Source organism: Paenibacillus humicus NBRC 102415 (assembly GCF_004000905.1).
In the GTDB taxonomy this organism is placed as follows: domain Bacteria; phylum Bacillota; class Bacilli; order Paenibacillales; family Paenibacillaceae; genus Paenibacillus_O; species Paenibacillus_O humicus.
In genome coordinates this window covers 113,619-226,692 of record NZ_BIMD01000001.1, presented here as the reverse complement: position 1 = coordinate 226,692, position 113,074 = coordinate 113,619, and the positions used below count along the sequence as shown (strand labels likewise).

Sequence of the window (113,074 nt, the reverse complement as noted above, 5' to 3'; positions counted from 1 at the left end):
CGTTGACGACATGCGTGCGGTGATCCCAGTGCTCGACCTTCCGCCAGAACGGAAAACGATCCAGAATGGCGGTCCAGTCCGTCGTTTGTTCCGAAACCGTTTGCGACAGCTCCAGAAGAAAAGGCTCCTTGGTCCTGCCGTATGTCCAGTGAAGGGCAAGCATCAGCTCCGCTCCGCGCGGAACGGCCCAGTTCTTGAGCGGATGGTGGTGCATGTTCATATGCATATACCGGAAAAATCGGATGAGGAAAGGAACGATGCGGTTGTCGCCGGTCGCTTCCTCGTACTGGATCATGACCTTCATCATGATCATGTAATGCCACCAATCCTGGCTTTTATCGATATCCTCGTTGACAGACTGTATCCGGTCCGGGCCGAACGAGCCGTCCTCCCGCTGGCTGGCCAGCGACCATTCGATCCAGCGCCGGGCCTTGGCGATCAGGCGCTCATCCTGAAGCAGATAGGCGAGCGGTACGAGCCCGTCCAAGTAATAGGGCCCGCGCTCCCAGCTTTCCCCCGAGCCTCCGATCCAGCCGTTGCCGGGACCGACATCGTCCCAATGCTCCTCCAAATGACCCGTCAGGCCGTCCGCCTGCAGCCGCAGCTGATCCTTCATCCAGCCAAGCGGCAGAACGCGGCCAAGCGGCAGCGCCTCGTATGCCGAACTGTTCAAGCTCATTCCCGATTCCCCTTTCGGTAGGATTACCAGGGGAATATAGCATAGGCCGATGCATGCCGATAAGATCGAAAGACAACATCTATTTGTCCGATCTGGACTTTAGCGCGAGCAGCAAGCTCTGATATAATAAGCATTTACTTGGACAAATTGATTTTGCATGAAGGAGACGGTTATGTCGGAAATACGTTTTGTCGCGCCGCCGCTGCCTCATTACATCTTCAGCGGCGAAGATTCGTATATGCCTGGAGGCAGCCATCCCGCGCGGAGGGACATCGGCGTGTTCGACCTTCTCGTCGTCGCGAAGGGCTGCCTCTATGTCGCCGAAGAGCAGTCTTCGTTCGATGTGGCTGCCGGCCAATACTTGCTGCTGAGGCCGGATCGCGCTCACCGCTCCTACAGGCCTTGCAGCACTGAAACGCATTTTTTCTGGGTTCATCTGCATACGCTCGGAGCCTGGAGCGAGACGGCCGAAAGTGTGGAGCCGCACGCCGTGACGACTGACGATCCTTTCATCCGCATCCATCAATTCGCCTTTCAGCTTCCCCGGTTCGGCAGCATCGTCCAGCCCGATTCCGTCTACAGCCTGCTGCGCCAGCTGAACCAGCTGCTGGACGAGCCTTCCGCGCTCGACCGTCTGAAGCAGCAGAACCTATTCCAGAACATGCTGCTGACGCTGCTTCAAGGCGCCGTTATGCAGCCGCCCGCGAACCCTCGTCTTGCGATAGCGGAGCAGGCGGCTTCCTATCTTCGCCAGCATTACCGCGAGCCGATCTCCTATGGAGATCTGGCGCAGGCGGTCCACTTTCATCCGAACTACATCTCCCGCTGCATGCGCAGCGTATTCGGCTGCACCCCGCTGTCCTACCTGACCCGGTATCGGATCGAGCAGGCCAAGCTGCGCCTCATCCATACCGACGAGCCCGTCGGCTCCATTGCCGAGGAAGCGGGCTTCGGCTCCTTCCCCTTCTTCGTGCGCACCTTCGCCAAGCATACCGGCTGCCGGCCGCGGGAATTCCGCAGGAAGCATCGGACGATCGGCGATCGCTGAGCGGAGCTCAGGCGTAAGCCGCTATGCCGGAATTCAGTTGCGGAGCGCCGCAGCGGTCACGGCTTCTTTTCGAGACTGGACACCCTGTATCCCCTCGGTGTGACGCCGATGAATTTCTTGAACTGGCGCATGAAGTGGGTGTCATTGTCGTATCCGCATATTCCCGATATCTCCGCTACAGACAGGCGGCTGTTCACGAGCAGATACTGGGCATACTCCAGTCTCCCTCCGATGATGTCGGCCATGACCGACACCCCGAAAAACTGCTTGTACACATGCTGGAAGTACGATTTGCTCATATTGACGCGCGCTGCGAGCTCTTCCACGGAGACTCGGATCTGAGGCGAATTATGGAGCTCGCTCCGCAAGTCGACAAATGCTCCGTAGTAATGGTTCTGCCCTTCCGGAAGCGTCCAGCCTCCCTTCGAATTGCAGATCTTCATGAACAGGCTTCGGAGTTCAAGATCCAGTATGGAGGCTGCAAGCTGTCCTCCATGGCTGCTGATCCTCTGCAGCTCGATGATGCATCTGGAGATGAGGTGGGAATCGATCGCCTTTACGGGCTGGTTGATCGGGTAGTGGATATCCCGAAGCCATTCCTCCATTCCCGCGCCCTCGCAGTGAAGCCAATCGTTGACGAAAGGCGGCTCGATTCCGGCATAACGATGGGAAGATTCGGGATGGATCAAAATATGGGTGCCGGACGGGACGACCGTGCGGACTCCTTCCACGATGACTTCCGACTTGCTGCGGAAGAAGACGAACGCGAAGTTGCCCGCGCCGCGGGGACGATCGATGGCAAGCCCGCCTGGATGTACATAATGGTATCCGCAGCTGACCAGATGGAACAAGGCTGACATTCTCCTCTCTCAGCACGATAGGTCAGTTTTTAGAAGATCATAATGGATGGTTTAAAGCCGCTGTAGACCGATATAATCATACCAGAACGATAGAGAAAGCGTATACAAAAAGGAGGCTGGAAGCATGTCGGAGAGCATGCAGACCCGAGACCGAAACATCGCCCGAGAGGCCGATAGGGCAGCCGGCAGCGAAAGCTTGTGCAAAGGCTGCCGCGAGAGCGTCGCCGTTCCGGAATCGCATCTAGCGAGAATCTTGGCCAAGATTCGTCCCGAAGACAGCGTGTCCGAATTTCTGTACGAACAGCGGCTGTCCGCGTGCGGCTCATGCGAGAGCTTGTCTTATGGGACGACTTGCATGCACTGCGGCTGCCTCGTTGCCATCCGCGCCAGGCTCAAGACGAGTCATTGTCCGCACCCTTCGGCCGGCAAGCGCGCAAGCTGGGTACTGGCCGTTCAAGCAGAAGCGCACGCTCAAATTTGAGAGGAGAATCACCATGTTGAAAGCCGTCGTACATACCGATTGGACAACGGGTACGATCAACCGCAATCTATACGGGCATTTTGCCGAGCATCTCGGGCGCTGCATCTATGAAGGTCTCTGGGTCGGAGAAGACTCTCCCATCCCGAATACGGACGGAATCCGCAACGATGTTCTGGAAGCGCTGCGCAAGCTCCATATTCCGGTGCTGAGGTGGCCCGGAGGCTGCTTCGCCGACGAATACCATTGGCGGGACGGCATCGGCCCCCGCGAGTCGCGCAAGGAGATGATCAACACCCACTGGGGCGGCGTCGTCGAGAACAATCATTTCGGAACGCACGAGTTTTTCCGCCTATGCGAGCTGATCGGAGCCGAGCCTTATATATGCGGCAATGTCGGCAGCGGCACGGTACAGGAAATGTCGGAGTGGCTGGAGTACATGACGTTCGACGGCGAGTCCCCTCTCGCCAATCTGCGCAGGCAGAACGGCCGGGATAAGCCATGGAAGCTCGCCTACTTCGGCGTCGGCAACGAGAACTGGGGCTGCGGCGGCAATATGCTGCCGGAGCATTATGCCGACCTGTACCGCCAATATCAGACGTACTGCCGCCAATACGGGGACAACAAGCTGTACAAAATAGCCGGCGGAGCCAATTCCGACGACTACCGCTGGACCGAGGTGCTGATGCAGAAGGCCGCCGGACAAATGGACGGCCTCAGCCTGCATTACTACACCGTTCCGGGAACGTGGCAGGAGAAAGGCTCGGCAACGGAGTTCGGCGCCGAGGAATACGCCCGTACTCTCGTCAGGGCTTTCCATATGGATGAGCTTCTGACGCGCCACAGCACCGTCATGGACCGGTACGATCCGCAAAAGCGGGTCGGGCTCATCGTCGATGAATGGGGCGACTGGTTCGATGCGGAGCCGGGAAGCAATCCCGGCTTTCTCTTCCAGCAGAATACGATGAGGGACGCTCTCGTCGCCGCCATTCATTTTCACCTCTTCCATAAGCATTGCGACCGGGTCCGGATGGCCAATATCGCCCAGATGGTCAATGTGCTGCAGGCTGTCGTCCTGACCGAGGGCGACCGCCTGCTGCTGACGCCGACTTACCATGCGTTCCAGATATACGCCGTGCATCAGGATGCCGAAGCGCTCGCCTTGCATGGAGAGTTCGGATCGTATGCGGCAGGCCCGGACTCGGCAGCGATGCCGCAGGTCGGGGCAACGGCTTCCCGCAAAGACGGCGTTATCCATGTGAGCCTGTACAACCTCCATCCGGAGAAGCCGGCGGACATTGCGCTGGAGCTGCGCGGATCGAGCGTTCGATACGAATGCAGCGGACAGCTTCTGGCCGGCGACTCCATCCATGCCGCCAATACGTTTTCAGATCCCGGGCGGGTCGTCCTGAAGCCGCTCGACAGCATCGAACCGATTGAGTCCGGGTTTGCGGTGAAGCTGCCGCCCGCGTCAGTTGCGACGATCCGGTTCGCCATGTAAACTCGGAGCAGCGGCTCTTGAAGATGAATCGACAAAAAAGCGAGCCGCTCCAGCGGCCCGCTTTATTTTGGCTCGGCAGCATTCATCCTTGATCCGGACCAGCCAGGAGGAACCTTAACCATGATCATCTCCATGAAATCGAATCTGCCCATTTCTCCTGACGTCCTGTGGAACCATTTGAAATCCCCTCTCACCTTTCAAAAAGTCGCCTCTCCGCTCATGGGCTTCAAGCCGCTCGGCGGGGACCGGCTGCCTGAACAATGGTCGACGCGGGCATATCCACTCCGAATGGATCTGTTCAAGCTCATTCCGCTCGGCAGCCATACGATTTCGTTTCTCTCCATCGATGATCGCAGCCGGGTCCTGTCGACGGATGAATCCGGCACGATCATCAAAACATGGAGGCATACGATGGCGGTACATGCCGGATCGTCGGGAACAACAGCCGTCTTCCAAGATGAGCTTCATTTCAGCAATGGCCTTTTGACTTTGCCCACCTATATCGGCGTATATTTGTTTTTCGTCTACAGACATGCGCGCATGCGGCAGCTGATCCGCAGCGGGAGGCTGAACTAGCTCTCTGATCGTTCCGTGAAGCCGACACGGCTTCCTTCCAGCCCCCATCTCCCGCTCTCCGTTTGGCCATGCATGTTCTCGAATCGACATCTATACAAAATCTTAATCTTTTATAGAAAAGTCGAGAATCTATCCTCGGCTCGTTCATGCCATAATGGAAGAACCGATTCGTCGACATGTCAATCGCGATCGAGAATGCTATGAATCTATCGGAGTGAAACGGATGGATCCGGGTACGAACGCAGAAATGGTTCCGCTGAACAAACAGCGGGCTCTCATGGAAGTCCTTCAAGTGTCGATGAAGCTGGGTTTGACCGCTTTCGGCGGTCCGGTCGCCCATTTGGGCTATTTTCATCACGAATACATCATCAAGCGCAGGTGGATGGACGAACGAAGCTATGCCGATCTTGTCGCGCTATGCCAGCTGCTCCCCGGTCCCGCGAGCAGCCAGGTCGGCATCGGAATCGGCCTTGTCCGGGCCGGCTTGTTAGGCGGCCTCGTTGCCTGGCTCGGTTTTACGCTTCCATCCGTCATCGCGCTCTCAGGCTTCGCCCTTCTGCTGAAGGGATTCGATATTGGAGGCATGGGCTGGATCCACGGCTTGAAGATCGTAGCCGTGGCCATTGTGGCCCAGGCGATTGCAAGCATGGGACAGAAGCTGGCGCCTGACAGGATCAGGGCAACCATTGTCGTGCTCGTATCGGTCATTACGCTGATGTGGCAAGCGGCATTCAGTCAGGTTCTGCTGATCGCGGCGGCCGGTTTGGCCGGAATAGGGCTGTACGGGAAATCCGATGGTACGGATGTTCCGAGCCTGGCGGTCCCGATCAGCCGCAGATTCTCTGCCGCATGTCTGGCGCTCTTCGTCGGATTGCTTCTCTTCCTCCCCTTGCTGAGCCGGCTGTATCCGAGCGGATGGATTTCGCTGTTCGATCGTTTTTACCGCGCAGGCTCCCTCGTATTTGGAGGCGGCCATGTCGTGCTGCCTCTGTTGGAGCGGGAAGTGGTTCCGGCAGGCTTGGTAAGCCAAGCAGACTTTCTCACCGGATACGGTGCGGCGCAGGCCGTCCCGGGACCGCTGTTTACTTTCGCCGCTTACTTGGGAGCGATGGCCAAAGGCCTATCCGGAGCGGCAGTCGCTACCGCCGCGATCTTCCTGCCTGCGTTCCTGATCGTCGCCGGCGCTTTGCCGTTCTGGGATTCCCTTCGCCGAAGCCCACGGGTTCAAGGGGCGATGACCGGCATCAACGCTGCCGTAGTCGGCATTTTGCTGGCCGCATTGTACGATCCGCTGTGGACTGCCGCCATTGCCGGCCCCGCCGACTTTGCTCTCGTTTCCATTCTTTATCTCATGCTGACGTCATGGAAGCTGCCGCCTTGGATCGTGGTCATCGCCGGAGCGGCAGGAGGCCTGCTGACCGGAATCATCTGAACCTGTCAATAAGATCGCTTATAGGTCAGGCTTTGCCGAGAAAGCGCCAGAAGTTTTTATGGAACAAGTCGTTCAGATCCCTTTCGATTTCCTGCTCGGTGAGAGTCCAGCCGCTGTTTTGCAGCCGTTCGTATTTGTCGGCCATAACATTTCCGATGATCGTCCTGGAATATCCCCATTTGTAGATCAGCTGCTCAAGCACCCGGCAATCCGAATGCTGGGGGATGACGGAAGTGCCCAGCAGCTCGATCCGCATCCGGGTCATCTCCTCCACCATGGAGTCGATATGCAGGAACCACCAGCATCCGAATATCATCAGGTTTCTGAATTTGCGGGCCAGCACGGCAAGCTCATGCTGGTTTTCCCGTGCGAGCATCGTGACGAGAAACTTCTGACGGGGATATTTGCGGCATAGCGCCTCCACAGCTCCGCTGTCGGAACGCATGCTCATATCGCCGGCCGACTGAAGCTGCGGATTCACCCGTCTGCGGACGCCGATCATGAGCGCAAACGGAATGCCCTTGTCCGTGCAGACCGGGATCATCGCTTCATCGATCATCCGGCTGCGATGATCGTCGGCAGGATAGGCGAAATCGCCCGGCATGGATACGGCCAAATACAGCGCGCTCATCCGGTCCACCCATTCCGATAGGAAACGTCTGGTCTCCTCTATGGTCCGCTCCGTCCATTCCTCCTGCACGTCATAATCGAGACCGCGCAGCTGGATCACCGCATTCGGCCAATCATTGAGCAGAGCGTCTACCCGCAGGGCGGCCAGGAAGCGGTCATCCTCAGAGCCCTTTCCGGCAAGCCACACCTCCCGTTCCACCGGATCGAACGGATCGTTGGTCATGACGATCCTGCTGACGCCGGCAATCCTCATGACGATGTCCGTCTGCTCTCTCGCCGTCCGATCCGCGAAAGCTTGCCGATAGTCGTCCAGATTGCGGGAAGCGACCGGCAGGCCAAGCTGATGCAGAACGGAAACGACTCCGCTGGCGGCTTCGCTTACGGGCGAATGATCGAGGAACAGATGCTGCCAGATAAAGTCGGCCTGCTCCTTCTTGGACTTGGACCAGAATGCGTCGTAGTCTTCATCCGACCAGCGGAATGATTCCGAGATCAGGTAATGATAGATCAAGAGCTCGTCGATTCCCCATAAAAGCAAGTCTCCGAATTGAGGTGCGTATAGATGCGTATGCATATCCGTTACCGGCATCGTTCGGGCCAGCCGCATGACGGTGGCGCGCACGGAGGAAGCTTGTTGCCCGATTGAAGTCATCATCGTGGTCGCTCTCCTTCATCTTCGAAATCTCTCGCATTAAGGCCAGTGTAACATTGCAAGGTCTTGCCCGGCATGTTCTTCATTGGCTTGCTCGGCCTTTCATTTATATCTGATTGGTGTCATGAGAAGGAAGCTATGGTAAGGTAATAGGAAACTCTCCCGATAAGGAGCCGTCTAAAAATGACGCTGCGCGAGCAGTTCCAGCTTCCCATTGAAGCGCTTCATAATACTTCGCGGATACCTGCAACCTTCCATTCCCATCTGGATTACGAAATCTACTATTTCCACAGCGGCAGATGCACCTATCTGATCGGAGACAAAATCTATGATCTGGAGCCCGGCGATCTCATTCTTCTCAACGGCACGACGCTGCATTATCCGAAAGTGGATGAGCAGGTCGGCTACATTCGGACGATCATCCACTTCAATCCTTCGTTTGCCGGCCAACTGCTGCGGCCACCATTCATCCAGACCGACATTTTGAAGCCGTTCGAGGAAAGCAAGAACATGCGCCTCTCCGTGGAGCGATCCGACCGGGAAAGGCTGGAGCCGCTGCTGCAGCGTCTCTGCCTGCTCTATGCCGCCAGCGACACGCTCTCGCATGACCGGTTTCTCCTCGCCTTCACCGAGCTGCTGCTGCTCATTCGCGAGCTTTCCTCGAAGCCTCAAGCAGAAGGCTCCTTTCCCGCCTCGGCCAAGCAAGCCAGCGCGCAGCGGGTCATCTCGTATATCGAGGCGAACTTCGCGGAAGACATTACGCTGGACGGCATGGCCGCGGAGCTGCATGTGAACAAGCACTACCTGGCGAAGCTGTTCAAGGAAGTGACGGGCATCACCCCGTTCCACTATTTGTACCAACGACGTGTAAATGAAGCCAAGGTGCTGTTCGCTATGGACCGGCAAAGGCCGGTCACTGATATCGCCTACCGGGTCGGCTTCAAGCATGGATCCCATTTCAGCAAGACGTTCAAGAAATACACAGGCATGTCGCCCGATCTGTACCGGAAGGGAATCCGCCCGCAGGTTTGATTGCAATCGATTTCATCGGGATAAGTGCCTCTCCTCTACGGACTGATTCTATATTTTTTCCCCAGCTAGTTGAATGGTCCAGGTCACCCTTCTCTATCGCGAATATAGTTGGTAGGAGACAACCAACGACGGAGGGATCCTGTGCCTTTTTGGAACAACAAGTATGGCAAACATCGGATTATGATGAAGAAGGAAGAGCTAGCCAAACATTTGCCGCCTACGGCAACGGCCACGAAAGAATCCGTCCGGCGAATGGCGGAGCAGCATGGATCGGTTTATTTGAAGCCCATTCTCGGCACAGGAGGCTTCGGCATCTTCAAGCTGTCCCTGGAGAACGGAAAATTCCGGCTTCAGAACGGCACTCGAAGCCGTCTATTCGGGCAGTACGAAAAAGCTTATGCCGCATTCGTTTCCTCGTCGCAAAAAAAACGGTATCTGGTTCAGAAAAGCATCCCGCTTATGCGCATCAAAGGAAGGCCTTTCGACCTTCGAATCATGGTGCAGCGCAATTCCCGGCATGAATGGGAAGTAACGGGAACGGTCGCAAGGCTTGCCCTCCCCCGCAAAATCGTGACCAACTATCATAGCGGAGGCAAGCCGATGCCGCTGTGGGATCTGCTCGGTTCCCATGTGCCGAAGGCGGACCGTCCCGGTTACGAGAAGCGTCTGAACCGGCTTGCACTGCAGGCAAGCAGCCATGTGGGCGCCTACTTCCCGCGTTTCCGCGCCTATGGAGTCGATGTCGGCATCGACGAGAAGCTGCGTCCCTGGATCATTGAAGTGAATTCCAAGCCGGACAAATCCATCTTCAACGCGCTGCCGGACAAACAAATGTACCGAAAAATACTGCGTTACGGCCGCCTGCCAGGAACGGCACGAAAACAAGGTTCCACGACGAAGAAATGACCAAGAGCACTAACCAAGAGCACTAACCAAGAGCCTATCAGGCATGCCTTTTCGGCTTCCGCCGCCGGCATAAGGAACAACGTAAAGCCCCCGCATAAGATACGATTGTATCTTGCACGGGGGCTTCGTGTTGATTCGTTGGGTGGATCAGTTGTAGAACTGCTTGTCCACATTGTATTTCGACTTGAACTTATTGACGATATAGGTTTCGTAAATGTCCCGGTCGACCGCGTCCTCTACGACGCAGACCGCGATTTTGGCCACTTCGTCGCGATGCTTCTTCATAGGCGATACAGAGTCCTCGAAATGCTTCTTGATTCTAGGCCGCAGCTTCCGCGCCTTGCCGACGAACAGCAGCTCGTCCTTGGCGTTGTAGAACATGAAGATGCCGCCTTTTTCTCTCGTAATCAGGTGGAAATCCGTAAACCCGAAAATATGGCTCTGGTCGGGATTGCTCTGTTTGGTAATGGTGACTTCCGGTGTCGGAATGGTGATGCTTATCAAGGCTGTTCACGTCCTTTTTCCTATCGATCAGAAGAATTATACCATGGATGAAGAAGGAATTCCTTAACGGTCAGCTGCCGGCGGCAATGGCTTCGATCTCGATCATCAGCTCTTCCCGGATCAGCCGGCGGACTTCCACGGCAGAGCTTGCCGGGGGCTGAGTCGTGTCGATGAATTGATCCCGAATCTCTCGGACGACCGGCATGCCGGAAATATCGGTCATGAAGAAGGTCAATTTCACGACATCCCGGAAGGTCATGCCGACGGCCTCAAGCGCAGCGGCGATATTTTCAAACACCTGTCTCGTCTGGGCGGCAAGGTCCCCATCTCCAATCAGCTGCCCTTGTTCTCCGAATGCCACTTGCCCCGAGACGTACACGGTTCTGCGGGAAGTCGTCTCTACGACATGCGTATAACCGAAAGTAGGAGCCAGCTTGTCCGGATTCACGAAACGGGCAGGATGTTGTTCATTCATCGGTAAGCACCTCTCTTTTTTTGACGCTGCTCGGCCCGACTGCCGATACAGCCCTAGAGCCTTGTCGTAGTCGGCGCGATGTGACCTGCAACGGCATCGGTCATCGGAAGGCTCGTACAGCCGTATAGTCCGGCTATTCATAGCAAGTCCATGTTCTCCTTTTCAAGGCTAGGCGTGGCCTGTTTGGGAGTTGGTCCAACAGCAATATATTCTCCTTCGGTCTCCACACCCCCTTCCTGACGGCCTTCTTTTCTCCGTCCGGCTCAGCGGCAGCCAGAATTATAGATTAAGATGATTATAGAGAATGAAGATGCTATGATAGATTCATATCTGTCCTGAAATCATCAACTTGCATCCGCATAGAGAGAATTGAGGATCCGTCTTGAAGAAATTCAAAAAATTCTATATTGAAATTACGAGCGTATGCAACCTCGCGTGCACGTTCTGCCCTCCGACCAAGAGGGAGGCCAGCTTCATCAAGGTCGATGACTTTGTCAAGAGACTGGACGAAATCAAGCCTCATACCGACTATATCTATCTTCATGTGAAGGGAGAGCCGCTGCTTCATCCCAAAATCGATCAGCTGCTGGATCTCAGCCATGAGCGCGGCTTCAAGGTGAATATTACGACCAACGGAACGTTGATCATGAAAAATAAAGCCAAGCTGCTGAACAAGCCTGCGCTTCGCCAGATGAATTTTTCCCTGCACAGCTTCGACGGCCATATCGGCTCTACCAACAAAGAAGCGTATGTATCAACGATCCTGTCGTTCATCAAGGAGGCTCTGGAGTCGACGGACATTCTATTCTCGCTCCGGCTCTGGAATCTGCGTACGGACAACGCGACCAACCAGGAAATCAAGCGCAACCGCCAGGTGCTCGAGATCATTGAGCGGGAGTTCAATCTGGATTATCAGATCGAAGAGAAGTTCCAGCGCGGCTCGGGACTCAAAATCGCCGAACGGCTCTATCTGAACCAGGACCACGAATTCGAATGGCCGGATCTGGACGCCGAAGAGGACGACGGCAAAGGATTTTGCCATGGCCTCCGCAACCAAGCCGCCATTCTCGCCAATGGAACGGTCGTTCCATGCTGCCTGGACGGCGAAGGAATCATCAACCTGGGCAACATCAACCAGAAGCCGTTCGCCGAGATTATCGAGGGCGACCGCGCGAACAAGCTGTACGACGGGTTTTCCCGCCGCGAAGCCGTCGAGGAATTATGCCGAAAATGCGGCTACCGCAAGCGGTTCGGCACCTGACTGCGATAACGTCTTCCCGGTACGGCAGCCGGCTCAAAGCGCTGCCGGAAAAAAGCTCACTCCCGAATGTCCGCCTCAGGCGGTCCACGCAGGAGCGAGCTTTTTTAGGTCTCTCGAATTTGTTTCGGCTTGGAGGGCCGGGTCGGCTCGTAATGAACATGAACCTCGTACACATCCTCGGTACGGATCAACTCCTCCTCCACTTCCGTCGCGATATCATGCGCCGTCTGAAAATCGGAATCGGCGGCTACAAGAATGACAATGTCGACAACCGCGTTGTTTCCGTAATTTCTCGCGCGGATGCTCTTGACTCCGCGGACGCCGGCAACGTTCAGCACGATTTCCTTGAACGATCGAATACGGGTTTCATCGAAGCCGTCGGATAGATGATGCGACGCTTCGCGGAATATGTCCCAGGCCGTCTTGCAGATGATGAATCCGACCAGAACGGCGGTCAGCGGGTCGAGCCATGGCAGATGAAACTGGGAGCCGATAATGCCGATGACGGTGCCGATGCTGACAAAGGCATCGGAGATATTGTCCTTCGCGGCCGCCATGACGGCTTGGCTGTTGATCTTCGCCGCCAATTTTTTGTTGTGCCGGTACACGAAGTACATGACGGCGGCACTGGCCAGACCCGTCCATGCGGCAATCAGATCCGGAGATTGCTCCTTGCCTTCGAACATGGACATGACGGCTTCGTAGAGCACCTGCAAGCCTACCGCCATCATGATGAACGACGCGACCAGGGAAGCGATCGTCTCCGACTTCCAGTGTCCGTACGGATGATCCTCGTCGGCAGGCCTTTGAGCGAGTCTCAGTCCGATCCATACGGCGATCGAGGCGACGATGTCGGTCGCATTGTTCAATCCGTCCGCGCGCAGCGCTTCCGAATTCGATGCATACCCTATGATCAGCTTGAGCGCCGACAGGCAGATATAGGCGAGAATGCTTATGACCGCCCCGCGCTCTCCCAATTTTAGATTATCGTATCTCTTTTGCTGCTCTTCCATCTGTAGGTCTGACTCCCCTCGACTCCCTCTTCCAATCAACCTGGTTATGGTAACAAGAAAGGAGCGAGTGGGTCTAGAGAAACGTTTTTTCTTGGCGCTCAATTAATTTAGGCATGTAAATAATGTTTCTTTCACGCCACTCTTTAGGACAGGTTCAATTGTTCGCAGCAAAAGAATGGAAACTAAAAAAGCCGCTTCGGAAAGCGGCATAATAATGGATGACTTTTTTGATCTTCTGCAGCAGGAGGAGTTCATAGTAAGGAATTAATGGTATTGCCCGGCAATAGGCTCCGGGATATCCTTGTGCAGCTTGGAGAGGAGCACGATCTGGCCTGCATGATACCCGTAATGGGCGGCCACCTGGATCAGCAACCGGCCGATCTCTCTCGTCTCGAAGGCCGTCTCCGCGTCCGCTTGAACCTTCAGCATCCGGTTCCAGTCTTCCAGCCGGTAGACAATCCGGACTTCCCTGCCGAGATCGCTCCCGGTCAAAGAGGACAGAATTATCGTCGACTCGGCTCTCGTTTCCACCAGCAGGCTGCCCAGCTCTTTTTTCGTCCTGCCGCCCTCGGCAGTGAATTCCTTGGAGCGCTCCCGGATGAAAGGCTTGCCGCCGATGGAGCTGGCGATGCTCTGATATTCGTTTCCGGCCAGATGCAGGCAGAGGTTGCCGATGCTGTTCGTCGAAGACTTCAGCCGCTGCCATATCTGCTCCTCGTCGAGATGGTTCAGGCTTTTCAGGATGCGCTGCAGCTGTTTGTCCATATCCTCGAGCGTGTACTTGATCCATTCCAGCATGAAGACTCCCACCTCCCGCCTATCTCTTCCCAGTTTACCCGGAAGAACCCCATTCGCCCAGCCCCATCGGCGTTATGGCCGCCATGGCCTGCTCAGTGGGCTGCCGTATATTCTTCTTCGGCTGCCGGATCGAACCGTTCCCTGCCCATGGCGAATGCGGCGGCAAGAGCGATGACGGCCGGAATGATCGCCCAGGCGAATGTGTGCGAGAGCGAGGAGGAGAGCGCATCCGTAATTTTGTCCAAAATATCGGATGGGATTTTGTCCCTCGTATCCGGAGTCAGGATGCTGCTGGGATCGCTCAGATCCACGCTGTCCGACGTTCCGCCCGGGCCGCCGAAGGAAGCGGACAGCTTGTTCAGGAACAAATGGCTCTGGACGATGCCGAACACGGTAATTCCAAGCGTCATCCCAAGCTCCCTACTGAAGCTGAGCGTCGAGCTGGCCGATCCCCTTTGCTTGGCTGCGAACCCATGGATCGCCGCATTGCTGAGGACGGAGAACGAAGAGCCGATGCCAAGACCGACCAGAATCATGAGCAGGGTGACGACGATTCGGGAAGTATCGGATGCGAGCCCAGCGAGCAGCGCAATGCCGGCGGCCAGCAGCGTCAGTGTCGAAATCATAATCGAGCGGTAGGTGAACTTGGCCAGCAGGAAGCCTCCTCCAGCCGCGGTTACGACGGAACCGACCATCATCGGCAGCAGCACCAGTCCGGAGTTCGTGGCCGAGCCGCCGAATACGCCTTGAATGAACACGGGGATGTACACCGATGCCGTGATAAATGCGGCGCCGCTGAAGACGGCCATGATAGTGCTCGTGGAATAGAGGCGGTTCCTGAACATGCCGAACGTAATGATCGGTTCCTCGGCCCGCTTCTCGATAAAGACGAAACCGATGATGAGAACGGCAAAGGCGAGGAACAGGCCGAGAATCATGCCGGAATTCCAGGCGTACTCCTTGCCGCCGAGCTCAAGCGCGAACATCAGGCAGAGAATGGAGGCGACCAGCGTGAAGGCGCCGAAGTAGTCGATCCTTTGCCTGGCGTGCTCGACGGACTCCTTGTAGAAAAACACGATCATGAAGAAAGCGATGATTCCGACGGGCAAATTGATGTAGAAAATCCAGGTCCAGTTGATGCAGTCCGTGATGTAGGCGCCGATCAGCGGACCGAATATGCTGGAGATGCCGTATGCAGCGCCGAACAGGCCTCCGATCTTCCCTCTTTTCTCCGGCGCGACTACGTCGAACATGATCGTGAAGGCGATCGGCACGAGCGCGCCGCCGCCGATTCCCTGGATCGCCCTGTAGATGCTCAGCTGCACGATCGTCTCCGCCGTGCCGCATAGGGCCGAGCCGATCATGAAAACGATGAGGCCGAAAATGAAAAATCGTTTGCGGCCGTACATATCCGACAGCTTGCCGAAGATCGGCATGCCGGCCATCTCTGCGACCATATAGGCGGATGTGACCCACATCAGCTTGTCGAAGCCGCCCAGATCGCCTACGATCGTTCCGATCGCCGTCGCGACGATGGTGTTGTCCATTGATGCCATAAGCGTGGCCAGCAGCAGGGCTGCGATGATTACGCCGACTTTGTTAGGTTTTGCCATGGCTTCTCTTCCTCTCGTCGATTTCTTGCAGTTCCATCTTCCCCAATTCCATCGTTAGCGGCAGGCTCCCCGCTTCCCATCTCGGCCATTCCGGATTTCTTTGCAATTGAATCGCGTTTTGGTACAATTAATCTAAATTCATCAAGTATCTCGTCTGACTAATATCTTGGTAATCGAGATATATGTATAGTAAAAGGAGGGTTCCCTTTTGTCAAGCGAACGAAATGACCAGCCGACCGCGGAGCAGGAGCAATTCACCCTGCGGATGCGGAGCCTTGGCACCCGTACCGTCCTTTACCAGCAATATGTCGCCTCTTCTCTAGGGCTGTACAATAACGATTATCTTTCCATCGACATTCTCCACGAAAAAGGCCCGATCACCGCAGGCGAGCTGTCCAAGCTCACCGGTCTTGCGACGGGCAGCGTCACCGCGCTGATCGATCGGCTCGAGAAAAACGGATTCGTGCGCAGGCAGACCGATCCGAAGGACCGCCGCAAGGTGATCATCGTTCCCCAATATGAGGATAAGGAAGAAGTCAGCGAGACGTACGATCCGCTGCATGCGAAGATGGTCGAGCTGGCTGCTTCCTATACGGCGGAAGAGCTCAAGCTCATTACAGAGTTCCTGGGCAAGGCGAGCGACGTGATCGAGGAGCAGATCTATTCCCTCAGTGCGGCACCCAAGAGCAAATCCTTGCCGAAGTGACCAAACAAAAAAAACCGCGGATATCCGCGGTTTTTTCGTTTCTTCGCTAGGGAGTTGCCCATGAAGAGAATTGCGTTCATGCCGGATCAAGCGTGCAGCCTGCCTTCAGGCCGGTTAGTTGACCGCCCAGATGGTTGCCGTCACTCTGGCTTCGCCGCTGCTGGTTAGAGCATCGGACCAGGTGACGACCTGGCCCGGCTGAGGAGAGGCCGTCAGCGAGCCCATCGCATCGTCGCCGCTCGTTCCGTCGGAATCATTGATCTCGATGGAAATGGCGCTGCCGGCAGGAACATTGACGTAGCGGTCGTTATAGGCCGAGCTGTATTGATTCGGGAAGGCAGCGTCCACGGTTCCCCATGCAACGGAGAAGGATTGGCCAATCGGCGCATCGTTCTTCTTCCATAGCCTGTCGTCGGAAACCCCGCTTCCGTTGGCGCGGATTTTGACATAGATGTCGCTGCTTCCTCCGAATGGATCCCGGTTCGCCAGGCTGGTCATTTTTTGGACTTGAATGCGATGGGAATAATACGGATGGCGTACATATACATGCGAGAAGTTGCCAAGCCCGTTCAAATGCGTATCCACCATATGAGCGGGATCGCTGAGAAAATCGCCGGCAAATGTCGGGCCGTCGTCAAGATCGTCCCAAACCCAAGGCATGGCGGCGGAGTCAGGCTGATAATTGTCGCCGTCGAGCTTGCCCCAGCTGCCGAAGGTGCGGCCGTCTCCAATGTCATAGCGGCGGTTCCAGAAGTCGTCGAAGGAAAGCAAGTCGTAGCTGTAACGTTTCGTATAGCTTCCCGAAGCGTCCGTGACGACATCGGCACGGGCTCCGTAGTAATAGACGATGCCGTCTCCGCCAGGTGCTCCGGTGCCGTCGTAAGCGTGGTTGCCGTGTCCCCCGATCGGACTTTGGCCGTTGGATTGAATGAATACCTTCGCATGGGAGCCGTTGAACAGGACGCCACCGTCCAGATTGTCGGATCCGCTTGTCAGAGGCAGATTGCTGTATTGATACATCTGGTTGTGCGCCACCGTCTCCATGAGCTGGAAGGAGCCATACGCGCTTCCGTCCTTGCGCACGACAACCATCAGGCCCTCGAGGTCGTTTTCGTGCTTGTCCAGGCTCAAGGGGCCGTCGTCGCGGGCATGGTAGTCGTAATACCCGATGAAGTAATGGCTCTCCGTCTCGACGACCGAGTAATAGATGTACGATTTCAAAGGAAAGCGATCGATATTTTCCCAGTTGTTGTTGCCGACCCAATCGCCGTCATAATTGAAATTCGTCACATAATCGGCCCGGTACCCATAGGTGTCGTTGACGTCCTGGTAGAACTCCGGCGCCCAGTAAGCGGCGAGCTCCCGTTCCGAAGCCGCATGAGCGTGGCCCGGATTTCCAAGTCCCGCCATCGACAAGGAAATGACGCTTGCCAACACCAATCCCAACCATTTGCGAAGCTGCTTCATCCCTACTACCTCCTGATTTGTATTGCTGTCTGACATCTTGATGTCAGACAGCTTATTCATCATAAAGGCCGTTTGTAACGTTTGCGTCATCGGCTTCTCAAGCTTATGTAAACAGCAGAGAAAGCAGCGAAGGCTGCAGATTCGGATTGGAGGCGACCAGCCTCTTGTGCTGCAGAGCAAAGGGCTCGCCCCGGTCATTGGTTACGACACCCCCTGATTCCTGCACGATCAGCAGTCCTGCCGCCACATCCCAAGGGTAAAGCCCGTCATGCCAAAATCCCGACAGCCGGCCGCTTGCAATATGGCATAAATCCAGGCTGGCAGCCCCCAATATCCTCACGCTTCGCGAAACGCCCGCGACACGCGCGACCTGGGAAGCCGCGACGGAATCCTGCCTCCAATCCGAAGCCTGGAATCCTGTGGCAAGCAGCGAGCAGGCTATATCCCCTTCCGAATCGGCTTGAAGCCGGATTCCGTTGAGAAAAGCCCCTCTTCCCTTTGTAGCCTGGAACAGCTCGCCTGTTGCCGGGTTGTACACGACTCCGTGAAGGGGAATTCCGTCCTTCACGATACCGATGGAGACAGCGAAATGCGGAATGCCGTGCACAAAATTGACGGTTCCGTCGATCGGATCGACGATCCACCCGCAACCCGGAGGGGGAGCGCCGATAAAGCCGAAACAATCCCCGGAACCGTCCTGCTCCTCGGATAGAATCCAATGGTCCGGATAATCGAGGCCGATCCTTTTCCGAATAAGGGCCTCGCTCAGCAGGTCGACTTCCGTCACCAGATCGCTCCGGTTGACCTTGTCTCCGAGCGTATAAGGTTCTTTCATCCGCCGCACAATCTGCTCTCCGGCTTCTCTCGCATACGCAATCGCTGATGCCAGCAGCTGCTCCTCATGCTCCCGATCGTACCTTGCGTTCATCGTCATCCTCCAATCCACGCTTCGATGGATCCGGAGATCAATCTCTTCTTCTCCATAGGCGCTGACGCGCCTGTAAGGTGATAGGCGGTTCCGCGCGGGGAGCACAGCTCGCTCCAGCGTTCCTCCATCGGCTGCGAGCGGTCGATGGAGATAGGAATGACGGCATGCGCGGGAGCCGCAGCCGACAACAGCTGGCCATTGAAAGCATCGTCCAGGCCATGATGAGGAGCTTTAAGCACGCAGCAGCTCAAATCGGTCCGCTCGGAGAGGCGTTCCCAGCCGGCTGCCAGCAGATCCCCTCCGAACAGGATGCCTTCCCCCTCTGCGCCGGCTTCTTCCAGCCGGTAGACGGAGCTGTCGTCGTTGGAGCGGTCAAAAAAGCCTTCCAGCTGCGCGAGCCATTCTTCCGATGCAAGCTTCCCACCGCGAGCGGCTTCTCTGAGAACTTCCAAGCCTGGAAGGGGATCTGCCGCCCAGGGATACAAATGATCCAGCCGATAAGGACCTTCCTCCCATATCGTCGAGCCGCCTGCGGACCCGTATTCGGATCTCCACCGGATCGCCGTCCCCTGCTCTCTCAGCAGCCGGATCAGCTCCCTGTAAGCGGCCAGGATGACGAGGACCCGGGATTGTGGCGAGCTCAGTTCCAAGCCCGCTGCCTCCGACTCCGGCGCTTCCATGTCCATCACGGGAATTTCGTAAGGAAGGACGGCTTGGACGACTGGAAGGCTCCGGGCGACATCCAGCAGGCCGTTCAGATGGTCTTCGTGAAGATGCGTCAGGATCATCCAATCCAGTCGTTCGAAGCCCTCCCTTTTCAACCAGGAGAGCGGATGATCACGGTGGGAGGCGAGAAGGCCGTCTCCACCGTCTATCAAGGTCACATTCCCCGACGGGGCGTGGATCAGGTGGGCGTCTCCCCACCCGACGTTCAGGAAATGAACGGCAGCATGCAATGGCAAACTAATTCCTCCTCTTTACTCTTTCCTTCCGCTGCCAGGGAGAACATGGATCCGCTCCGGATCCAGCCGCAAGGTGACGCTGCCCTGCAGAAAGCCGCGCGCACTCGGATCGGCATCATCGACCAGGAAGGTGGCCGAGCCGCAGCGGACCTCATACCGGATCATCCGGCCGAGGAAGCTGCTGCTCTGGATTTCGCCGCTCCAGCAAGGAACGGCTTCAATACCGCCTTCCCCGTCGGCGCCGATCGAGATGCATTCCGGACGCAACACCATCGCGATCTCTTCGCCGACGACATAGTGCCGGCCATGGGAAGGGATTCGGATCACCGAGGGCTCGCAGCGGACGATCAGATCGCCGCCTTTTATCTCCGCTATTTGCCCTCGAATGAAATTGGCCGTACCGACAAACGAAGCGACGAACGCATCGTTGGGCTTGAAATAGATTTCCCATGGAGTTCCGGCCTGGCGGATGCTTCCTTGCTCGAATACGGCGATCCGGTCCGACATCGACAGAGCCTCGTCCTGGTCATGAGTGACGAATACGGCCGTAATGCCGGTCCGGCGCTGAAGCTCGCGCAGCTCTTGCCGGACTTCGACCCTCATCTTGGCGTCCAGATTGCTGAGCGGCTCGTCCATCATTAGAATCTTCTGTCCGGTTACGAGCGCGCGCGCAAAGGCGACCCGCTGCCGCTGGCCGCCGCTCAGCTCTTTGGGCAAGCGGCTTCCCAGGCCATCCAGCCCGAACATGCCGAGCATATCGTCCACTTTGCGCCGGCTTTCGTTGCGGGATGCCTTTTGAAGCTTCAAGCCGTAAGCGATATTCTCTTCCACGGTCATATGGGGAAAGAGCGCGTAATCCTGAAAGACGAGCGGAGTTTGGCGCTTGAAAGCAGGAAGTCCGTTTACCGGCCGGCCATCGATCCGGATAATGCCGCTGTCCGGCTCGTTGAATCCGGCTATGAGCCTCATAAGGGTCGTTTTGCCGCAGCCGCTCGGCCCGAGCAGCGTCGTGAAGCTGCCTGCCGGAATATCAAGGCTTACGTTGCGGATAGCGGCGAACGAGCCGAATGATTTGGATACATGTTCAATTTGAATATGGGCTTGAGATGGATTCATCGTTTCCTCCGATCCTGGGTGAACGGGATAAGCCGCGACAGGGCAAGCACGGCGAAGGCTATCGAAATGAGGACGACAGTGAATGCCGAGGCTCCACCCCATGCTCCGCTTTGAACGAGACCGAGTATGGATACCGTGCCGACCGAAGTATGGGCGGAATAGAGGAAGATAATGACGCTCAGGCAAGTGACGGACCGGAGAAACGATACCGAGATTCCGGACAGGAACGGTCCCTTGAGCAGCGGAAGCAGAATGCCGAGCAGCGTGCGGAAGCTCCCCGCTCCGAGGTTGTGCGAAGCGTCCTCCAGCGAACGGCCGATCTGCTGGAACCCGGCAGAGCAAGCGCTGTAGCAGGTCGGCAAATTCCAGAACATCAAGGCCAGAATCATGATGGCGGATGTTCCGCTGAGCTGGATCGGTGGCTGATTGAAGGTCAGCGCGAAGCCAAGGCCGAGGAAGACGCCGGGGACGGCGCCGGGAAGGATGGCCAGGAAGTCGAGCAGCCGGTTGATGCCGATCCGCTTGCGGTGGACGATGTAAGCAAGAATCAAGCCCAGCACCGCGGCCCCTATCGAAGACAGCAGCGCATAGCGGATGCTGTTGTACAGCTCCTGCTGTTTTGCCGTGACGTAGTTCAGATTGTCCAAGGTGAAGCTCCAGTCGTAGCCCCAGGTTTTCGTGAAAGCGCCATAAACCAGCACCCCATATACGGCAAGGATGAATAAGGAGATCGACAGACAGCATGCGAACAGGGTCCACTTGACCCCTGGAGCGGCCGGGTAGGCTTGAAGGCTGGATTCTCTGCCGGTTACGGTGATGTAGGAGCTTCTTCCGACCCATAGCCGGTTGACCAGGAACAGGCCGAGAGCAGGCAGCAGCAGAGCCGTCGACAGCACGGCGGCCGAGGAGAGGTCGAACCAGCCGGACATCTGCATGTAGGCCTCGGTAGGAAGCAGCGTGAAGTTGCCCCCGATGATCATCGGATTTCCGAAGTCGGCCAATACGTTCATCGCTGTGATCAATGCTCCTCCGGCGATGCCGGGCCTGCACAGCGGCAGAAAGACATGCCTGAACGCCTGCCATCTCGTCGCGCCGAGATTATGCGCGGCATACTCCAGATGGACGGCGGACGATTGCAGCACGCCATAGATGACGGCATAGGCGTAAGGGAAAAAAGTAATCGTCTGGACGAGCCAAAGCCCGTGCCACCCGTATATATCCACATTGAAGTGAAGCAGCTGCTTGGTGACCAGTCCTTGCCTGCCGAAGAGCAGAATATAGGACAAAGCCACGATAAAGGGCGGAGAAACGATAGGAAGCAGCGTCACGAATCGAAAAAGCCCTTTGAGCGGCACATCCAGCCGGGCAACCGTAAAGGCGAACAAAAAAGCGATCGCCGTGCAGGAGAACGTGGACAACACGGTCATCATCAGACTGTTGAGGGCCGCCTGCAGCCATCTGGAGTTGGTGAACAGCTGGGCATAGTCCGCTGGATGCGGATAGCTGACCACCTTGGCAATCGGCCAAAGCACAAAAAAACCGGTAATGAGCAGGGCGGCTGCGAGGACCGCCGCCAGAATGGGCTCCTGTTTTACTTTTTTGACTTGCTTCCATGCGTCCGATAACGCTGATGCTGACATTTAGGTTCACTCCGTTCCAGGACATTGCGGAAAAAGAGACGGGAACGCTCCGCTCGCCGCAAGGCTGGAAGGTTCCCGCGAGCCAGGCCGACGGTCAGCCCTTTATTTCGTTCCGGCCATTTCGGTGAACTGCTTCACGACATCGGCCTTCATGGCGGCCGCTTTGGCCCGGTCGTAATCGACGAGATCCACTTCGGATACCGGGATCATTCCTTCCGGCGGCGCTACGTCGCTGCGTACGGAATAACGGTTCGACATCTTGGTATTGAGCTCTCCGGTTTCCTTTGTCAGCAGCCAATCCATGAATTTCCGGGCGTTGTCCGTGTTGGCTCCGCCATGGATGATGCCGGCTCCGCCGATCTCATAGGCGGTCTGCTCCGGCACGATGACTTGAATCGGATAGCCCTGCTTGGCCGATTTCACGATATCGTGTGCCCAGGACATGCCGGCAATGAACTCTCCGGTAGCGGTCAGCTGGATGCCGTCGCCTGCTTTGGGCGTGTAATGGTGGACGTTGGCGTTCAATTTCTTCAAGTAGTCCCAACCTTGCTGCTCGCCGAGACGGAACAGCTGGTCCGCTACAAAGATATAGCCGCCGCCCGCAGTTGCCGGGTTGGAGGTGATGAATTGGCCTTTATAGGCCGGATCGAGCAGATCATCCCAGGTTTTGGGCTCTTGAACGCCTTTTGGCGCCAGCTCCTTCTGGTATCTCTCGGTGTTCAGCACGATGCCGAGAACGCCCATGTACCAGCCCTGCCAATATCCGTTCGGGTCGTTGAATTTGGCATCGATATCGGCTGCGTTCGGGGACGTGTATTTCTCCAGAATGCCCTGCTCGGCCAGCGGCTGGTAAAACTCCACGGAACCGCCTACGAGCACGTCCGCCTTCGGCGAGCTTTTCTCGGCTTGGACCCGAGTGCTTGCTTCGCCTGCGCTGCCGAGATTCAAGTACTCCATCTCGATGCCCGTATCCTCCTTGAACTTCTGCTTCAGCTGGATCATGTCGTCCTCGTTCAAGGCGGAATAAACGACAAGCTTGTCCGATTTCGGCGTGACCGGCTCTGCCGCGGCTTGATTGCTCTCCGCAGCGCCTTTCAGCGCATTCGCCTCCGCTCCGCCCGTGTTGTTCTGTCCGCAAGCGCTCAGAACGGTTGCCGCAGCAAGCACGACCAGCCCCAAGGAATGCTTCTTTCTTTTCCCCCAACTTTTTAGCATGCTCCATCCTCCTCATTCATCTGACAAGCTGTCTGACATCTATAACTTTAAAAAACAAATGTTTGCGGAACATAATCGAGTCGTTAAGGTTTTATGAACGAACATAAAAAAACCGCATCGCCCCAGTCGAGGGCAAGCGGTTCATGGGAAAGTCGTTCAATCCCGTTTGACATACAGCTTGAAAGCACTGCTTTTCAAATAATCGAGCGAGTAAAAGACGGGACGGTCGTCCTCTCCGAAATGAAGCTGCTTCAGCAGGATGAGGTCCCCTCCGAGCATCTCGGCAGCTTTGCGGTCCCTTTCCTGAGCGGCGCCGACGGGACAGATCTCGGTCAGGGCGTACGAGATGCGGATGCCCAGCTTTTCCTGCAGAAAGTCGAAAATCGCGCCGGAAAAGCCTTCTTCAAAATGACTCGCCGCAATATCCTTCGGGAAGATGTTGTAGTAAAAAGCCACCTTCTGATCGTCGGCCGTTCTCAGCCTCTCCAGCACGACGACCGGATCCCCGCTTTGCAGCTTTTCGGACCAGTCGGGCTCCGGCTCCTGCGTATAGATCTTCACATAAGCTTCGCTGTCCTTATAGCCGACACGCTTGATCATCTCTCCGAGGCTGCTCAGCTTGTTGAGCGGGTTCATGATGAGGGAGCCCTGCTCGTTCACGTAGGTGCCGACGCCATTTTTGCTTAGCAGCACGCCTTCTCTCTGGAGCATCTTCAGCGACTCCCTGAGTGTCGGGCGGCTTACTTCGAATTCCTTCGCCAATGCGGGCTCGGAAGGAAGCTTGTCCCCAGGCATCAGTTCTCCGCTCTTGATTCTCCGTTCAATCTCTTCTTTGACACGAATATATAGAAGCTTTTTCTCCATGAGTGTCGATCCTCTCGCCATAAGGAAATGCCGGGCTATTTGAAATTAGGTTAACAAAATTCAGCGGAAACTGCCAGTATGGCGGCGATTACCTGCTGTCCTCGGCACGCCGACCGCCGATGGGCGGACGGCGGGAGCTCAGCTCAGCCGGTGCCGGCAGCCAGAACGATCCACGCCAGATGATAAGCGGCAAGCAGGGCGTAAACGGCCGCAGCGAAGAGAATCAATCGGGAGAGCAGGATCGAGCTCGTCCTTCCTCCCATGAGCAGAAGGAGCGACGGCAGGACAATCTTGTACCCGTAAAACAACGCGGGATGCGTCCCGTACAATAAAGCCGCGAACGGATTGGCTTCCTGTATGGCGTTAAGCCGGATGCCCGCATCGGTCGCGACGGCGTCGAAAACGGATAGAACGAGAAGAAGCCACTTCATAACAGCGTTTCCTAATTTGAAGCCCGAACCGGATACCGATGTTCTTGCCTGCATAGACGAAGCCCCCCCATCATGATACATATTGTATCATGATGGGGGGCTTCGCTTCCAGCTCCGGCAGCCAGCTCCATAGGTTGACAGCGTGAAGGACCGCATCGATTGCGGGATATTGACAGGCAGGCATCTCGACATCTCCGGCCATTGCTTGCCGCACCCATTCGTAGCACCGGAGCAGATCGCTGTCGCTGACGTAATCGGAGCGATGCTCGAACATGATCGCTGCATTCGGATTCTGTTCCCGGACAATCCTCGTTGGCCGCTCGTTTCCCCGCTTCGCCTGAGAAATCCGGGTTTGGGTTACAATAGAAAGAGAATTCATCCAAAGGAGGTCTGCATCTTTGCATCAGAGAGATCTAGTAAAACCTGCCCGCGACGGACAGCGCGTTTTTGTCGCCGTTCCTCTGCCTGGTCCCTTGAAGGAGCGGATCGGAGCTTGGTCCGACGAGCTGCGCACCCTCTATCCGTTCCGAAAATGGACGGATGCGGCGGATCTGCATATCACGCTTCAATTCATCGGCGATACGCTGCCGGAGCGAGTGTCGGAGCTGCGGTCCGTACTGGATTCGGCCGCGCAGTCCGGCGCAATTCGGCCGTTCGTCCTGACTTTGAGCGGCACGGGCACATTCGGCATTCCCGAGCGGCCGAAAGTGTTCTGGGCAGGAATCGGCGGCGATAGAGAAGGGCTGCATCAAGCAAGGAACATCGTCGCGGAAGCTGTTTCCGCCCTTGGATTCAAGGCCGAAGAGCGGGCTTACAGCCCCCATCTTACAATTGCCCGAAACTACCGGGGAACGGAGCCGTTTCGGATGCCCAGGCTCCAGCTGCGTCCGGGAGCGTCGGATGCCGGGAATTCCAAAGGAACCGAAGGCCGGCCTGCGGACTGCTCCTCAGCCTCAATGTCCTGGACCGTCGACGAAGTCGTCTTGTACCGGACGCATATGCATCGGCTTCCTATGTACGAAACCGTCGCCCGCTTTCCATTCGGATAAAAAGTTGGCGAGGCGCGGTTCCCGCTTGGAGTCAGATGCGGAACAATCCGTAGCCGGCCAGAGGCACGATGGGATCGGGATCCGATATCAAGCCGTCCGACCGGCCGTTCAGGGCGACGTCGACGAGCCAGCGCGTGAATGGAGCTACATGCATCTCCGCCATTTCCTCCAGGCTGAAAAAGCCGGCCGCATCGACCTCCACGCCATCGGGAACCGGTTCGCCGCCGACATAGTCCATCGAGAACGCCACGTACACATTATGAATTTGCCGCGGCTGATCGCGCAGGGCGGCAATTCCGATGACGACGGCATGAATGCCCGCCTCCTCGAGCACCTCCCGCTGCACGGTCTCATGCAGCTGCTCCAGCTGTTCGGCGTATCCGCCGGGATTGGTCCAGTATCCCCTTCCCGGCTCCTGGGCACGCCGCACGAGCAGCAGCTTGCCGCCGCGCTCCACCAAGGCGCCGACTCCGATGCTGTAATGGCCCCAATGAACGAAGCTGCACGAAACGCAGGCCCTTCTAGGCGTTCCGTCGATATCCCTCGTCTCCATGGCATCCCCGCACGCAGAGCAAAAATTGACTTCCATAGGCCCACTCCTCCGAGATCATTGACACGGCTGCTCTGCCGCCGCTTCTTTTAATTTGTTTGACACTTAGCCTTCCAACCGTGAAATAACGAGCTGAAGACGTTTAATCCCTATACTATCGAACTATCGCTTCATCCGCCATCGGTATTTTCGGCTGGAGGAATGAATTCGGCGGCGGAGCCGGAACCGTTCTTGACCGCATCAACAGGCCAAATAAAAAGACATGCGGAAGGGAATTCCGCATGTCTGCCAAGTCTGCCGATGCTTACTCCTGCGTCTCGAACTTCCAGTTGGGGACGCCTTGATCCTCGATGATGCTGATGGCGACATCCGCGATATCGGGATCGCTGAGCAGGCTGTCCCTGACCTTGAAGATGATGTCGTCCGCGTTCGCAAGCGTAAGGCCGGGCTCCAGCTCGATCGTGCCGTCGACATGATAATAACGGCCTTCCTGAAGAATCCTCATCTGGAAGATGTCCAGAACTTGAGGATGCGCCAGGATGATTCGGGCGACCTTGTCCTCGACATCCCGAGGCGCGGCCACGCCGATCAAGCCGACCATATTGTCGTAGCCGACCCGGAAGGCGACGCCGATCATGAGGAAGCCGATCAGGATGGTCGAGATGCCGTCCAGCAGCTCGAAGCTCGTCAGCGACGTTACGATGACCGCGATCAGCGCGAGCAGCGCGCCCGTCGTGGCGACGAGATCCTCGTAGAAGACCAGCCGGGTCGGAGGCGCGGCCCTGCCTACGTTGCGGAAGGCTGCGGCGACGATTCCCGTTCCCTTGGCTTCAACCCGGGCTTCATGCATGATCTCCTTCATCGCCTTGACCAGTACGAATCCGTCCACCGCCAAAGACAGGAGCAGCACGATCAGATTGAGCCAGAAGCCGCTCGAATGCACAGGATGCGCCAGGAGATGAAAGCCTTCGCGGATCGTTTCGTACGCCATGACGGTGACGACGAGAACCGCGATCATGCAGAAAAGATTGATGACTCGTCCGAATCCGGTCGGAAAGCGCTTGGTCGGCTTCTTCTCGGCCAGGACGCTGCCTGCGAACACAAACCCCTGATTGATCGCATCGGCGATGGAATGCATTGTGGATGCGAACATGGCGCCGCTTCCCGTCGTTGCTGCGGCGATGCCCTTGACGACGGCAAGGCCTGTATTCCCGATCGCCGCTGTCGCTGACGAAGTGTTTCCTTTCTTCACTAGCTGCCAAAAGCCGGTTTTCGTCGAATCGGTGCTCATCGTATGCGTTTCCTCCTGTAATTTCCAAACTGAAGCGATTATACGCTGATGCTGCCCGTAATGTTTCGAAAATTCGACTCTGTCCTGCAGCCGGAATCAGGTTCCGCAAAATGTCCGGTAGGAGGCTGCGGTCTGTCCGGATGGAACAGCGAACTCGTCTTGGCCGGGACGATGGGCGTAAGGGCTTTCCAGCGCCGACAGCAGCTTTTCCATGACGCTCAGATCTCCTTGTTCCGCCGCCGCCAACGCTTCTTCCACCCGATGGTTGCGCGGAATCACCGCCGGATTGCTGGCGCGCATCAGAGCGGCGGACTGCTCGGACGACTGCGGCTGCCTGTCCAGTCTCGCCTGCCGCTTGGCCATCCAGGCCGAGAATGCCTGCGAATCGAACAGGGTATCGCCCTGCAGCCGCTTGCCGGTCGTCAGGAAGCGGAAAGTGTTCGTATAGTCGGCCTTTTCCTCCTTCATCAGCCGCAGCAGCTCGTCCACGAGCTCTTGATCCTCAGGCTCTTCATTGCACAGACCCAGCTTGGCGCGCATTCCGTTCAGCCAGTGCGAGCCATAGGAATCGGAAAATCTTCTGAGCTCATGCTCGGCCAGCCGGACCGCTTCTTCCTCGTCGTCATGCAGCAGCGGCAGCAGCGACTCGGCCAAGCGGGCAAGGTTCCATGCCCCGATGTGCGGCTGGCTGCCGTAGGCGTACCGCCCTTGCGAATCGATGGAGCTGAACACGGTGGCCGGATCGAAGGCATCCATGAAGGCGCATGGCCCGTAATCGATCGTTTCCCCGCTGATCGCCATATTGTCGGTATTCATCACTCCATGGATGAAGCCGGCGAGCATCCACTTCGCGATCAGCGCAGCTTGGCGGTCGACGACCCCCCGGAGCAGGACGAGATGGCGGCCGGCGTCGTCCGATCTGCAGAGTCCGGCGTAATGCCTCTGCAAGGCATAGTCGGACAGACGCTCGAGCTCGTCCATCGTCCCCCACTGAGCGGCATACTGGAACGTTCCGACGCGCAGATGGCTGGCAGCCGTCCTCGTCAGGACGGCTCCAGGCAGCACGGATTCGCGATAAACGTCATCTCCCGTTGCGGTCACGGCGAGGCTGCGCGTCGTCGGAATGCCGAGTCCGTGCATCGCTTCGCTGATGATATGCTCCCTCAGCATCGGCCCCAGAGCCGCCCTGCCGTCGCCGCGTCGGGAATAAGGCGTCGGTCCGGACCCCTTCAGCTGGATATCGATCCGATGACCCTCAGGAGTGATCTGTTCTCCGAGCAGGATCGCTCTGCCGTCGCCGAGCCTGTTGAAATGCCCGAACTGATGGCCGGCATAGGCTTGGGCCAGCGGCTCCGCTCCTTCCGGAACGGCATTGCCGGCGAGGAATTCAGCTCCCCGCCCGCCGCGAAGCGCCTCGGGATCCAGTCCCATGGCAGCCGCCAGCCGCTCGTTGAGCACGATCAAGCTCGGGGAAGATACAGGCTTGGGATCGAGCCGAGTAAAAAAGAGCTCCGGCAGGCGGGCGTAGCTGTTGTCGAAGTTCCAGCCATAGCTGGTCTTGCTATCCGTTTCTTTCATAACATCTCCATTGGAATTCGAATTTTGGCATCATTTCCTTATTATACCCTGAGACGGCCCGCTTTCCTCGCTTCATCGAGATTTATGCGGATTCCAAGTCCTCGCATCTTCGAAATCTAGCCATGCGGACAGCAGAAAAACAGCCGCGCAAGGCGCGCGGCTGAAAAGGCTGTTCCCTGGATGAAGAAATCAGATCCTGAACTTGCTCACGATTCGGGTCATATTTTCCGCCATTTGCTTCAGCTGCTCCGATGAGCCGGCTACTTCGCCCATGGCCGCGGTTTGCTGCTCCGCCGCCGCAGCGATGCTGCCAGACAGCTTAGCCGCGGTAACCGCGATCCTTTCCAGCTCGTCGAGCGAGGCGGCGATCTCCTCGGTTCCAGCCGACATCTGCTCCGAAGAAGCCGATACCTCCTGCACCTGGCTGTTCACATCCTGAATCGACTTTACGATGGAGCTGAACGTCAGACCGGTCTGCTGGGCGATTTCCGTCCCATACCTCGCTTCATGGGCCGAGCGTTCCAGCGAATCCGCCGCCGCGCCCGTGCCGCTGCCGATTGCCGACAAAATCTCCGTGATCTGCTTGGAAGAGGACACCGAACGCTCGGCCAGCTTGCGGATTTCCTGGGCGACGACCGCGAAGCCCTTGCCATGCTCGCCCGCACGAGCCGATTCGATCGAAGCGTTCAGCGCGAGCAGATTGGTCTGGCTCGCGATCTCCGAGATCATCGCCATGATCTCTCCGATTCTGCCCCCGTGCTCCTCCAGCTCCCGTATGATCGCTGCCGTGTCGTTCAAATCGATTTCGATTTTTCTCATCTGCCCGACGACGCGCTCCATATCGCCTTCGCCATCTGCCGCTTTTTCCGACGTTTCGGCGGCGAGCTCCGATACGATGGAGGTGGATTCGGCGATGCGCTGAATACCGATCGCCATTTCCGTCATCGCCGTCTGGCATTCTCTCGTGCTCTGGAATTGCTGCTCGGAGCCGGCAGCCGCCTGGCCTGTCGATGCGGCGATCTCATTCGTCGCCTCCACGGCTTGCCTTGAGCTGTCCTGCAGCCGGTTGGCGGAGCTGGACACGCTCCTCGCTGCCAGCTGGATGTTGCCGGTCAGCTCCCGCAGGCTGGCGATCATTCGGTTGAAGGCTGCGGCTGCCTGTCCGATTTCATTTTCGCTTTTGACCGGAATTTCTTGGGTCAGGTCGCCTTGCGCCGCCAGCATCGACACTTCCGCCAGCTGCCTCAGCGGCTTGAGCGTGCGGTTCACGAAATAGATGATGAGCAGGAGCGCAGCAATAGTGAATCCGCCTCCGGCCAAAATATCCTTCCACAACATCCGGGACAGGCTTGTCTTGACGTCATCGTAATGGAAATCGACGCCGAACAAGGCGAGCGTCTTGCCTTGACCGTCCTTGATCGGAGACAAATACGATACCCACTCGCCTTCGGAATCGGTATAAGGAACCGTCAACGCGTAGCCGTCCTTCATCGCCTGCTTGAAGGCATTTTCAAAAACATCGGACATCTCGTAGACAGAGCCCGGCTGCATTGCGTCGCCATCCGTATTTCCCTGCAGATTGACAAGGGTTCGCTTGCCGCCGGCTTCCAAAGCTTCGGGCAGCATCAGATAGGCGTTGCTGATGACGAGATCTTCGGCGGACATGGCGACGAGCTGCGCCTTGAGCACTTTGAAGGCTTCTGTCGTGGCGGCTTCCTTGCGGTTCAGCACGGCCGATGCTTCCGCGATTTTTCCAGCATTGAGCTGTACTTGACCGTGCATGGCCTTGCCCAATTCGCGCAGCTGGTTGTGGAACTCATTTTTCTGGCTCTGATAGGCAAAAGCCGCGGTCAGGCTCATCACCCCGATCAAAAGGACAGCCAGCAGCAGCACGCTCGTTCGAATCAGACTTCGTTTGGGCAAGAACCGGTATTTTTTCATTCTAATAGGCAACCTCTCATGTTGGGATAGTATTATATCGACATTCGTGAGGCCATCCTTTAGACCATTCCCTGAGGCGAACAACTTTTTGATAGCGTGGCTATGATTTGGCCGAAGCTGTCCGCGGCCGGTTCCGGACACTGCCCAAAAAAAGCCCCCGGCGCCGAGCATGATACGGCCAGGCAGCCGACATCGATCGGGTTTCACCGGTACATCCTGAAGAAGCCGCGTCTTCGACACGGCTCTTTGATCGGGAACCTTTGCTTGCTCGCACACGGCTGTGCCGCCTTCCCGGCAGCCCGCTGCGGGGTGGTGCTGCGCTCTTGCCATGCACGATTTGAGCCTGTATGCGAATGCGCATAGAGAAACAACGGACCTTCTCTCACCGTCCCTTCTCCATCTCCCTTTCGGCGATCATCCGGTAATGCCTATCCGTCGGATAATCAAGCCTAATGACCTTGAAGCCGTATCGGAGCAGCATCTCCTCCATCTCCTGCGGCTCGACACGGCTCGGAGGCGGAATCCGGGCTTCATCCTGCTTCTTCAACCATTCGAGGATGAACAGCAGGCCGCCTGGCTTCACAACGCGGGCCAGCTCCCGGATCGGCTGTTCGACCGTGTCGGTCACGTGAAGCACCAGCGAGGCGATAGCCCGGTCGACGGATCGGTCCTGCAGCGGCAGCCGTTCTGCGGATGCCAGCACCGGCCGCAGTTGAGGCAGGTGCCCTTCCTTCGCTTTGGCCTGCATATACGCGATCATCTCCGGTTGCGGGTCGGCCGCGACAACTTGCCCGCTTGTGAGAGATGCCGCCGGAAAGGAGAAGTAGCCCGTTCCTGCCCCGATATCCAGCACCGTCATGCCGTTCCCGATCCTCAGATCCTGAAGCAGCCTGCCGGGAGGCAGCTGCTCCTTCCGTTCCTCGCTCTCCATTCTTTCGATCAGAGATGGACTGAATTTCTCCTTCATCATATTTCTCCTTTTCACATCGATTGCGGATGACGACGCTCCTCGAAGCCATTATCCCTCATCCCGCCGCGTACAAGCAAAAAAAGGAAGCTCCGAGGAGCTTCCTTTTTTTGCAGCCTATTTGATCGTCAGGTTGAACCCGCTCTGGATGTAGTTGCCGCCTGCATAGGCGATGTTCCGGGTCACCAGGTTGTTGAACGTCGCCGAGCCGTTGCCCGTGTACGTATAGATGGCTGCGCCAAGATGAGGTCCCGAGAAGCGGGATGTCGATATCCCGTCGCGGCCGGTGCCGTCGATCGTGATGTTGTTGAACACGATGTTCTCGAAGCCGCCGCCATAGCCGATCTGAACGCCGTCGCGCTGGGCGTTGATGATGTCGATGTTGGTGAAGGTGACGTTTTTGATCGCGTCGTTGGAAGCTTCCAGATCAATCGCCCCGCGCTCGCCGTTGTACAGATCCTGGCTGGTGCCGCTGTTGATGATCGTCGTATCCGAGAAGGTGATGCCGGTGTTGTTCTGGAAGTGGTAGCCTGGGAACACCGTATTCATCCGGATGCCGGAGCCGCCGACACAGTCGATGATGTAGTTGTGGTCAGCCTTGTGGCCGCTGCCGCCGAAGAAGGCGATGGCCGCCGCGCGCCAGTTGTTCTCGATCGTGTTGTAGGAGAAGGTGTTGTTCACGCCGGCCGGAGTGCCGTTCGTGTTGCTCGTCCAGACGGCGAGGCCGTCATCGCCGTTGTTGCGGATGCTGCTGTTGCGGACGGTCGAGTTGCTCGTTCCCTGCGAGAAGTTGATGCCGTCGGCAAGATTGTTGCGGATGCGGCTGTTTTCCACGACGAGCCCGCTCGCATAGATCGCAGGAGTATGGGCGTAGTCGCCGACCCACATGCCGCATTCGAAATGCTCGACCCAGACGTCATGGATGATCGAATTAGTGCCGAAATTGTCCATAAAGCCTTTGTAGACGGCGTTCTGCCCGTAACGGGAACGCAGGTTGGAGTTCATGTAGATGTTGCTGAAATCAAGCTTTCCTTTGATTCTCAGGGAGATGCCGCCGCCCGATGCATTGGGATTCGTGAACTGGATGTTCGTATACCAGATGCCGGCACCCGTGACCGTGAAGTTGTCGATCATGCTGGTGGCCGAGCCGATCTCCCACATGCTGCTCAGGTGGAAGGTGCCTTCCGGGATGTAGAGGGATTTTCCGGCCGCTACCGCTGCGGTCACGGCAGCCTTGAAGGCGGCGAGATCATCCTTGCCGTCATTGGCGACAGCGCCGTATTCGGTGACGGACACCGAGTTGGCCGGACGGGCAACCGCTGCCGGAATCGGCTCGATCTCGATGAAGTCGACGCCGTACTCCAGGCTGTCACCGCCCTTCTGGACGCGGATCGTGTCTCCCGGCTTCAACGCCGTATCCAGCTTGAAGTGGACTTCGTCGAAGCGGAAGAGAGGCCTGCCGCCGCCCGGAGCGTCAGCCGGCATGTCGCCGGAGAAATACTGCCAGCTGTAATAAGAGGTCAGCGACACCGTTTTGGCTTTGGTTCCGTTGACATAGACGTCGAGCGAGCCGTTCTGGCCCATGCCGTCGCTCGTGTCGGGCATCGTGAAGCGCATCGTGACGCCTGCACCGCCCTGGCCTTGACGGACGGTCCACTGCAGGCTGGAGCCGTTGGACGGAAGTGCGGCGTATTTCTGTCCCGATGCTTCGGAAGCGATGAGCGACTGATCGAACGTCGGCGCCGTTCTCAGGACAGCTCCGCCGCCGAGCACCGCATCCTCCGTGTCGTAACGGCTGTACGGCATGCTGGCGCCGCGCGCCGAGTAGACCGTGAGGCTCGCGCTGCTCGTATTGTTGCTTTGCTTGGCCGGAATTTCATTGCCGTCAGCGGCTACCGTCGTCGAGACGGTATAGGTGCCGCTCGCTGCCGTCCAGCTGCCCACGCTGATATTCGCGGATGCGCCTGCTGCCAGGGAACCTGTGTAGGTGCCCGTGAAGGTTTGCAGCGTCGCTCCGGCAGCGTTTTTCAGAACGACGGTTACGGGATGGGCTCCGCCGGCGGAAGCCAGCGTACCCTGATTTTTAAGCGCGACGGTAAATGCGACCGCCGCTCCCTGCGACGGCGTGCCCGGCGACCATGACGTCACGGCGACGAGGTCGGAGCTGGACACCGGCGCTACGACGAGGTTAGTCGGGTTCGAGTAGCTGTTGTTGCCTTCATTCTGCTCGATGACGGCGTTGCTCTCGTCGACTTTGGCGCTTACCGCATACGTTGCGGCTGCTTTGGCGCCTGCATTGATCGATACATTTGCAGAAGCTCCTGCCGCAAGCGCGCCTACCGGAGCGGTGCCGGCGAGTTCGTTGTTCAGGTAGAAATTGACCGTCGTGGCGCCTGCAGCTGCAGTTCCGATGTTCTTGACGACGGCGTTCAGCGTAATGTCGCCGCTCTCGACCGGAGAAGACGGAGTCCAGGACATGCCGGTAATGGTCAAGTCCGGATTAGGCGCTGGCGTGCCGAACACTTGGAACTCGGCAATCTGGCCGGCAGGGGCGCCGGAGTTCGCCGTAATGTTCAGCTGGAGGCGCTTGACCGTCGCGGAGACCGGAATCGTCACCGTATTGCCGGTTGCGGGATTGAACGTATAGGACTGGGCAGAGACGAGATTGCTGAAGGAGCCGGCGTTCTGATCCGCTCCAAGAACTTGGATCGTTTGCGTGCGAGTCCCCCATTCCGAAGCCGGATTCAGCTTGAGGACGACGGAAGTGATGCTCTGGTTGGAACCGAAATCGAGAGTCAGCGTGCTCGGGTTGCTTCCTCCCTCCCAATAGGTGGATGTATTGTTGTCATTTGCATTTGCAGCTACGTAGGTCTGCGTGCTGGAGGAGGCTGTAATCGATTTCCCTACGGCGATGTTGCTGCCTGCCGGAGGAGTCGGAGTCGGCGTGGCCGAAGGCGTAGGGGTTACTGTAGGCGTTGGTGTTGGCGTTGGCGTTGGTGTTGGAGTAGGCGTGGGAGTAGGCGTTGGCGCCGTCGCTCCGTAGATCTCAAGCTCCGACAGCTGGCCTGCTGGCCAGCCCGTATTGGCCGTGAAATTCAGGCGGACGTAGCGGGCGCTGGCAGCGCTGAAGTTGATCGTGACGCTGTTGCCGGCGACGGATGGATTGAATGTATACCCGGCCGATCCGACGATGTTCGTGAACGTCGAGCCGTTCGCGCTGCCCTGTATCGAGAGCGTTTGCGTACGAGTCTCCCATCCGGACGGAAGCTTGAGCACGATCTGGTCGATGCTCGTGCTGGCGCCAAGGTCGACTTGGATCCATTGCGGGAAGGCGTTGTTCGTGCTTTCCCAGTAAGTTCCCTGATTGCTGTCCTTGACATTGTCGGGGCTGTACGTCTGCGACTGGCCGCTGGCGGTGACGGTTTTGCCGAGCGTCAGATTCGCGCCTCCTGCAGCGGTGGCGGGAGCGATGGGGCCGGCAGCCTGGAAGAAGCCGGCGGCGATCAGGACGAGCACCAACATCCAGTTCATATATTTAGTGCGGATACGCATTATAGTCCTCCTCGGGTTCGATTGGTTCGCGGCATAATCGCTTGAATACGACTGAATCAGCAGGTCGGCCAAATCCGTATATTCCAAATTCAAAGCGCTTTCAATTCTTGGGCTGCCATCACCTTCTTTGCTGGGATGATTGGTTGGCGATCCTCCTTTCACGGACATGCATCCTCATTATAAAGGTTGATTTGCCCCATGATGGAGTCGCGATCTTACGGAAAAGAGGTGCGATTCTATGTTTTTCCCGACGATGGCGCCGGAGGAAAACAAAAGGCCTCGATGCCTATGGCATCGGGCCTCTCCAAATCGCTTTTTTGGATCCGCGTCTCTAGAAACAAGACGAGATCAGATTATGAAGCTGGGGCCGGATGCGCAGAATAGCGTCCGTGCGGCCGAAATGGACCCGGTTGGTCAGCAGGACGATCTGCAGCTCCCGCTCCGGATCGAACCATATGCTCGTCCCCGTAAAGCCGGTATGGCCATAGGATCCCGCCGACAGCAGGCTTCCTGCGGAATTCGGGCTGTCCGGATTGGCCAGCTGCCAGCCCAAGCCGCGGAATTCGCCGGCGAAGGGAGTCTGGTTCCGCCGAGCTTCTGCCAGCCATGATTCCGCCAAGATCTCCCTTCCTTCATGCCTTCCTCCGGCATGAATCATGGATGCGAACTTCAGCACATCCTCCGCGGTGGAGAACAATCCCGCGTGCCCGCTTATTCCTCCCATCCGCTCCGCCTTTTCGTCATGGACGACGCCGCGCTTGTAAGCTCCTGCTACCTCGGAGTATTCCGTGGAGGCGTATCGGGAAGGTTCGAATGACGGAAGAAACCCCGTATCCTTCATCCCCAGAGGAGCGTAGATCTCCCTCTCCAAAAACGAAGTAAACGGTTCCCCGGCCGCCTGCTCCGCGATAAGCTGCAGCAGAATGAAGCCGAGATCGCTGTAGACGACCTCCTTGCCCGGCGTGCTCAACGGACGTTCGCTCCGCACGCGCTCCAGCAGCTCTTCCCTGTTCATCGCCATCACTTCCTTCATAGGCAGTCCGGCTCGAAGGCCGGATGTATGGGTCAGCAGATGACGGATCGTGATGGGATGCTCGGCGTAATCTGCATACCCGCGGATATGGCCGCCTATCGTGTCGTCCATAGAAAGCCTGCCATCTCCAGCCAGCTTGAGAATGGCCGGCAGCGTGGCCAGCACCTTCGTCAAGGAAGCCATATCGAATACGGTGTCCCATTCCATGGCTTCCTTTTGCGGATAGACGGCTCTGCAGCCGTAGGCTCTCCTCAGGACAGGCTGTCCCTGGACGGCTACAGCAAGCACGGCTCCCGGCAAATGTCCGTCCCTGACCTCCTGCTCCATGAATGCGTCAATGCGGGATTCGTCCATCTCTCCCATGAACCTGCCTCCTCCTTTGGCCATCTCGGCCGCCGCAAGCTGCGGCGAATGATGCTCCTCCTTTTATCTTCCATCAATACGCAGCGGTTGGCAATGCCGACTCTGTTATAGGCGAATGTTCCCTATCCGGCGTGATTGACATCTGGTAGTGATCAAGGCCATTCCATAGGATGAAAAGGCTCTGGAGCAAGGACTCTCAGGACCGGACCGGGAACGATGCTTGCTGGGACCGGGAAGCACATACCGATATTGGAGGCGTTATTCCGAGGCTGTGCGTGTTCTGCGTCAGGGAGTAGCGGAATTTTCCGGCAATCGGGCCTTGAAGGTGTATCTCTCCATGGCTCTCTACAATACCGGGCATACAAGGAGAGCGTCCGGCTTCTTCATCGCCAATCTGATGGAGTCGCCCGAGGATGACTCTTGCCGTACTTCAAGCGCGGAATTTCAGCTTATGCAGACAAAAAAAGAACGCCGCAGTCCGCAGCGTTCTTTCTGGCATTCGTTGTCCTGCTTATACCTTCACGAAGCGCCACTTCTGCGCACCCGTGCCGTTGTCGGTCCAGATCTGCACGTTGGTGCCGTCAGCGGTTCCCGACGAGGCGACATCAAGCGCCTTGTTGCTGCCGACGCCGATGACCTTGAAGCTGCCGTCCCCGTTGTCGATGATTCTCCAGTTCTGAGCGTTGTTGCCGTTCTGATTCGCGATCTGCACATTCGTGCCGTCGGCTGTCCCCGCCCCAGCGACGTCAAGCGCCTTGCCGCTCGCCGGATTGATCAGCTTGAACGTTCCATCCGCATTTGCGACTGCTTGCCAGCGCTGGGCTCCGGTTCCGTTGTCCGTGTAGATCTGGACATTGGTGCCGTCTGCGGTTCCTGCTGCATAAATATCAAGCGCCTTGTTGCTGTTGACGTTGATCAGCTTGTAGACGGCTCCGGCTTCGATCGGCGAAGAGGTCGACGTTCCTTGCGTATAGACACGGACATAATCGACGGTCATCGTCTGAGGGAATACCGTCGAAGCGTTCGGGTTGCCCGGCCAGTTGCCGCCGACAGCGAGGTTCATGATCATGAAGAACGGATGGTCGAACACCCATGTCTGGCCCGCTCCGAGCTGGCTCTTGTTGAACGTATGATACAGATTGCCGTCTACATACCAGCGGATTTGCGTCGGCTCCCACTCGACTCCAAACACATGGAAGGCGTCCTTGAACGAGCCGCTCGGAAGCTTGTAGGCCTTGCTTATGCCTCCGGCGCCGGAGTAACCGGGACCATGCACGGTTCCGTAAACGGTGCTGGTGTCATGGCCCAGGTACTCCATGATGTCGAGCTCGCCGCTGCCCGGCCAGCCGGCAGAGTCGATGTTGTTGCCGAGCATCCAGAAGGCCGGCCAGATGCCTTGGCCGTAAGGAAGCTTGATGCGGGCTTCGAATTTGCCGTAGGCTTGGTTGAACTTGCCTTTGGTCAGCAGGCGGGCGGAAGTGTAGGACATGCCGCCGACGTTCTCCTTGATCGCTTTGATGACCAGATTTCCGCCGCCGTCCAGGTAGGAGTTGTTGCGGCTGTTCGTGTAATATTCCAGCTCGTTGTTGCCCCATCCGCCGCCGCCGATGTCATAGCCCCATTTGCTGCCATCCGGCGCGGAGCCGGACGCTCCGTTGAATTCATCGCTCCAGGACAGGTTCCAGGTCGGCGCCGCTTGGGCTGAAGGCATGCGGACACCTCCCAGGCTGATCAGAAGAACGACGGCCATCGCAAGCATCGCAATCGTTCTCATTCTCGTTTTTGCTTTCATGTCATTTCCTCCTCTTCCTTCGTTTAATTATGAAGCGCTTTCAAAAGGATTCAGTTGTTCGCCCTTCAGGCTCTTCGCACCTCCCTATCGAAAAATGGAAACTAATAACGGATGCTATTTTATTATGAACCTATCTCCATAAAAGTAAATTCCCATTATTTAGGGTCACTGGATTTCGGGTGCGGCATCGATCCGGCATCGGATCCGTTCCCTGACGTCTTTCGGCTGTTGTCCTTCCCTGCGACCTTTGTTAGCATGAAGGCATATCCATTTCTCGAAACGCAGGTGACCGTTATGAATACGCAAGAGCCCAAAGTCTTCCGTACGGCTGTCGAGGCCGCGCTGGAAGCGATCGGCGGAAAGTGGAAGCCCGTCATCCTGTTTCATCTCACCTTCGGTATGAAACGAAACGGCCAGCTGCTCCGGCTCATCCCGGACATCACCCAGAAGGTGCTGACCCAGCAGCTGCGGGAGCTTCAGCATTCCGGCATCGTGAGACGGATTTCCTACGACGAGATCCCTCCGCGGGTAGAATACGACCTGACCGGGTTCGGCCGGACGCTGGAGCCGCTCCTGCACTCGATGTGCCTGTGGGGAGAATCCTATATCAGACAGGCTTACGGAGAAGCGGCGATCGTGCTGCATTCTCCAGACAGCCGGGACGACGACAGCCTATGATTCACCAAAAACCGTGCCAAGGCACGGTTTTTGGTGAGAAAGAACAAAAATCATGGAATGATGCGGCGAAGGCGCAAATCATCAAAGATCTCCTTGAACCGCTTCTCGGTATCGACGAATTCATGAAAGCCGAAGCGTCTGGCCTTGGAGCTGTCCGCAAAAAAGTCATAGTCCCAGGAGAACACGAAATCTCCGAATCCCCAGGAAGACACCTCCTTGTAGGGATGAGGCTCCAGGCCGTATTTCTCCCTCATCCCGTTCCATAGCGGCTCCTTGTCCGCCATGACCGTCGACAGAGACATCGGGAGCGGTGGAGCTGCTTCCATCCCGAAATAGGAAGCGATGCGCGGCCACATGTCGTCCCAACGGAACAGGTCTCCATTGGCGATGTTGAAAGCTTGATTGGCGCATCTCTCATCCGTCGCCGCCCATACGGTCGCGCGGGCCAGCAGTCCGGCGTCGGTCATCTCGAGCAGGCTGCCGTAAGCGCCGGGCTTGCCGGGAAACCGCAGCGGGATGCCCAGCTCCTTGGATATGGAGGCATACACGGCGATGACCAGGGCCAGATTCATCGGATTGCCGAGGGCGAAGCCCGTGACGACGGACGGCCTCATGGCCGACCATGTCCATGACTTTCCGATCTGGCGCTCCTCCAGGAACTGCTGCTGATCCACATTGAATTCAGGCGGCATATGATAGGCATCGGTTTCTTTGGCCGGCGTCTTGAACGGTCCGAGATGGGCTCCATAGACTTTGTAGCCCTGCATGAGACTGACATGGCGGAGAGCGGGAGCGGCCGCTTCGACGGCATCGACCGTGTTGACCAGCATCGCCACATTGGGCTCCACCAGCTCCGCCCATGTCGGCCGGTCCTGATAGGCGGCATAGAAGATATGCGTCACGCCGCTCAATCCCCCGAGCTTCTCTCTTGAATCGGCGGGGTCGAGCAGGTCTGCGGCTATATAGCGGAGACGGGCCGACGGTTCGCCGCCTCTGCGCGACACTCCGATGATTTCCCAGTCCGGCAGGGATGCCAGATGTTCGATCAGGTTGCGGCCAATTACTCCAGAAGCTCCTGTTACCAGAGCGACTTTGCGTTTGCTGTCCTGGCTTTTCTTCAAATTCGTTCAGCTCCTTGACTTGTCATAAGCCGATTATGGAGCTTTTCGAACGAGGCTGTAAGTCCGCACTTCCAGGTCACTGGAGCACCTCCAGGTACCTGTCCCTGTCTTGTTCAAGTCCCTGCTTTCCATGCTCGCTCCGCCTTCAGGCACATATCTTCAACCGTTAGACGCTGTCTGCAGCAATCAAGCGCTTCCTCCTCTCCTCGGGATTCAGCCGGCGCTGCCTTCCGGATCGGCCAGCGTCGATTTCCCGGCAGGCCGCTTCCGTCCGAGCGAAGGAGCCGCCGCCAAGACCGCGTAGCCGAACAGCCCTCCAAATCCGTTCAGGATGATGTCGTCCACATCGAAGGTTCCCATCATGAACAGAGCCTGGGAGCTTTCCAGCAGCAAGCTTGCCGCTGCCGACATGACGGCCGCTCCGAGAGCGTTCAGTCTCGTCTCCTGCCGGACAAACCAGCCCAGCGGGATGAATAGGGCGATATTGCCTGTGAAGTTGATGAATTGATGGCTGCTTTGAAGATGATGCAGATTTTGACGGATGGATTGAAAAGGCGTCAGGTTCGCCGTCGCCGCGAAGCGGCCCCGGATCAATTCCGCCCTCTCTGGGATATGCATCAGCTGCTCCCCCAATAACCGGAGATCTACAGGACCAAACTTGAACAGAATGATTTTAACCAAAAGGTACAGATATGCGGCCAGCAGCATAAGCATCGGCGCTTTTTTTCGTATCGTCATGGGCATGAGCTTCTCCTTCGTCTTCGGTTGTCCGATAAGCATAAGAGAGAAAGCTTAAGCCATGCTCGGCAAAAGATAAGGTTTTTCTTAAATCCGATGCCAGGATGGATCCGATACATAAAAGTATAGTAGGTATACCAGTGATACTTAACGTAAAACTTCTTCACTACTATCGGAATCGGCTACCAATGCCTATAATGAAGACAAGCTTTGCAAGCGTTTTTAACTCATTTTATCGTTACCGTTCAGGAGGTATCATCATGCCGAAAGTGGTCATTACCGGTGGCAGCGGAATGCTGGGTCAGCATGTGCTGCGGCATTTTGTCGATCAAGGCTACGACGTGCTCAACGTCGATGCTGTCCGTCCCAAGGAACATATCTGCCCTACCCTGATCGCGGATCTCACCAACCTTGGCGAGGTTTACAGCGTTCTCGCCGGGGCCGATGCCGTCGTGCATCTGGCCGCGATCCCGGCCGCCCATATCCGGACGCCTGAAGTCACCTTCGAGAACAACGTCGTATCGACATACAACGTTCTGGAAGCGGCTGCCGGCCTGGGCATCACCAAGGCGGTCATCGCCTCCAGCGAGTCCTCCTACGGCATCGTATTTGCCGTCAACAGGCTCGAACCGGCCTATGTGCCGATCGACGAGGAGCATCCGCAGCTGCCGCAGGACAGCTACGGCCTCTCCAAGGTCGTCAACGAGCAGACGGCGGACATGTTCCACCGGCGCACCGGGATGCAGGTCGTATCCATGCGCATCGGCAACGTCATCATTCCGGAGCGCTACGCCGATTTCCCTTCCTTCATCCATGATCCGGAACAGCGGGAGACGATCATGTGGAGCTATATCGATGCCCGGGACATCGCCGAAGCCTGCCGCCTGGCTGTCGAGACAGACGGATTGGGATCGGTCGCGCTCAATCTGGCGGCCGACGATACGAGCAGCGCCATTCCGAGCCGGGAGCTTCTTGCCGCCCGGTACCCGGCTGTGAAGGATATCCGCCACCCGCTCGACGGCCATGAGACGCTGTTCAGCAATGCCAAAGCGAAGAAGCTCCTCGGCTGGCAGCCGAAGCATGCATGGAGAACTTACGTCAAGGAATCCTGAAATGAACCGGTCCGTCACGCTGTTCTTCTCGTTTTACTTCATTCTTTTCATGGGAAACGCCCTTTACAGCACTTTCATTCCGGTCTATTTCCAGGACAAGGGCTTCTCGGCCTCCCAGATCGGCACCCTGCTCAGCATCGGGCCGTTCATCGCCGTCCTGGCGCAGCCGATGTGGGGGTCGGTCAGCGACAAGTCCCGCACCAAAAACCGGGTGCTGCAGATTCTGCTGATCGGCAGCGGCGTCTCAATGCTGCTGTACCCGCTTTCGGATTCCTTCGTCTACCTGATGATTTTGATCGGCGTCTTCACCTTGTTCCAGACGTCGACCGGGGCCATCGGCGATGCCATTACACTCGAAGCGCTCGGCAGCCAGGCATCCAGCTACGGCATCATCCGGCTCGGCGGAACGCTTGGCTTCGCGCTGATGTCGATCGTGTTCGGATCTTACGCCAAGTCGCATGTCGACAGCATGTTCCCGGTCTATGCGGCCGTCATGCTGATCTCATTGCTCCTGCTGCTCCGCTATCCGACGATCGGAGGCCATCAGTTCGCCGGCCGGCGGATGCGGATCTGGGAGCTGTTCAAAAACCGCAAGCTCGTCCTCTATCTCGGCATCTGCTTCGCCGTCAACGTCACGCTCGGGTACTATTATGCGTTCTTCCCCTTGTACTACAAGGAGCTGGGCGCAGACAACGGCTTGCTGGGCTGGTCGATGGTCATTTCGGCGCTCAGCGAGGTGCCGTTCCTGCTTCTGTCGTCCCGGCTGTTCAGCCGGTTCAGCATTTCATCCATTCTGCTTGTTGCATCAGGAGCCGCAGCCGTTCGCTGGCTGCTGTTCGGGTTGATCGACAATCCGCTTGCCATCCTGCCCGTGCAAGCTCTGCACGGCATGATATTCATCGTTGTGTCGGTCACGATGTCCGTTTTCATCAACAAGGAAGTGCCGCAGGAGCTGCGCGCGAGCGGGCAGACGCTGAACGCCCTGCTCAATCTCGGCGCGGCCCGGATTATCGGCAGCTACGCGGGCGGATTCGCCAGCGAAGCCGCCGGAATGCAGACGGTGTTCCTCTATTGCGCGATCGTTACGTTCGTCAGCCTCGCAGTTTTTGCCGGCATCGGGCTGAGGAATCGAGCAGGTTCTGCAGAGATGCACGGGTAACCCGAGTCTATAAATAAGCAAAGGGGCTTTCCCAGTCATGTTCATGACGGATGGGAAAGCCCCTTTTTCGGCTTCAGCTTGCTTTGCTAGTTGTTGTTTTTGGAAGGACGGGCATTACGACTTCAACGGCTGCAATTCCTTGATGTACCAGGCATCGCAGGCATAGTGCTCCGAGCCTTCTAGAGGCGCTTCCAGCCCGGTGAAGCCATGCTTTTCGTAAAAGCGTGCGGCCGCCTTCATCGAGGTCAGCGTCTCGAGATAACAGCGTTCATAATGGACGCTTGCGAAGTCCAGCGCGGCCTCCATGAGCTTCGCCGCCATGCCGGAGCCTCTTGCGCCGGGCAGTAGATACATCTTTTGCAGCTCGCACACCTCGTTGGAATCCGCGAATGGAGCGATGCCGCATCCGCCTTCGATAGTCCCTTCGTTTTCAATGACCCAATACTTGCGCCCCGGGGCATCGTAATAACCGCTCAGATTGTCCAAGCTCTTGTCCGCCCAGGCTAGTCCTTCCCGGTTCCCTCCGAATTCGATCAGGCATTGGCGGATGATCGACGCTATGGCGGCATCGTCGCGTTCTTCAAGCTCGCGGATGAACATGAGTCCACTTCCTTTATCCCATGATGATCGGCTGCAAGTAGAAAACCCGCAAGGACATGCCCTACGGGTGCAGCGAATTATTTGGTCAGCACATCCCGGAAAAATTGGTCCAGCACTGCCGGATCCGTCAGCCGGGCATTGCAGCTGTCGCTGCTCAGGCACATATAATTGCCGATGGCCTTGTAATAATCGGGAGAGGCGTGCTGCGGCCGATGCTTGGTCACCGCCGTGAACAGTGCGACCTCGCCGTGGCCCCGGCATAGGAAGCACGTATTCTTTTTCGTGCCTGCCGGCGAGAACCTGCCTTCGATTCCGGCCGTCTTGCCGTCCAGCTCATGCACGAGGAACATCTTGCCGCTGCCGATATCGGTCCATCCGAGATACGTGACTTTCCGGAAATCGATCTTGTCCAAATCGGGCACTTTGAGCTTTTTCGCTTTTGGAAACAGCCTTTTCAGCTGTCCTTCCGTAACGGCGGGAAAACTCAAGCGGTAAGGCTCAAGCGCCTCCACACCTTGCGCGAATTGCTGCGGAGAGCTGAGTTCCGCCAGTCCCAGCACCAGCAAGCGCTGATCGGAATCGGCAGCCTGGAAAGCTTCATCCAGCACGGCATGCACGCTCATCCGCACCGACTCCACCACCTTCGGATCGGAGACGGTCGTACAAGTATTTTGCAGAAGCTTGACTTGTTTTTGAATAAGATTGAATTCATGGTTTCGAATAAATGGTTGGCCCATCGCTTTTCAGCCCCTTATTTTTTGGATTCAAGCAAATAAGGTGCAAAGCCCATTTATGGAAACGATCGATCGGGCGATTGGTTTTATCCCTTCCTCAATAGCCCCATGCAAAGAATCGCCCCTTAAACAGGCTCTGCATGGGTGAAGCTATTCCCGGCAAAGTGATTTGCCATCCCTACCAGCCTCCCTTTACCACCAGTATAGGCGATAGCAGGCGGCCGGGGCAATGCCGCATTCGGTTAAAAAATAGGCTCCGGAGCTTCAGAACGGCTTGTCCACTCCGAGGAGGGGGTAAAGCTCATCCAGCTCGCGGATGACGTACGTCGGTACGATGCCGGAGCCGGCCGGCTTGCCGCCCGGATTGAACCAGCAAGTATCCAAGCCGGCATTCTGTCCCCCCTTGATGTCGGCGCTGAGCGAATCTCCGATGATCAACGCCTCGTCAGGAACGAAGCCGGGAATGCGCTCGAACACATAATCGAAAAAGGCCTTCATCGGCTTCTGGAACCCGGTGTCCTCGGAGACGAATACGTTGCGGAACATCGGGAACAGCCCGGATGCCTGGAGCCGCTTGTGCTGAGTCGCGGAAACTCCGTTCGTGACGATGAACAGGTCGTATCGGGGCTCGAGAGCGGTGATCAAGGCCAAGGCGCCCTTGACCTCGTCATGGCCTTGCTCCAAAAGCTTGCGGTACTGCGCTTCCACGGCGACGCCGTCCACTTCCCGGCCATATTCCTTGAACAGCAGCGAGTACCTCGTGTTCACGACTTCATCCCGGGAGAGCTTTCCTTCTTCGAATGCCCTCCACAGGCTGCCGTTGATCTCCTTGTAGCGGAAATGAAGCTCTTCATCCAGCGCAAGGCCGTGCTCGGAGCACAAGAGGCTCAGAGCCATCCTTTCGGCGGCTCCAAAATCGAGCAAGGTGTCGTCCACATCGAAAAGCAGCGTTTTGTATGCTTTCACTTTAAGCCCTCCATTTCAGCATGTTCGTGAACGGCGCCGCGAGCGTTCCGCTTGTTGCCCGACAGCTTGAATACGGCGGCTCCTCCGATGACGACAAGCACTCCGATGAGCTGCTTCATCGTGAAATCCACCTTTTCCAGTCCGAGCCATCCGAGCGAATCCAGCATGAGCGCCAGAATCAGCTGGGAGCTGAGAGCGACGAGAACGCCATAGGTTGGACCCAGATGCTTGATCCCCTGAACCATGCAGACGACAACGCCGACTCCGAGCAGTCCGCTGAAGGCGAACCAGGCTTCCATATTCCCGAGACGGAACATCCTGGTTCCCTGAAACAGCAGGCCCAGCGTCAAGGAGGCCGCGAAGCCGAGGCCGAGAACAAGCGCCGTCGTCACCCAGGTGCCGGTTTTTTCGCTGACTTTGCTGTTGAATATATTTTGCAGGCTGAGCAGGCAGCCGGCCAGAATCGACAATGATATTCCCGTCATCATCTTGAGTCAGCTCCTTTCATACAAGTTGCGGCTGGCGAGCGCCTCGAGCTTCCCTCGATCCAGGATGGAGATCACGCCTTTGGAGCGCCGGATGCATCCATCCGCGGCAAACTGCTTCAACACCCGGTTCACATGCCGGTAGCTCGTTCCAATCAGATTGGCTGCATCTCTCAGCATGGAAGCCCGAAGCTCCCCCTGGAACAACGGATCGGTCTCGTCGTACGATACCGAGAGCAGATAGCTGGCAAGCCTGATCTCCACCGGGTACATCAGATTGAAGCTCAAGGAATTCGACTTGGCATAAAACTTTTTGGTGAGGATATCAAGAAGGAACCGCAGAAACGGCGGGTGATCGTCTCCATGCAGGGCAAGCCAGCGGTGATGGACGCCGATCATGGCGACGGGCGATACCGCTTCGACCGTATTCAGAAAATCCGCTTTCTGCACATATTCGAGATCTCCGATTACTTCCAGCGGCGTTTTGAAGGAAAGAATAAGCGACTTCCCCTCTTCGGAGGTCGTGAAGATCTTCACCTTGCCCTTCACCAGCACATACACGCTGTCGGCGGCATCTCCCTGGCTGCAGATCAATTCGCCTTGGTCGAACCGGCGCAAGGTGAGATGCGGCAGCAGCGGCTTGCCGAAGACGTCTTCGAGGCCATGAAGCTTCAAGTATTCATCCAGCAGCTGCCGGTCGGGATGTTCATGCTTCATTCCGTTGTCCTTCCCGCCTTCCATCGTCATGCTTAGTCCTTTCATTATACCCTCAGAATGAGAACGCCGGCGATCATCATGGCGATGCCGAGAAACTGGGGCAGGCTCATCGTTTGCTTCACGACGCCGAACCAGCCTCTGCCGTCGATAAGGAAGGTCAAGCTGAGCTGCGCGATGAGCAGCACGGCTGCCGCAATCGTAATGCCGACGGCATGGATCGCCTGTACGTTGCTGAAGACGATGACGGCTCCCATCGCTCCTCCGGTCAAGTAAAGCGGTTTGACCCCGCGAAGTCCAGTGCCTGCCGATCGGCGGAAGAGGCCGAGCAGCAGCAGCGCCGCGATGAAGCCCGTCAGCTGCGTCAGCGCAGCCGCCTGCCAGGTGCCGATCGCGGCGCCGATTCTCGAGTTGGCTACTCCCTGCAGCGTAATGAACATGCCCGCTGCTACGGCGAACAGAATTCCCTTCATCGGTATCTTCCCCTCGTGTACTCGTCGCTTTCTCCCCCATTACACGATATCCGGGATACATTTGAAAAGGACATATGTCCTTTTTAGGGAATGGGCTTGAAAGCCGGCAGGAATGCAGAACCGGCGATCGCAGAAGAGAGCGGTGAATCAACCCGATCTCCTATCGCCATCTCGATCTCCACACCAAAAAGGACAGCACCGTTAGGCTGTCCTTTCCCGTATGGCCTCATGCCTATGCGGGGACAAGAACGGTCAGAAGGCGCTGCGGGCTTCAAACCGGCCGATAACCCTATCGACGGGAAACGCATGGACCTCTCTTCCCGATCTTCCGCTCATATCTGTCCCTGCGAACAAGGAGCTGTAGACCGCTTCCTCCGTCGCATCCGCTGCGGCACGGAAGCATTCGGAGATGAGCGGTCCGTCTTCGCGGACGACCTGCACGGCAAGCAAATCCTGCTCCGGATCATGGGGCGTCAGCATGCCGTTGCTGAAGGCGATGACGATATCGCCGCTGCCGTGGTGGGCGATCGAGCCGGTCCGTCCCAGCCCGAAGGCAGCGCGCTTCGCCACCCGCTTCAGTTGCCGCGAATCGAGCGGCAGATCGGTCGCAACCACGATGATGACCGAGCCGTCCTCCTTGCGGTCGTCAGCCTCGTTCCTGGCCAGAAGCTGTCCGATTGGCTCGCCCAGAATGGAGAGGTCGACGCCGCTGCCGAAGTTGGTCAAGACGAGAACGCCGATATGGTATTCGCGGCCCGCCGCAGCGACGGCTCGCGAAGAGGTCCCGATTCCTCCCTTCCAGCCAAAGCACACCATGCCGGTGCCGGCTCCGACGGCGCCTTCTCCGACCGCTCTCCTCTGCTCCCAGGCTTCCTTGGCCAGACGAATCGCTTCAACCGCATGTTCCGGCCGGACATGCAGGCCGCGCATGTCGTTCAAATAACTGTCGTTGCATTCGCCCGTTACGATGTTGATGGAGCCGGCCTCTCCGCCGATTCCGTCATCCTGCTCCATCATGTAGCGCAGCGCGCCTTCAGCCGCAGCGGACACGCCGAACGTATTGGTCAGCATGACCGGTCCCTCCAGCGTGCCGAGCTCGTCGACCTGGATAAGCCCGGCCGTTTTGCCGAAGCCGTTGATGACATAGGATGCCGCAGCGGCCTTCTCCCGGAACAGATTTCCTTGATGCGGCAGAATAGCGGTGACTCCCGTCCGTACGACCGGCTGATCATCTCCTTCGGACAGCAGCGTGACATGGCCCGCGCTCACTCCCGGGACATCCGCGATGCTGTTGAGAGGTCCCGTTTTCATCCTGCCGACCTTCAATCCATATTCATGAAACCTCCGCCGGTTCATTCCCGTCACTCCTTTGTTCTTGTCGGAAAAAGCTTGGCGAGCAATCTCGACATCTCCTCCGGCGTTTTTCTTCGCAGCACCTCGGAGTCGTACCACTCGACTTTCCCGCACTCCTCACAGCTAGTGTACATCAGGTGGATGTAATCGAGATCGAACAGCCGGCTCAGACCTGTCCCGTTCATCGCCGCTTCATTGACCGAGCATTCGCGGCTGCCGCAGCGGCCGCATATGAAGCTCGCAGCCAGCAGCTCTTCCAGCGTCATGCTTGCGATCTCTTCCACGGACAGCGTGCCTGCATGGGCCGCCCCGCTGTCATTCGCCGTGTCTCCCGACTCTTCTGCAGACAACTGGTCTGCATCCGCCAAAAGGGTATTCCGCTCCGGTGCTCCGTCTTCATCGATGCCTTCCAAATGCCAAGGCAGCACCTCATGCAGGCAAGAGGGGCGTACGCGCTGTTCAAGCCGCATGTCGTTTCCGCACCAAGGACAGCTTACGCTGGATTCCATTGGGATCATTCCTTTCCGGATCGGCTGGAGGAGGGCAAAAGAAAAACCCCAGCTTTTTTCGAAATGCTTCCGAAATGTGCTGAGGCTGTGCTTAGCTGCTGCCCGGGTTGTTTGCTTCGGCTTTGGCGGCAAGCCGCGCCGTCTTGGCCTCTTCCGCTTTTTTCTGCAGCCCTTTGCTCACATATGGCTTCGGTTTGCTTGCGGCGCGCTTGGCGCCGGCTTGCCAGCGGTTCCAGCCCTTCTTGCCCGTACCCCGGCCGGTGCCTCCGCCTTTGGATTTGCTCATGCTTCCTTCACTCCAATCGTGCTTCTATCATACTCTGTCAACCTGTTTACGGCAAATCCGTCCATGCAGCCTTACCAATATTTAAGCATGGGGCTGCTCTCTCTTTTTGTTTACGATGGATGATAGACCGTCCGAAAGAGAGTTGAAGACCGATGATGAGCCTACATATTCGAAGACTAGCCCGAAAAGGCGCGTTCCTCCTGCTGGGAGCGGCCTTAACGGCGCCGCTCTTCCCTTCCGCCCAAGCCGCCGCCGCCGCTCCAGCGTTCAAGGACGTCTCCGGCAGCTATGCGGAGAGCGCCATCCTGCGCTTCGCCAAGCTCGGAATCGTGTCCGGCACTTCAGCCGACCGCTATTCTCCAGCTCGAAGCGTTACGAGAGCCGAGCTTGCGACCCTGATCGCGAGAACGCTTGGTCTCGAGCCGGTACAGGCCGCCATACCGGCATTTCGCGACGTCGCCCGTTCCTCTGCCTTCTATCCCATGATCCAGGCAGCCGTCAATATCGGCTGGATCGGCGGCCGTTCCGCGGACCGGTTCGAGCCTGCGGCAAGCGTCACCCGCGAGGAAGCCGCCGTCATGCTGCTGCGCGCCTTGAAGCGGGGCGCTCCAGTCGGCGGCGAGACCGTCTACCGGGATCAGGAGCGGATCTCCCCTTGGGCGGAAGCATCCGTACTCGAGATGAACCGGCTGTCGCTGATGGCCGGAGATCAGGGCTACTTCCGCCCCAAGGCGGCGATCAGCAGGGCGGAAGCCGCTGTGCTGCTGGACCGCATCCGGAACCGTGCTGAATGGTCGCAGCAGTTCGAAACCGAGCCCGAAGCACCCGTCCAGATGGGCTGGCAGTACAACTCCACGACGGAACAATTCAAGCAGCAGGCGTCGTCCAGCGGGATCAACACGCTGTCGCCCCGATGGCTGTTCGTCGGTCCGAAGGGCTTATCGTCCGATTCATCCGACGCCAAGCTGGTGCAGTGGGCCCATTCCAAAGGGAAGAAAGTATGGGTCATGGTCGGCAACCGGTCCAGGCAAGCGGATACGCACGCCCTGCTGAGCCAGTCTGCGAGCCGCTCGGCCGCCGTCAAGCAGCTCGCCGCCAGCATCTCAGCGAGCGGAGCGGACGGCATCAACCTGGACTTTGAGAATGTCGCTCCCGAGGATCGGCAGAACATGACGCAGTTCGTCTCCGAGCTGGCCAAGTCTCTCCATGCATTCGGCGCCGTACTGTCCGTAAGCGTATCGCCGGATACCGGCAGCGACTGGACCGAAGCGTTTGATTATGCCGCCTTGGGCTCGGCCGCGGATTACATCGTGCTGATGGGGTATGACGAGCACTGGAGCGGAGGCCAGAATGCCGGAGCCGTCGCCTCCCTGCCCTGGGTAGCCAGAGGCCTCGGCAAGCTGCAGGCGGTCGTGCCGGCCGCCAAGACGATTCTCGGCCTGCCCTTTTATACGAGGGATTGGAGCACAGCCGCCAGCGGCATCGTGACATCGGCCGATCTCAGCCTTCCCGAGCAGAACGGCATCGCGGCATCGCTCGGCTTGCGTCCGGCTTGGAGCTCCAGCTTATCGACCTACACTGCGAGCTACTACATCGGCACCGTGCGCCATCAGATCTGGCTTGAAGACAGCCGGTCTCTGTCGGCCAAAATGAGTCTGGCCCTTCAGAGCGGCGCTGCCGGATTCGCCTACTGGTATATGGGCGGTGAAAGCCCGGATGTATGGGCTGCCCACCGCAATGCGATTCGTTATGCCGGGTATTCCTTCTCTTGAATTCAACCTGAATATGCGCTTCTGCCCAATAAAAAGGCCGTTCCAGGCGATGGATGCCGGAACGGCCTTCTTTTGGCTTTCTTTTCCGATCAAGGACGCGAGGTGGAAATCCTTGATGGGCAGGGAATTCGCGCTTATTTAACGACCCTATATATTCGCATCATGAATATTTAATGACATGTATAAATTAAGGTTTGATCTGCTTAGAATCCGGCATGACCCAAGCGTTTCGAAAATCGACCCATCCTCTATGGCTGAGCCGAACATCCCGAAGCGAAGGATGCGTCATGGCGCTGACAGCTTTGGAGTTCAGAAAAAGGATATCCCCTTCGCTTTTCAGCAAGCCTTCAATTTCATCCAAACAGTCCCTACGCGTTTCTTCCGAGTCCGCGAGCTTGAATCGGCCGAGAATTTGTTCCGTCCGCCTCCTCGTCTCCGGCGACATATGGCTCGATATGAACCCTGTCGAGGATTGCAGGTATTCCAGCAGGCGGATTGGGCCTTCGCTGAGAACCGCTTCGAACAGAATCAGATGTGCCGCCTCGACGGATTGCTGCAGCAGCATGCCGGCCCAGGTGTGAAGAACGACCTCCACCCTTACTCCGTATTGGGACAGGCTGCTGGAGATCCATTCCGCATCGTTCTGATGTCTCGGGAATGTCGCCAAGGTTATGGTTTCACCGGCATAACTTGATTTTGACAGCAGTTTCATGCCGGCATCGGGATCGAATTCATCGACTCCCTTATCGTCGATGCCCCATACGAAGCCCGAGGAAGGCGATATGCGGGGAAATCCGAGCTCTGTGACCATCGCCTGCCTGTCGATCAGGACGTTCAGCGCTCTCCTCAGAAAAGGATCCTCGAGAAGCCCGGGCATGCTGCGGTTGACGGTAAGCAGGCTCGTCCCGCTCATCATCCCGATATGCTTCCAGCCGATTTTCTCCGCAAGGGTCTGCTCGCCGGTCAAGACATGAACGAATCCGGCATCGTCGTTCTTTTCCAGACTATCCGCATTCGGCAGCACGATCAGTTCAAGCTCGTCCAGATGCGGCCTATACCCGAAATAGGAATCGAACGCTTGGAGCAGCAGGCTCCCTCTCGTTCGGCGAACCGCCTTGAACGGCCCTGTTCCGACCGGCAGCTCCGGGCTGCCGCTGCCGTCGGCGCCATAAAGATCCCTCGGAACGATCGAGCATGTCGAATAGCTCAGCACGCGCAGGAAATAACTGTCCCGCTCCTTCAGCGTTATCCGGATGGCATGAGACGACAGGGCTTCCATGCTGCCGATGCTGCGAACGGCCCAGGCGTGAGCGGTATGCTTGAGACGCTCGTAGCTGAACTTCACGTCCTCGGCATCGAGCTCCCGGCCGTGGTGGAAGCGAATGCCTTTGCGCAAATGGAAGGTCCAGGACATGCCTGCCTCATCGTACTCCCAATGATGGGCGATTCCCTGGCTGATCCTTCCGCTCTCATCGTCGCCGCAGCATACGAGCGTCCCGAAAATCAGCTCCACCAGATAACCGTCCAAAGCATAAAATGCTTCTCCCGGATCCATTGACACGATCGGCCTGTAGATGGGCAGCCGCAGCTTTTCAACGACCCGGCTCGATCCGCCATCGCTTTGATAGCCCAAATACCGGTAAAACCAATCCATGAACTCCCGCTTGACGGCGTCCGTCCCGGCATATTCCCCGATCAGCCTGAAAGCAGCCTCGGCATCGCCGCCGCGGACTTTGTCTTCGGCCTCCTGCAGGAGCAGCGGAGCGGGATCCGCATCCAGATACAGCCTGGATTTGTTTCCCCGCCCTCTTCCCGGTTCGAACCGGAGCCAGCCCGTGGCGGCCAGCTTGCCGATAATGAGCTTGGCGTTCCTTTCGCTGCAGAACAACGCTTCGGCCAGCTCCGTCTTCGACACGAGAACCGGAGAAAGCTTTCTTCCCTCCGGGAATGCGCGCGTCAAAAGCAAATAATCCTCCGTTATTTTCATGCTTCTCTCCAAAAGATGAAAAAGTAGGCCTGATAAATGACCTTTTTGGCTCATTACGATGCCCCTATACTTCATTCATAAAGCATTGAGGGAGAGATGGCAAGTGAAAGGAATTGCAGGAGATGGATCGAAAGATGCTCCGCTAAGCCGGAACGGAGGTTTTCGGATCGTTCTCGCAGCGGCCATTCTCATGACCGCCGGGAACAAGCTCTATGAGCTGATTTTGCCGCTGATGATGTATGAGCTTACCCATTCATCAGTCGCCATGGCTACGATGAGAACCGCCGAGCTGCTTCCGAATTTGTTTTTCGCCGTCCTGATCGGAGTTCTCGTGGACCGCAGCAACAAAAAAGCCTGGACGATCGGCATGATCGCTATCCAAGGACTGCTGCTGCTTTTTCTGGTCTGGCTATACCGTACCGGCACCGTTTTTTTGCCCGCCTATTACGGCATCGGCTTTTTGCTCATGACGTTCGGATACGGATATTTCAATGTCCAAGGCAGCTTGACGAAGCTTGCCGTTCCAGACTCCCAGCTCGGCCAAGCCAACGCCAGGCTTTCGGCCGTGGAGACGACCGTCGGCCTGGCCGGACCCGCCTTGTCGGCCGTCCTGCTGCTGCTGCCGGATCTGTCCGGCGGACTTCTGGCCACCGCCGTCCTGTATCTTCTCTGCCTCCTCCCCATATCCTGGCTGCGGCTGAGCGAGGGGGCAGGCAGAAGCTCCGGCGCGGGCTTCAAAGCGGAGCTTCTCGAAAGCTGGCGTTTTTTCCGGGAGCACAAGCCCCTCCGGACGTTTACGCTGTTCATTCTTTTCGCCAACTGCAGCATGACGGTAGCGGGAACCGCCATGATCTACTTCGCCAAGGATGAGCTTCGGCTTTCCTCCTTCTTGCTGGCCCTGATCCTTTCCTTGACAGGCGCCGGAGGATTGGCGGGAAGTTATGCCGCTCCCCGGCTGCGCCGGCTTATGGGGACGGGCAAATGCTACGGCATCGTCATGCTGCTGTTCATGGCTTCCTATCTGCTCTTCGGCAGCTCCCAAGGCCCGATCTGGTTCGGAATCGCCGCATTCCTTTACGGCATGGCTGCAGCACTGAGCAATGTGACGGTCTACACCTATCGCCTGGAGCAGACTCCCGCGGCTCTCATGGGAAGAGTGCTTGGCATTACCGGAACGTTTTTCCGGCTCGGCATGCCGGCTGCCATGCTCCTGAGCGGCTTCGTCATGGAGCATGCCGGCTCGAGAATCATCTTTTGGGGCTGCCTGGCCTGGAATTTGATTCTTTTTCTGAGCTGGTCCACGACTTCGTTATGGAAAGCCGGGCCGCAACATCTTGTTCCCGGCCCCGTTGCCGTGGATTAGCCGCGCCGTCGCCGCTTCCTCGGAAACCTGGCTTGGCTTAGAAGGATCCGGAAAAGGATTTGCCGAGACCATTAAAAGAGAGCTGATCGGCGATCAGCTCTCTTTGCCTTCCATCCCGTCCAAGTTAAGCTTCTTCGTTGATCAGCACCTTCCGACCCTTCAGCTTCAGCACGAGCGGAATGGTCACCCACAGCAGTCCGATGAACAGGAACAGGAGCGATACCGGCTTTTCCAGGAAGATCATGAAATCCCCGTTGGAGATCGTCAGCGCCCGGCGCATGTTGTTCTCCATCATAGGCCCGAGAATCAGGCCGAGCACGAGCGGTGCCAGCGGAAAATCGTTTTTGGCGAGGAAATAACCGGCCAGGCCGCAGCCCATGACGAGCAGCAGGTCGAAGGTGGAATATTGCACCGCGTAGACGCCGAATACGGAAAAGACGATGATCAGAGGTATCAGATATTTCGCCGGCGTCTGGATGACCTTGGCGAAAATGCGCACGAGCGGCAGATTGAGGATGAGCAGCATCAGATTGCCGACGAACATGCTGGCGATGACGCCCCAGGCGAGCTGCGGGTGATCCTGGAACAGCAAGGGACCCGGCTGGACATTGTACATGATGAAGGCGCCCATGAGAATCGCCGTCGTGCCGGAAGACGGGATGCCGAGGCTGAGCAGCGGAATCATCGCCCCGCCCGATGCGGCGTTGTTGGCCGATTCCGGCGCCGCGACGCCGGCGATCGCGCCTTTGCCGAACTGCTCGGGATTTTTGCTGATTTTCTTTTCCATGATATAAGCGAAGAAGGAAGCGAGAATCGCGCCTGCTCCGGGAAGCAGCCCGATGAAGAAGCCGAGCACGGAGCCGCGGGCGATCGGAGCGGCGCTGTCCTTCATGTCCTGCTTCGTCGGCAGGATGCGGTTGATCTTCGCCATTTCCCCTTCATTGCTGTCCTTCTCCAGTATCGTCTTGAACACCTCGCCGACTGCGAACAAGCCGACGGCAACGGTCAGAAATTCAAGGCCTTGGTACAGCTCCGGCACGCCGAAGGTGAACCGCTCGACTCCCGACACGCTGTCGATGCCGATCGTCGCCAGAAGCAGGCCGAATGCGGTCATGATCAAGGATTTGAGCATCGACTTGCCGGCCAGGCCGCTGATCGCCAGCAAGCCGAGAATCATGAGCGAGAAGTATTCCGCCGGACCGAACTTGATCGCGACGGCAGACAGCGGCCGCGCAAGGAAGATGAGGCCGATCAGAGAGATGATTCCAGCCGCGAAGGATCCGATGGCCGCAATCGCTAGCGCCGCTCCCGCCCTGCCCTGCTTCGCCATCTGATAGCCGTCGAGCGTGGTGACGACCGACGATGACTCTCCCGGCGTGTTCAGCAGGATGGAAGTCGTCGAGCCTCCGTACATCGCGCCGTAGTAGACGCCTGCCAGCAAAATGATGGAGCTGGTCGCCGCCTCTTCGGGCGACAATCCCGACGTCATCGTAGCGGTGATTGGAATCAGCAGCGCCACGCCGCTCATCGGACCGATGCCGGGCAGAACGCCGACGACGGTGCCGATCAGGACCCCGAAGAAGACGAAGAGCAGATTATGCCACTGCATGGCCGTGGCGAGTCCGTGAAGCAAATAATCGATCGTGCTCATGTTGCCGCCCCCTTAGGATAAGCCCAGCCATGCCGGAAAGCCCGGAAGGGATCCGTCGAGCACATGGACATAGAGATAATAGATGCCGTATGAAAAGCAGGCTGCAATCAGGATGGAAACTGCCAGGCGCCCCTTTTGCATCGTCTGGAACCCGATCAGCAGGAACAGGAAGGTCGTAATGACGAATCCGGCGCTTTCGAGCAGCAGGGCGTACAGAACCGCCGCGATGAATATGATGCCGAACCGCTTGTAATCCAGCGAAGCTTTCGCGGATGCCGCGCGTTCCTTGCGGAAAGTATCATAGATCAGCTTGACGCTGAGCAGCAGGAGGCATCCTCCCAGGAAAAGCGGAAAGATGTTGGCTCCGATACTGCTGCCGTAAGCGCTGGAAGAGATGGTGCTGCTGCCTGCCATGAAAAAAATGCCGATGGCGCCGAACACGATGCCTGCATATCGGTCAAAGCTGTGGTTCACCGTGATTCCTCCTCTCTCCGGGCGGATAGCCTCGGTTCAAAATGGATTACTTCTGCATGCCGAGCGCCGCCAGCATATCGTGCAGCTGCTTGTTCTGGTCTTCCAGGAACGTTTTGAACTCATCCGAGTTCTTGTAGTCCGTCTGCCAGTTGTTTGCCTTCATTTCGGCCGCCCATTCCGGCGAATCCTTCATTTTGGCAAGCGTCTCCTCCCAGAAGGCCTTTGCCCCCTCGCTCATTTCCTTCGGCCCGAAAATGCCGCGCCAGATCAGGAATTCGGCATCGATGCCCTGCTCCTTCATCGTCGGCACATCCTTCAGATTGTCCAGCCGCTCCGGCGCCGCGACCGCCAGCACTTTGATCTTGCCGGACTTCACGTACTGGTCCAGGGAAGAGGCATCGGTACCGAGCACGTCCGCATTGCCGCCCAGCAAGGCGGTAAGCGCCTCCCCTCCTCCGTCGTAGGAGACATACTTGATCGTTTTGGGATCGATCCCATATTTGTAGGCCGGAAGGATCGAGACCAGATGATCCATGGAGCCGGGCGCCGAGCCGCCCGCTACCGTGAATGCGGAAGGATCCTTCTTGATGTCGTCCAGCAGGGTTTTCAGATCCTCGTATTTGGAGTCGGCCGCGACGGCGATGGCCCCATAGTCTTTGGTCAGCTGCGCCAGCGGCGTCGTATCCGCGTATCCGTAAGGAGAATTGCCTTCCTTCTTCAAGTTGTTGATCAGAATCGGAGGCGAGTTGACGAACAGCTTGTAATCGTCCTTCTTGTCTTTCGTTGCATATTCGGCCATGAACACGGCTCCGCCGCCGCCGGGCTTGTTCTCGACCGTAATCGCTTTCGTGACCGCCTTGCTCTCGGTCAGCACCTTGGAAATGGTCCGTGCGGTCATGTCCCATCCTCCGCCGGCTCCCGACGGAGCGACCAGCGTAAGCGACCTGGACGGATAACTGGCCGAGCTTCCGCTCCCTCCATCGCCGCAAGCTGCAAGCCCCAGGCTCAGGATGAGCAGCGGAGTCAGGACAGCCGCTGTCTTCAGCAGTCTTTTATTCATTTCAAAAACCCCTTTGCATGTAGTATAGTTTAGCTGATCGATTCCGATTTCCTATCATATAAAGCGCTTTCATAATACCATCCGCCTGCATGCCCAACCACGTTAAGGACATAAAACGAATTGAATTCGTTTCGGGCGTTTTGTTCATTTTGTTCACGCCGCTCTCTCGCTCCCGGGAATGCCGGCCTGAGCCAACGGAGGCTGTCTTCATCATGCGTTTGCAAACCAAACTGATTCTCATCATCTGCTCTCTCCTGACCCTGCTCATTCTCGCGCTTGGGGGAACGTTCTATTATGTCGTAACCCGCGTCGTGGAGCAGCAGATCGGCGTGCGGGCCCTGACCGTCGCGGAGTCGCTGGCAGTCATGCCGGAAATACGTGAGGCGCTCCTGGCGCCCGAGCCGAGCCGTGTCATCCAGCCGATCGCCGAAAGCGTCCGCCTGAAAACCAAAGCCGAATACGTCGTCATCGGCGACCGCAACGGAATCCGCCTCTCCCATCCGATCGCGGACCGGATCGGCAAGCCGATGGTCGGAGGCGACAACGGACCGGTTCTGGAGGGAAAAGCGATTATTTCCGAAGCGACAGGCTCCATGGGGCTGTCGCTCCGCGGCAAGGCGCCTATCCTCGCTGAGAACGGACAAGTCATCGGAATCGTCAGCGTCGGGTTCCTCGCTTCGGAGATCGACCGGATCGACGATCCCTACCAGCACAAGGTCTATGCCGTATGCGCCTTCGTGCTTTTGCTCGGAGCAGCCGGCGCCGTCTTCATCGCCCGCAGCGTGCGCCGCTCCATCCATGGACTGGAGCCCAAGGAAATCGCCGCGCTGTACATGGAGAAGAAAGCGATTCTGGAATCGATCCGGGAAGGCGTCATCGCCGTCAACCGGGAAGGCCGGATTACGATGGCCAACCGCATCGCCATGGATATTCTTCAGGTGCCCGAGAACGAGGATCTGACCGGCAGAGCGATAGAAGAGGTGCTTCCCAATACAGGCCTGCTTGAAGTCGTGCGGAGCGGAGAGGTCCAGCTGGACCGGGAAATGCAGATGCGCGGCAAGGATGTCGTCGCCAACCGGGTGCCGCTGCTGGACGGCAAGGGAGAGGTAGCCGGAGCGGTCTCCAGCTTCAGGGACAAGTCGGAGCTGTACCGCCTTGCGCAGGAGCTGTCGAGGGTCAGGCTGTTCGCGGACTCCCTGCGCGCCCAGACGCATGAATTCTCCAACCGGCTGTATGTGATCTCCGGGCTTATCCAGCTGGGATCGTATCAGGAAGCCGTGGAGCTGATTCACACCGAAGCCGGCATGCAGCAAAATCTGGTGCAGTTCATCATGCGCGAGATTCCAGATCCCGTTATCGGCGGGTTTCTGATCGGCAAGTTCAATCATGCGAGGGAGCTCAAGGTCAATTTTACTCTCGATGCCGAGAGCAGCTTCAGGGATGTGCCGGAGTCGCTCGACCGCAGCCTGCTCGTGACGATCATCGGCAATCTTGCGGACAACGCGATGGAAGCTGTGCTGGCACGCAGCGGCCTTTCGCCGCAAGAGCGGCGGGTCAGTCTGCTGCTGACCGATCTCGGCAAGGATCTCATCATCGAATGCGAGGATAATGGCGCGGGCGTGGCGGAAGGGCTTGGCGAGACGGTGTTTCATAAAGGCATCTCCACCAAAGAAGGCGACGATCGGGGGATCGGCCTCTATCTTGTGCATGAGGCCGTGACGAGGCTTGGGGGCATGGTGACTTACAGCCGCAAGCCAACCGGAGGAACGATCTTTATAGCGGCGGTGCCGAAGCATCCGGAATAACGGGAGGTTGAAGTCATGGAACAGCAAAAAAAGCCCGACATGCCGATTGAAGTGCTGATTATCGAAGACGATCTGCGCATCGCCGAGATCAACAGGCGGTTTCTGGAGCAGATTCCCGGCTTCCGGGTATGCGGAATCGCTGCCGACGAAGCACAGGCCAAGGTTCAGCTTGAAATTCTGGAGCCGCAGCTCGTGCTTCTCGATATTTACCTGCCGCCCGCAAGCGGCCTGGACCTTCTTCGCCATATCCGGCAGCTGCACCGCAGCACCGATGTCGTCATGATCACGGCCGCCCGCGAGATCGGACCGGTGCAGGAGGCGATCCGCTGCGGAGCCTTCGACTATTTGATGAAACCGGTCGTATTCGACAGGCTCAAGGAAACGATGGAAAGATACGCCCATTACCATCGCGAGCTCTCGCGCCTGCACGAAGCCGACAGCATCGGGCAGCATGACGTGGACCGCCTGCTCACCCGGGCGGGAGAGCTCCCTGGACCGGCAGACCTTTCGCCGCTGCCCAAAGGAATCGACAAGCTGACGCTCGATAAGGTGTCCCAGGCGATTGCCGGCGACAAGAACGGCATGTCGGCCGAAAAGGTCGCCAAGCTGATCGGATTCAGCCGCTCTACCAGCCGCAGGTATTTGGAGTATCTGGTCGGTCTCGGTACGATCGACGCGGACCTGACTTACGGAGTCGGGCGGCCGGAACGGGTATACCGCTGCCGCAAGGGACGCTCGTAGACGGGCGGCAGCCTCTCATCGGAACCCCTATTTTCTGAAGACTTAGCCGGGTGCCGAACAATAGGCGGCATGCCGGCTCATCCTATCGGATTCCTTGGGAAGAAAAAGAAGCCGCCTGCGCAGGCGGCTTCTTTTCTTCCCATTCGCTCCGCTATCCAATGAGCGGCGCGTCCTCTCCGAGCCTGCCCGCGATCTCGAATCCTTCGCGGCGCCAGTATTCGATGCCGCCGATCATTTCCTTGACCTGGAATCCGAGCGCGGCGAGCTTGGCGGCCGCCTTCGTTCCGGCGTTGCAGGCCGGGCTCCAGCAGTAGGCGACGATCGGAATCTGCGGGTCCAGGGACTGGACCGATTCGGCGTTGATCAGCCTGTGGGGAAGGCTGACGGCGCCGGGAATGTGGCCGTCTCCATAAGCTTCCGGCGAACGGGCGTCTATCAGCACGAACGAGCCGGCTCCATGCTTCAGATCGTGGTGCACATCGGACGGATCCGTCTCTACCGCCAACCTGGCGGCAAAATGGCGGCTGGCTTCAAGCGGCGCGGCGAAGGGAGTTTCTTCAACGAGAGATGATGCGATAGAACTTGTCATGATCCTTTCAGCCTCCTGTCGGTTCTCGTGGAACCTTTCGTGAAGCCAGCTTATCATGAACCTGACCGCTGCCGTTATCGGCCGTTTTCGATTCCAGGCATCATTCGTTTCGATGGATAGCGATCTCTTCACCGATAGAGCCTGAGCCGCTCATGACATGTACAAAGGCCTCGAACGCCTGCGAAACCCTTCTCCGCTTGGCGTAAAGCAGCTGGATGCAGAAGCGGAACTCCGAACGGTCCAGCCTCGCGGCATGAAGCTGGCCGCTCGCGATCTCCTTCTCGACGGCGATTCTCGGCAGAAGAGCGATGCCCAGCCCGTAGCCGACGCCCTGCTTGATCGCCTGCAGGCTGCCGAATTCATACGAGAGCCTGCATGGCACCGCTTCCTTGCGGAGCGATTGCAGCAGCAAGGCTCGGTATGTGCAGCCTTCCTCGGTGAGGATGACGGATTCGCCTTCCAGATCACGCAGGGACAGCGTGTTCCTAGCGCCGAAGCGATGCTCCGGAGAAGTCACGATGAGCAGATCCTGCTCCTGGATCAAGCGCACATGAAGCTCGGGATCGGCATAAGGCGGATCGAGAATGAAGCCGGCGTCCAGACTGCCCTCCTTGACCATCTTGATGATCTGCGGTTCATTGCCGGTCACGAGAGCCACGTTCATATCCGGGTGGCTTTGGCCGAAGATTTGCAGCCGCTTGGGCAAGTAATATGAGGCGACCGTCTCGATCGTCCCGATCGTAAGCGTGCCTTTGCCGCCGGAAGCGACAACATCCCTCGATTCCGCATGCAGGCTGAGAATCTGCCTGGCATAGCCCAGCAGCGTCTCCCCGGATTCGGTCAACGCCATCCTCCTCCCCCGGCGCTCCAGCAGGACGGCTCCGTAAGCCTCCTCCAGCTTCTGGATCTGGGCCGTTACGCTCGACTGGGCATAGCCGAGCCGTTCGGCGGCTTCCGTGTAGCTGCCTCTGTCCGCAACCTCGACAAACGTACGAAGATACGTAAGCTCCATAATCGTCCTCTCCTTCCCGGCTTCCTTGTTGCAGCCTTCAAGATACGCTCTGGAAATGCCGTGTGTGCAAATCCCGATACAGCCCTTGGACGGAAGAGAGCTGTTCATGATTGCCCTGCTGTACGATCCGGCCTCCGTCAACGACCAGAATCGTGTCCGCAGCCCGGATCGTGCTGAGCCGATGGGCGATCACAAAGCTCGTCCTTCCTTCCATCAGAACCGCCATCGCCTGCTGGATGCGCTGCTCGGCCAGCGTATCGACGCTGCTCGTCGCTTCGTCGAGGATAAGGATATCGGGATCGGCCAGCAGCGTACGGGCGATGCAAAGCAGCTGTCGCTGCCCTTGGCTGAGGCTGCCGCCGTCGGCCGACAGCTCCGTGTCGTAGCCGTCCGGCATTCGGGTTATGAAGCCGTGGGCGGAGGCAGCCTTGGCCGCGCGTTCAATCTCCGCCTCCGAAGCGTCGAGACGGCCGTAGCGGATATTGTCGCGGATCGTCCCCTTGAACAGGACGCTGTCCTGCAGGACGATGCCGATGCGGGAGCGAAGCATTCTCTTGTCCATGCTCCCGATTTCTTCGCCGCCGATGAAGATGCTGCCCGAGGTCGGCTCGTAGAAGCGGGCCAGCAGCGACATGATCGTCGTCTTGCCGGCTCCTGTAGGTCCGACGAGAGCGGTCATGCTGCCCGGCTCCGAGCGGAAGCTGATCTCCTCGAGGATGGGAGCCTCCGGCGAATAGGCGAATCCGACCCGGTCGAACGTCACCGCGGAATTCCGGAGAGAACGGCCGGAGCCCGGCAACGGCTCGGACGGTTCCGGCCCGTCATGCTCCGACGGGACATCCATCGTCTCGAACACCCTCTCCGCTCCGGCGATTCCGGCCTGGATGAGGTTGTACTGGTTGGCCAGCTCGTTGATCGGGGAGCTGAACTGCCTGGAATAGGCCAGGAAGCTGACGATGACGCCGGCCGAAGCATGGCCGCCGGCCGCCAGCCAGCCGCCGGCAGCGGCGATGAGCAGGTAGTTCAGATGGCCGAGCACATTCATGGACGGTCCCATGAGGCCGGAAATGAGTTGAGCTTTGACGCCCGCCGTTCTCAGCCTGCCGTTCATCTCGCCGAACTGCCGCTCTGCACGGTCTTCCTGATTGAACAGCGTGACGATCCGCCGTCCGGAGACGGTCTCCTCAATATAGCCGTTGATGGCGCCCAGCTCCAGCTGCTGCAGCCTGAATTGCTTTTTCGTCGCCGCGCCAATGCGCCTGGAGGCGAGAAATAGGAGAGGAACCGTCGAGATGGCGACCGCAGTCAGCAGCGGCTGCAGCCAGATCATGACCGCGAAGCTGCCGACAATCGAGAGCGCGCTCGACAGCAGCTGCACCAGGCTTTGGTTGAGCGTATTGGATACGTTCTCGATATCGTTGGTCGCCCGGCTCATGAGATCGCCTTGCTTTTTTCCGGTAAAATAGCGAAGAGGAAGATTCTGGATGTGGCTGAACAGATCGCCTCTCATCCTCCAAACCGTTCTCTGGGACACCGAGGCGAGCAGGCGCGCCTGAATCCAGGCGACAAAAGCGGATGCCGCATAGACGGCTGCCAGCAGCAGGCAGGCACGTGTGAGGCCCGCCCTCTCCTTCGGAATAATGAAGCCGTCGATGGCTCGCCCGAGCAGATAAGGTCCGGCAAGCGTCAAGGCGGAAGCGGCGATTGTGAGAATCGCTATGAAGAGAACGGAACGATGTTGTCCCTTCAGATAGGAACCGACCCTCTTGAGAGGGGATTGGGGCTTGGACATGCGATCACGCTCCTTGCTGGGAGTCGGACAGCTGCCGGTACAGAACGCTGCTGGCGAGAAGCTCCTCGTGGCTGCCGACCGCGGTCAATTTTCCATTTTCGAGGACCGCGATGCGGTCCATTCCCGCCAGTGCAGAGATGCGCTGCGAGATGACGATCAGGGTCGTATGCTCCCTTCGTTCAAGCTTCTCTCTCAGCCTGGCGTCCGTCGAGGCGTCCAGCGCGCTCGAGCTGTCATCCAGGATGAGAATATCCGGCTTCAGGAGCAGAGTCCGGGCGATAGCGACCCGCTGCTTCTGGCCTCCGCTCAGGTTCACGCCGCGCTGGCCGAGCATCGCCTCGTAGCGTTCAGGAATCGCATCGATGAAAGCCTTGGCCTGCGCATCATCGGCAGCCGCTTCGATGTCATCCGCCGCTGCGCCTGGACGGCCGTAGGCGATATTTTCACGGATGGAGCCGCTGAACAGATGCGCTTGCTGCAGCACGATTCCAACCCGCTCGCGAAGCTTTCCGGCATCCCATTGCTTCAATGGAATTCCATCCAGCAGCACTTCTCCTTCGGCAGGATTCAGCAGACCGGCCATCAGTCCGGCAAGCGTGGATTTGCCCGCTCCGTTGATGCCGGCGATGCCGATTCGTTCTCCTTCGCGGATGGACAGATCGATTCCTGCCAGCGCAGCCGGCTGCGATCGTCCATCCGTATTTGGATATCGATACCCGGCGCCTCGAAGCTCCAGACATGGAGCTCCCTTTTCGGGCCGCGCTGGCATTGCGATCTCAGGTTTATAGGCCGATTCCTTTGTCTCCGCCTGCAGCACTTCCTGGATCCGCCTCGCGGATGCCTGAGCGCGGCCGATCGTCATGAGATGGTTGCCGAGGTTCATCGTGGCGAACAGTAGCTGGCTGATATAGGTCAGAAATGCGGCCAGCTCCCCGGGCTGCAGGCTCCCGCTGCGGGTGAGCGCTCCGCCGTACCAGAGCGCCGCAACCGTGCTGAAATTCAGCACGATGGCGAGCAGCGGACCGTTGAGCGCGGCAAGCCGGGCCGCGCGGAGGCTGGCATCCAGGAAGCGGTTGCTGGCGGAGCCGAACCGCTCCCGCTCGTGAGCGGCGCGCACGAACGCCTTGACGACCCGGATGCCGGATAGATTCTCTTGCAGAATTGTGTTGACCCGATCCATTGCTCTCTGCACCGATCCGAACAGCGGAACCGATCGGCGGGTCGTGAACGCCAGAAGCAGCGCGAGCAGCGGAATCATGACGATCAGCACGAGGGACAGCCTCGGACTGATGACGATGCACATGACGATGCTGCCGGCAACGATGAACACGCTGCGGGCAAGCATGCGGAGCGCGACGAGGATGACCTGCTGCAGCTGGGCGATATCTCCGGTGAGCCGGGTGAGCAGGCTGCCCGTTCCGAAGCGGTCGACGGTGTCCAATCCAAGCCGCTGCACCTTGCCGTACAAGCTGGCGCGCAGATCATGCCCGGCATTCTGCGAAGCGAGCGTAGAATAGACCGTGCACAGCACTCCGCCTGCCAGGCCGACAAGGGCTGCGCCGAGCATGTAAGGAGCCGTCCGCAGCACCTGGGACGGATCCGATTTCACGATGCCCTGGTCGACGATGGCGGCCATGAATCTCGGCTGCAGCAGATCCATCGCGACCTCCAGCAGCATGAACAGCGGCGCTGCGATGACCGCCCACCGATAAGGCGAGAGCTTCGACGACAGAAGCTTGATCATTTTCCGGCAGCCTCGGCCTCGCCCGGCTGAACGTCATCTTCTCCGTCCTGCTCCAGTCCATCCAGCCATGCTTTCAGAGCTGCGTAAGCGTCCGCCAAAGGCGTAGTGTTTCCTGTCTCCTCAGGCGAGGAAGGCTGCTGCGCCATCAGCTCGACTCCGTATTGGATCATGCTGTTCCAATCCAGCAGGCTGAGGTCGGGCCCCTTTTCGCCGCCGTATTCCTCCGCAGCTGCAAGAGACCGATGGTAAATCTCCTTCATACGCTGCGCGTGAGACTTTCTCCAGTCCTGCCAGGAAGGCTTGCCTGCATCGGCATCGGCTCCCATCCTGCGGCGGTGCTCTGCCAGATCCTCCCGTCCTTCCTCCGTGATCCGGTAGGAACGGCGGCTATCCGTCGAGGCTTCGGAAGAAATCAGCCCTTTATGCTCAAGCTTCTGAAGCACGGGATATACGGAGCCGGCGCTGGGAATATAACTGCCGCCGCTCTCCTCCTCCATCGTCTTCATGAGCTGATAGCCATGCATCGGCTCCCGGCTCAACAGCTGGAGCACGGCATACTTCAACTGCCCCCGGTGGAACATCCGGCCTCCGCCGTCGCCTCCGCCTCCCCGTCCGCCTCGTCCGCCTCGTCCGCCATCCTGGCGGCCGGGGCCGTGTCCGCGGCCCGGATGATGGCCATGAGCTTTCACCGGCTCTTGTCCAAAATCAGGCCTGGGTCCGGAACCGTATCCGTGACCGCTTCCTTCTCTGAGATCTTCTCTATCTCTGCGCCCAGCATGACCCCGGCCCTCCCCGCGGCCATGCCCATGCTTATGCCGGCTATCGGCATCTCCGCCTTCCAACCCATGCCGCCGGGCGCTCCGGAAGCTATGTCCTTCCCGGCTTCGGCTCCTATCTCTCATCGATGTTCAACCTCCAATGCGATATATCGTTACTGTCTTGCTTCGAGATTACGATATATCGCATTGAGCGTCAAATCATTCTTTTCGATACGTGCAGCGCGCATAAGCGGCACCTCCATTTTTCTCGCAAAAAAGACCGTCAAGCTCCTAGGAGGGAGCCGACGGCCTTCTCTTTGCGATTCTATTCCTCATACTCCACGTTGTGATACACCTGCTGCACGTCCTCGAGATCCTCCAGCGTGTCGATGATCTTCTCGAACGGAGCCTCCGCTTCTTCCGGCAGCGTCACGTAGTTCTGAGCGAGCATCGTCAGCTCGGCTACGGTGAATTCCGAGATGCCGGCGGCCTTGAGCGCTTCCTGCACGGCGTGGAATTGATCCGGCTCGGCATAGACGAGAATGTTCTCGTCTTCCTCAACGATATCGCGCACGTCCACGTCGGCTTCGAGCATGATCTCCATGATGTCGTCCAGGGACTTGTCCGCCACACCGATGACGGCAGTCGCGTCGAACATGTAGGCGACGGAGCCGTTGACGCCCATGTTGCCGCCGTTTTTGCTGAACGCCGCGCGCACGGCCGAAGCCGTCCGGTTCACGTTGTTCGTCAGCGCATCGACGATGACCATGGAGCCGTTCGGGCCGAAGCCCTCATAGCGGAGCTCCTCGTACACCTCGTCCGAGCTTCCCTTCGCCTTGTCGATGGCGCGGTCGATAATCGCCTTCGGCACATTGTACGTTTTGGCGCGCTCCAGCACGACGCGCAGGGCGCGGTTCGACTCCGGATCCGGCTCTCCCTTGCGGGCGGCTACATAGATTTCAAGGCCGAATTTGGCATAAATCCGACTGGTATTGGCGTCTTTCGAAGCTTTTTTTTCCTTGATATTGTTCCATTTGCGACCCATTGTACTCCCGCTTTCCTGTGGATTCTCCCATCCATTATAACCGATTCAGGCTGGCAATGGACAGATGCCTCGCAAAGAGCTGATCCCAATCTCCGAATCCGAACCTCAGGCGCGCCCATTGGGATTTAATTCCTTTCGCAACATTCGACATTTTTCGACCGTCTATCTTCCTTGAACAACATAGAATCTTATACCCAAGGGAGTTCCTGATCATGAAAAAAAGCTTATCCGCCCTGCTGCTTCTCTCCGCCGCCATCGCGCTTGCCGCCTGTTCTTCGAATGCGGCCACAAATAGTCCGAGCCCTTCCGCATCGGCATCTCCGGCACCGTCCGCATCTCCCGCTCCGTCGACTCCCAAGGAGCCGGCCCAGTCGGCCAAGGATATCGTTGCCGGCATGCTGGAAAAGATCGAACAGCCGGCCTTCGCGGATGTCGACAAGGACGGAGTCGAGCAGCAGTACCATATCGATCCGTCGCTTCTGGAGGATTTCGCCATCAAGGTTCCTCTCATGAATGTCAAGACGAATGAAATCGCCGTCCTGAAAGTCAAGGACGCCAAAGACATGAAAGCTGTCCAGGATGCGCTCAAGCAGCGCGCCGCCGACGTCCAGAAGCAGTTCGAGAACTATTTGCCCGACCAGTATGAGAACGCCAAGAGCTACGTCATCGACGTCAAGGGCAGCTATGTGCTCTTCCTGATCTCGGACAAGAGCGAACAACTGAAGGCCGCGTTCGACGGATTTTTCGACGCTTCCAAGTAACGGGTAGGCCGCTATGGTGTTCAGCAGCCTGCTGTTCCTGTTTCTCTTCCTGCCTGCGGTGCTGATCGTTTATTATGCTTCTCCCAAGCGGCTCAAAAACGTCGTGCTGCTGATGTTCAGCCTGCTCTTCTACGCCTGGGGAGAGCCGGTCTACATCTTGCTGATGCTGTTTTCCGCGACGATGGATTACGGTTTCGGCCGCCTGCTCGGCAAGGAGGACTGGAGCGCCCAGGCGCGCAAAGCCCTCGTGGCCGGTTCGATCGCCGTCAACCTGGCTCTGCTGTCCGTCTTCAAATATTCCGATTTTCTGATCGGAAGCGTGAACGATTTCATCGGTACGGATTTCCCGCTGCCGGATCTTCCCTTGCCGATCGGGATCTCCTTTTATACCTTCCAGTCGATGTCCTACATCGTCGACGTCTATCGGCGCAGGGTGAAGGCGCAGCGGAACTGGCTTGATTTCGCCGCATTCGTGGCTTTGTTTCCCCAGCTTGTCGCCGGGCCTATCGTCGCCTATGTCACCGTGGAGAAGGAGCTTACGGAGCGCAAGGCAGATTGGGCCTTGTTCGCCGAAGGCGTAGAGCGATTCCTGATCGGTCTCGCCAAAAAAGTGCTGCTGGCCAACAATATCGGGCTTCTCTGGCACAGCGTATCGGCAGCCCCCGCGGAATCGCTGCCCGTTCTTACCGCCTGGCTGGGAATTGCCGCCTTCGCCTTTCAGATCTACTTCGACTTCAGCGGTTATTCCGACATGGCGATCGGACTCGGGCTCATGTTCGGCTTCCGCTTCAACGAGAATTTCAACAAGCCTTATACCGCTCGCAGCATCACGGACTTCTGGCGTCGCTGGCATATGTCGCTGAGCGGCTGGTTCCGCGACTATGTCTACATTCCGCTTGGAGGCAACCGCCGCGGCCTGCCGCTGCAGCTGCGCAACATTCTCATCGTCTGGATGCTCACCGGATTGTGGCATGGTGCGAGCTGGAACTTCCTTCTGTGGGGGCTTTACTTTGGAGTGATTCTGATGCTTGAGAAAGTCTGGCTGCTCCGCAAGCTGGAGCAATGGCCGCGAATCGTCGGCCATCTGTATGCTGTGGCGCTGATTCTGGTCGGATGGGTTCTGTTCGCCTTCGAATCGCTGTCCCAAATCATCGGCTATCTCGGCGCAATGGCGGGAATCCACGGCCAGCCGCTCGCTGACGGGCAGACCGGGTACCTCGCTTCCGGCAACGCCGTATTGCTGCTCCTTCTTGTGCTGGCTTCCTTGAACTGGACCCGGTTCAAGATCCGATTCGCCAGCCTTGCCGCCAGCGCAAGATCAGCCAAGCTGCTTCCGGTGATCAAGCTCATCATGCTGGCGCTGCTGTTTCTGCTGTCCACCGCCTATCTCGTGGATGCGACCTTCAATCCCTTTCTTTATTTCCGATTCTAACTTCCTTGGAGAGCAGGTGCGGTCATGCGCGGCAGAACCTACAACCGGCTGCTGGCCTGCGGATTTGCCGGCATGCTGCTCGGCGTCTCCGTCCTGCTGGCCGTTACCCCCAAAAGCTCCTTTTCGGAATTGGAAAACCGCTATTTGCAAGCCTTTCCGCGTCTGGATTGGGAATCGGTCAGCAGCAAGAAATTCGCCGACGAAACGGAAGCCTACCTATCCGATCATTTTCCATGGCGCAACGGCTGGATCGGGCTGAAGTCCCGGCTGGAGACGCTGCGGGGGCAAAGGGAAAACAACGGCGTTTACCTCGGCAGCGGCGGTTGGCTGTTCGAGGCCTACCGCAAGCCCCAGTCTGACGTTATGCAAGCCTACGCGGACAAGCTGAAGACATTTGCCGGGCACCATCCCGATCTGGACATTTCCTTCATGCTCTCCCCGAACTCGGTCGGAATGGATCCGGATCGGCTGCCAACCGGAGCTCCCCATGATTCCCAGCGCGAAGTCAACAAGGAATTCGGCCGCTTGCTTCAAGGCCGCGGAATCCACTTTCTGAATGGGTTCTCATTCCTAGATGCCGCTGCCGGATCCAAGCAGCTGTTTTACCGGACCGACCATCACTGGACGACGTACGGAGCGTTTCTCGCTTACCGGGCTTATGCCCGTTCGATGAACTGGACGCCGCTGACAGAGCAGGATTTCACCGTTCACCCCGTCAGCAGCTCGTTTCTCGGCAGCTATCAGACCCGCGGCCAGTTCGCAGGCCTCAAGCCGGATGAGATCGATCTCTATGTCCCGAAAGTCTCCTATCCGCTGACGATGTCGATTCTGGACACGGGCCAGACGAAGAACAGCCTCTACGACGGCAGCTATCTAGCCAAAAAGGATCAGTATTCCTACTTCCTCGGAGGCGTTCATGCTCTCTCCGTCATTCGGACGGAGCTGCCTCCGGCCAGGGCCGATCTGGACAAGCTGCTCGTCGTCAAGGATTCCTACGCCCATAGCGCAATTCCTTTCCTGGCTCTTCATGCCAGGGAAATCCATGTGATCGATCCCCGGTACTACAACGGCAGCATCGGCGATTACGCGGCGGCGAACGGCATCGAGCAGATTCTGTTCCTGTTCAACACAGGCAGCCTGTTTGAAACAAGCGGCTTGCTGAACCATCTGAACTGAGAGGAAGCCCCGGACAGAATCCGGGGCTTCCTTATTTTTTGCCATATATAAAATACGATGGGATTGGTATAATGTGGACCGAACAGGAGGGATTCCCATATCGGAGCGAGGACATGATTATTATGATGACGAGCATTTTCTGCAGGCCTATATGAGCCGCAGAAACAGCGTGGACAATGCCAACGACACCCTGGAAAAGCCCGTGATGCTGGAGCTGATCGGCGACCCGGAAGGGCTGCGCATTCTGGATCTGGGCTGCGGCGACGCCCGCTTCGGCACGGAGCTGCTGGAGCGGAATTGCGCCTCCTATGCCGGCGTCGAAGGCTCGGCGGCGATGTCGGAGCTCGCCCGGCGGACGCTTGCCGGCACAGCCGGCGCTGTCATCCACAGCTCGATGGAGGATTGGAGCGATCCGCAGGCAAGCTACGATCTTGTGCTGTCGAGGCTGGCGCTCCACTATGTGGACGATTTGGAAGCCGTGCTGGAACGGATTGTCCAATCGCTGAAGCCCGGCGGCCGGCTGGTGTTCTCCGTCGAGCACCCCGTCATCACCTCCACTCTTCAGCCTTCGGGGACCCGGACCGACTGGACCGTCGACCGGTATTTCGATGAAGGCTTCCGGGAGCAGCAATGGCTGGGCACAACGGTCAGGAAGTTTCACCGAACCGTCGAGCATTATTTCTCCGCCCTTCAAGCGGCCGGCTTGGCGGTCGGAAGCCTGCGCGAGTCGAATCCCGTCCGGGAACGGTTCCATTCCGCGGATACCTACGAGAGGCGCCGGAGAATCCCGCTCTTCTTGTTCTTCTCCGCATCGCGCAGATGACAGCCGACATGCAGAATGATCCTGGACCTCCAATTATTCCCTTTCAATGCTATGCTGGAGGATATTTTCCGGAAGGCGTGTTTCGATGAAGATCAATGATTGTGATGCCATTCTGCTATCCATCCCAGAAAGCTTTGAAAGCGAGCGGCTGCTTATTCGCCCCCCCTGCGGAATGATGGGGCCGCTGTGATCGTATCCCTCGGGCTTCCGCTTGGATCGATGGAGTGACGGCGAAGAACTCCCTCCTGCATATAGCCGCAGCGCAACGCGACTGCAGCGCTTCGGCCGTTCCGGGAATCGCAGCGGATTTCAATCAAGCTGGCCAGCACTGCGGATCGAGGCTTCGGACTCGTCCGGCGCAGTTTCGCCCAGGGCATCCACGGACGAAGCTCCTCGCTGCTTTCCTTGACGGCTTCGTTCTCCAAGGTTAGAGGAATCGAGTTCTAGCCTGTCGTTCACAGGCTCGCTGTTTCAGCTTGCGCCTGCTCAAATCCGTGCTGGTCCTTATGCCGGCTCTCCGCAAAGCTGCAGCAGCTTTCAAGATGGACGCAGCCGTATCTCCGGTCGCCTATTTTTTGCCCCAATAATCGTAAGTTCCTTTTACATTTTGCATTCTGCCGCTCCTTCCGTTTTGTTTTTTGAGATAAAAAAAGCGCGCAGGACCTTATGGTCCTGCGCGCTCCATATGCCGCAAGGAGGCCAACGCGAGCAGCGCTAGCCCACCCTGTTTGTATACAGGTGTGCTAACGCTGCTTGTGATGATGAAGTTGATTCAGCCTGCGAGTATCCATGGCCTTCTCTCCCTCTGCGATAAAGTAAGGTTGATTATACTCTCCCTGCATGCATCGGCTCAATCCGAGAGCGCCCGCTGTATCGTATCCTTCGCGGCTGCGACGATCCCGGCATCCTTCTCTTCGACAGCCTGCAGCATGATGAGCAACGGGATGTAGACCGCGATCAGCCGCGCCAGTTCCCTCGTCTCCTGATCGACTTCGCCGTATTCTTCGAAAAAGCGCTCTCTGGCATGGGATGGCAGAAAACTATAGGCGATGTTGAGATCGCAAGCCGGATGGCCGACATTCATATCGCCCCAATCCATGATTCCCGATATGAGGCCGCTATCGTCAACCAGCATGTTCTTGAAGTGAAGATCTCCATGCAGGAACACCTTTTTGCCGGCTGCGAGCTTGGCGCCTCCTTCCGTCAAATAACGGCGGAGAGAACGGTATTCATCATCGCGCATTTGGGCTGCAAGCCTGGGAAGCCATTCCAGCATCTTGAGTTTTCGCGATTCCATGTCGAGCAGATTGCGATGATCGCTCGGCGCTCCGCATTCCAAGGCGGTCTCGGTCGGAAAAGCGTGCACCTGCCTCAAAAAAACAGCCAAAGCGGATGAGGACCGGACGCGCTGCTCATCGCTCAGCCCGATCGGATATCGGCCCGGCAGATAGCTGTATCCGAGAAATGAAGCCGGAAAATCCGGACTCGCTTTTCCCAAATGCAACGGCCTCGAAAACGGAATCGATACACGCTCTGCAAGCTGCGGCAAAATCCTCCACTCTCGCTCCAGAAGGTCTATGGCGACTTTTCTTCTCGGAAAGCGGAACACCGTCTCCGATCCGACCCGAAAGACGGTATTGTCCCAGCCATAACCGATTCTTTCGACGGTCTTGCCGGATAACGCCGGAAATTGACTTTCGATCAAGCGGCGAGCCAGCCTCTCCGATACTTCCCATTCCGCATCCCATTGATTGGCGCTGATCTTTTTCCGCTCCCTTCCATTTTCCTTCCCGCCACCCCAAGCCTTTCAACAACAGCGCGCCGGTCAGTTTCCCGGATAAGTCTCCTTCAAAAACGCAACCGACCGGGCAATCAAGGCCCTTAGAACGTCCGTGTCGATGTCTTCCACCTTATTGATGTAGACGCAGGCTTTTCCTGCCGTATATTTCCCAAAGTCCTTCAGCATGGCTTCCCGCTCGGTATCGCCCGTCGCGAAATACAGGCTGATCTTGGCCTTGCGAGGCGAGAATCCGACCAGCGGAGCATCGCCTTCATGACCCGACTTATATTTATAATGATAGCTGCCGAATCCGATGATGCTCGGTCCCCACATTTTCGGCGGATAACCTGTCGTCTCGGCAAAGAGCTGCAGCAGCTTGAAGGCATCCTCGCGCTTCTTGACGGAATCGACGTTTTCAATGAACTCCAAGACGCTGTCGTCGGTTTCTTTCGTTTTCGGTTCAGGCATGAGCGAATCCCTCCTTTTTGGATGAAGCCGTTGACAACAAATTGAAAAAAGCCGCTCAGCATCCATTCTGCTAAACGGCTCTGCTTTCCTGCTGAACAAGTGGATATCAGCATTCCGCCAAGGAATCAGCTCTTCTTGTCCGAACCGGTCCGAAACGGACTCAAGAACGACTTCGGCATGTCAGCCTCAAAGCGCATCAGTCTTTCCGTCACCGGATGGATGAAAGCGAGCACGCTTGCATGCAACCCGAGCCTGCCGATCGCCTTTGATTTGGAGCCGTATTTCTTGTCGCCTACGACGGGATGTCCCAGCTCTTCCATATGGGCGCGGATCTGGTTTTTGCGTCCCGTCTCCAGGTTGACCTCCAGCAGCGAAAAGCCGGGGCTGGACTGAATCGTTTTGTAGTGGGTCACGGCATGCTGCCCGCCGTTGGGATGCGGACTGGAATACATTTTCAACGTGCTGCTTTCCTTCAGCCAGGAAGAGATCGTCCCTTCCGCCTTCGATACTCTGCCTTCTACCAAAGCGATGTACGTTCTCTCCTTCACCGCTTCCTGCCAGTTGTTCTGAAGCTTCTGCTGGACATCCTCGCTTTTGTCGAACATCATCACGCCGGAGGTATCCCGGTCAAGACGGTGCACGACAAAAATCCGGCCGGCCGGATCCTTGGCGCGGACATGGGCCATAAGCTGGCGGTAGGCGGTCATTTCCGCTTCCTTCGGCGATGCGATGGACAGCAGTCCCGCATCCTTGCGGATGACGATGACATGATCGTCTTCATGGAGAATCGACAACCCTGCTAGGGGCGGAGCCTCTACCGTCTTTTCGGTTTGGACCGTCACGGTCTGACCGGGAGCAAGTGGCAGGTTGTATGCGGTCGAAGGGCGGCCATCAACGGAAACTTGACCGCGCGCGAGCATGGATTTCACCGAGTTGCGTCCGGCGCCGGACAGCTTGATCAATAAAAAAGCAAGCAATTCCGCCGGCTCTTGAACGGCATACTGCCTGGTTGCCGGCGGCTTTGCTTTTGGGGCGTTGAATTTCTTTCTGCTCATCAAGGAAACCTCCGGTATGGGCCTATACAGGTATAAAGTCGTTTATGTTCACAATCAGCCCTACAACTATACCATACAGGCAGTCCGGTTAAAAACAGCGTTTGCGAGTCTGCAAGCCTTCCTGCGTCCAGCCAGTTAAGGAGTGTTGCGCCCGTCGGCAAGCTCCTTCAGCTTCACTACGGTCTTCCAGTTGCGCACCGTCGAATTCGGCGCGAGACGTCCAAGCTTGACCGCCAGCTTGGAATCCCGGATGCTTCCGTGGAACAGCAGATAGATTTCCCTTCCCCGGACGGCGAACCTCTCTTCGGCCGATTCGAGCCCGCGCAGCATGCCGACCGCCTCCTCTGCGGGAGCATCGTGCAGGAAGCAGACATAGAGGCTTTCTCCTTGTTCCTTCGACTCGGCCTCCTCGATCTCCGACAAGCGGAATGGAAGCGACTCAAGGACGGAGCTCCACTGCTCGACTGTACGCAGCATGGCCTCCGAATGAAATCCGAATCTCTCCTTGAAAGCCCCCTCGATCAAGGCCTTCACTTCATCCTCCGTCCCGCCGCGGCCTGCAATCAGATTGCCGCTCTGGATATACGACTTCACCTCTATCAGTCCCGCTGCCTCCAGAGCTTCCTTGAGATCAGCCATTCGGACTCGCGCCTTTCCGCCTACGTTGATTCCTCTCAGCAGAATGATCCAATCGTTGGATGCCGGCATCATGGTTTCCCCTTCCCGCCTGATTGTCGGAACAGTCAGGTATAGAAAAAAATGGATGGCGCAAACTATCGTTTATCAATTCTTGACCGGATGTGAGCCTATGTCAACCTCGTCCTACAAAATGAACATGTTTCAAGCCCTGATGATTCTCATGCTCTCCAACGGCCTCGCCTGCCATGTCATCGTCAATCCGATGCTGCTCGACGCTTCGGGACGGGATGCCTGGATTACCGTCATCTCCGCAGGCGCTTTCTTCATTCCATGGAGCCTCCTGCTTTATTACATGATGAAGAAATCATCCATGCAGAACTGGCAGTCGTGGCTTGCGCGGCATACGCACCCGGCGTTGTCGTGGATTCTGCTTCTTCCCGTCTGCATCCATCTCTATCTCATTGGACTCGGCACCGTCATTCAGACCGCGAACTGGAGCGTCAGCAACTATCTCCCGGCAAGCAGCGCCTTCCAGCTTGCGATCCTGCTCGTGCTGATCTGCCTGCTGCTCGCTTCCTGGGGAATCCGCATTATCGCGATCGCCTCCGGCGTCCTGCTTCCGGTCGTCATCATCCTCGGCTTTTTCGTCGGCATCTCGAATTCATCGGTCAAGGACTATACGCTGCTCATGCCGGTCCTGGAGCATGGCTGGAGGCCGGTCATCAACGGCTTGGTATACGCCGGATCGGCTTATATGGAGCTGCTGGCGCTCATGCTGCTGCAGCATCACATCCGGGGCAAAGCAAAGCCCTGGCATCTGCTTCTGTACAGCAGCTTCATCGTCATCATGATGAACGGTCCCGTCATCGGGGCGATCACCGAGTTTGGACCGCTCGAAGCGGCGATGCAGATGACCTCGCCCTACGAGCAGTGGCGGCTGCTTCGCATCGGACAGTATGTCGAGCATCTGGATTTCTTCTCGATCTTCCAGTGGCTCTCAGGAGCGTCGATACGAGTCAGTCTGCCTGTCTTCATTCTCGCGGATGTCCTCCCTCTGCGCAGCTCGAGAAAGAAAGCGGTCTTCATCCTGGCGGTGATGGCCAGCTACCTCGTCTACACGATACTGCCCGCCAACAATTGGACGCTGTACTTGTTGATGTTCGATTACTTCATGCCGATCTCGCTCGCCGTTTTGCTTCCTTTATCCTTGATATGGTCGCTTTGCGCCGCATTTGCCAAACCGGACAGGAGGAATGCCAATGAATCGTCCAAGCCAGACAACGGACCCCCGGCAGCCCCCCAGCCGACAGGCTGAAGCCCCTCGTGCATGGACGAAAGCCGCCTTGGAAAAGCAGTTCAACGGCTCCGAGGACGTCATGGTCCGCAGCGCCTACTTTGGCGAGAACAGCGAAAAGGAAGTTGTGCTCCTCTACAATACCGGGCTATGCGATACGATCTCGATCAATAAATTCGTTCTTCCCGAACTGGGGGCCTGCTACCGCAAGCTCGGCTCCTTCTCGCGGCCGTTGCTGCAGCTGTCCGAAGCTTTGACGCTGCAGGGCTTCGACCGCAATCCTGGACCGCAGGAGGTGGAAGACATCGTCTATGACGGCATGCTTCTGCTCCTGTTCGTCCAGGAAGGAAGCCTCGCCTATATGGACTTGTCCGACAAGCCGAACCGCACTCCCTATGAATCCAGCACCGAGATATCCATCAAAGGGCCGAAGGACTGCTTCATCGAGGATATCGACGTCAACGTCGCCCTTATCCGGAAGAGAGTCCGCAGCAGCTCGCTCGTCACCGAGCGGTATACGATCGGCAGGAGAACGCGGACCAAGGTCGTCCTGATGTATTTTCGGGATATCCTGAAGCCCAAAACTCTCGAGGTCGTGCGCAGCAGGCTCGGCAATATTGATATCGACGGCTTGTACAGCATCAATCAGCTGGAGGACCTGCTGACGCAGAACCGTCTTAAAATCCTCCCGCTCATGGACTTCACCGGCAGGCCCGATTACGTCGTCTCCTGCTTGCTTGCAGGAAGATTCATCATTTTTGTGGACGGCAACCCCATGGTGCTGATTGCGCCTTCCGGAATCAGCCTCATCATGAAATCGCCGGAGGATGTCCACTTCAACTACTCCTACGTCTCGTTCGCCAGGCTGGTCAGGCTGCTGAGCCTGTTCATATCCATCTTCCTGCCCGGCATCTGGGTCGCTTTGATGGCCTTCCACCAGGATCAGATCCCGTTCCGGCTGATGGCGACGATATCCGTGTCGAGGCTTGGACTGCCTCTGTCTTCGCAGATGGAGATGTTCCTGCTGCTCATGCTGCTGGAGATATTCAAGGAAGCGGGAGTGCGGCTGCCGAACCCGATCGGGCAGACGCTGACGTCGATCGGAGGCCTGATCATCGGGGACGCCGCCATCAGGGCCGGGCTCGTCTCGCCCTCCGTCGTCGTCATCGGAGCCATTACAGCCGTATCGGGAGTGACGCTGGTCAACCAGTCGCTAAGCACAGTCATCAGCATCATTCGCCTGTTTTTCTTCCTGCTGGCATCCGTCTTCGGCCTCTACGGCCTGATTCTCGGAATCGTGCTATTCGTCGCCTATATGTCGAAGCTGCAGTCCTTCGGAGCGAATTACCTGGCTCCTCTGTCTCCGCTCATTCCCCGCGATGTGCTGAACTCGTTCCTGCGCGCTCCATGGTACTTCATCCGCCGCAGGCCGGCGAGCATGTCCGAAAAGGGCATGGACGGCGACCATCAGAAAGAAGAGGAGCAATCATGAGGCTAACGATCATGAGGCTTGCCGCCATGCTGATCTCCGCCGCGCTCTGCCTGACAGGCTGCGGCAATTCCAGAGATATCCAGAGCCTGGCTTATGCGACCGCCATCGCGATGGATTACAAAAACGGCAAGTACGTGGGCTACATCCAAGTGCTGAACTTCTCCAACGTCGCCCGCACCGAAAACGTCGAGCTGGGCAAGCCGGTCCCGATCTGGATCGGCAAAGGAGACGGCGAGACGATTCCGGGGGCTCTGTTTGAAACGAACGCCACTGCCCAAGCGCCCGTATTCTGGGGGCATGTGCGCACCGTCATCCTGTCCGAGAACATCATGAAACGGGGAGTGAAGGATTTCTTCGAGGTGCTGAACCGGCACCGGGAAGCGAGGTACAATTTCCTGGTCTACGGAACCCGCGAGAAGATCGAGGACATTCTCGTGCAGAAGTCGATGTTCAATCTGTCGCCGCTCGATACGATGATGTTCACCGCCGTCCAGATGAACACGCAGAAATCGTTCATCCTGCCGATGACAAGCAGGGAAGTCTGGAGCTATATGAACGAGCCGGGCAACATCGGAATGATTCCGGAAATTTCCATCGACCACAAGCTGTGGTTGGAGGATCGGCGCCCCAAATCGATGTTCATGATCAATGGGGCTTATTTCTTCAAAGACTATGCCATGACGGCCCGAATGCGCATGGATGACCTCAAGGGCATCCGCTGGCGGAATCCCAAGCTGGACTTGACGCCGGTGAAAATTCCCTACCGAGGCAAGGCGACCGGCGTCCTCATGCTCTCCCACCCTAAATTCGTTATGAAAATATCCGAGGTCGGCGGAGAGCCTCTTTACGATGTCGCGGTAGAATGCAGCGGTTATGTCGTCGATATGAATGCGAACCTGTCTATTCGAGCGATGGAAGAACAGGCTGAGGAAGTCATCAAGGAGGAAATCATGGCGACGCATATGAAATCGGTCGCCATGAAGACCGATCCGTACCATTTCCAGCTTGAGCTGTACCGGAGACATCCCGGCCAATATATGAAGCTTCTCGGCAAGTCGGATTACTTCCTGAACGAGAAGTCGATCCGCTCGATTCGCGTCCATGTCCACCTGGACAGCACGCAGAAATCCAAAGGCCGCTCGCTGTAGCAAAAAAACACCCTCCAAGGGGTGTTTTTTGCTCTTCTGATCATCGTCCCGGATTCATACGAACGGAGGCTCGTCTTCGGGTGCATGGCTGTCCCCTGCATATCGTCCATGGCTTGGCACCGCGAGCTCATCGAATTTGTCCGCAAGCCTCGACAAGCCTTTCCTGAGCGCTTCCCCTTGCATTGGGGCTCCATGACCGGTGAGCGCGAGGGCCGGGTCCAGCTCGCGCAGGCGGCGCACCGAGATTTTGGAGGCATGCCAGTCCGGCGTGAAATAAACAGGAGGTCCATGCACCTCCTGTTCCTGTGTCAGAACCGCCCAGGCCGACTCCTGCTTGACGGTGATGAAGGCATCTCCGGCGATGACGGTCCGGTCCCGGTCCCGGAACAAGGAAATGTGGCCGGGTGTATGGCCCGGAGTATGAATCCACCGCCAATCCGGCAGATGCGGGACATGTCCGTCGGAAGGAAGCGGCTGGACGCGTCCGCCAAGTCCGAGTCCATGACGAGGATATAGCGGCGATACCGCCGTCATCAGCCCGCCTCCCGCCGCTGGATCCGGCTCGGGATAATCCTTCGTGCCTCCTACATAAGGGAGCTCCAGCTCATGGGCGTAGACGGGAACATCCCATTCCTCCAAAAGCTTTTCCAGCGAGCCTACATGGTCGAAATGACCGTGCGTCAGCACAATTGCCTTCGGTGGAGCCGAGCCGAACCTCTCCTCCGCCGCATCCTGAATGGACCGGGAAAATCCCGCGATTCCGCAATCGACGAGCACCCAATGCCCAGAACCCGGCTTGCCGATCATGACGACATTCGCAATCATCGTTCTTTTCAGATCCAGGTCTTCCGGCAGCGCGGTCATCTATGTCCAGCTCCTTTTACCCCAGTATGCCCTCAGCCGCCTGCCGCATTCATTCCGATCTGACGACGGCATGGCCGCCGAATTCGTTGCGCAGCGCCGCTACCACCTTCCCGGTGAACGTATCGGATTCAAGCGAGCGATACCGCATCATGAGCGACATGGCGATGACCGGAATCGCCGCCTGGAGATCGAGAGCCGTCTCGACCGTCCACTTCCCTTCTCCGGAGGAATTCATGACGCCTCGCAGCTCATCGAGGTCCGCATCCTTGGCGAAAGCCCGTTCGGACAGCTCCATCAGCCACGAACGGATGACCGAGCCGTTGTTCCACACCCGCGCCACTTTCTCGTAATCGAAGTCGAAGCCGCTTTTCTCGAGCACCTCGAAGCCCTCGCCGATTGCGGCCATCATGCCGTATTCGATCCCGTTGTGGACCATCTTGAGAAAATGCCCGCTGCCCGGCTTGCCGGCATATAAGTAGCCATTCGGAACCGACGTGTCCCTGAAGATCGGCTCCACGATCTCCCATGCATCCGCATCGCCGCCTACCATGTAGCAGGCGCCGTTCCTGGCGCCCTCCATGCCGCCGGACGTCCCCGCATCCACAAAGGAGATTCCGGCTTCCTTCATCCGCTCGTATCTGCGGATGGTCTCCTTGTAATGCGAATTCCCCGCTTCGATGACGATGTCTCCCCGTGCGAACAGGCTCCCGAGCTCTTCCAGCACGCCGTCGACGACTTGGTGCGGAACGAGGATGAGCGCGATTCTCGGCTGCGGCAGCGAGTCTGCCAGCTCCTTCAAGGTGGAGGCTCCCTGCGCTCCTTCTTTCCACAGCTCCTCCACGGCCTTCGGATTCACGTCGAATGCCGTTATCCGATACCCGTGGTCCATCAGATTCCTACCCAAATTCATGCCCATCTTGCCAAGCCCGATCAAGCCGATATGCATCTTCCGATTCCTCCTCTATCCTTGTCTTCCTTTCCTTACCCGGAGAGAAGGAATGGGAAGCTTAGTCTTCCCGGAACGAATGGCGGCATGCAAAAAAAGGAGATTCCCCCATCATGGCGGAATCTCCTTCCCCTACCCTTCCAGCAGAGCCTGTCCGATGTACTGCCCTTCCCGGATTCCTCCGGGACAGGCATACATCGCGCTTGCGATATGCTGGGTATACTCGTTGAGCTTGTCCCTGCTCTGCATCATCCGCAGCATGGGGATGAACTGCTTCGACGGATTGCGCTGATAGCTGAGAAACAGCAGTCCCGCATCAAGCTGGCCGGTTCTGGAATCGATTGCTCCCGTATAAGAATAGGCGCGCCGATGAATGCTCTGTCCGGAGTCCTTCGCGAGCCGGACATGGGAATCGGCAGGCAGCTCGGCTTTTACGACCGGGTCGAATTCGCCTTTCGACCCGTACGCGGCGCCGCTGTCCTTGGAACGGCCGAACGTATCCTCCTGGGCTTGAAGGGATGAACGGTCCCATACTTCCAGCAGCATGCGGATTTTTCTGTAGGCAAGGTACGATCCGCCCTTCATCCAATCCGGCTCCTCCGTTCCCGCCCACAGAACCTCGTCATAACCTTGCGGAGTCTGATGCAGGCTGTTGGCGGTGCCGTCCTTGAAGCCGAACAGGTTCCGCGGCGTCTTGCCCTCCGGTGCGCTGATGAAGCCCTCTTCGGTCCAGTTGACCACGGCGGAGCCTGTCGCGAGCCGAATCAGGTTGCGAAGCGCGTGGAATGCGACCTGCTGGTCATTCGCGCAGATCTGGACGACGATGTCCCCGCCCTTGAAGCCTTCCTCGATATGGTCCTTGGGCATCCGGGGAATCTCCTCCAGATAGAGCGGCTTTCGCGAAGCGATGCCGAAACGGTCCGAGCCTCTGTCGAGGAAGAAGGACGTGCCGAACCCATAGGTGATCGTCAAGCCGGCAGCTCCGAGATCCATCGTTTCACCGGTATCGGCCGGCGGCAGCAGCCCGTTGCCGCTGCTCTGCCTGTATCCGCCCGAAGCGCTGAGGTCGCTGAAGCGCGTCCATTCCTTGAGCATGGCGATCAGCCCGGCTCGGCCGATATCCAGGATGCGGAAGCTGGCCAGATACATATAGGTCTGCTGGGGCGTTGCGATGCCGGCCTGGTTCGGCCCGTAAAAAGCCGTCTCCTGAGACGCTTCCGCCGAAGCCTTCTTCTGGCCGAGAGCGGACAGCACGGCTCCCGCCCCTCCTCCACCGAGAGCAAGCGCCGCGCCGGCGACCGCAGACAGCTTCAGAAAGTCTCTCCGCGATACTTTCGACGGGTTCTTGTCCATTGTGCTCACTTCCTTTTCGCTGCGGTTGGGATTACAGAATAGCCGCGGTCTGGGTCATCAGCTCCGACAGCTGGCTCAGCTTGTCGCTGATTTCACGGATCTGGTCGGTCGTCAGCTTGTCGTAGGCGACATAATCGCCGCTCTTGCGGTACGTGAGCAGCATCGCTTCCATGTCCTGGAACTGCTTGTCGAGTTTGTCCGCAAGCTCCGTATTGTGCTCGTTGAGGGCAGGGATGATCGCCAGATAGACCGTCTTGGAGCCTTCGACATTCGCTGCGAGGTCGACAAGATCGCTTTTGGAATAAATCTCTTCTTCGCCGGTAATCTTGGAGGTCGCCGCCTCGTTGATCAGCTCGATCGCTCCGGCAACCATCGTCTTGGCATCAAGCTTGATATCCTGCACCTTCGCAGCCAGCTCCTCGGTGTCCTTCACCAGCTGATCGGCATAGACATCCATGCCGGCCAGCGATTTGTCCGCCCACAGAGCTTTCTCGATCCGGTGATAGCCCGTCCATTCGCTTTCATTCTCCACGTCTGCCAGGCGGGCGTCGATTCGGGGATCCAGATCGCCGAAGCTTTCCGCTACGGGCTCGATCGTTTCAAAATAAACGCGCGCTTTGGTGTATTCCGCCTTGGCCGCTTCCATATCGCCGGATTTGACGAGGCCCGCGAACACCTTGGTGGAATCCGCAAGCGCTTTTGCCTGCTCCTTGACAAAGGCCTCGTAATTGGCGACAGCCTTGTCCAGCAGCTCGGAGGAGCTGCTGCTTGACGGCTTGGCCTGCTGGAGCGCCTCAAGAGCCTGCATCAGCTTTTGAGCGGTCGCCGCAAGAGCATCGAAATCCACTTTGTCGTAAGCCGACGCCGAGAAGATCGGAATTTCATGCTTTTCTACTTCCGTGTACTCAAGCGGGAAAGCCGTTCTGACCGTATTTTCATAGGACAGCCAGATATCGTTGATGGCTTTGCCCTGCTGCTTGACTTCGGCCAAGTCCTTCTTGGCCAGAGCATCCTGAAGCTTGCTTGTCTGCTCCTTCATTTTGGTTGTGCCGTCCAGTACGGCCTGATTGCCGCCTGCAGCTGCCGATGAAGGGGCGGCTCCGGAATCGGCCGCTGATTCGCCAGTACCTGTAGATGCCGAAGAGCAGGCGGAGAGCAGCAGAATGCCGCCAAGAGACAATGCCGTAAGAGCTTGAGCGCGTTTCTTCATCGAGTTCAGATCTCCTATCGATAATCAATCATTTTATTTAGGACGCCGTTTCCGTCCGGCCTGTATGGCCTCCGAGCCGCTTAAGCCATCCAGACGCGGAGCCTGCCAGCGCGAGCAGCACGAAGACAAGCTGGGGAAGCGTGCTGTACCAGGAAGGATAAAGGCTGATCGAAGCCCACTGAGGCAAGTAATCCTTCACGTCGGAAGGAATCGCCCCTGCCATTTGCAGGCTGTGGATGCCGGATCCAAGAAATTTGAAGCAGAGGTAAAAGACGACGAGGCTGGATGCCAGAAAGAGCGGCCGCACCGGAAGCTTCTGTCCTGCCTTCAGGATGATGAAGGCAAGGACGAACAGCAATCCAAACCCTGCCCCGATGCCGGCTGCGAGCGTTCCCAGACTCATCTTGCCTGCCAGTCCGATCAGGAAGATGACCGTCTCCAGTCCTTCACGCAGGATGGCGAAGAAGGCGAGTAGGCCAAAGCTGACCATGCGGCCGCTCGAGGCGGCTTTGTCGCTCTGGCGGTTCAGAAATTTGTTCCAACGGCCGATATCCGCGTTGCGGTGGAGCCAGTAGCTCACATAGAGCAGGAGCAGGCTGGATAGGATGCCGGTCCATCCGTTGATCAGCGAGCTGCTCCCGCCGAATGCCTCCGACGAGAAAAGGATCGCGATGGCAAAACCGGCCGCCAGGCAGACAAGCATCCCCAGCGCCGATCCTCCCGCCACCCACCGCTTCGCCGCTGCCGATTTGGATCGGCCAGCGGCCACGAGCAGCGCGCCGACGACAAGTACCGCCTCTAGACCTTCCCGCAGAGGGATCAAGGCGGCATCCCACCAGCTGTAACCAGCCTCTGCAAGAGGCGCAAGACTGTCGGCCATTCTCTTCAAGACCGCGGATGCTTGCGGCCTTTGGCCTTCGTTGGCCAAATAGGCATCCGCAAGGACGAGATCCCGTTCCGTGTCGTTGTATACTTTCTGCGAGCGGCTGACGACATCGCCCTCTACAGCCAGCCACTGGCTCTGGAGCTGCTTGACCAGGCTCGCGGCTCCCGCCCAATCCTGACGGTCGGCCTTGTTCCTGGCATCGGCCAGCTTGGAGACATAGAAGGCCAGCGTCATCTTCGTCTTGCCGTCATTGCCGGCGTATGCACCGTCTTCATAGTTGTGAAGGGAAAATCTCAGCGCGCCGGAAGTATCGAGAGCTGCGGACAGATCCTCGGTCAACAAGGACAGGGATAGATCTGCGATCTGCTTATCGATCTCAAGGGCGAGGTCGAGCGATTCGCCCTTGACGTCCGCTTTATGAAGAGCCCACCACTTCTTGACGGCTTTGAATGTTTCTGCGGCTGCCTGGCTGTCCTTCGCTTCAAGACTTGCATAAATGATATCCGCCTGCCCCGATATGGCGGGCACATTCTCTTTTGCATGGCTGTCGCCGGCTCCGCTTGCCCATGCGGTCCGGCCTGACATCAGCATGGCCGCCAGCATTCCGAGCAGCATCAGCCTGACAATGCGCATACTTGCCGCAGCTTCCAGGTTCACGTGTATCGGCCTCCGAATTGCAATTCATATTGATAATCATTATCAGTAACCAGTAAATAATAAAGGAATTTCTGTTTGAGTGTCAATGTATTTTTCTTGACGGTTTTACCGTTTTTAAAAATCGATATCTATGGTTTACATAATTATGCTTATCTTATTGTCAAGCAAAATAGAGAGCCTGCATCGATTGCAGGCCCTTTTGCTTCTACCTCTTATCGTTTTTGAAAAACCATCATCACGGAACGAGCCCTGAACTCGGTTTTTTCCTCGTACTTCTCTTCTTCAATGGCAACATCGTTCCGTTCTTCCCGGAGCAGAGTCCAATCGGCGTATACATCGCTCAGCAAGCGGCACGCTTCGTCTTCCGAAAGATTAAGCTCGATCTTCGCATCAAGCTCCTCCCCCGTCGCCGCCGCTGTCTCGGAGATTCCGGTATTCATGGACAAGCAGTGGATGCCGCCGCTCGCGGTTGCTTGCTGCAGCCTCCCGATAACGGCTCGAAGGGCATCCTCCGAGGAAACATGCTCGAGACAGCCGCAAGCGACGACATAGTCATAGGAATCCGGCTCGTAATCCGCTTTCTCTGCGTCGCACTGAACCGCCTCTACTTCTTTCTCGACTCGATACTTCCGAGCATTTTCCGTCAGCTTGCTTACCGCTTCCTCGAGCAGATCCGTTCCGATCAGCCGGCCCGCTCCGGCCTCCTGCAGCCTCATGGCGATAGGGATGGCATTGCGGCCCGATCCGCAGCCAAGGTCAAGTACAGCCGGATTCGGATTGCCGGCGATGACGAGCTCGAGCGATTCCATGACAGCCGGAATCGGTTGCGACAGCCAGCTTCCCGGCTTCAGAATCTCCTCGGTCTCATATAGATGGGCATGATAAGTTTTCTCCGATTCCCTGGCTTCCTCAAAATCCGTCTTGGACATGGGGATCCTCCCTTGCATGTAATGGGTATGATTTCTTCATACCCTGCTTCAGGACCGTTGAAAAAGGCGCCTGCTCAAGCTTCGGCCTCCTCTGCCGGCTTGAAGCGGTCCTTGGAGAAAAGATACCAGAACATGACGGCGATGAGCGTATAAATGACTGCCGTAACCGAAAATGCCCACGCATACCCTTGGTAAGGCCCGTACTTGGCGACAAGGCCCGTGCTGATCGGTGCTGCGATGAACCAGCCCAGATTGAACATCGCTTCGCCCGAGCTGGCCGCCAGCCCCCGGAGCGAGCGATGCACATACTTCATCTTGATCGTATTGTAGAACGGATTCGCGGCATTCATCAGCGCCTGGCGGAACAAGTACCCTGCGCCGGCAAGCCAGAATTGATGCGTATAAGCGGTCAGGACAAGAAACGGGATGGAGCTGAGCTGAAGCCATACGACCGCTCTGACCTCCCCCATCCGCCGGGCGATCGCCGGCCCGAGCAGGTAGGCGACTGCCGTCGCGCCTTGGCCGAGCGCAACGACGAGGCCGATGACCGACTTGGACGCCTCGAACCGGTCTTCGAAATAAACGTTGAGATAAGGCACGACCATGCCGCCCGCCATGGAAGAAAGCAGGCTGAGCAAAGTAAAGGCTCCTATCGCATAGAAGGAGGAGCGATGCTCCTTCATGGCGGCTTTGAGCCGAACACCCTTCACGGGGCTTGGCGGCTGCCCGACTCCTCCCATCGAGGCTGACGCCGCTTCCTCTTCCTTCCCGAACATGAGCACGGGTATTAGTCCGGCTCCGGCTATACCGGCGCCGATCAGCAGCGTAAGCCGCAGGCTGAGCACTTCGCCCATACCCGCAAGCTGCAGCAGGTCGGTGATGAAGCCGCCCGCCAGATTCCCTACCACGTTGGCTGCCATGACGAGCGCCATGTTGAAGCTGAACAGATGGATCCTTTGCCTGGCAGTCGAGTTGTTCGCCATGAACGGCAGGATCGTCGCCGATACGATCGCCTGGGCGATGCCTCCCGCGAATGCGGATCCGGTCAAGCCGCCCGCTCCCGGCAGCCAGGCGCGGAGGACGAGCGCCGCAACGACAGCGGCAGCCCCGATGCTGATCATCCGCTTCGGCCCGAAGCGGTCATTGGCCAGGCCGGCGGGAATCAGGATGAGCGCGGAGGCCAGCGCGGTCATGCCGACGATCTGGCCGACCATCGTCGGCTCGTAGCCAAGCGCTTTCACATATAAATTGTAGACGAGGCTGTACATGCCGAGCCCCACGTTCCAGAGCAGGTTGAACACAAAAAACAACCGGATATTCCGGCTGTAGCTCTGGATTTGCATCTGCCATTCTCTCATGAAGTTGGACATGTTACCCATACTACCTCATGCGGCAGATTCCGACAATACTCCCGGCGAGTGTATCCCGATGCGCAAAAAAAAGAGCTTGTTCGACAAACGAACAAGCTCTGCAAAGCTAGAATCAGACGATCTGCGCTCCCAGGCAGGTGCGGAAATGCCTCAAAGCCCATTCATGACCGGCCTGGTCGAAGCTCGCGACCGCTTGCTCATGGATGAAAAGGGAGTAATGGAGATTATAGGCGTCTACAGCCGTGTGCAGGATGCAAATATCCGTGCAGTCGCCGACAAGATGCAGGTCTCGGATTCCTCTCTCCCGCAGCCGCAGATCCAGATCAGTGCCGGCAAAAGCCGAATAGCGGGTCTTGTCCATGTAAATGACGTTGGGCATCTCCTTGATGCTCTCGTACGTTTCGGCCAGCGAGCCGTACAGCTCCCTTCCCTTCGTCCCTCTCTGATTATGAGGCGGGAACAGCTTCGTTTCAGGATGCCACGGATTTCCAGCCTCATGGACGTCGACCGCGAAAACGACCAAGTCTCCGGCTTCCGCGAATTCCCGCGTAAGCCGGACGACCTCCTCCTCGATCGCTTGTCCGGGCTTGCCGCATGTCAACGCGCCGTCATCCGCTATGAAATCATACGTATAATCAATATTGATCAGTGCTCTCATGCCATTCATCCTCTCTTTCGGATCTCTTTGCCTGCTATCGCCGGCCGCTCTCCCGTTCGTTGACGGATCGGCCCTGATCCGCTACGATTCGTGATGAAGGAGGCGTTGACGAAATGAATGCATTCATAGGTTTGGGAGCCGCCGCCATGTTTATCGGGGTCGCGCTCGGCGCTTTCGGCGCCCATGCGCTCAAGCGCAAGCTGAGCGAGGACAAGCTGGCCGTATACCAGACAGGAGTTCTGTATCAGCTCGTCCATGGCATCGGCCTTCTCTTAATCGGGGTTGCCGGATACTTTTCCGACTCCGATCTGCTGGCCGCCGCCGGCTGGCTGCTTGCGGCAGGCATCCTGCTGTTCTCGGGCAGCCTCTATGCCCTGAGCCTGTCCGGAATCCGCAAGCTTGGAATCGTCACGCCGATCGGCGGCCTTGCTTTTCTGGCTGGCTGGGCGCTGATGGCCGCCGCTTTTTGGCTTTAGCGCGCTGCTTATGCAGGGATGCTGATTTCCGCCCGGGCGGAAATCAGGCCATCGGCGCAACACGCAGCCTCAAGATTGGACAAGACCGAGCATCGGCGACAGCTCCGGCGGCAAAATCCGTTGGGAACGCGCCAGATTGCCTGCCGAATCCACTCCATATACCGACATCGCCATTTCCGAGAGATCGTCCACATTGTTCAGCTGCATCTCGTAGATCGACAATCCCGCAACGCCGAACGAGCGGGTAACCGCCGAGTTCGAGGGCACCATGAACCCTGCCACATAGATCGGCGACAAGGTCGAGCCTCCGATCGGGATTCCAAACACCTGCACGACGACAAGCGCTTCGTCCGGACCCAGGTTGCGGGCATAAAGCCAAGCTTGAGCCGCAGCAGTCCCTCCCTGAGCCACATTCGCCATCAAGCCGGTCGTATAAGTCGACATGCCGACCACCCTTTTCACCCAGACTTGTCCTATTCTATTCTTAAAGCGTTGATGAGGTCACGGCATGCGGCAATGATGGGCAAATGCCTGCCCGGCTCGCATCTTACAGACGGTCCAGCTGCCTGCGCTCCGCGCTTGGCTTGCATTCCCGGCACAAGCCGACCACGCGGCCGTTCTCGTCGGAATAAAAACTCAGCCGCGCAGCGGGCTTGCGGCATGAGGAGCATAATTGAGACCCCGGCTTCGCGGCTGCGCTGTCGCTTCTGCCTTTCCTGGAACGGTATGCGTTCATGTTGACGATTTTGCTCTTTCCTTGCCGGCCGGCAGCCCGGGAACGGCTCCAAGCCCATGCTGCGGCTGCCGAAATCGCCGCACCGGCTATCCAATATCCGATCATAGCCTTCTCCTCCATGCAAATGGATAATTCTAACCTGTCAGAACGATCAAGGTTCTATCTCCATTTTTTCAAATGTCTCCCAAAAGCATACATGACGAGCAGATGAACTTGTGCTTGCGAGTACTTGTACAGCAGCCAAGGCAGCGAAGGGATGAAATCGTGGATGGTCGCGAGGCATTCCCTCGATCCCGGCAGCAGCAGAAATTCAAGCCTCCCCCGTCTCCCTTTCCCCTTGCCGGCCAGCAGCCCTCCGCTGATCTCGAAGGTGAAGCTGCGGAAAGCCCCGGCTTGCCTGCGCTCAGTCAGCTCCAGGAGCGGACGCGGAATCCCTGCCGCATAGATTCGGCATTCCCCTGCCGGATTCCTCTCGACCCGCAGCAGCGGGCGGCCGAAGCGGGACAGCCAGTCCAGGTAAGAGAAGGCCGCTTGCTCCGCGTTCATGCCGTCCGGCAGGGTGAGCCTTTGGACGGATCGGACATCCCGCCTTCGGTCCATTCCGTTCGCGAATCCTGCTTGCCCGGACGCCTCGCGGACGGTATCGCCAGTTCCTTTCTCCCCCGCCATCGCGCGATAGCCCAGAGCGGCGCATATGGCTGCCGCTGCCTGAAGCGGGCCTGCACCGCCAGCCGGGATGACGGTCAGCGGCACTCCGTGAGAAGCGAGAATGCCTTCCACCTCCCGCCGCTTTTGACCGTTGCCGGCCCGCCTCGGCATCGACGGGTATGGCAGGATATTTCCGTCGAGACAGATGATCCGCTTCACGCCGTTGGCCGCCGCGGCAAAAGCGAAATGCTCCGCCAGCAGGGCGTCGAGGTCCCGCGATGTCCCTTGGGTCAGCCTCGCAGAAGGCTTGCCTGCATGGAGGAGGAAAATGGCCATATCGACTTCAGCCAGAGCAAATACGGCTTCTTCCTGTGAATAGAAGTCGCATGTCCGCCACGCAAGGCGACCGTGATGGCCGCTGGCAGCAGGATGCCTGCCGATCCCGATGAGAGCGGCCTCGGGCGGCAGCATGGCGGCAAGCCTGCTTCCTACCGATCCGCCAGCGCCGGCGATCGCGATGACCGGGCGGCGGCTACGCCCGCCTGCTCGGCCAGCGGCGTTGAGCCTATCCGGCCCGATGGCCTCGTCCAAAGCCAGGCCCCCTTTCATTTCTATACGAAATCATACCCTTGCAACGCGAATGTCAAAAGCAGAAGGACTGGAATGCATCCTATTGCGCACAGCAGGTACCTTGTGAGAATATAGCGGTATCCAATTTCTACAAGGAGTGATGAAACGATGCGCAAAAACCTGGAAAGATTCAAGCAGGCGCTGCAAAACGAGAATAAGCTCAACGGGCATGAAGGCGTGCTGATCGCTTTCGACCATCTTCTCGACCTCCTTGAAGAACACGAGCAGTATCACCGCGTCGAGATCGGCGCCCGCAGCACCAACAGCGAGAAATCCAACGGCGAGGTGGAAGCTGCGATCCGGCAAGAAACGGAGTTTTTCCGCAACGCCGTGCATACGGTCATCGAACGGACCGTATCCGACCTGGTCCACAAAGGCCAGAAGGACTGGAAGAAGTTTTACGACCGGGTCGACTGACGGCCTGAGCCTGCCTGCCCCTACAGGGCGGGCTTTTTTTCATTTTTGCTTGGCGAGGCCGTCCGCCCTCACTCCTTGTCCACTCCGGGAATAGAGTAACGCATGACCGAAAAGGAGTGATAGATTTATGGCCAAAACATCCATCCTGGGCTCCCAGTCCGTATCGGCCGACGCGATGATCCGTTATGTGGCGGGCGTGAACCCTTCCTTCAACGGAGAAATCGCCAGGCAGTTCCTGGCCGTCGGCGCCCGTTACGGCGTGCGCGGGGACATCGCCCTGTGCCAATCGATCCATGAGACAAACTGGTTCCGCTTCGGCGGAGACGTCCAGCCGTCGCAGAACAACTTCGCCGGCATCGGCGCGACCGGAGGCGGCAATCCGGGCGCTTCGTTCGCTACGATCGCTGAAGGCGTCACGGCGCAGATCCAGCATCTGTTCGCCTACGCTTCCACAGCGGCCGTGCCTGCCGGGGAAACCATCGTCGACCCCCGCTTCTCGCTCGTGACGCGCGGCTCCGCGCCGGCGTGGGAAGATCTTGCGGGCCGCTGGGCCGTGCCGGGTTATGACCGGAACAAGTACGCCAGCCTTGCAGACGCCATGGCCGCCGGCGAGACTTACGGACAGCGGATTCTGACGCTGTATCAAGCGATGAGCGCAGCGCCTGCGGCGGCGCTTCCCATCCTCGCGCTGGACGCGGGCCATGGGGGTACCGATCCCGGCGCATCCGGCAACGGCATCGTCGAGAAGGACAGCGCCCTGGACTTGACGCTGAAGACAGCCTCCTACTTGAGGAGCAAGTACGCCGTCGATATCCGCCTCACCCGCAGCAGCGATGTGTTCGTCGCCTTGAGCGACAGGGCAAGCCTTGCGAATGGCTGGGGAGCGGCATACTTTGTTTCCATCCATCATAACGCAGGGGGAGGCGAAGGCTACGAATCCTATGTATATCCCGGAACCCGCACCGGCGCCTCCGGCCGCAGCCAGGATGCCGTCCACAGCCGGATCATGGCGTATCTGAAGCCGCTGGGCGTCGCGGACAGGGGCAAGAAGGAAGCGAACTTCGCTGTCCTGCGCGAGACATCGATGCCTGCCCTGCTGCTCGAAAACCTGTTTCTCGACCAAGCCTTCGATGCCGGCTTGCTGAAGGATGCCGCCGTCCGCCAAAACCTGGCGGCAGCGATCGGCGAAGGTATCGCGGCGGCCATGGCGCTGAAGCCCGTATCTGCGGCGGCTGCGCAATCGTACAAGCAGGAAGCCGTCGACTGGCTCTATGCCCAAGGCCTGCTAACGGACCCGGCCTGGAAGCAGCAGCCGGAAGCTCCGCTGCCGCTGTGGGCGGAAGCCCTCGTTCTTCAAAGGCTGTACAGCCGGCTGCAGTCCTGATGCTGCAAGCCATGCGCCGCGGCAGCGGCGCCTACATAACGATGCCGCCCCCGCACACCGGCTGACTCCGCCTTCACGGCTGCCTGGATTCCATGAACCGCTTGATATAGTCGAGGAAGCGGCGGGCTGCCGGCGAAAGCAGCTTGAACGAGGAGGCGGCGATCGCCAGCGTCCGGTAGCGGCCGTCCTCCAGCTCGACCATCGCGGCGTGATGATCCCTTCCCTGCAGCACGAGCTCCGGAAGGATGCTGATGCCGAGGCCGTGCTCCACCATGGCGATGATGGCATAATCGTCCGCCGTCTCGTACTTGATGCGCGGCCTCTGGATGACCTCCTCGAGAATGCGCCGGACGTCATAGTCGGAGCCTTCCTTCGGAATGATGAAGTCCTCGCCTTGAAGCTGCTGGAGAGACAAGAACGGCTGGCCGGCGAGCGGATGTCCGGCCGGCAGCACGCAGAGCATGCGGTCCTTCTTCAACGCCAACGTGTCGAGGCCATCCCGGGCCGGAAGGCTCAAGAAGCCCATATCCATGCTGCCGTCGGTGATGCCTTCCTCGATATCCCGGTAATCCCCCTCGATCAGCTTGATTTCGATTCCCGGATAGTCTCGGTCGAACTCCTTGATCATTTGCGGCAGCCAGTGGACCGACACGCTCGTGAACGTGCCGAGCCGCACCGTGCCCGCCTGCAGCCCTTTGATCGCCGCGATTTCCTGCTGAAGCTGCTCCTGCCAGGACAGCATCTCGCGCATCGGCTTCAGCACCCTCTCGCCGTCGACGGTGAGCCGGATGCCCGAGCGGCTGCGGGCGAGCAGCTGGATGCCGAATTCCTTCTCCAGGCTGCCGAGCGCATGGCTCACTCCGGATTGGGTCAAACCCAGCGTTTCCGCTGCTTTTGTCAAGCTTCCGTGCTCGACGACTGCGCTGAATATTTCGTATTTGACCAGACTCATGAGCGGCTGCTCCATTCCTCTTTTATCATGAATTTCCTTCATGTAAAACATGAATAACATTCAATTCCCTTATGTTATGGTTCCTAGTATACTTTACCATCGGAAGATACGACAAGAAGAGGACGGGAACACGAACATGAAGAAGTCGGAATGGCTGCTCGTAATGGTAACGATATGCTGGGGATCCTCCTACCTGCTGATGAAGCTGGCGTTGGATTCGGTCGGGGAAATGACGTTGATCGGACTGAGATTCGGCATAGCCTTCGCGCTTACGGCCGTGCTCTTCCATCGGAAGCTGAAAGGCTTGTCCTTGCATACGACCGGTTATGCAGCTTTGCAGGGAGCGCTGCTGCTCGGCGTCTTCGTCTCCATCACGTACGGCCTCAAGACGACGAGCACGTCGAATGCCGGCTTTCTGGTCAGCCTGACGGTCATATTCGTGCCGATTCTGTCCGCCGTATTCATGCGCCAGAGGATGAAGCCGCAGCTGACGGCCGGCATCAGCCTCGCGATCGCGGGCATCGGCCTGCTCACGCTGAAGATGCCTCTCAGCATGCAGCCGGGAGACATTCTGTGCATCGCAGCGGCATTCTTATATGCCGTGTATGTGCTCGTCACCTCGCGCGCCGTCAGGAAAAAGGTCGACATGTTCCAGCTCGGCATCCTGCAGCTGGCGTTCACAGGCGGCTACGGCTTCGTCCTCGCCTTTCTCCTGGAGAAGCCATCCCTGCCGCATTCGCTGAACGGATGGCTCTCCGTCGGCGCTCTGGCTGTCGTGTGCAGCGCATTCTGCTATATCGCGCAGCCGCTCGCCCAGCGGTATACATCCCCGGCCCGGGCAGGCCTAATCTTTGCGCTTGAGCCCGTCTTCGCTGCCCTGTTCGGCTATCTGTTCGCAGACGAGGTATTGGGAATGCAAGGTTATATCGGAGCCCTGCTCGTCATGTCGGGCGTACTCGTGTCGGAGTACGGAGGGCGCTGGATATCGGCGCTGCGCAAAAAAAAATCAGGCCAGCCGGCCGTTCCGGCCGAAACCTGATTCACGCCATGGCGCATGCCTGGCTTGCCGCGCGGGCTTTGCCCGCCGCCGCGAGCGCATGCTCCATGGCTGTTTTTTTGACCTCATCCGGATGCAGGCTGTCGCGGCTGAACATGTCGCACAGCGCATCCTGCGCCGCCTGAACCGCGAGCGCCTCGTTCTGCAGCAGGTACATGCATACGCTGTAGCAGTGACTTTCGACCGACCGCAATCGGCGAATCCTGTCGGCTTGATCCCTCTTGCTCATGATTCATTCTCTCCCCCGTGGCATAGCTCTATCTATAAGACGAATCCTAACAGCAATATGTAGCACCATGGTACGCACAAAACCAGTATAAGGGAATTTTACCAGACAAAAAGTAACAAAGTATTTACGAAATCTGAGTTTTTTCTTAAGATTGCTGGAAAAAGGAGCGCTTCGCCGCAATATCGGCGAAGCGCTCCTTCCTTCATTAGACGTCGGCAGAGCGCAAAGGTTCCGTCGGCGAGGAGATCAACGCTCCGCGCGCGGGTCCGATGTTGAACAGGAACGCCGCCGCCAGCAGCAAGCCAAGCACGCCGGACAGAAGCAGCCAAGGAAATTCGGCTTCGACGGGTGCTTCTCCCGGCCTCAGGTCGGTCTGCAAAATCCGGATGAAGGCATGGGCGCCCGTCGCTCCGGCAGCCGTGCCGGCGAGCAGGCCGCAGCCGCCGAGCAGCGTCCCCTCCAGCAGGAACGAGCGGAACAGCTTGCGGGATGGAATGCCGGCGCAGCGCAGCATCGCGATCTCCCGCGACCTCTCTCCTATAGAGCGTTTCTGAAGCACCGCAAGCCCCAGCAGCCCGATGACGGCGGACAGAACGGTGAAGCCGATGAAGCCGTTCACGAGCTGCTTGTTTTCGGCATACTTCTCGCTGTTCGACAAATATGGAATGCCGACGGACAACGCTCCGCCCGACACGAGACGGCTGCTGATCTCCCGGTCCAGCTGCAGGTCTCGGTAATGAAACTGAAGCAGCAGCAGGCCTTGATGGACCTGATTGTCCCATGGGTGATGGTAGGGCTTGAGCTTGGCCAGCAGCTCAGGATTAACATAGGTCGTTGCATATACGTATTCGGTGCGGGCGGTGGATTCCGTATTATCGGCCGCAAAGCCGGCAATCTTCAGCTCGACGGTGAGGTCGGGCTTGTCCGAGGGACCGACGAGATTATTCTTGTAAAAGCTCATTCGGATATGATCTCCCGCTGCGTAGGTTGCTTCGGGTCCGTGAAATATAGAGGGCTTATCGCCTGCCGTCTTCCTGTATTGAAGAGGCAGGACGACATAACCGTCATCCGATTCCACTTTGTTCCATGCCTCTTGATCGCTGCCGAACTCCGGCGACCGTTCGGCAAGCGTCCAGCCGCCGCCGGCCAGCAGCTCCTGCGAGACCGGCACGAACGCCTGGCTGAAGCGGGAGCCTTTCCCTTCCAGCTGGACGCCGCCCATGACAGGCTCGACAACGGCGTGATGCGAGACCGTCCGGCGCAGCTCGGCATCCGTCCTCAAGAGCTCGAGCACGCGTTCTTTTTCTTCCGCCGATTGGTAGGGAACGTAGCCGCCATACCCGAGCATCGTCTGAACCGTGCGTTCCGTGTCCATGTTTTTGAGAATGAGGCTGCTGAGCCCCGAGGTGAAGGTTACCGTCATCATCGCGATGCCGAACAGGAGCATGACGGTGAACGTCCTTCCCGGACGCTGGCCGGCATAACGAACGGCGAGCAGAGAGGACAGGCTGAGGCGTCCCGCCAGCCGGCGACCAGCGCTCAGCAGCAAGCCAAACACGGCGTAAACCGCTGCGGCCGAAGCGCCAAGCCAGGTCAGCAGCAGCGCAAGCATCGTTCCTCCGGAAGGCGCTGCCGGCTCCCAGCGGAACGCCTGATAAAGATGAGCCCCCAAAAAAGCAGCCGCTAGAATCGGGAGCGTCCAGGCTCCGGCTTGCCTTTTCCACCCTCTGCCCTGCTTGCCGCCGGACGCCGCCTCTCCCCTCAATGCGGAAACGATGGTCCCCGCACCGGCTTTGCGGCTGGCGAGCAGGACCAGCAGGCTTTGATACAAGAGGACGGCTGCCGCTGCGACGGCCGCCAGGGCAGGCGAAATGCGGGCTGTGATGGGAATGCCTGCGGAGCTGACCGCATGCCCGTATCCGCCGCCGTAGAGCAGCTTCACCATTGCCCATCCTGCCCCCGCCCCTGACAGCAGCCCGATCAGGCCGGACAGCAGCCCGAGCAGCAGCGCCTCGGCCGCGAACAGCCCCCTCGCCTGCCGCCGGTTCATCCCGATCGCCCTCAGCACCCCGTACAGCTCGCTTCGCGATTCGGCCATCATGTGGACGATCTGGCGTAGCAAAAAAGCGCTGGAGAAGATTGCCGTCATACTGATCGCCAAAATGACCATGACCATATTTCCGCCTGCTCTGGATAAGGCTTCACGCTTCACGAATCGAGTCTCCGTCAGCTCATTCATCTTGTTGCTGTAGTTCATGCCAATGACGCTGCCGGCCGGATCCGTCCTCCCGACCAGCACGAAGCTGTAGCTGCCTTCAGGGCTGCCGGCAAGCGCTGCCGCATCGCGCTCGTTCACCAGGATCGTTCCGTTCCTGCTGCCCCGATCGCCTCTATATCCGGTCACTCCGGTCGCCTCGACGACGTCCCGGACGATCAGAGGCTTGCGCATCCCGGCGGCATCCGCCGCCCACACCGCGTCGCCGGCTTCAAGCCCGAGCCTGCCTGCGGTTACCCGGTCCAGAATCGCTTGACCCGAAGGCAGCCCCGTCCTCCATAATTCGGCTTGTCCTTCATCAAAGAGCTTCGCTTGCTGCGGATCCAGCCCGAGCAGCTGGACCTGCTGCAGAGACTTCGCATCTGCATCCTGCCGGTCGGAAGCGAACAGCGTCGTCGCGCCGGCAACGACCGGCAGGCTGCGGTAGCGGACGCCGGGCATCGATTCCAGCTCAGACCGGAGCGTCACGGCCTGCTCGCCGCTGAACGGCTTGCCCTGCTTCGGCATCAACACCCAGTCGATCGGGCCGAAATGAGCGCGTACCCAAGCATCTCCGCTGCCCTTGACGGCGATGTAATGAAAGCAGGACATCGAGATGAGCATCGCCCCGATCGCCCCGGCCAGCAGGCTGAGCAGCGTCTGTCGCTTTTGCCTTTTCAGATACAGGAGGCCTATCCGCCAGCTCAATCCCTTCGCCAGCATCAGAGCGTACCTCCGTCATGCACGATCCGCCCGTTGAACATGCGGATCTGCCTCTTCATCCGGGCTGCGAAGCCCGCATCATGCGTCACGAGCACGATCGTCGTGCCGCTGCGGACATTCAGCATCTCCAGCAAACCCAATATCTGCTCCGCCGTATCGGAGTCGAGCGCGCCCGTAGGCTCGTCCGCGAACAGGATGTCCGGGCGGCCGGCTACCGCCCTGGCGATCGCCACGCGCTGGTTCTGGCCTCCGGACAGCTGCGCCGGCAACGCCGCCGCCTTGTTCTCCAGCCCGACGAGCTTCAGCGTTTCCCGCGCTGCGGACTGCGCCTCTTTCCTGGACATGCCTCTGGCCATGAGCGGCAGCATGACGTTCTCGGCCGCGCTCAGGACGGGAACCAGATGATAGGATTGGAAAACGAAGCCCATCCGCCGAAGCCTGACCTCCGCCAGCTCCTTCTCGCCGAGCTTGTGGAGAGCGCTCTCTCCGAGCCAGACTTCGCCGCTCCCGGGCGGCTCCAGGCCGGCCAGCACATGAAGCAGCGTCGTCTTGCCGCAGCCCGACGGCCCGGTGACCGCCACCGTCTCCCCTTCCTCTACCTGCAGATTGATCTCCTTGAGCGCCCGGGCGGCCTCGCTGCCCGTCCCGAACGTTTTGCTCACTTGCTTCGCCTTCAGCATTCCGGCGCCAGCCCCTTTCTCCCGCTCGGCGGGTACGCCAGTAGACTAACAGGCTTATGTGCAGCAGCCATCGACACAATGTGCAGACATTGTGCAGAAGGCGGCTATTCGCGATAGGCAGGAAGCTCGGCATAAAAAAGAGCTCCCGCTCCGAAGCGGCTGCTGACGCCGACGGAGCCTCCATGGGCTTCGGCAATGCCCTTGACGACGGCCAGCCCCAATCCGAGCCCGCGCGGCGCGGGACTTCCGTCCGCGTAAGTCCGCCTGCGGACATAGCGCTGGAACAGCTGATCGAGCTCTTCCTCCTCCATTCCCCAGCCGTCGTCCTCGACTTCGATCCGCACTCCGCTGCCTGCCGCCGCGACTCGGACGGTCATCGTCGTGCGCGCATGCCGAAGAGCGTTGTCCGACAAGTTGAGCAAAAGCTGGCGGATCCGCTTCTCGTCGCCGAATACCTTCGCCGCCTCGTCGAGCTCCGTCCGGACCCGGATTCCTTTATCCCCGGCCTCCGCTTCCAGCAGCTCCGCGATCGCGGCGGCCGCTTCGGCCGGAGCGAACCAGCGCTTGTCCAGCGCCAGCCGGCCGCTCTCGGCGAGCGACAGATCCTGCAGATCCTGGACAAGACGGGCCATCCCTCTCGCCTGCTCCGACAACTTGGCGAGCTGGGAGGCATCCAGCGCCCGCTCCTCGTACAAGGCGTTGTCCAGAGACGCCAGCAGGACGGCAAGCGGCGTCCGCAGCTCATGGGCGACTTCGCCCACCATCGATTTGCGCACCGTCTGCAGGTGCTGGATGTAGTCGGCCGCTTCGGACAGATGCACGGACAGCTCCGCCTCGGCCGGATTCTCGGCGGCGGGCGCCTGAAGCATGCGCGCTCCATGCACTGCCGCAGCGGCAGTATGCCCGCTGCCGCTCGGCCGAAGGAGCTTCGCCTCGTCGGCCCACAGTCTCAGCCGACGCTGGCCGCGAGCGGCCTCCAGCCTCATCAGGCCCCAGGCGCAGACGAACGCGGCCATGCCTGCGGCGGCAGGCCATACCGCCGCAGGCCCGCCGGCAGAGGAGGCGACGGAGGCCTCGACCGTTCCCGCCACGCGTCCGTCAAGCATGAAAGGCTTGACCGACGACAGACGGCTGCCGCGAGGACCATCCTCTCCGGCTACAGCGATCGTCTCGCCTGCGGCCGTCCTAACCTCCAAGTAAACAGCGCCCCCGGCGGGATGCGCAGCCGCATCCCGCCGGAGAGCCTCCTCCATGCCGTCCGCCGAACCGTGCAAGCCGGCATACGCAGACGCATAGCCGCTCCAGTACAGAGCGAGCCGCTTCGCTTCGTCAGGCTCCTTCGACGATTTCGGCGTCCCTACCAGCACGGCAGCAGCCGCTATCGCCGCAGCGGCCGAGCCGCAGGCTGTCCGCAGCCAGGCAGCTCGGGACAGGGAGCGCGCCTTCATTCGCGCCTCTCTTCCTGAAGGAAGCGATATCCGACGCCGTATACCGTCCCGATATAACGAGGCTCGGCCGAATCGTCGCCGAGCTTGCGCCGCAAATTCCGGATATGGCTGTCTATCGTCCGCTCATACCCTGCGTACGCTTCGCCGAGAGCCTCCTCCAGCAGATGCGTCCGGGTGAATACCCTTCCGGGATGAGAGGCCAGCTTCAGCAGCAGCGCGAACTCGGTTCGGGTCAGCTCCACCGGAGCCCCTCCGACGCTGGCTTCGAACCGCTCCGGAGAGATGGAGAGGTCGCCGCGGACGAGCCCTTCCGTCTTAGCCGGGAGCGAGCCCTCTCCTTCCTTCATCCTTCCGGCTCGGCGAAGCACCGCCTTGATCCGGGCATGCAGCTCCCTCAGGCTGAACGGCTTCTGGATATAATCGTCCGCGCCGATCTCAAGCGCCAGGATGCGGTCGAACTCGTCGCTTCGCGCCGTCACCATCAGGATCGGCAGCTGCCACAGCCTTTCATTGCGGCGGCATAAGTCGAGACCCGTTCCGCCGCCCTTCAGCAGCCAATCCACAAGCAGCAGCTGCGGCTTCTCCTGCTCGATCAGGACGATCGCCGCTTCTGCCGAATCAGCCGTATGGACCTCGCAGCCTTCTCTGCGCAAATACGCAGCCCCTTGCTCCGCCAGCTCCCGCTCGTCCTCGACCCATACAATTCGTGTCATCCCCGATCCTCCCTCCGGCCCCGATTGTTCTTGTTCCTATGGCATTCCTTGCCTGCCAGCCGCTCCAACGCAGCGGCTGCCCGCCGTATTCCCTCGGCGATCATGTCCTCTTCGGCCGCCGCGACGCTGATGCGCATCCAGCCGGGACGTTCCCCGTACAGCTCCCCGGGACTGACGGCGACGCCTTGCTCCATGCATTCCTGCAGCACTTCCAGTCCGGAGCGCGCCAGGCCATGCTTCAGCCAGATATAAAAGCCGCCCTCCGGAAGCGCCGCCTGGATGGCCGCATGCGGAGCAAGGCTGGCCGCCGAGGCTTCCGCGGCCGCCTGTCTTCTGCGTTCGAGAGCCGCCCGGACGGTCTCCAGCCTGGTATCGAACTGGCCGCTGCCCAGCAGCGCCGCTCCCAGACGTTCTCCCGGATGGCTGGTCGTCAAGCCCGAGGCGTGGCGCGCGGCCATCAGCGGCGCCATCAGCGCCCTTGGCGCCGCGATCCAGCCTGTCCGCATGCCGGGAGTGGCGATCTTCGAGAATGTGCCGCAGGATAGGACCCGCTCCCTGCCGCCGGGCAGCGAGCGCAGCGAAGGAAGCGCCGTCCAGCCCGGCCTGCCGAGCAGGGAGTAGGGATCGTCCTCGATGATCGGCAGCCTGAGCTCGGTGCAGATGGCGAGGAGCTGCAGCCGTCTCGCCAGCGACAGCGTCGATCCGGTCGGATTCTGGAACGTCGGATTCGTAACGACAAGCCGGATCCGGTGGCGGCGGTACAGCTCCGGTATCGCTTCCGGCTTGAGGCCTTCCTCGTCGACCGGCAGCCGGACCATGTAGATCCCGGCAGCCGCGAATACGCCCATCGCGTACAGATAGGACGGACCTTCGACCGCTACGGCGTCCCCCGGCTCCAGCATCGCTCTCGCGATTAGGCCGAGCGAATGCTTGACGCCGCCTGTCAGGAGCAGCTCATCCGGCTTCGCTGCCAGCGAAGGACCGATCCGCGGATGGGAGGCGAGAGCCTCCCTCAAGCCGCAATCGCCCTGCGGATCGTCCCTGTAGCTGAACGGCCGGCTCCAATCAAGCTCTCCCGACAGCCGCTCCATCAGCTCCAGAGGCATCAGGCTGCGATGCAGCTCTCCTTGGGTGAGGTCGATCACGCCTTCTCGAGGCGCCTCGTTGACGGCCTCCTGCAGCCGGCTAGAAGGATTGTATCTTCGGCTCAAATAGCGGATCCAATCCGGCTGCCGCTCCCCCTGCTCCCACATCGAGTCGCTGACGCTCGTCCCGCTTCCCGGGCGCGACTGGACGAGACCGAGCGCCCTCAGCTCGCCGTATGCCGCCTGGACCGTGCTGCGGTTGACCGCCAGCCGGAGGGCAAGATCCCGTTCCGCCGGCAGCTTCGAGCCCGGAGGCAGCAGACCGCTGCGGATCTGCTCCTCATAGTGCCGGCATATTTGGATATAGACGGCATCTGAGCCGGATGGACTCGGTTTCCAGAACATGATCATCCCCCCTTTTGTTTGATTATATCGCCTTCATGAATTGGATGGGCAAAATTTCCTCCAATTGGCTGGTGCGCCCAATCTCCCGAACCGCTATGATAACAACAAAACAGAGGGGGAACCGCCATGTTGTTCAAGGAACCGAAATTCGCCTGGCTGCTTCTGGCCGTCTTGTGGTGCTTTACGTTCGCAGGCTCGCTGGGCCGCATCGTCATCGCTTTTTTCCAGCCGGAAATTACCGCCGATCTCGGCGTCGAGCGGGACTTTCTCGGCTTTACGTGGTCGACCGCCATCGTGCTTACCGCTGTATGCGCGCCGCTCGGCGGCCTTCTCGCCGACCGCAAAGGCTATGCGGCGGCGATGGGAATTTCCGCCGCGATGAACGCCCTCGGCGCCGCCTCGGTGCTGTTCATTCCCGGTACGCTCGGATATTGGCTCGGGAACGGATTGCTTGCCGGATTGAGCGGGCTGGGAGCCGCCTCGGCCTATATGCTCGTGCAGGACTGGTTCCGCCATCACCGGGCCAAAGCTCTCGCTCTGCTCGGCAGCGCCGGGTCGCTTGGCCTGGCCGTGCTGACGCCGCTGTTGACGCAAGGCCACAAGTACGAGTGGAGACAGCTCTATGCGGTGCTGCTCGTCGTCCACCTGCTGTTTCTTCCTTTGGCGGCGCTCGTATTCCGGAGCCGGGCGGGAGGCCGGCATGAAGATACGGGGAACGTTCCTCTCTCCGAGAACCAAGAGCTCTCCGCAGCTCCTGAAACGATCCTCCCACCGAAGGACGGCCAAAAGCCGCTTTCCGCAGCTCCGTCCGGACATTCCGGCGCCTCTCCCGCGAACCCTCCCCAGAGCTGGCGGGAGAAGTCCGCCGCGCTGCTGGACATGGCCCGAAACCGCGTCTTCCTCGTCGTCTCCTTCTCTCTCCTTGCCTGTGGCTTCAGCATGGGCACCGTGGAAATGAACCTGGCAGCCATCCACCAGCATTCGCATGTGCCGACCGCAACGATCGCCGCTTCGCTCAGCCTGCTCGGCGTTCTCGAAGTTTGCGGCGGACTTCTGTTCTCCTATTTCCTGGACCGCTCCTCCCGCTCGTCAGCGCTGGCTTTGCTGTTTGGAGTCCGAGTTCTCGCCTTTTCCTTGCTGCTTCCCCATCTGCAGCTGTCGCCGGTATTTTTCTCGCTGCTTTTCGGCGCGAGCTATGTTGGCGCCGTATCCGGCGGCATTCTGCTCGCGGATGAGAACGCCGGCGGACCGGGCGGGCTGCGCACCGGCTTTCTGCTGCTGCTCCATCAGCTCGGAGGTGCGGCTGCCGCGCTCGGAGGAGGCATTCTCTACCGGCTGCAGCATTCGTACCAGACCGTCATTGCCGTCAATTTGATTTTGAGCGCGCTCGCTTTCGTCTTCTTCCTCCTGCTCTCCCGGCATCTTGCGGCAAGACGCCGCCCATCGCGCGGCAGCTCAGCCGAGCTGGAGGCTTCCGGCTGAATACCGATGCCGGCCGAGGCCGCCTTCCGTCCCTATGCGGTTCGATGGACAGCAGTCACCCAAGCCTCGAGATCGACAGGTCTGCCCCGCGCCTTAAAGCGAACAAGAAAAAAAGGGCTGTCCCCCGTTGGGGACAGCCCTTGACCGGCTTCCGGATCAAGCGACGTCGAACGTGCTGCGCTTGATGATATGGAGATCGTCTCCGGAATAGATATGGATGTAGATGACGTATTTGCCCGGCTTATCGAACGTATGCGTGACCTCATACTGTCCCTGGGCTTTCTTCTTGGAAGTGATCAAAATAGGGAGCTCCTGCTCCGTTTCTTCCCGGATGTCGAAGTCGATTTTGAGGTTCTCTTCCGTAACCAGTCCCTCGATAGCCGCCGTCAGCTGCAGCGGCGTTCCGGCCACGGCTGCCGGGTCGCTCGTAATCGCGACCTTGACCGCCGACTCATCCTGATAAGGCGCGTTGCCGGAAGATCCGCAGCCCGCCGCGACCAGAAGCATGAGAACCGCGATCGCCGCGAATGTCCATTTCTTCATGACCAGTATTCTCCTTTCCCTGTTGCGCTTGTCCTCCTTATTATACCTGGGGAGATGCGCTGCTGCTCCCTGCAACCATGAACTTTTCTTGTCGAGTGCTGTCGCCTTGTGATATAATTCACGCAACTGAATATGAACCTTCGGGGCAGGGTGCAATTCCCTACCGGCGGTGACGGCGCGAATGCGCGCCGAAGCCCGCGACTCCCGGAACTGCGAATGCGGATCCGGGACTGACTTGGTGAGAATCCAAGGCCGACGGTGACAGTCCGGATGAGAGAAGGTTTAATGCGCTTCGTGCCACGATTTTGGCGAGGCGTATTATTTCGTGCCCCCGCCATTTGTCTTTCGGCGGGGGTTATGAGCTTCTACGAGGTTCAATTCAAAAACCCGCCACTGGAGGTTGTTGAATTGAAAGACACAGCTACGCTTGACCGTCCGCTCAGCGCGGACAAAGGCCTGTTTACCCCCAGCCGCGGCATTTGGTACGTCGTTCTCGGCGCGACGCTCTGGGGAGTCGATCCCCTTTTCCGCATCCTGCTTCTGAAAACCTTCACGTCTCCGCAGATCGTTTTCCTGGAGCATCTTCTCCTCGCTCTGTATGCCGTACCGGTCCTTATCCATTACCGTCATCAGCTCACCGGCAAGCTCACCCTCGGCGTCGTCGGAGCCCTGTTCTTCGTTTCCTGGGGCGGCTCCGCCATCGCCACGGTGCTGTTCACGTCCGCGTTCACGATGGGCAACTTCAACGCCGTCCTGCTGCTGCAGAAGCTGCAGCCGCTGCTGGCCATCATTCTCGCCCGCTTCATGCTCAAGGAATCTTTCCCAGCCCGCTTCTCCTGGTATCTGCTCGTCGCGCTCGCCGGAACATACCTGCTTACATTCGGCTTCCATGGTCCGCAGCTCGGCTTGCACGATCTCGGCTCCCAGGCCGCGCTGTACTCGATCGGCGCCGCTTTCCTGTGGGGCGGATCGACCGTCATGGGCAAATACCTGCTGCAGAAGAAGCTGGGCTTCCATATCGTCACTTCGCTCCGCTTCCTGCTCGCCATCCCGCTGCTGGGCGTTCTGCTGCTGGCCGCCGGAGACTCCTGGAAGCATCTGGGAAGCACAGGCGCAGCGGCCGTCCTGATCGTGAACCTGCTTTTCCAGGCTTTCATTCCCGGCCTTCTGAGCATGCTGCTCTATTATAAAGGGCTTTCCTCGACGAAGGCTTCCATCGCCACGCTGGCCGAGCTCGCCTTCCCTGCCGTCGGCGTCCTGATCAACTGGATCGCTTTTGGATCCGTGCTCAAGATTCATGAGCTGATCGGCTTCCTGCTTATCTGGGGCGTGCTCGTCATGCTCAGCCGCAGCACGTCGAGAGCCGCAGCGGAGCAGCCCGCCGCTTAATGCCCGGCTTCGCCGCCGGCCTGCTCTGCATCCGGTTCATGCCGATGCCGGTCGAGATCGATCGCTCCGCGGGAGCCTTCTTCGATGCCTTCCGCGGCCAGCAATGCCCTTTGAAGCTCGCCGGCATCGCCCGGCAGCGACACGGAGCCTGCCGCGTTGACGACCCGATGCCAGGGCAGCCCGTACTTCTCCCCCATGGAATGGAGGATGCGGACGACCTGGCGCGCGGCGCGAGGGCTTCCGGCCGCTGCAGCGACCGAGCCGTAGGTCATGACCTTGCCTTCCGGGATGGCGCCGACGACCCGGATCACTTTTTCCGTAAAAGGCTGCATATGTCTCTCCCCCATAAGTAGAACTAGAGCCCGCGCTGTCCAGCAGCCGCGGGCTCTTGCCTGATTATCCGTTTGCTTCCGAGTCGGCGATATGTTCCTTGCAGAACGTCTCCAATTCGGCGAGCTCTTCATCCTCAAGCCCGAAGTCCAGCAGCCGGTCGCTGCCCCGCTCGCGGATCTCGTGGCGGATGATGGAGCCTCCCGCTCCTTCTTGCTTGTATACAGCGCGCACGTACAGGCCGCTCGGCGAGTACAGCTCGTCCTCTTCATCCACCTCGATCTGAAGCAGGTATTCATACCGCTGTCCGTCTAGAATGCCGAATGGATCCTTGATTTTCTCCACGCTGTATTCCGTAATTTCCATCTCAATTCTCCTCCTGTAACGTTCCTTCGGGCAGTACCGATACGACGGCTTCCCGTACTTGGCTGTCAAGCAGCTGCGAGGACAGGATGACGACGTCCCCGCTGTCTCCGCGCGATCGGATCAGCCTCCCGACCCCTTGCCTCAGCCTCAGCTGCATGAACGGAACCTCGATTTCCCCGAAGGCGCTCGCCGCCGCTTGGCGCCTGGCGTTGAAGACCGGATCCCGCGGCGGCCAAGGCAGATCCCAGACGACGACGAGCGACAGCGACGGACCCGGCACATCGAGTCCTTCCCATAGAGTATGAGCGCACAGGACGCTTTCCTCGTCTTGCTGGAAAGCCGCGATCAGGCTGCTTATTTCTGCCGTGCCTTCAAAGTGAAGCCGGTATTCCTTCATCTCGGGCGCTACGGCAGCCCAGTCGCGGAACGACTCCAGCTGCTTGCGGGACGGGAAGAGAAGGAGAGCCCTTCCTCCGCTGTGGCGGAGCGCTTCGACCGTGCGCCGCCTCTTGTCCTCCGCTGCCGCGGCAGGATCGAGATGAATCCGCATCTGGGAAGCGTAATCGTACGGAGACGGAGTGCTGAAGCTCAAGAACTCCTCGATTCCAAGCGTATCGGCCGCATAGTGGAAGGAGCCTCCGGCCGACAGCGTAGCCGAAGAGAAGATGATCGGCATCGATTTGGCGAATACCCGCTCCCGAAGCACTTCCTTGACCAGCCTCGGCATCATGACCAGCGTCAAGCCATCCGGATCCGGCAGCAGCCAGGTGATGAGCCCATCGGGCTTCTCGAACAGCGCCAGGGCAGTGCCGATCATATCGAGATGCTCTTCCACGATAGTAAGGTGATAGCCGTCCAGGGTGAACAAGCCGCTCTCGAATACGAGCTGCTCCTCGATCTCCTCCAGCAAGGAGCGGAAAGCGCGGATTTCCCGCAGAAGTCCAGGCGTCGGCTCGAACTCCAGTCTTTCGGAGCCTTCCACAGGACGGCTGGCCTCCTGCAGGCGCCGGAACAGCTCCTCGCTGCGGCTTATGGCGTCCTCGATCGCATAGGCGAGCGTTTCGCGGATGTCGTTCTGCAGCAGGCGGCTGATGATGGATTCAAATACCGAGTGCTGGAGCTTGTAGGTCAATGCGTTCTGAGCGGCCGTCTCCAGCAGATGGCCTTCGTCGAAAACGACCGAGCTGTGCTCGGGCAGCAGCGGCAGCTGGCCTTCCCGCTTGCGCGCCTCGGCCGTCCACACATGCTCCATGTAGAAATCATGGGAGCAGATAATGAGATCCGGCGACTTCCGGTAATGGTCGCGCGACAGCGTCATGCCGCAGCGATGTCGCTGCGGGCAGACGAAGCAGTCCTGGAACACGTCCCAGCCGATCTTCGACCAGCGGGCGTCGTCAAGCCCGGCATAATCCTTGCGGCTGCCGTACGGATGAAAGGACTGCAGCGTATCGGGCTTGCGCACGAACTCGGGAAGCGTCTCGTAGATTGCATCATAGCTCTCGTCGCCCCGCACGTCATCGAGCTTGTTCAGGCACAGATACTGGCTTTGCGACTTCGCCATCCGGGCATCCACCTTCAGGTCCAGGTAAGCCGCCAGCTTGGCGATGTCGCCTTCCGCCTTCGTCAGCTGCTCGATCAGCGATTCGTCGGCGCAGGCGATGACGGCCGGCCGGCGGGTATACCGGGCATATGCGACGGCATAGAGCAGGTAGACGAGTGTTTTACCGGTGCCGACGCCGGCCTCGGCGAACAGCGTTTTCTTTTCCTTATAGGCCCGTTCCAGCTGGAAAGCCATGTAAATCTGCTCATCGCGGACTTCAAAGCCGGCTTCAGGCAGAATATCGTAGAAAACATCCGAGATCCAGTCGCTGGCTTGCTCGATGAAGGGACGGGTCGGATCAAATTCGAAAGGATATGGGGTCAAATGCGCTGCAGCCTCCGCTTGGTTCTAGATTTCTGCGGGGCAGCTTCATGCCCCGTCATGGACTCATGTATCTTCCGCCGCCGATGCCGAGATCGGCCAGCTTGCCGGAATCGGCTTGCAGCAGAAAGGAATTGCTGCCCTCGGCAGCATTCCATTCCATGCCCAGAATCATGCCTTCTACGGTACGCGCGGCAAAGCGCAAGGAAAAGGAGTCCGGGTTCATGGTGCCGCCGTCGTCCACGGTCCACGTAGAATTTTCATCATAATCCGCCGGGAAGTCCTTGTAAAGGGGTTTCGATTTCTCCGGTACGAGAACGAGGCTCGCCAGCATGCTTTTTTGCTCCCGCGCGAACTGGATCAGCAGCAGATCCATTGGTTTTCCATTCACGTCTATCCGGCCGATCGTCCAAGCCTGGTCGACCTTCCGTTTCTTCTCTTGGGCAATGGCCTTCAACAGAGAGGCGTCCGGCTTGGCAGCCTTCCTGTCCTCGACCGGGAAGAAGGCTTCCGGTGCTTGCTCGCCGCGCAGCATATAATAGGTAGCGTTCGGCTGGGCAGTACCCTGTTCAACCTGAAACACGTACCCCTTCATATGGACAAAGTTGGATGCCGTCTGCCTGCCGTTATCCTTTGCGTCTCCTTGCTGCACTCCCGCATAAGCCACCGGCAGCGTCTTGCCGCCTGCTCCCGCTGCGGTCTTGATCGAAGAGAGGGCATCCGGATCGATCTCTCCCTGGATATCCGGCACGATCATCAGCTTCGTTCCCGTCTCGTCGGCAAAGCCGAAGTAGGCGGTCAGGGATTTCTCTCCAAGAGCAGGAGCCGCTGTCGCGGTATTAGTCGACGGCGAAGCGGACGGTTTTCCGGACGCAGCCGGCTTTGGCGCGCTCGCTGACGGTGATGGCGATCCAGACTCCTTTGGCGTGCTCGCTGACGGTGATGGCGTTTCAGCCGGCTTTGGTGCGCTCGCTGACGGTGATGGCGATTCAGTCGGCTCCTGCCCGCCAATGCTGTGATCAGGCGAGGAGGAAGGGGTGATCGCAGCTGCATCCATGCCCGTGCTCTTTCCTGACGAGCCGGCTTTGTCGTCTCTCCCGCTGCAGGCGGAGAGAGACGCCGCGAGCATGATCGCAGCCGCGCAGAATGCAGCCTTGCGGATTGCTTTCATTCGTCCGCCCCCCATCCGTGCGAGCCGATGGCGGCAATCTGCTCTGACTCCACCACCGTCACTCCCTCGGGAGCCCTCTTCGCCGCCTCCAGCATGGCGGACGCAACCGTCGCCGCATGAACGGGCCGGTAGCGGGCCAGCTTGCCGACCATCAGCCCCGACAGCGGCTTCGCCAGCGCAGCGGCCCATTTCTCGCCCGGCCGCCGCTCCTGGCGCTTCCCGAGCAGCTGGGAAGGTCTGAGCACAATCAGACGCCGCAGGCTCAGCTTCTCCAGCTGCCGCTCCAGCTCTCCCTTGACCCGGAGATAGAAATACCGGGAGTCCGGCGAAGCGCCGATGGACGATACGATCACAAGCGCGCCGGCTCCCTGCGAAGCCGCCATTTCGGCAAGCCGCAGCGGAAGCTCGTAATCCACCCGCCGAAACGCTTCACGCGTACCCGCTTTGTTGATTGTCGTGCCTGTGGCGATGAACAGGTCGTAGCCACCCGGGATGCCTTCGAGACATTGCTCTGGCTGGCTGCCTTCCATCGCCCTCTCCTCCAGCCTCGGATCCGACAAGCCCGTTGGACGGCGTCCGATCGCAATGACGTTGGCATAGCGCTCTCCTGCAAGAAGCAGGTTGAGCAGCTCGCGGCCGACGAGACCGGTTCCTCCTGCAACAACCGCCGTTTCTCCCATTTGCAATCTCCTTTTCTGCCCCATGATATCCATCCATTTTTTCATTTCGCCGCTTGGAAAGCAATTTGCGCCTCTATTATGCATTTTGCTCCTCTATTTGGAAACAGACGTGTAGAAGGACCAAAAGGGTTCGGAAACAGACTCACCGAGCAGCAAAAAGCACGCCTCTGCCCCAAAAGCTCCGAGTAAGACGATTTTTTCTGCTTATTTCGCTGCTTCTGCCCAAGAAACACCGAGGAAGACGATTTTTTCTGCTTATTTCGCTGCTTCTGCCCCAATAGCTCCGAGTAAGACGATTTTTTCTGCTTATTTGACTGCTTCTGCCCCAAAAGCTCCGAGTAAGACGATTTTTTCTGCTTATTTGGCCTCTTCTGCCCCAAAAGTTTCGAGTAAGACGATTTTTTCTGCTTATTTGGCCTCTTCTGCCCAAGAAACACCGAGTAAGACGATTTTTTCTGCTTATTTCGCTGCTTCTGCCCCAAAAGCTCCGAGTAAGACGATTTTTTCTGCTTATTTGACTGCTTCTGCCCCAAAAGCTCCGAGTAAGACGATTTTTTCTGCTTATTTGGCCGCTTCTGCCCCAAAAGTTTCGAGTAAGACGATTTTTTCTGCTTATTTGGCTGCTTCTGCCCCAGAAGCTCCGAGGAAGACGATTTTTTCTGTTTATTTGGCTGCTTCTACCCCAAAAGCTCCGAGGAAGACGATTTTTTCTGCTTATTTCGCCGCTTCTGCCCCAGAAGCTCCGAGGAAGACGATTTTTTCTGCTTATTTCGCTGCTTCTGCCACAGAAGCTCCGAGTAAGACGATTTTTTCTGCTCATTGCTACCTGCAATAAGCTCAAGCTAAAGCAAAAACCGCTTCTGCGGCAGCAGAAGCGGTAAAATCGATGCGGGCAGCCTACTTGCCGAGCACGCGGAAGGTACCGGTGCCGAAGGCGCATAAGTCCCCTTGTTCCGTGCGGGCGTACGCTTGCGTACTGATCATCTTGCGGGATTGATGGACGATCTCGGCCGAGACGATCAGCCGTCCCTCCCTGATCGGCGAGACATAATTGAGGTTCAGGTTCGTCGTCACGACAGCCGTCTCCGGATGGGCCGCCATCGCGGCCATCCCCATCGCGGAATCGATCAGCGTCGCATAGACCCCGCCATGCAGAATGCCGATCAGATTCATATGATGCGGCTGGACATCGAGATAGACGACGCATCTGCCGTTTTCCAGCTGCTGCATCTCGGCGCCCAGAAAGCCCCAGAACGATTCTTTCGCCGCTTCCTCCCAGATCGCCATTTGTTTGGCCAGGATCGATGAATCCGCTTCCAAGTTGTTGTCCATCCGGCGTTCTCCTTTCAGACGGCGCTTCAGTCCTTTGCCGTTTTCTCCTTCTCCTTCTCCTGCTCTTCCTCGATCAGCTTGCGCCGTAGCACCTTGCCTACGAGCGTCTTGGGCAGCGCCGCGCGGAATTCGTACGCCTTGGGCACTTTGTAGGCGGCAAGCCTTTCCTTGCAAAACGCCTTCAACGCCTGAGGATCCTCCTTCGCTCCGCTTCTGAGCACGATATAGGCCTTCACCGTCTCTCCCCGGTAAGGGTCGTTGATGCCGGCGACGATCGCCTCCTCGACGTCGGGATGCTCGAAGAGCACCTCCTCCACCTCTCGGGGATAGATATTATACCCTCCCGCGATGATGAGATCCTTGCGCCGGTCCAAGATGAAGAAATAGCCGTCCGCGTCCATCCGGCCGAGATCGCCCGTATAGAGCCAGCCGTTCCTGATCGTGACCGCCGTATCCTCGGGACGGTTCCAATAGCCGGACATCACCTGCGGCCCGCGGACGATCAGCTCTCCGATCTCGCCGGGCTCGACATCCTCCCCGGTATCGGGATGGACGATCTTGGCTTCCGTATCGGGGAAAGGAATGCCGATGGAGCCCGGCTTGCGTTTCTCCCAAATATTGTTCGCATGCGTGACCGGCGACGCCTCCGTAAGGCCGTACCCTTCGATCAGCTTGCCTCCCGTGAGCTGCTCGAATCTCTCCTGCACCTCGAGCGGCAACGAGGCTGCCCCGCTGATGCAGGCTTTGATCGAGGAAAGATCATAATTCCTGATATCGGGATAATTGATGACGGCAATGTACATCGTCGGCGCGCCTGGAAAGACAGTAGCTTTTTTTTTGGCAATCGCTCGGAGCACCTGCTTGATCTCGAACCTCGGGAGCAGGTCAAGCGTCGATCCGTTCAGGATGCCCAGGTTGAGCAGGACGGTCATGCCGAAGACGTGGAAAAAGGGCAGCGCGGCGAGATAGCGCTCTTCCGGGCCGCCGGCCCTGTAGTTCCACAGCTTGGACTGGATCGTATTGGCGATCAGATTGCGATGGGTCAGCATGACGCCCTTGGCGAATCCCGTCGTGCCGCCCGTATACTGGATCAGAGCCAAATCGTTGCGCGCGTCGATCGGCACTCCGGCCGGCTTGGGCTCCGCTTGCTTCAGCAGCTTGCGGAACGAAATCAGCTCCTCGCCGTCATAGTCGATCGAAGGAATCGGCGTGCCGTCCTTCCTGGCCTTGATCGGATAGAGGAGATTTTTCGGAAAGGACAGATAATCCGCCACGGAAGTGACGATAATCCGCTCCATCGGCTGTTTGGCCATCGATTGCTTCACGCGGCCGACGAGCTGATCCAAGGTGACGATGATTTTCGCCCCGCTGTCCGTCAGCTGATGCTCCAGCTCCCGAGGCATATAGAGCGGATTCGTCATGACGACGATGCCTCCCGCGAGCAGCGCGCCATAATAG

109 protein-coding genes and 1 riboswitch (2 of these 110 only partly in view) are annotated in these 113,074 nt (G+C 58.4%); of the genes, 31 read left to right on the top strand and 78 right to left on the bottom strand.

Going from position 1 to position 113,074, the window contains the following annotated elements; translation table 11 throughout:
- Positions 1-679, bottom strand: partial view of a beta-L-arabinofuranosidase domain-containing protein gene (locus PHU01S_RS01055; protein ID WP_049867373.1) — the 5' portion only. 1,229 nt of this gene lie to the left of the window's left edge; the window shows 679 of its 1,908 coding nt (coding positions 1-679); its start codon is at positions 677-679; its stop codon lies beyond the left edge, outside the window.
- A gap of 172 nt (positions 680-851) precedes the next feature.
- Here PHU01S_RS01055 and PHU01S_RS01050 point away from each other — a divergent pair, with 172 nt between their 5' ends.
- Positions 852-1,727 (top strand): helix-turn-helix transcriptional regulator, encoded by an 876-nt coding sequence (locus PHU01S_RS01050; RefSeq protein ID WP_127505623.1) that lies wholly within the window; start codon positions 852-854, stop codon positions 1,725-1,727.
- Positions 1,728-1,783: 56 nt separating this feature from the next.
- Here PHU01S_RS01050 and PHU01S_RS01045 read toward each other — a convergent pair whose 3' ends face one another.
- Positions 1,784-2,578: a helix-turn-helix domain-containing protein gene (locus PHU01S_RS01045; protein ID WP_246029110.1), complete on the bottom strand. Its 795-nt coding sequence runs from the start codon at positions 2,576-2,578 to the stop codon at positions 1,784-1,786.
- A 133-nt stretch (positions 2,579-2,711) separates the two neighbouring features.
- Here PHU01S_RS01045 and PHU01S_RS01040 point away from each other — a divergent pair, with 133 nt between their 5' ends.
- The 4 genes from PHU01S_RS01040 (at position 2,712) to chrA (ending at position 6,574) form a co-directional block, all read left to right on the top strand.
- Positions 2,712-3,068 carry a DUF6171 family protein gene (locus PHU01S_RS01040; protein WP_174806331.1) on the top strand — a complete coding sequence of 119 codons (357 nt, stop codon included), beginning with the start codon at positions 2,712-2,714 and terminating at the stop codon, positions 3,066-3,068.
- A gap of 13 nt (positions 3,069-3,081) precedes the next feature.
- Positions 3,082-4,566, top strand: a complete 1,485-nt coding sequence (locus tag PHU01S_RS26845) for an alpha-N-arabinofuranosidase (protein ID WP_127505619.1) — start codon at positions 3,082-3,084, stop codon at positions 4,564-4,566.
- A 120-nt stretch (positions 4,567-4,686) separates the two neighbouring features.
- The gene (locus PHU01S_RS01030; protein ID WP_127505617.1) at positions 4,687-5,142 is read left to right on the top strand and encodes an Rv1443c family protein; all 456 of its coding nucleotides are present in this window, start codon (positions 4,687-4,689) and stop codon (positions 5,140-5,142) included.
- Positions 5,143-5,365: 223 nt separating this feature from the next.
- Positions 5,366-6,574 carry a chromate efflux transporter gene (gene chrA / locus PHU01S_RS01025; RefSeq protein ID WP_246029109.1) on the top strand — a complete coding sequence of 403 codons (1,209 nt, stop codon included), beginning with the start codon at positions 5,366-5,368 and terminating at the stop codon, positions 6,572-6,574.
- 25 nt (positions 6,575-6,599) lie between these two features.
- On the opposite strand, the gene PHU01S_RS01020 is transcribed toward chrA, so the two are convergent.
- A complete protein-coding gene (locus PHU01S_RS01020) occupies positions 6,600-7,856 on the bottom strand; it encodes a glucuronate isomerase (RefSeq protein ID WP_164762941.1) in 1,257 nt (418 codons plus the stop codon).
- 183 nt (positions 7,857-8,039) lie between these two features.
- Between PHU01S_RS01020 and PHU01S_RS01015 the strand changes: the two genes are divergently transcribed.
- Both PHU01S_RS01015 and PHU01S_RS01010 read left to right on the top strand, forming a co-directional pair.
- The gene (locus PHU01S_RS01015) at positions 8,040-8,888 is read left to right on the top strand and encodes a helix-turn-helix transcriptional regulator (protein ID WP_048744372.1); all 849 of its coding nucleotides are present in this window, start codon (positions 8,040-8,042) and stop codon (positions 8,886-8,888) included.
- A gap of 141 nt (positions 8,889-9,029) precedes the next feature.
- Positions 9,030-9,794 carry a YheC/YheD family protein gene (locus tag PHU01S_RS01010; protein WP_164762932.1) on the top strand — a complete coding sequence of 255 codons (765 nt, stop codon included), beginning with the start codon at positions 9,030-9,032 and terminating at the stop codon, positions 9,792-9,794.
- A gap of 147 nt (positions 9,795-9,941) precedes the next feature.
- On the opposite strand, the gene PHU01S_RS01005 is transcribed toward PHU01S_RS01010, so the two are convergent.
- Both PHU01S_RS01005 and PHU01S_RS01000 read right to left on the bottom strand, forming a co-directional pair.
- Positions 9,942-10,298, bottom strand: coding sequence for a nucleotide excision repair endonuclease (locus PHU01S_RS01005; protein WP_048744370.1), 357 nt, complete (start codon positions 10,296-10,298; stop codon positions 9,942-9,944).
- A gap of 70 nt (positions 10,299-10,368) precedes the next feature.
- Complete coding sequence (locus PHU01S_RS01000; RefSeq protein WP_049867378.1) at positions 10,369-10,773, bottom strand: RidA family protein; 405 nt, start codon at positions 10,771-10,773, stop codon at positions 10,369-10,371.
- Between the two features lie 382 nt (positions 10,774-11,155).
- Here PHU01S_RS01000 and PHU01S_RS00995 point away from each other — a divergent pair, with 382 nt between their 5' ends.
- Positions 11,156-12,034, top strand: coding sequence for a radical SAM/SPASM domain-containing protein (locus PHU01S_RS00995; RefSeq protein WP_021877983.1), 879 nt, complete (start codon positions 11,156-11,158; stop codon positions 12,032-12,034).
- Between the two features lie 104 nt (positions 12,035-12,138).
- On the opposite strand, the gene PHU01S_RS00990 is transcribed toward PHU01S_RS00995, so the two are convergent.
- From PHU01S_RS00990 to PHU01S_RS00980, 3 genes are all read right to left on the bottom strand, one after another.
- The gene (locus PHU01S_RS00990) at positions 12,139-13,047 is read right to left on the bottom strand and encodes a cation diffusion facilitator family transporter (protein WP_049867379.1); all 909 of its coding nucleotides are present in this window, start codon (positions 13,045-13,047) and stop codon (positions 12,139-12,141) included.
- A gap of 264 nt (positions 13,048-13,311) precedes the next feature.
- A complete protein-coding gene (locus PHU01S_RS00985) occupies positions 13,312-13,845 on the bottom strand; it encodes a DinB family protein (protein WP_127505611.1) in 534 nt (177 codons plus the stop codon).
- Between the two features lie 92 nt (positions 13,846-13,937).
- Positions 13,938-15,458 (bottom strand): MDR family MFS transporter, encoded by a 1,521-nt coding sequence (locus PHU01S_RS00980; RefSeq protein WP_127505609.1) that lies wholly within the window; start codon positions 15,456-15,458, stop codon positions 13,938-13,940.
- A gap of 265 nt (positions 15,459-15,723) precedes the next feature.
- Between PHU01S_RS00980 and PHU01S_RS00975 the strand changes: the two genes are divergently transcribed.
- Positions 15,724-16,164: a MarR family transcriptional regulator gene (locus PHU01S_RS00975; protein ID WP_048744463.1), complete on the top strand. Its 441-nt coding sequence runs from the start codon at positions 15,724-15,726 to the stop codon at positions 16,162-16,164.
- A 114-nt stretch (positions 16,165-16,278) separates the two neighbouring features.
- On the opposite strand, the gene PHU01S_RS00970 is transcribed toward PHU01S_RS00975, so the two are convergent.
- The 9 genes from PHU01S_RS00970 to PHU01S_RS00930 all read right to left on the bottom strand — a co-directional run bounded on the left by PHU01S_RS00970 (position 16,279) and on the right by PHU01S_RS00930 (position 25,061).
- Positions 16,279-17,631: a hypothetical protein gene (locus PHU01S_RS00970; RefSeq protein WP_127505607.1), complete on the bottom strand. Its 1,353-nt coding sequence runs from the start codon at positions 17,629-17,631 to the stop codon at positions 16,279-16,281.
- 103 nt (positions 17,632-17,734) lie between these two features.
- The gene (locus PHU01S_RS00965) at positions 17,735-18,559 is read right to left on the bottom strand and encodes an inositol monophosphatase family protein (protein WP_164762931.1); all 825 of its coding nucleotides are present in this window, start codon (positions 18,557-18,559) and stop codon (positions 17,735-17,737) included.
- A gap of 2 nt (positions 18,560-18,561) precedes the next feature.
- Positions 18,562-19,521, bottom strand: a complete 960-nt coding sequence (locus PHU01S_RS00960; RefSeq protein WP_164762930.1) for a ComEC/Rec2 family competence protein — start codon at positions 19,519-19,521, stop codon at positions 18,562-18,564.
- Between the two features lie 15 nt (positions 19,522-19,536).
- Complete coding sequence (locus tag PHU01S_RS00955) at positions 19,537-20,637, bottom strand: ABC transporter ATP-binding protein (protein WP_164762929.1); 1,101 nt, start codon at positions 20,635-20,637, stop codon at positions 19,537-19,539.
- Positions 20,634-22,277: an ABC transporter permease gene (locus tag PHU01S_RS00950; protein WP_049867385.1), complete on the bottom strand. Its 1,644-nt coding sequence runs from the start codon at positions 22,275-22,277 to the stop codon at positions 20,634-20,636. Before PHU01S_RS00950 ends, PHU01S_RS00955 begins: the two co-directional genes overlap by 4 nt.
- Positions 22,278-22,379: 102 nt before the next feature.
- Positions 22,380-23,492 carry an ABC transporter substrate-binding protein gene (locus PHU01S_RS00945; RefSeq protein ID WP_127505599.1) on the bottom strand — a complete coding sequence of 371 codons (1,113 nt, stop codon included), beginning with the start codon at positions 23,490-23,492 and terminating at the stop codon, positions 22,380-22,382.
- A 156-nt stretch (positions 23,493-23,648) separates the two neighbouring features.
- Positions 23,649-24,356: a GntR family transcriptional regulator gene (locus PHU01S_RS00940; RefSeq protein ID WP_164762928.1), complete on the bottom strand. Its 708-nt coding sequence runs from the start codon at positions 24,354-24,356 to the stop codon at positions 23,649-23,651.
- A 143-nt stretch (positions 24,357-24,499) separates the two neighbouring features.
- Positions 24,500-24,787, bottom strand: a complete 288-nt coding sequence (locus PHU01S_RS00935) for a DUF5658 family protein (RefSeq protein ID WP_127505595.1) — start codon at positions 24,785-24,787, stop codon at positions 24,500-24,502.
- Between the two features lie 70 nt (positions 24,788-24,857).
- Positions 24,858-25,061: a hypothetical protein gene (locus PHU01S_RS00930; protein WP_127505593.1), complete on the bottom strand. Its 204-nt coding sequence runs from the start codon at positions 25,059-25,061 to the stop codon at positions 24,858-24,860.
- Between the two features lie 124 nt (positions 25,062-25,185).
- Between PHU01S_RS00930 and thpR the strand changes: the two genes are divergently transcribed.
- Positions 25,186-25,836, top strand: coding sequence for an RNA 2',3'-cyclic phosphodiesterase (gene thpR, locus PHU01S_RS00925; RefSeq protein WP_048744340.1), 651 nt, complete (start codon positions 25,186-25,188; stop codon positions 25,834-25,836).
- Between the two features lie 31 nt (positions 25,837-25,867).
- On the opposite strand, the gene PHU01S_RS00920 is transcribed toward thpR, so the two are convergent.
- The 8 genes from PHU01S_RS00920 to PHU01S_RS00885 form a co-directional block, all read right to left on the bottom strand.
- Positions 25,868-26,425: an NUDIX hydrolase gene (locus PHU01S_RS00920; RefSeq protein ID WP_127505591.1), complete on the bottom strand. Its 558-nt coding sequence runs from the start codon at positions 26,423-26,425 to the stop codon at positions 25,868-25,870.
- A 265-nt stretch (positions 26,426-26,690) separates the two neighbouring features.
- On the bottom strand, positions 26,691-27,677 hold the full coding sequence (locus tag PHU01S_RS00915; RefSeq protein ID WP_049867390.1) for a cation diffusion facilitator family transporter: 987 nt from the start codon (positions 27,675-27,677) through the stop codon (positions 26,691-26,693).
- A gap of 96 nt (positions 27,678-27,773) precedes the next feature.
- Entirely contained in the window at positions 27,774-29,255 is a 1,482-nt protein-coding gene (locus PHU01S_RS00910; RefSeq protein ID WP_127505589.1) for a protein adenylyltransferase SelO, read from the bottom strand.
- A 189-nt stretch (positions 29,256-29,444) separates the two neighbouring features.
- Complete coding sequence (locus PHU01S_RS00905) at positions 29,445-31,196, bottom strand: methyl-accepting chemotaxis protein (RefSeq protein WP_048744334.1); 1,752 nt, start codon at positions 31,194-31,196, stop codon at positions 29,445-29,447.
- A 382-nt stretch (positions 31,197-31,578) separates the two neighbouring features.
- Complete coding sequence (locus PHU01S_RS00900) at positions 31,579-32,166, bottom strand: class I SAM-dependent methyltransferase (RefSeq protein WP_246029108.1); 588 nt, start codon at positions 32,164-32,166, stop codon at positions 31,579-31,581.
- Between the two features lie 114 nt (positions 32,167-32,280).
- A complete protein-coding gene (locus PHU01S_RS00895; protein WP_373864509.1) occupies positions 32,281-35,715 on the bottom strand; it encodes a discoidin domain-containing protein in 3,435 nt (1,144 codons plus the stop codon).
- A 331-nt stretch (positions 35,716-36,046) separates the two neighbouring features.
- Complete coding sequence (locus tag PHU01S_RS00890; RefSeq protein WP_246029107.1) at positions 36,047-37,111, bottom strand: serine hydrolase domain-containing protein; 1,065 nt, start codon at positions 37,109-37,111, stop codon at positions 36,047-36,049.
- A 511-nt stretch (positions 37,112-37,622) separates the two neighbouring features.
- Positions 37,623-38,903, bottom strand: coding sequence for an RICIN domain-containing protein (locus tag PHU01S_RS00885; RefSeq protein WP_127505586.1), 1,281 nt, complete (start codon positions 38,901-38,903; stop codon positions 37,623-37,625).
- Between the two features lie 255 nt (positions 38,904-39,158).
- Here PHU01S_RS00885 and PHU01S_RS00880 point away from each other — a divergent pair, with 255 nt between their 5' ends.
- Entirely contained in the window at positions 39,159-39,581 is a 423-nt protein-coding gene (locus PHU01S_RS00880; RefSeq protein ID WP_373864508.1) for a winged helix-turn-helix transcriptional regulator, read from the top strand.
- Between the two features lie 50 nt (positions 39,582-39,631).
- Here PHU01S_RS00880 and PHU01S_RS00875 read toward each other — a convergent pair whose 3' ends face one another.
- Positions 39,632-40,702: an SDR family oxidoreductase gene (locus PHU01S_RS00875; RefSeq protein WP_127505584.1), complete on the bottom strand. Its 1,071-nt coding sequence runs from the start codon at positions 40,700-40,702 to the stop codon at positions 39,632-39,634.
- A gap of 213 nt (positions 40,703-40,915) precedes the next feature.
- Complete coding sequence (locus PHU01S_RS00870) at positions 40,916-41,440, bottom strand: VanZ family protein (RefSeq protein WP_127505582.1); 525 nt, start codon at positions 41,438-41,440, stop codon at positions 40,916-40,918.
- A gap of 260 nt (positions 41,441-41,700) precedes the next feature.
- Here PHU01S_RS00870 and PHU01S_RS00865 point away from each other — a divergent pair, with 260 nt between their 5' ends.
- Both PHU01S_RS00865 and PHU01S_RS00860 read left to right on the top strand, forming a co-directional pair.
- On the top strand, positions 41,701-42,552 hold the full coding sequence (locus tag PHU01S_RS00865) for an NAD-dependent epimerase/dehydratase family protein (protein WP_127505579.1): 852 nt from the start codon (positions 41,701-41,703) through the stop codon (positions 42,550-42,552).
- The gene (locus PHU01S_RS00860; protein ID WP_373864507.1) at positions 42,521-43,711 is read left to right on the top strand and encodes an MFS transporter; all 1,191 of its coding nucleotides are present in this window, start codon (positions 42,521-42,523) and stop codon (positions 43,709-43,711) included. Before PHU01S_RS00865 ends, PHU01S_RS00860 begins: the two co-directional genes overlap by 32 nt.
- A gap of 114 nt (positions 43,712-43,825) precedes the next feature.
- On the opposite strand, the gene PHU01S_RS00855 is transcribed toward PHU01S_RS00860, so the two are convergent.
- The 9 genes from PHU01S_RS00855 to PHU01S_RS00815 all read right to left on the bottom strand — a co-directional run bounded on the left by PHU01S_RS00855 (position 43,826) and on the right by PHU01S_RS00815 (position 49,831).
- Complete coding sequence (locus PHU01S_RS00855) at positions 43,826-44,311, bottom strand: GNAT family N-acetyltransferase (RefSeq protein WP_048744323.1); 486 nt, start codon at positions 44,309-44,311, stop codon at positions 43,826-43,828.
- Positions 44,312-44,388: 77 nt separating this feature from the next.
- Entirely contained in the window at positions 44,389-45,048 is a 660-nt protein-coding gene (locus PHU01S_RS00850) for a FusB/FusC family EF-G-binding protein (protein ID WP_127505575.1), read from the bottom strand.
- 261 nt (positions 45,049-45,309) lie between these two features.
- The gene (locus tag PHU01S_RS00845) at positions 45,310-46,011 is read right to left on the bottom strand and encodes a YjjG family noncanonical pyrimidine nucleotidase (protein ID WP_127505573.1); all 702 of its coding nucleotides are present in this window, start codon (positions 46,009-46,011) and stop codon (positions 45,310-45,312) included.
- Entirely contained in the window at positions 46,008-46,499 is a 492-nt protein-coding gene (locus tag PHU01S_RS00840) for a DMT family transporter (protein WP_127505571.1), read from the bottom strand. The genes PHU01S_RS00845 and PHU01S_RS00840 overlap by 4 nt, the downstream gene beginning before the upstream one ends.
- Positions 46,500-46,505: 6 nt before the next feature.
- A complete protein-coding gene (locus PHU01S_RS00835; protein ID WP_373864506.1) occupies positions 46,506-47,258 on the bottom strand; it encodes a Crp/Fnr family transcriptional regulator in 753 nt (250 codons plus the stop codon).
- Positions 47,258-47,683, bottom strand: a complete 426-nt coding sequence (locus tag PHU01S_RS00830; protein WP_127505569.1) for a DMT family transporter — start codon at positions 47,681-47,683, stop codon at positions 47,258-47,260. The genes PHU01S_RS00835 and PHU01S_RS00830 overlap by 1 nt, the downstream gene beginning before the upstream one ends.
- A 252-nt stretch (positions 47,684-47,935) precedes the next feature.
- Positions 47,936-49,039 (bottom strand): DmpA family aminopeptidase, encoded by a 1,104-nt coding sequence (locus PHU01S_RS00825; protein ID WP_127505567.1) that lies wholly within the window; start codon positions 49,037-49,039, stop codon positions 47,936-47,938.
- Positions 49,040-49,044: 5 nt separating this feature from the next.
- Positions 49,045-49,506, bottom strand: coding sequence for a zinc ribbon domain-containing protein (locus PHU01S_RS26530; protein WP_246029105.1), 462 nt, complete (start codon positions 49,504-49,506; stop codon positions 49,045-49,047).
- Positions 49,507-49,636: 130 nt separating this feature from the next.
- On the bottom strand, positions 49,637-49,831 hold the full coding sequence (locus tag PHU01S_RS00815; protein ID WP_021881569.1) for a DUF3934 family protein: 195 nt from the start codon (positions 49,829-49,831) through the stop codon (positions 49,637-49,639).
- 152 nt (positions 49,832-49,983) lie between these two features.
- Here PHU01S_RS00815 and PHU01S_RS00810 point away from each other — a divergent pair, with 152 nt between their 5' ends.
- Entirely contained in the window at positions 49,984-51,603 is a 1,620-nt protein-coding gene (locus PHU01S_RS00810) for a glycosyl hydrolase family 18 protein (RefSeq protein WP_127505565.1), read from the top strand.
- A gap of 187 nt (positions 51,604-51,790) precedes the next feature.
- On the opposite strand, the gene PHU01S_RS00805 is transcribed toward PHU01S_RS00810, so the two are convergent.
- Positions 51,791-53,590 (bottom strand): ABC transporter substrate-binding protein, encoded by a 1,800-nt coding sequence (locus PHU01S_RS00805; protein ID WP_164762926.1) that lies wholly within the window; start codon positions 53,588-53,590, stop codon positions 51,791-51,793.
- Positions 53,591-53,693: 103 nt separating this feature from the next.
- On the opposite strand from PHU01S_RS00805, the gene PHU01S_RS00800 reads away from it, so the two are divergent.
- Entirely contained in the window at positions 53,694-54,953 is a 1,260-nt protein-coding gene (locus tag PHU01S_RS00800; RefSeq protein ID WP_164762925.1) for an MFS transporter, read from the top strand.
- A gap of 124 nt (positions 54,954-55,077) precedes the next feature.
- Here PHU01S_RS00800 and PHU01S_RS00795 read toward each other — a convergent pair whose 3' ends face one another.
- The 3 genes from PHU01S_RS00795 to PHU01S_RS00785 are packed head-to-tail and all read right to left on the bottom strand — an operon-like array spanning position 55,078 to position 58,138.
- Positions 55,078-56,604, bottom strand: a complete 1,527-nt coding sequence (locus tag PHU01S_RS00795) for a tripartite tricarboxylate transporter permease (RefSeq protein ID WP_021881627.1) — start codon at positions 56,602-56,604, stop codon at positions 55,078-55,080.
- 12 nt (positions 56,605-56,616) lie between these two features.
- A complete protein-coding gene (locus PHU01S_RS00790; protein WP_127505559.1) occupies positions 56,617-57,078 on the bottom strand; it encodes a tripartite tricarboxylate transporter TctB family protein in 462 nt (153 codons plus the stop codon).
- A 46-nt stretch (positions 57,079-57,124) separates the two neighbouring features.
- A complete protein-coding gene (locus PHU01S_RS00785; protein WP_048746200.1) occupies positions 57,125-58,138 on the bottom strand; it encodes a Bug family tripartite tricarboxylate transporter substrate binding protein in 1,014 nt (337 codons plus the stop codon).
- Positions 58,139-58,350: 212 nt separating this feature from the next.
- Between PHU01S_RS00785 and PHU01S_RS00780 the strand changes: the two genes are divergently transcribed.
- Both PHU01S_RS00780 and PHU01S_RS00775 read left to right on the top strand, forming a co-directional pair.
- The gene (locus PHU01S_RS00780; protein WP_048746196.1) at positions 58,351-59,943 is read left to right on the top strand and encodes an ATP-binding protein; all 1,593 of its coding nucleotides are present in this window, start codon (positions 58,351-58,353) and stop codon (positions 59,941-59,943) included.
- A gap of 15 nt (positions 59,944-59,958) precedes the next feature.
- Entirely contained in the window at positions 59,959-60,684 is a 726-nt protein-coding gene (locus PHU01S_RS00775; RefSeq protein ID WP_127505557.1) for a response regulator, read from the top strand.
- A gap of 151 nt (positions 60,685-60,835) precedes the next feature.
- Here PHU01S_RS00775 and PHU01S_RS00770 read toward each other — a convergent pair whose 3' ends face one another.
- The 7 genes from PHU01S_RS00770 to PHU01S_RS00745 all read right to left on the bottom strand — a co-directional run bounded on the left by PHU01S_RS00770 (position 60,836) and on the right by PHU01S_RS00745 (position 67,624).
- A complete protein-coding gene (locus PHU01S_RS00770) occupies positions 60,836-61,273 on the bottom strand; it encodes a rhodanese-like domain-containing protein (RefSeq protein ID WP_127505555.1) in 438 nt (145 codons plus the stop codon).
- A gap of 100 nt (positions 61,274-61,373) precedes the next feature.
- Positions 61,374-62,285, bottom strand: a complete 912-nt coding sequence (locus PHU01S_RS00765) for a LysR family transcriptional regulator (protein WP_127505553.1) — start codon at positions 62,283-62,285, stop codon at positions 61,374-61,376.
- 37 nt (positions 62,286-62,322) lie between these two features.
- Positions 62,323-64,077 (bottom strand): ABC transporter ATP-binding protein, encoded by a 1,755-nt coding sequence (locus PHU01S_RS00760; RefSeq protein WP_048746191.1) that lies wholly within the window; start codon positions 64,075-64,077, stop codon positions 62,323-62,325.
- 4 nt (positions 64,078-64,081) lie between these two features.
- On the bottom strand, positions 64,082-65,821 hold the full coding sequence (locus tag PHU01S_RS00755) for an ABC transporter ATP-binding protein (protein ID WP_127505551.1): 1,740 nt from the start codon (positions 65,819-65,821) through the stop codon (positions 64,082-64,084).
- Positions 65,818-66,510, bottom strand: coding sequence for a PadR family transcriptional regulator (locus PHU01S_RS00750; protein WP_127505549.1), 693 nt, complete (start codon positions 66,508-66,510; stop codon positions 65,818-65,820). The genes PHU01S_RS00755 and PHU01S_RS00750 overlap by 4 nt, the downstream gene beginning before the upstream one ends.
- The gene (locus PHU01S_RS25535; RefSeq protein WP_164762924.1) at positions 66,507-66,668 is read right to left on the bottom strand and encodes a hypothetical protein; all 162 of its coding nucleotides are present in this window, start codon (positions 66,666-66,668) and stop codon (positions 66,507-66,509) included. Before PHU01S_RS25535 ends, PHU01S_RS00750 begins: the two co-directional genes overlap by 4 nt.
- Positions 66,669-66,904: 236 nt before the next feature.
- The gene (locus PHU01S_RS00745; protein WP_048746186.1) at positions 66,905-67,624 is read right to left on the bottom strand and encodes a YebC/PmpR family DNA-binding transcriptional regulator; all 720 of its coding nucleotides are present in this window, start codon (positions 67,622-67,624) and stop codon (positions 66,905-66,907) included.
- A gap of 212 nt (positions 67,625-67,836) precedes the next feature.
- Between PHU01S_RS00745 and PHU01S_RS00740 the strand changes: the two genes are divergently transcribed.
- The 4 genes from PHU01S_RS00740 to PHU01S_RS00725 all read left to right on the top strand — a co-directional run bounded on the left by PHU01S_RS00740 (position 67,837) and on the right by PHU01S_RS00725 (position 71,816).
- Complete coding sequence (locus tag PHU01S_RS00740) at positions 67,837-68,385, top strand: DUF4358 domain-containing protein (protein ID WP_083436401.1); 549 nt, start codon at positions 67,837-67,839, stop codon at positions 68,383-68,385.
- Positions 68,386-68,398: 13 nt separating this feature from the next.
- On the top strand, positions 68,399-69,817 hold the full coding sequence (locus PHU01S_RS00735) for an MBOAT family O-acyltransferase (RefSeq protein ID WP_127505547.1): 1,419 nt from the start codon (positions 68,399-68,401) through the stop codon (positions 69,815-69,817).
- A gap of 24 nt (positions 69,818-69,841) precedes the next feature.
- Positions 69,842-70,993 carry a DHHW family protein gene (locus PHU01S_RS00730; protein ID WP_127505545.1) on the top strand — a complete coding sequence of 384 codons (1,152 nt, stop codon included), beginning with the start codon at positions 69,842-69,844 and terminating at the stop codon, positions 70,991-70,993.
- Positions 70,994-71,144: 151 nt separating this feature from the next.
- Complete coding sequence (locus PHU01S_RS00725) at positions 71,145-71,816, top strand: class I SAM-dependent methyltransferase (protein ID WP_127505543.1); 672 nt, start codon at positions 71,145-71,147, stop codon at positions 71,814-71,816.
- Between the two features lie 152 nt (positions 71,817-71,968).
- Here the strand turns inward: PHU01S_RS00725 and PHU01S_RS26190 are convergent, their stop codons facing one another.
- From PHU01S_RS26190 to PHU01S_RS00700, 5 genes are all read right to left on the bottom strand, one after another.
- Positions 71,969-72,241 carry a GNAT family N-acetyltransferase gene (locus tag PHU01S_RS26190; protein ID WP_127505541.1) on the bottom strand — a complete coding sequence of 91 codons (273 nt, stop codon included), beginning with the start codon at positions 72,239-72,241 and terminating at the stop codon, positions 71,969-71,971.
- 425 nt (positions 72,242-72,666) lie between these two features.
- Positions 72,667-73,521, bottom strand: a complete 855-nt coding sequence (locus PHU01S_RS00715) for a phosphotransferase (RefSeq protein ID WP_307721766.1) — start codon at positions 73,519-73,521, stop codon at positions 72,667-72,669.
- 120 nt (positions 73,522-73,641) lie between these two features.
- Entirely contained in the window at positions 73,642-74,064 is a 423-nt protein-coding gene (locus PHU01S_RS00710; RefSeq protein ID WP_049867420.1) for a DUF1801 domain-containing protein, read from the bottom strand.
- Positions 74,065-74,189: 125 nt separating this feature from the next.
- On the bottom strand, positions 74,190-75,119 hold the full coding sequence (locus PHU01S_RS00705) for an RluA family pseudouridine synthase (protein ID WP_127505537.1): 930 nt from the start codon (positions 75,117-75,119) through the stop codon (positions 74,190-74,192).
- Positions 75,120-75,254: 135 nt separating this feature from the next.
- Entirely contained in the window at positions 75,255-75,830 is a 576-nt protein-coding gene (locus PHU01S_RS00700; RefSeq protein ID WP_048746173.1) for a DUF1697 domain-containing protein, read from the bottom strand.
- Between the two features lie 118 nt (positions 75,831-75,948).
- Between PHU01S_RS00700 and PHU01S_RS00695 the strand changes: the two genes are divergently transcribed.
- From PHU01S_RS00695 to PHU01S_RS00685, 3 genes are read left to right on the top strand one after another with little or no spacing between them, the layout of a single operon-like run.
- Entirely contained in the window at positions 75,949-77,073 is a 1,125-nt protein-coding gene (locus PHU01S_RS00695) for an endospore germination permease (protein WP_246029104.1), read from the top strand.
- Positions 77,018-78,544: a spore germination protein gene (locus PHU01S_RS00690; RefSeq protein ID WP_127505533.1), complete on the top strand. Its 1,527-nt coding sequence runs from the start codon at positions 77,018-77,020 to the stop codon at positions 78,542-78,544. The genes PHU01S_RS00695 and PHU01S_RS00690 overlap by 56 nt, the downstream gene beginning before the upstream one ends.
- Positions 78,541-79,692 carry a Ger(x)C family spore germination protein gene (locus PHU01S_RS00685; RefSeq protein WP_048746168.1) on the top strand — a complete coding sequence of 384 codons (1,152 nt, stop codon included), beginning with the start codon at positions 78,541-78,543 and terminating at the stop codon, positions 79,690-79,692. Before PHU01S_RS00690 ends, PHU01S_RS00685 begins: the two co-directional genes overlap by 4 nt.
- A 54-nt stretch (positions 79,693-79,746) precedes the next feature.
- On the opposite strand, the gene PHU01S_RS00680 is transcribed toward PHU01S_RS00685, so the two are convergent.
- The 8 genes from PHU01S_RS00680 to PHU01S_RS00645 form a co-directional block, all read right to left on the bottom strand.
- Complete coding sequence (locus PHU01S_RS00680; RefSeq protein WP_127505531.1) at positions 79,747-80,556, bottom strand: MBL fold metallo-hydrolase; 810 nt, start codon at positions 80,554-80,556, stop codon at positions 79,747-79,749.
- Between the two features lie 49 nt (positions 80,557-80,605).
- Positions 80,606-81,502: a phosphogluconate dehydrogenase (NAD(+)-dependent, decarboxylating) gene (gene gnd, locus PHU01S_RS00675; RefSeq protein ID WP_127505529.1), complete on the bottom strand. Its 897-nt coding sequence runs from the start codon at positions 81,500-81,502 to the stop codon at positions 80,606-80,608.
- 132 nt (positions 81,503-81,634) lie between these two features.
- On the bottom strand, positions 81,635-82,855 hold the full coding sequence (gene efeB / locus PHU01S_RS00670) for an iron uptake transporter deferrochelatase/peroxidase subunit (RefSeq protein ID WP_049867426.1): 1,221 nt from the start codon (positions 82,853-82,855) through the stop codon (positions 81,635-81,637).
- Between the two features lie 31 nt (positions 82,856-82,886).
- Positions 82,887-84,065 (bottom strand): iron uptake system protein EfeO, encoded by a 1,179-nt coding sequence (gene efeO, locus PHU01S_RS00665; protein WP_127505527.1) that lies wholly within the window; start codon positions 84,063-84,065, stop codon positions 82,887-82,889.
- Between the two features lie 37 nt (positions 84,066-84,102).
- Entirely contained in the window at positions 84,103-85,608 is a 1,506-nt protein-coding gene (locus PHU01S_RS00660; protein WP_127505525.1) for an FTR1 family iron permease, read from the bottom strand.
- 212 nt (positions 85,609-85,820) lie between these two features.
- Positions 85,821-86,537, bottom strand: a complete 717-nt coding sequence (locus PHU01S_RS00655; protein ID WP_164762923.1) for a class I SAM-dependent methyltransferase — start codon at positions 86,535-86,537, stop codon at positions 85,821-85,823.
- Between the two features lie 74 nt (positions 86,538-86,611).
- Complete coding sequence (locus PHU01S_RS00650; RefSeq protein WP_246029103.1) at positions 86,612-87,895, bottom strand: MFS transporter; 1,284 nt, start codon at positions 87,893-87,895, stop codon at positions 86,612-86,614.
- A 124-nt stretch (positions 87,896-88,019) separates the two neighbouring features.
- Positions 88,020-88,565, bottom strand: coding sequence for a cysteine hydrolase family protein (locus tag PHU01S_RS00645; RefSeq protein ID WP_373864505.1), 546 nt, complete (start codon positions 88,563-88,565; stop codon positions 88,020-88,022).
- Positions 88,566-88,678: 113 nt separating this feature from the next.
- Here PHU01S_RS00645 and PHU01S_RS00640 point away from each other — a divergent pair, with 113 nt between their 5' ends.
- The gene (locus tag PHU01S_RS00640; RefSeq protein ID WP_127505521.1) at positions 88,679-89,041 is read left to right on the top strand and encodes a DUF423 domain-containing protein; all 363 of its coding nucleotides are present in this window, start codon (positions 88,679-88,681) and stop codon (positions 89,039-89,041) included.
- A gap of 69 nt (positions 89,042-89,110) precedes the next feature.
- Here PHU01S_RS00640 and PHU01S_RS00635 read toward each other — a convergent pair whose 3' ends face one another.
- The 3 genes from PHU01S_RS00635 to PHU01S_RS00625 all read right to left on the bottom strand — a co-directional run bounded on the left by PHU01S_RS00635 (position 89,111) and on the right by PHU01S_RS00625 (position 91,016).
- Entirely contained in the window at positions 89,111-89,503 is a 393-nt protein-coding gene (locus PHU01S_RS00635) for a hypothetical protein (protein WP_127505519.1), read from the bottom strand.
- Positions 89,504-89,588: 85 nt separating this feature from the next.
- On the bottom strand, positions 89,589-89,882 hold the full coding sequence (locus PHU01S_RS00630) for a hypothetical protein (RefSeq protein ID WP_127505517.1): 294 nt from the start codon (positions 89,880-89,882) through the stop codon (positions 89,589-89,591).
- A 54-nt stretch (positions 89,883-89,936) separates the two neighbouring features.
- Positions 89,937-91,016 carry a Rossmann-fold NAD(P)-binding domain-containing protein gene (locus PHU01S_RS00625; RefSeq protein WP_127505515.1) on the bottom strand — a complete coding sequence of 360 codons (1,080 nt, stop codon included), beginning with the start codon at positions 91,014-91,016 and terminating at the stop codon, positions 89,937-89,939.
- A 147-nt stretch (positions 91,017-91,163) separates the two neighbouring features.
- Here PHU01S_RS00625 and PHU01S_RS00620 point away from each other — a divergent pair, with 147 nt between their 5' ends.
- Entirely contained in the window at positions 91,164-91,472 is a 309-nt protein-coding gene (locus PHU01S_RS00620) for a hypothetical protein (protein ID WP_048746154.1), read from the top strand.
- A 127-nt stretch (positions 91,473-91,599) separates the two neighbouring features.
- On the top strand, positions 91,600-92,856 hold the full coding sequence (locus PHU01S_RS00615; RefSeq protein WP_127505513.1) for an N-acetylmuramoyl-L-alanine amidase: 1,257 nt from the start codon (positions 91,600-91,602) through the stop codon (positions 92,854-92,856).
- 73 nt (positions 92,857-92,929) lie between these two features.
- On the opposite strand, the gene PHU01S_RS00610 is transcribed toward PHU01S_RS00615, so the two are convergent.
- Entirely contained in the window at positions 92,930-93,808 is an 879-nt protein-coding gene (locus PHU01S_RS00610) for a LysR family transcriptional regulator (RefSeq protein ID WP_048746217.1), read from the bottom strand.
- Positions 93,809-93,944: 136 nt separating this feature from the next.
- Here PHU01S_RS00610 and PHU01S_RS00605 point away from each other — a divergent pair, with 136 nt between their 5' ends.
- Positions 93,945-94,847 carry a DMT family transporter gene (locus PHU01S_RS00605; protein ID WP_049867437.1) on the top strand — a complete coding sequence of 301 codons (903 nt, stop codon included), beginning with the start codon at positions 93,945-93,947 and terminating at the stop codon, positions 94,845-94,847.
- 1 nt (position 94,848) lies between these two features.
- On the opposite strand, the gene PHU01S_RS00600 is transcribed toward PHU01S_RS00605, so the two are convergent.
- From PHU01S_RS00600 to PHU01S_RS00575, 6 genes are all read right to left on the bottom strand, one after another.
- Positions 94,849-95,094, bottom strand: coding sequence for a hypothetical protein (locus PHU01S_RS00600; RefSeq protein ID WP_048746150.1), 246 nt, complete (start codon positions 95,092-95,094; stop codon positions 94,849-94,851).
- Positions 95,095-95,299: 205 nt separating this feature from the next.
- The gene (locus PHU01S_RS00595) at positions 95,300-98,056 is read right to left on the bottom strand and encodes an FtsX-like permease family protein (RefSeq protein ID WP_218032393.1); all 2,757 of its coding nucleotides are present in this window, start codon (positions 98,054-98,056) and stop codon (positions 95,300-95,302) included.
- Positions 98,057-98,070: 14 nt separating this feature from the next.
- A complete protein-coding gene (locus PHU01S_RS00590; protein WP_049867439.1) occupies positions 98,071-98,751 on the bottom strand; it encodes an ABC transporter ATP-binding protein in 681 nt (226 codons plus the stop codon).
- 104 nt (positions 98,752-98,855) lie between these two features.
- On the bottom strand, positions 98,856-100,199 hold the full coding sequence (locus PHU01S_RS00585; protein ID WP_127505509.1) for a sensor histidine kinase: 1,344 nt from the start codon (positions 100,197-100,199) through the stop codon (positions 98,856-98,858).
- On the bottom strand, positions 100,196-100,912 hold the full coding sequence (locus tag PHU01S_RS00580; protein WP_021882428.1) for a response regulator transcription factor: 717 nt from the start codon (positions 100,910-100,912) through the stop codon (positions 100,196-100,198). Before PHU01S_RS00580 ends, PHU01S_RS00585 begins: the two co-directional genes overlap by 4 nt.
- Complete coding sequence (locus PHU01S_RS00575; protein WP_164762922.1) at positions 100,909-102,402, bottom strand: aminotransferase-like domain-containing protein; 1,494 nt, start codon at positions 102,400-102,402, stop codon at positions 100,909-100,911. The genes PHU01S_RS00580 and PHU01S_RS00575 overlap by 4 nt, the downstream gene beginning before the upstream one ends.
- Before the next feature lie 126 nt (positions 102,403-102,528).
- Between PHU01S_RS00575 and PHU01S_RS00570 the strand changes: the two genes are divergently transcribed.
- Positions 102,529-103,884, top strand: a complete 1,356-nt coding sequence (locus tag PHU01S_RS00570; RefSeq protein WP_127505505.1) for an MFS transporter — start codon at positions 102,529-102,531, stop codon at positions 103,882-103,884.
- A gap of 156 nt (positions 103,885-104,040) precedes the next feature.
- On the opposite strand, the gene PHU01S_RS00565 is transcribed toward PHU01S_RS00570, so the two are convergent.
- Positions 104,041-104,427, bottom strand: coding sequence for a hypothetical protein (locus PHU01S_RS00565; protein WP_049867443.1), 387 nt, complete (start codon positions 104,425-104,427; stop codon positions 104,041-104,043).
- A gap of 132 nt (positions 104,428-104,559) precedes the next feature.
- A riboswitch (FMN riboswitch) is annotated at positions 104,560-104,713 on the top strand.
- A 122-nt stretch (positions 104,714-104,835) separates the two neighbouring features.
- On the opposite strand from PHU01S_RS00565, the gene PHU01S_RS00560 reads away from it, so the two are divergent.
- Complete coding sequence (locus PHU01S_RS00560) at positions 104,836-105,816, top strand: DMT family transporter (RefSeq protein WP_246029102.1); 981 nt, start codon at positions 104,836-104,838, stop codon at positions 105,814-105,816.
- Here PHU01S_RS00560 and PHU01S_RS00555 read toward each other — a convergent pair.
- From PHU01S_RS00555 to PHU01S_RS00535, 5 genes are all read right to left on the bottom strand, one after another.
- Positions 105,813-106,148 carry an MGMT family protein gene (locus PHU01S_RS00555; RefSeq protein ID WP_048749695.1) on the bottom strand — a complete coding sequence of 112 codons (336 nt, stop codon included), beginning with the start codon at positions 106,146-106,148 and terminating at the stop codon, positions 105,813-105,815. The two genes, PHU01S_RS00560 and PHU01S_RS00555, sit on opposite strands and share 4 nt — an antisense overlap.
- A 64-nt stretch (positions 106,149-106,212) precedes the next feature.
- Entirely contained in the window at positions 106,213-106,512 is a 300-nt protein-coding gene (locus PHU01S_RS00550) for a DUF6509 family protein (RefSeq protein ID WP_048749697.1), read from the bottom strand.
- A 1-nt stretch (position 106,513) separates the two neighbouring features.
- Positions 106,514-108,436 carry an ATP-dependent DNA helicase gene (locus PHU01S_RS00545; protein WP_021879883.1) on the bottom strand — a complete coding sequence of 641 codons (1,923 nt, stop codon included), beginning with the start codon at positions 108,434-108,436 and terminating at the stop codon, positions 106,514-106,516.
- Positions 108,437-108,491: 55 nt separating this feature from the next.
- Positions 108,492-109,604: a hypothetical protein gene (locus PHU01S_RS00540; RefSeq protein ID WP_127505500.1), complete on the bottom strand. Its 1,113-nt coding sequence runs from the start codon at positions 109,602-109,604 to the stop codon at positions 108,492-108,494.
- On the bottom strand, positions 109,601-110,284 hold the full coding sequence (locus PHU01S_RS00535) for an NAD-dependent epimerase/dehydratase family protein (protein ID WP_164762921.1): 684 nt from the start codon (positions 110,282-110,284) through the stop codon (positions 109,601-109,603). Before PHU01S_RS00535 ends, PHU01S_RS00540 begins: the two co-directional genes overlap by 4 nt.
- Before the next feature lie 310 nt (positions 110,285-110,594).
- Here PHU01S_RS00535 and PHU01S_RS25530 point away from each other — a divergent pair, with 310 nt between their 5' ends.
- The gene (locus PHU01S_RS25530; RefSeq protein ID WP_164762920.1) at positions 110,595-111,119 is read left to right on the top strand and encodes a hypothetical protein; all 525 of its coding nucleotides are present in this window, start codon (positions 110,595-110,597) and stop codon (positions 111,117-111,119) included.
- 62 nt (positions 111,120-111,181) lie between these two features.
- Here PHU01S_RS25530 and PHU01S_RS00525 read toward each other — a convergent pair whose 3' ends face one another.
- Together PHU01S_RS00525 and PHU01S_RS00520 are read right to left on the bottom strand one after the other, a co-directional pair.
- The gene (locus tag PHU01S_RS00525) at positions 111,182-111,616 is read right to left on the bottom strand and encodes a PaaI family thioesterase (RefSeq protein WP_053086963.1); all 435 of its coding nucleotides are present in this window, start codon (positions 111,614-111,616) and stop codon (positions 111,182-111,184) included.
- A gap of 26 nt (positions 111,617-111,642) precedes the next feature.
- Positions 111,643-113,074, bottom strand: partial view of a long-chain-fatty-acid--CoA ligase gene (locus PHU01S_RS00520; protein ID WP_164762919.1) — the 3' portion only. It continues 266 nt past the right edge of the window; the window shows 1,432 of its 1,698 coding nt (coding positions 267-1,698); its start codon lies beyond the right edge, outside the window; it ends in the stop codon at positions 111,643-111,645.

Coding starts and splice junctions, on each gene's coding strand:
- PHU01S_RS00575 (WP_164762922.1), bottom strand. CDS start 102,402: ATGTTCTGGAAACCGAGTCCATCCGGCTCAGATGCCGTCTATATCCAA.
- PHU01S_RS00650 (WP_246029103.1), bottom strand. CDS start 87,895: ATGAGAGAATGGCAGATGCAAATCCAGAGCTACAGCCGGAATATCCGG.
- PHU01S_RS00865 (WP_127505579.1), top strand. CDS start 41,701: ATGCCGAAAGTGGTCATTACCGGTGGCAGCGGAATGCTGGGTCAGCAT.
- PHU01S_RS00535 (WP_164762921.1), bottom strand. CDS start 110,284: ATGGGAGAAACGGCGGTTGTTGCAGGAGGAACCGGTCTCGTCGGCCGC.
- gnd (WP_127505529.1), bottom strand. CDS start 81,502: ATGCATATCGGCTTGATCGGGCTTGGCAAGATGGGCATGAATTTGGGT.
- PHU01S_RS00600 (WP_048746150.1), bottom strand. CDS start 95,094: ATGAGCAAGAGGGATCAAGCCGACAGGATTCGCCGATTGCGGTCGGTC.
- PHU01S_RS00540 (WP_127505500.1), bottom strand. CDS start 109,604: ATGAAAGCAATCCGCAAGGCTGCATTCTGCGCGGCTGCGATCATGCTC.
- PHU01S_RS00900 (WP_246029108.1), bottom strand. CDS start 32,166: ATGATGAAGGAGAAATTCAGTCCATCTCTGATCGAAAGAATGGAGAGC.
- PHU01S_RS00950 (WP_049867385.1), bottom strand. CDS start 22,277: ATGTCAGCATCAGCGTTATCGGACGCATGGAAGCAAGTCAAAAAAGTA.
- PHU01S_RS00915 (WP_049867390.1), bottom strand. CDS start 27,677: ATGAGCACCGATTCGACGAAAACCGGCTTTTGGCAGCTAGTGAAGAAA.
- PHU01S_RS00710 (WP_049867420.1), bottom strand. CDS start 74,064: ATGCCTGAACCGAAAACGAAAGAAACCGACGACAGCGTCTTGGAGTTC.
- PHU01S_RS00775 (WP_127505557.1), top strand. CDS start 59,959: ATGGAACAGCAAAAAAAGCCCGACATGCCGATTGAAGTGCTGATTATC.
- PHU01S_RS00735 (WP_127505547.1), top strand. CDS start 68,399: ATGGTGTTCAGCAGCCTGCTGTTCCTGTTTCTCTTCCTGCCTGCGGTG.
- PHU01S_RS00585 (WP_127505509.1), bottom strand. CDS start 100,199: ATGAAGGCGCGCTCCCTGTCCCGAGCTGCCTGGCTGCGGACAGCCTGC.
- PHU01S_RS00605 (WP_049867437.1), top strand. CDS start 93,945: ATGAAGAAGTCGGAATGGCTGCTCGTAATGGTAACGATATGCTGGGGA.
- PHU01S_RS00855 (WP_048744323.1), bottom strand. CDS start 44,311: ATGTTCATCCGCGAGCTTGAAGAACGCGACGATGCCGCCATAGCGTCG.
- PHU01S_RS00770 (WP_127505555.1), bottom strand. CDS start 61,273: ATGACAAGTTCTATCGCATCATCTCTCGTTGAAGAAACTCCCTTCGCC.
- PHU01S_RS00810 (WP_127505565.1), top strand. CDS start 49,984: ATGATGAGCCTACATATTCGAAGACTAGCCCGAAAAGGCGCGTTCCTC.
- PHU01S_RS00680 (WP_127505531.1), bottom strand. CDS start 80,556: ATGACCGCGCTGCCGGAAGACCTGGATCTGAAAAGAACGATGATTGCG.
- PHU01S_RS01020 (WP_164762941.1), bottom strand. CDS start 7,856: ATGACTTCAATCGGGCAACAAGCTTCCTCCGTGCGCGCCACCGTCATG.
- PHU01S_RS00835 (WP_373864506.1), bottom strand. CDS start 47,258: ATGAAAGGACTAAGCATGACGATGGAAGGCGGGAAGGACAACGGAATG.
- PHU01S_RS00620 (WP_048746154.1), top strand. CDS start 91,164: ATGCGCAAAAACCTGGAAAGATTCAAGCAGGCGCTGCAAAACGAGAAT.
- PHU01S_RS00655 (WP_164762923.1), bottom strand. CDS start 86,537: ATGTCCAAGACGGATTTTGAGGAAGCCAGGGAATCGGAGAAAACTTAT.
- PHU01S_RS00850 (WP_127505575.1), bottom strand. CDS start 45,048: ATGGGCCAACCATTTATTCGAAACCATGAATTCAATCTTATTCAAAAA.
- PHU01S_RS00975 (WP_048744463.1), top strand. CDS start 15,724: ATGCGGAGCCTTGGCACCCGTACCGTCCTTTACCAGCAATATGTCGCC.
- PHU01S_RS00555 (WP_048749695.1), bottom strand. CDS start 106,148: ATGCAGCCTTTTACGGAAAAAGTGATCCGGGTCGTCGGCGCCATCCCG.
- PHU01S_RS00920 (WP_127505591.1), bottom strand. CDS start 26,425: ATGGAAGTCAATTTTTGCTCTGCGTGCGGGGATGCCATGGAGACGAGG.
- PHU01S_RS00795 (WP_021881627.1), bottom strand. CDS start 56,604: ATGAGCACGATCGATTATTTGCTTCACGGACTCGCCACGGCCATGCAG.
- PHU01S_RS00890 (WP_246029107.1), bottom strand. CDS start 37,111: ATGGGAGAGATGGACGAATCCCGCATTGACGCATTCATGGAGCAGGAG.
- efeO (WP_127505527.1), bottom strand. CDS start 84,065: ATGAAGAAACGCGCTCAAGCTCTTACGGCATTGTCTCTTGGCGGCATT.
- PHU01S_RS00885 (WP_127505586.1), bottom strand. CDS start 38,903: ATGAAAGCAAAAACGAGAATGAGAACGATTGCGATGCTTGCGATGGCC.
- PHU01S_RS00780 (WP_048746196.1), top strand. CDS start 58,351: ATGCGTTTGCAAACCAAACTGATTCTCATCATCTGCTCTCTCCTGACC.
- PHU01S_RS00880 (WP_373864508.1), top strand. CDS start 39,159: ATGAAGGCATATCCATTTCTCGAAACGCAGGTGACCGTTATGAATACG.
- PHU01S_RS00630 (WP_127505517.1), bottom strand. CDS start 89,882: ATGATCGGATATTGGATAGCCGGTGCGGCGATTTCGGCAGCCGCAGCA.
- PHU01S_RS00805 (WP_164762926.1), bottom strand. CDS start 53,590: ATGAAAATAACGGAGGATTATTTGCTTTTGACGCGCGCATTCCCGGAG.
- PHU01S_RS00745 (WP_048746186.1), bottom strand. CDS start 67,624: ATGGGTCGCAAATGGAACAATATCAAGGAAAAAAAAGCTTCGAAAGAC.
- PHU01S_RS00695 (WP_246029104.1), top strand. CDS start 75,949: ATGAACATGTTTCAAGCCCTGATGATTCTCATGCTCTCCAACGGCCTC.
- PHU01S_RS00905 (WP_048744334.1), bottom strand. CDS start 31,196: ATGAAAAAATACCGGTTCTTGCCCAAACGAAGTCTGATTCGAACGAGC.
- PHU01S_RS00870 (WP_127505582.1), bottom strand. CDS start 41,440: ATGACGATACGAAAAAAAGCGCCGATGCTTATGCTGCTGGCCGCATAT.
- PHU01S_RS00645 (WP_373864505.1), bottom strand. CDS start 88,565: ATGAGAGCACTGATCAATATTGATTATACGTATGATTTCATAGCGGAT.
- PHU01S_RS01040 (WP_174806331.1), top strand. CDS start 2,712: ATGTCGGAGAGCATGCAGACCCGAGACCGAAACATCGCCCGAGAGGCC.
- PHU01S_RS00980 (WP_127505609.1), bottom strand. CDS start 15,458: ATGGCAAAACCTAACAAAGTCGGCGTAATCATCGCAGCCCTGCTGCTG.
- PHU01S_RS00725 (WP_127505543.1), top strand. CDS start 71,145: ATGAGCCGCAGAAACAGCGTGGACAATGCCAACGACACCCTGGAAAAG.
- PHU01S_RS00935 (WP_127505595.1), bottom strand. CDS start 24,787: ATGAAGTGGCTTCTTCTCGTTCTATCCGTTTTCGACGCCGTCGCGACC.
- PHU01S_RS00840 (WP_127505571.1), bottom strand. CDS start 46,499: ATGATGACGGGAATATCATTGTCGATTCTGGCCGGCTGCCTGCTCAGC.
- PHU01S_RS00785 (WP_048746200.1), bottom strand. CDS start 58,138: ATGAATAAAAGACTGCTGAAGACAGCGGCTGTCCTGACTCCGCTGCTC.
- PHU01S_RS00740 (WP_083436401.1), top strand. CDS start 67,837: ATGAAAAAAAGCTTATCCGCCCTGCTGCTTCTCTCCGCCGCCATCGCG.
- PHU01S_RS00815 (WP_021881569.1), bottom strand. CDS start 49,831: ATGAGCAAATCCAAAGGCGGAGGCACCGGCCGGGGTACGGGCAAGAAG.
- efeB (WP_049867426.1), bottom strand. CDS start 82,855: ATGGACAAGAACCCGTCGAAAGTATCGCGGAGAGACTTTCTGAAGCTG.
- PHU01S_RS00765 (WP_127505553.1), bottom strand. CDS start 62,285: ATGGAGCTTACGTATCTTCGTACGTTTGTCGAGGTTGCGGACAGAGGC.
- PHU01S_RS25535 (WP_164762924.1), bottom strand. CDS start 66,668: ATGGGTTGGAAGGCGGAGATGCCGATAGCCGGCATAAGCATGGGCATG.
- PHU01S_RS00590 (WP_049867439.1), bottom strand. CDS start 98,751: ATGCTGAAGGCGAAGCAAGTGAGCAAAACGTTCGGGACGGGCAGCGAG.
- PHU01S_RS00985 (WP_127505611.1), bottom strand. CDS start 13,845: ATGCTGGAATGGATCAAGTACACGCTCGAGGATATGGACAAACAGCTG.
- PHU01S_RS00760 (WP_048746191.1), bottom strand. CDS start 64,077: ATGTCCAAGCCCCAATCCCCTCTCAAGAGGGTCGGTTCCTATCTGAAG.
- PHU01S_RS00910 (WP_127505589.1), bottom strand. CDS start 29,255: ATGAAAGAAACGGATAGCAAGACCAGCTATGGCTGGAACTTCGACAAC.
- PHU01S_RS26530 (WP_246029105.1), bottom strand. CDS start 49,506: ATGCGGCTTGAACAGCGCGTACGCCCCTCTTGCCTGCATGAGGTGCTG.
- PHU01S_RS00610 (WP_048746217.1), bottom strand. CDS start 93,808: ATGAGTCTGGTCAAATACGAAATATTCAGCGCAGTCGTCGAGCACGGA.
- PHU01S_RS00860 (WP_373864507.1), top strand. CDS start 42,521: ATGCATGGAGAACTTACGTCAAGGAATCCTGAAATGAACCGGTCCGTC.
- PHU01S_RS00615 (WP_127505513.1), top strand. CDS start 91,600: ATGGCCAAAACATCCATCCTGGGCTCCCAGTCCGTATCGGCCGACGCG.
- PHU01S_RS00550 (WP_048749697.1), bottom strand. CDS start 106,512: ATGGAAATTACGGAATACAGCGTGGAGAAAATCAAGGATCCATTCGGC.
- PHU01S_RS00970 (WP_127505607.1), bottom strand. CDS start 17,631: ATGAAGCAGCTTCGCAAATGGTTGGGATTGGTGTTGGCAAGCGTCATT.
- PHU01S_RS01050 (WP_127505623.1), top strand. CDS start 852: ATGTCGGAAATACGTTTTGTCGCGCCGCCGCTGCCTCATTACATCTTC.
- PHU01S_RS00945 (WP_127505599.1), bottom strand. CDS start 23,492: ATGCTAAAAAGTTGGGGGAAAAGAAAGAAGCATTCCTTGGGGCTGGTC.
- PHU01S_RS26845 (WP_127505619.1), top strand. CDS start 3,082: ATGTTGAAAGCCGTCGTACATACCGATTGGACAACGGGTACGATCAAC.
- PHU01S_RS00895 (WP_373864509.1), bottom strand. CDS start 35,715: ATGCGTATCCGCACTAAATATATGAACTGGATGTTGGTGCTCGTCCTG.
- PHU01S_RS00640 (WP_127505521.1), top strand. CDS start 88,679: ATGAATGCATTCATAGGTTTGGGAGCCGCCGCCATGTTTATCGGGGTC.
- PHU01S_RS00705 (WP_127505537.1), bottom strand. CDS start 75,119: ATGAGCAGAAAGAAATTCAACGCCCCAAAAGCAAAGCCGCCGGCAACC.
- PHU01S_RS00940 (WP_164762928.1), bottom strand. CDS start 24,356: ATGGAGAAAAAGCTTCTATATATTCGTGTCAAAGAAGAGATTGAACGG.
- PHU01S_RS01000 (WP_049867378.1), bottom strand. CDS start 10,773: ATGAATGAACAACATCCTGCCCGTTTCGTGAATCCGGACAAGCTGGCT.
- PHU01S_RS01030 (WP_127505617.1), top strand. CDS start 4,687: ATGATCATCTCCATGAAATCGAATCTGCCCATTTCTCCTGACGTCCTG.
- PHU01S_RS00955 (WP_164762929.1), bottom strand. CDS start 20,637: ATGAATCCATCTCAAGCCCATATTCAAATTGAACATGTATCCAAATCA.
- PHU01S_RS00965 (WP_164762931.1), bottom strand. CDS start 18,559: ATGAACGCAAGGTACGATCGGGAGCATGAGGAGCAGCTGCTGGCATCA.
- PHU01S_RS01015 (WP_048744372.1), top strand. CDS start 8,040: ATGACGCTGCGCGAGCAGTTCCAGCTTCCCATTGAAGCGCTTCATAAT.
- PHU01S_RS00930 (WP_127505593.1), bottom strand. CDS start 25,061: ATGTTCGAGCATCGCTCCGATTACGTCAGCGACAGCGATCTGCTCCGG.
- PHU01S_RS00685 (WP_048746168.1), top strand. CDS start 78,541: ATGAGGCTAACGATCATGAGGCTTGCCGCCATGCTGATCTCCGCCGCG.
- PHU01S_RS00570 (WP_127505505.1), top strand. CDS start 102,529: ATGTTGTTCAAGGAACCGAAATTCGCCTGGCTGCTTCTGGCCGTCTTG.
- chrA (WP_246029109.1), top strand. CDS start 5,366: ATGGATCCGGGTACGAACGCAGAAATGGTTCCGCTGAACAAACAGCGG.
- PHU01S_RS00755 (WP_127505551.1), bottom strand. CDS start 65,821: ATGATCAAGCTTCTGTCGTCGAAGCTCTCGCCTTATCGGTGGGCGGTC.
- PHU01S_RS00525 (WP_053086963.1), bottom strand. CDS start 111,616: ATGGACAACAACTTGGAAGCGGATTCATCGATCCTGGCCAAACAAATG.
- PHU01S_RS00700 (WP_048746173.1), bottom strand. CDS start 75,830: ATGATGCCGGCATCCAACGATTGGATCATTCTGCTGAGAGGAATCAAC.
- PHU01S_RS00825 (WP_127505567.1), bottom strand. CDS start 49,039: ATGAACCGGCGGAGGTTTCATGAATATGGATTGAAGGTCGGCAGGATG.
- PHU01S_RS00990 (WP_049867379.1), bottom strand. CDS start 13,047: ATGGAAGAGCAGCAAAAGAGATACGATAATCTAAAATTGGGAGAGCGC.
- PHU01S_RS00565 (WP_049867443.1), bottom strand. CDS start 104,427: ATGAAGAAATGGACATTCGCGGCGATCGCGGTTCTCATGCTTCTGGTC.
- PHU01S_RS00690 (WP_127505533.1), top strand. CDS start 77,018: ATGAATCGTCCAAGCCAGACAACGGACCCCCGGCAGCCCCCCAGCCGA.
- PHU01S_RS00730 (WP_127505545.1), top strand. CDS start 69,842: ATGCGCGGCAGAACCTACAACCGGCTGCTGGCCTGCGGATTTGCCGGC.
- PHU01S_RS00580 (WP_021882428.1), bottom strand. CDS start 100,912: ATGACACGAATTGTATGGGTCGAGGACGAGCGGGAGCTGGCGGAGCAA.
- PHU01S_RS00830 (WP_127505569.1), bottom strand. CDS start 47,683: ATGAAGGGAATTCTGTTCGCCGTAGCAGCGGGCATGTTCATTACGCTG.